Below are 112382 nucleotides of genomic sequence, written 5' to 3' on the forward strand. Positions count from 1 at the left end.
GGGAGTCCCCGTTCCGGCCGTGGCTGCTGCGGATCGTCGCCAACGAGACCCACAACGTGACCCGGTCCAGGGGGCGGCGGGCCGACCTCTCCGTTCGGCTGGAGGGGGTGCGGGAGCCGTACACCCCCGAAGATCCGCAAGACGCGGCGGCGGCCGGCGACCGGTCGGCGCGGCTGCTGGCGGCGGTCCGGTCCCTGCCTGATCGGGAACGTGAAGCGGTGGTCTGCCGGTACTTCCTGCAGTTGTCCGAATCAGAGACGGCGGAGATCCTCGGCTGCCCGATCGGTTCGGTGAAGAGCCGCACCCACCGGGGACTGCGTCGACTGCGGGAGGAGGTGGACCGTGAACTCCTCTGACGACGCCTTCGAAGCCGAACTCCGCGCCTTGGGCGAGTCCCTGCACGTGCCACCACCGCCCGCGGACATGTCCGTCAGGGTGACGGCCGCCCTGCGAGAGCTCTCCGAAGAGCCGCATTTCACCACAGGGCCCAGTAAGCCGTTCTTCGCCGCAAAATTCAGAAGACCGCGTTTCACCACGAAACGCCTGGTCGCAGTCGTGGCCGCGTTCCTGGTCGTGCTGGTGGCCGCCACCCCGCAGGGCCGCGCGGCCGTCGTCGAGGTGCTGCGGTTCGCCGGAGTCGAGATCGAGGTCGGAACCTCGGAGCCGCTTCCGTCGGGTTCGCCCTCTCCGCTGCCCTCGGAGACGAGCGCCGCGCTGGCCGAGGCCCGCCGGGCGGTGGCGTTCCCGCTGGTCGTCCCGGCCGCGCTCGGGGAGCCCGACCAGGTCAGGGTGGCCGACGGTGGCCAGGTGGTCAGCATGTACTGGGACGGCGTCCGCCTCGACCAGTACGACGGCACCCTCCACGAGGTCTGGAACAAACAACTCGGCGAGCCGTTTCCTCAGCAGCTCTTGATCGGTTCCACGCAGGCGGTGTGGATCCCCCAGCAGCACGGCATCGAATACCTGCCGAAGGCCGGCGGGAAACCCGTTTCCCTCCGCCTGGCCGGCCCCACCCTGATCTGGCAGGTCGACCGCGTGGGCCTCCGGCTGGAGGGCGTCCAGACCATTCAGGAAGCAACGAGGATCGCCACGTCGGTTCGCTGACCTGGACGGCGCGGTCACGCGGCGCTCAGTTCGCGACAGGCGTCGCCAGCCAGGCGTCGATGTCGGCGAGGATCTCTTTCCGGACCGGTTCCGGGGCCGCCGACGAGCGGATCGACTGGCGGGCCAGCTCGGCCAGTTCCGCGTCGGAGAACCCGTAGACGTCCCTGGCCAGCTCATACTGCGCCAGCAACCGGGCGCCGAACAGCAGGGGGTCGTCGGCGCCCAGCGCGATCGGCACTCCGGCGTCGAAAAGCCTTCTCAGCGGTACGTCCTCCGGACCCCGCGCCACCCCGAGACCGACGTTCGACAGCGGGCAGACCTCACAGGTGACCTGCCGGTCGGCCAGCCGTTCCATCAGCCGGGGGCTCTCCGCCGCACGTACACCGTGACCCACGCGATCGGCCGCCAGGTCGTCGACGCACTCGGCCACGCTCGGGGCGCCCAGCAGCTCACCGCCGTGCGGCACCGCCAGCAGCCCGGCCCGCTTCGCGATCCGGAACGCCGCGTCGAAGTCGCGCGCCCGCCCCCGCCGCTCGTCGTTGGACAGCCCGAACCCGACCACCCCGCGATCGGAGTACTGCGCGGCCAGCCGGGCGAGGGTGCGCGCGTCGAGCGGATGACGGGTCCGGTTGGCCGCCACGATCACCGCCACGCCCACCCCCGTCGACTCCGACGCCAGCCGGGCCGCGTCGAGCGCCAGTTCCAGCGTCTCGGTCAGCCCGCCGAACCGCGAGGCGTAACCCGACGGGTCGACCTGGATCTCCAGCCACCGTGACCCTTCCCTGGCCTCGTCTTCGGCCGCCTCGCGCACCAGCCGGTAGACGTCGAAGGGCCGCCGCAGCACCGAGCGGGCGATGTCGTAGAGCCGCTGGAACCTGAACCAGCCGCGTTCGTCGGTGGCGTGCAGCTGCGGCGGCCAGTCCTGCACCAGCGCGTCGGGCAGGTGCACCCCCTGCTCAAGGGCGAGCTCGATCAGCGTCGAATGGCGCATCGAGCCGGTGAAGTGCAGGTGGAGATGTGCCTTGGGGAGTTTGTCGAGTGGACGCCGCATCTCCATATCCTGACGCACGGCACTCAACCTCGGACCCGGTTCGCGCGTTGTGGACGAGCGAAAGGGGAGCCCATGACCGATGAAGACGAAGCGGCCTTCGACGAGTTCGTGGCCGCGCGCAGTACCGCGCTGCTCCGGACCGCGATCCTCGTCTGCGGCGCCAGCGCCCACGACGCCGAGGATCTGGTCCAGGGCGCGCTGGAGAAGGTCTACCGCCACTGGTCCCGCATCCGGGCCGACAACCCGGAGGCCTACGCCAGGAAGGTGGTGGTCAACAGCGCCATCACCCGCTCACGCCGCCGGAAGGTGATCCGGGAGATCACTTTCGCCGCGCCGCCCGACACTCCCGTCGACGGCCCGGACCTCGGACTGCGTGAGGCGATGCTCGCCGAGCTGCGCAAGCTGCCCACCCGCATGAGGGCGGTGCTGGTGCTCCGCTATTGGGAGGACCAGTCGGAGATCGAGACGGCCGCCCTGCTCGGCTGCTCGGTCGGCACGGTGAAAAGCCAGGCGGCGCGGGGGCTCGCCAGGATCAGAGAAGCGATGGTTGAAGGAGTGCCCGCATGAACGTCGAGGAAGAACTGAAAGAGGCGATGCGCGCCCAGGTCGACGAGGTCTACGCACCGCCGTCGATGGGAAGCGCCGTCCGGCGCCGCCGCCGCCGTTCCCTCACCCGATTCCGTACGGCCGGAGCCGTGCTGGTGACCGCCGCCGTGGCGATCACCGTCCCCGTGGTCCTGACGAACACCACCCCGACCCCGGGACCGGCCGACGCCGGCGCGCCCGCCATCGCGGTGCCCGGCATCGTGGTGCCCGACGTGATCGGCATGAACGCCAAGCAGGCCTATCTGCTCCTGGAGCAGGCCGGCCTGACCCCGATGATCATGACGCCGGGTGAATCGACCGTCGACGGCGCCAAGGCCGACAGCGTCCGCGCGGGCGAGAACGTGATCCTGACCAGCCCGGCCGCGGGAGCCGTCATCGAACCGAAGGGGCTCGTTCAGATCAAGGTCCCGTGGGTCCCCGCGCCGACCGGCTCTCCTGAGCCCCCGGTCGACCAGTCGTCCAACGACAACCTGGGCGACCTCGGCGACGGCCTGACCTGGATGGGCATCCACGTCAGCTACCTGCCCGAGGGCGTGAAGTGGGGCGGCAGCTCCTACGTGGGCGGCTTCGGCGCGAAGTCGGCCACCGTCCCCTACGTCACCGAGGGCCTGGAGGAGGGCATGTACTCCGTCCAGGTAATCGTCAGCGCCGACGCGAAGCTGCTGCACCGCGACGGCGAGCAGGTGGCGCCCGGCACCTGGATCTCCAGCTACGGCGAGGGCGGCGAGAAGCTCGGCTTCGGCACCGGCTCGACCCTCACCGCCAGCCGCGACTTCCCCGGCGACCTGGCGGTTCAGGTCCTGTTCAGCCCCGACTACAGCAAGTCCCTCGGTGAGGCGAAGGCCAAGGAGGAGATCGCCAAGGTGATCGCCGCCATCCGCCAGGAGAAGTAGGGCAACCTCCCCGATCGGTCAGGCGTATGTGAGGGCATGACGGGATCCGCGGAATTCGTCGACGGCGTGGCGGTCGGCGAACTCCCGCCCGGCCTGACCCGCGACCTCTCGGAGGACTACCACCACTCCTACGGCGACTACACCGGCGCCGGCGCCCTCTGGTTCGACCGGGCCTCTACCGGGCCTCGCCGAAGAGCTTGCCCAGCCGGGCGATCCCTTCGGCGAGGTCGTCGTCGCCCAGGGCGTAGGAGAGCCGGAAATACCCCGGCGTGCCGAACGCCTCGCCCGGGACCACGGCCACCTCGGCCTCCTCCAGCACCAGCTCGGCCAGCTCGACCGACGACGCGGGCCGCTTGCCCCGGATCTCCTTGCCGATCAGCTCCTTGACCGACGGGTAGGCGTAGAAGGCCCCCAGCGGCTCGGGGCAGACCACGCCCGGGATCTCGTTCAGCGTCCGGACCATCGCCTGCCGCCGCCGGTCGAAGGCGGTCCGCATCTCCGCCACCGCCGACAGGTCGCCCGACACGGCGGCCAGCGCCGCCGCCTGGGCCACGTTGGACACGTTGGACGTCGAGTGGGACTGCAGGTTGGTGGCCGCCTTCACCACGTCGGCGGGCCCGATGAGCCAGCCCACCCGCCAGCCGGTCATCGCGTAGGTCTTGGCCACGCCGTTCAGGACCACGACCTTGTCGGCCAGCTCGGGGACGGCGGTCGCGATGCTGGTGAACTTCGCGGCGCCGTACACGAGATGCTCGTAGATCTCGTCGGTCACGACCCACAGGTCGTGCTCGACCGCCCAGCGGCCGATCGCCTCGACCTGCTCGGGCGGGTAGACCGCGCCGGTCGGGTTCGACGGCGACACGAACAGCAGCGCCTTGGTCCGCTCGGTCCGCGCGGCCTCCAGCTGCTCCACCGACGCCAGATATCCACTGGTCTCATCGGTGAGCACATCAACCTGGACGCCCCCGGCGAGCTTGATCGCCTCGGGGTAGGTGGTCCAGTAGGGCGCCACGACCAGCACCTCGTCGCCCGGGTCGAGCAGGGTCGCGAAGGCCGCGTAGACGGCGTGCTTGCCGCCGTTGGTGACCAGCACCTGCCCCGGGTCGGCCTCGAACCCGGAGTCGCGCAGCGTCTTGGCCGCGATGGCCTGCTTCAGCTCCGGCAGCCCGCCCGGCGGCGTGTACTTGTGGAACCGGGCCTCGGCGCAGGCCGCCACCGCGGCCTCGACGATGTAGCCGGGAGTCGGGAAGTCGGGCTCCCCGGCGCCGAACCCGATCACGGGCCGGCCTGCGGCCTTCATGGCCTTGGCCCTGGCGTCGACGGCGAGGGTGGCGGACGCGGAAATCGCGGCGACACGCGCGGAGATGCGGTTCATGTGAACATGTTTTCAGACCGGTATCTCGCCACCCCGCCATTTCCACGATGCGGACGGTACCGTTGACCTGCGCGGCCGCACTGGTTCGACGAAGTGCTCGATCATGCGTACACTTCAGCGTCTAGTGGCCACAACGGCGGTGAACAGCTCGCCTGTTCTCCTGTAGTGTGGTGCACGGCTTAGGGCACTAGCGCAATTGGTAGCGCACCGGTCTCCAAAACCGGCGGTTGGGGGTTCGAGTCCCTCGTGCCCTGCGGAGTGCGGTCCGCGCACTAAAGGGCGTATGAGCCGCCAGTTGCGATGGACACGACGGATCAGGTGAGGACTGTGGCGATCGACACGCGCGGCGAGGCCGCGGCTCAGCCGGAAAAGCCGAGCAAGGCCAAGCGCACCACCCCTGCCCTTTTCTACCGGCAGGCTGTAGCGGAGCTCCGCAAGGTCATTTGGCCGACGCGCAAGGAGCTGATCAACTACACGATCATCGTTCTTGTCTTCTGCCTGATCATGGTCGGAATCGTGTCCGCACTGGACTTCCTTTTGACGCAGGGTGTGCTGGCGGTCTTCGGTTCCTGAACCAGCCCAGCACAGTAGAACCCGACGGAAAGAGGAATAGCCATCGTGTCCGAGTCTCCGAAGCCGGCCGAAGAATCCCGCGACGAGTGGGACGACGAGGCCGTTGAAGAGGTCGACGAGGCCGCCGACGACGCTGCGGAAGCCGATGAGGCCACCGAGGCCGAGGCTCCCGTCGCCGCCGACTCAGACGTCGATGCGAATGTCGACGAAGACGGCGACATCCTCCCCGACGTCGACCCCGTCGAGGAGTTCAAGCGCCAGCTCCGCGGTCAGCTTGGTGAGTGGTATGTGATCCACTCCTACGCCGGCTACGAGAACCGCGTGAAGCAGAACATCGAGAGCCGCACGAGCAGCCTCAACATGGAGGACTACCTCTTCCAGGTCGAGGTGCCGACTCACACGGTCACCGAGTTCAAGGGCGGCAAGAAGACCCCGATCAAGGAGCGCGTGCTGCCGGGCTATGTCCTGGTCCGCATGGAGCTCACCGACGAGTCGTGGGCCGCGGTCCGCAACACCCCGGGTGTCACCGGGTTCGTCGGTCTGTCGAACAAGCCCAGCCCCCTGAACCTCGACGAGGTCGCCAAGTTGCTGGCGCCCGAGCCGACCGAAGAGGTCAAGAAGGCCGCCAGCAAGGCGTCCGCCTCGACCGTCGAGTTCGAGATCGGCGAGTCGGTCACCGTCATGGACGGCCCGTTCGCCACTCTCCCGGCCTCGGTCAGCGAGATCAGCCCCGAGTCGCAGAAGCTCAAGGTGCTGGTGTCGATCTTCGGTCGCGAGACCCCGGTGGAGCTCTCGTTCAACCAGGTCTCCAAGATCTAGGTCACGGGGATCCGAGGCAGTCGCCTACAATTAGACGTTCGGCCGAGCCGCTCCTTCGCGAAAGGGCGGCTCGCCGACATGTTCCCCCTCCGTTTCGCCGGGGGAACGCATCACCCAAAGCGAGACGCAGACGGCCGAAGGCCGGCTGTGGCTCGCGCTGAATCTGCTCCAAAGCAGACAGGACCCGGAGAGAGTCATGCCTCCCAAAGCTAAGTCGAAGAAGATCGCGGCGTTGGTGAAGGTCCAGCTTCCCGCTGGCCAGGCCACCCCCGCCCCGCCGGTCGGTACCGCCCTCGGTCCCCACGGCGTCAACATCATGGAGTTCGTCAAGCAGTACAACGCTTCGACGGAATCCCAGCGGGGCAACATCATCCCCGTCGAGATCACCATCTTCGAAGACCGCACCTTCACCTTCGTCACGAAGACGCCCCCGGCGCCTGAGCTGATCAAGAAGGCCCTCGGTCTGAAGAGCGGCTCCGACAACCCGCTGAAGACGAAGGTCGGCCAGCTCTCCAAGGAGCAGCTGCGCGCCATCGCCGAGCAGAAGATGCCCGACCTGAACGCCAACGACATCGAGATGGCCGAGCGCATCATCGCCGGCACCGCTCGCTCGATGGGCATCACGGTCGCCGAGTAACACCGCGAGGGAGCGCCGGTGTCTGGACTGAGGAGCGCAGGGGAGCGAAGCGACCCGGAGCGACGAGGGAAGACGCCGGATCAAAAGCGACCGAGCAGCCGTGCCGAAGGCACGGCAAATCAACCACAGTGGGAGGGCCTGCGCGGCCCGCACCACGAACTCTCTTCAGGAGATGTAGCTGTGAAGCGCAGCAAGAGCTATAACAACGCGGCGGCACAGATCGACCGCGACGCCCTGCTGAGCCCCGTCGACGGGGTCAAGCTGGCGAAGAAGACCGCGAGCACCAAGTTCGACGCCACCGTCGAGGTCGCCCTGCGTCTGGGCGTCGACCCGCGCAAGGCCGACCAGATGGTCCGCGGCACCGTCAACCTCCCGCACGGCACCGGTAAGACCGCCCGGGTCCTGGTCTTCGCGACCGGTGACCGTGCCGAGGAGGCGCGCGCCGCCGGTGCCGACATCGTCGGCGCCGACGAGCTCATCGACGAGGTCGCCAAGGGCCGCCTCGACTTCGACGCCGTCGTGGCCACCCCCGACCTCATGGGCAAGGTCGGCCGCCTGGGCCGCGTGCTCGGTCCCCGTGGCCTCATGCCCAACCCGAAGACCGGCACCGTCACGCCGGCCGTCGGCAAGGCCGTCACCGAGATCAAGGGCGGCAAGATCGAGTTCCGTGTCGACCGGCACGCGAACCTGCACTTCATCATCGGCAAGGCGTCCTTCGAGGAGCGTCAGCTCCTGGAGAACTACGCCGCCGCCCTCGACGAGGTGCTGCGTCTCAAGCCGTCCGCCGCCAAGGGCCGCTACCTCAAGAAGGTCACCTTCGCGACCTCGATGGGCCCCGGCATCCCGGTCGACCCCAACATCACCCGCGGCCTGACCGCCGAGGGCGACGCCTGATCACCTGGTTGATCGAACAGGCCTGAACAACCCCCATCCGGGTAATCGGATGGGGGTTGTGTCTTTTCTGTGCGAATCCTGAGGACAGGAACGCGCGCCATAACGGCCCAACGTAGGCTCGGGCCGACGAAGGGATTGACAAAATGCGTAGATTCTTAGTGGCCGCAGGGGCCGTCGCCGCCCTCGCGGTCGCGGGTTGCGGTACGACGACTGCCCAGCCGCTGGGGGACGTCAAGCTCTCCGCCGCCGAGGCCATTCAGCAGACCGCTCAGAAAGCGGAGTCGATCGACTCCTACAGCGCCGACATCGTGCTCGACTTCGCCGACCCGAAGGGCCAGAAGGGGAGCGTCCAGGGCAGCATGCTGTTCCAGCAGAAGCCCACTCTCGCCTCCGACGTGACCCTCAGCAAGGTGTCCTTCGGTGGGCAGAGCCTTCCGGGCGGACTGCGGGTGATCCTGGCCGACGAGATCGCCTACGTGAAGATGGATCTGCTGAAGACCCTCATCGGCACCGACAAGCCGTGGGTGAAGGTCAACCTGAAGGAGGCCGGGGGCGCCAAGGCCGCCGGGCAGTTCCTCGACCAGGCCCAGCAGATCGACCTGAAGACGAGCGTCACGCTGCTGACCGCGTCCAAGGACGTCAAGGCCGTCGGGACCGAGTCGGTCAACGGTGTCGACACCACCCACTACTCGGGCACCTTCCCGGCCGACACGGCTGTGCTGCTGCTGCCGAAGGAGACGCAGGAGCAGGTCAAGGGCCAGCTTTCGGCTCTGAAGAACGTGAAGTTCGACGCCTGGATCGATGCCGACGGGCTGCCGCGCAAGATCGGTCTCAACGGCGCCGAGCAGGGTGCCAGCTTCTCCGCCACCCTGCTGTTCAAGTCGTTCAACGAGAAGCTCCAGATCGCCGCGCCGGCTGCCGACCAGGTCGGTGACCTGCCCAAGAACATGCCCATCGGCGGCTGATTTGGTAATGCGAGTTTGACACCGTACTCTTAGTCCTGCCAAAGACCGCCGGTTGTCTCCGGGTGTGTATCCCGGTGACCGAAGGCCCCACGTTGTGGGCGACCCGCGCAGGTGTGACTGAGAGCCTCTGTCAAGCCGTTCATGAGCTTGCTGAGAGCCCCGGAGCGCCCTGCGCCCGGGGCTCGTCTGTTTTCTGGGGGCTCTTCATCCCTTCCGGCGGCACATCTGGAAGGAGGCCCATGGCGAAGGCGGATAAGGCCGGCGCGGTCGACGAGCTCAAGGCTGAGTTCGATGGCAGCAGCGCCGCCGTTCTGACCGAATACCGCGGGCTCACCGTCGCCCAGCTCAAGCAGCTGCGCATCTCTCTCGGTGGGCATGCGAAGTTCGCCGTGGCGAAGAACACGCTGGCCAAGGTCGCGGCGAACAACGCCGGGATCACGGTCCTCGACGACCTGCTCTACGGCCCGACGGCGATCGCTTTCGTCAAGGGCGACGTGGTCGAGGCCGCCAAGGGTCTGCGTGAGTTCGCCAAGGCCAACCCCCTTCTGGTGATCAAGGGTGGGGTCGTCGACGGCAAGGCGATGACCCCCGACGAGATCTCCAAGCTCGCTGACCTCGAGTCCCGTGAGGTTCTCCTCGCGAAGCTGGCCGGCGCCATGAAGGGCAAGCAGTCCTACGCTGCTGCCACCTTCGCAGCGCTGCCCACGCAGATGGCTCGTCTGGCCGAGGCTCTGCGCGCCAAGCGCGAAGAGTCCGCGGTGCCTGCGGAAGCCGCAGCGCCCGCGGAGTCTGAGCCGGCCGAATAAGCAGGTCCGCGCGAGCGGGGGGAAACGCAAACCGCGGTCCCTTTTCCACGTTTTCAGCACGATCCTTATGGAGGAACCATCATGGCGAAGCTCAGCACCGACGAGCTGCTCGACGCTTTCAAGGAGATGACCCTCCTTGAGCTGTCCGACTTCGTGAAGCTGTTCGAGGACACCTTCGACGTCAAGGCTGCCGCCCCCGCGGCCGTCGCCGTGGCCGGCCCCGCCGCCGCCGCTGCGGAGGAGCCCGAGGAGCAGGACGAGTTCGACGTCATCCTCGAGGGTGCCGGCGACAAGAAGATCCAGGTCATCAAGGAGATCCGCGCCCTGACCAGCCTGGGCCTCAAGGAGGCCAAGGACCTCGTCGACGGCGCTCCCAAGTCGGTCTTCGACGGCAAGGTCAACAAGGAGCAGGCGGAGAAGGCGAAGGCTGCCCTCGAGGGCGCCGGCGCCAAGGTCACCGTCAAGTAGTCTGCGCAACCCGCGAAGCGGTCCGCTCCAGGTGCCTGGGCGGGCCGTTTTCGGCTTTCACAAGCCATTTTCGGTACGTCGTCCCCAGGCCACTCTCAGACCGATTAGGCCGGTTTCAACCGGCGTCCGATGTGCCCCGATTACAATCCCGCCCGTGGCCAGGATCCGCCGTGAGGCACCCCGCCGTCTCAACCTGGCCCTGCTGGCCGCCGTCATCCTTCTGGGTGCCGCCACCGGGTGGGTGTCGACGCTCCGAGCCGGCGCGCTCACCCGCGAGGCCGATGAGGCCGCCGCCGTGACGGCCGCCTCCACCCACGCCGTCAGCCTGATGTCGCTCGACCACCGCGCCTTCGACACCGCCTTCCGCCGCGTGCTGTCGACCTCGACGGGGGAGACCCGGGCCCGCTACGAACGCGATCAGGCCGAGGCGCGCGCCACCGTGATGAAGGACAAGGTGCTGCAGACCGGGGTGCTGCGGGGGGCCGGGCTGGCGTCCATGAACTCCGAGGGCACCAGCGCGGAGGTGCTCGTGGTCGCCGACGTCATGATCGACTGGACCGGCCGCAAGGGCGATGAGCCCGAGGAACGCTTCTACCGCTGGCGCATGGACCTGTCCAAAGAGGGCGGCCAGTGGCTGGTCGCGACGGCGGAGCTGGTGCCGTGATGGCCGTCGTCCAGCGCTCCCTGCGGCTGACCTCACTGCTCGTCGTGCTGGCCGTGCTGGCTCTGGGCGTGCTCGGCTGGCTTTATCTGGACCTCAGAAGGGTGCAGAACACCTCGGCGGCGGCGGGGGAGGCCGTTCAGGCGGCCAGGGTGTACGCGGCCGACATGCTCTCCTATGACCACCGGACGATCGAGGCCGATCTGGCCAGGGCCCGCAGTCACGCGACCGGGCCGCTGGCCGATCAGTACGCCAACCTGGCCGACACGTTCATCCCGCAGGTGCGCCGCCAGCAGAAGGTCCAGCAGGCCACGGTGGCCGCCGTCGCGGTGGAGGAGGCCAGTGCAGAAAGGGTCAAAGTGCTGGTTTTCCTCAACACGACCACCAGCCGGACTGAGGGGCCGGCGGAGGTCGTACAGAACAGAGCGCGGCTGGTGATGGTGGTTACAGACGGTCGCTGGCTCGTGTCCGGGCTGTCGACTCTGATCGGCAACACGCCCATCCGTTGAGACGCACGGCTCATTTGTTAGTCACGTTTGTGTTTTGGTTTGGGCGTCCCCGGGAAAGTTGAGGGCATCAGAAGGGTGATCGACGGTCATCGTTGGGCCTTCCGTGTGACAGAGCGTTAGCGGGCTCGGGTCGAGGGTATCGACTGGGCTCGGCAGGTTGTCGATAGGGCTTCGCAACCGACGGTCGTCTCACGGGAGGGATAAACCCAGCGTGCTGGCCCTTGGTTAGCCGAAATGTCGTCTCTCGGGCTTGACGTTTGAGCCCAGACGGGTGATGCTGCCAGCAACGTGGAGCGCAGAGCGAGAGCGGAGTGGACAGGTGTATGCCCATCGGCTACACTGCCCCTTTGCGCTGCCCTTTGACGACCGTTTCTCTGAGTAACCTCGCTTTCATGGTCGTCTGGCGTGCGTGTAGTCAGTCCGCGAGCCCTCGGAAGGAACATCTGTTGGCAGCCTCGCGCAACGCCTCCGCCGTACCCGCCGGTCCCCGCACCGTGTCGTTCGCTCGTATCCAGGAGCCGCTCGAAGTTCCTGATCTTCTAGCTCTGCAGACCGAGTCATTCGACTGGTTGCTTGGCAACGACAAGTGGAAGGCCCGGGTCGAGGCGGCCCGCCAGGCGGGCCGCCGCGATGTGCCGGCCCAGTCGGGTCTTGAGGAGATCTTTGAGGAGATCAGTCCCATTGAGGACTTCTCCGGCACGATGTCCCTCTCGTTCCGGGATCACCGGTTCGAGCCGCCCAAGTACTCGGTAGACGAGTGCAAGGACAAGGACATGACCTACTCCGCCCCGATGTTCGTCACGGCGGAGTTCATCAACAACACCACCGGCGAGATCAAGAGCCAGACCGTGTTCATGGGCGATTTCCCGCTCATGACCGGGAAGGGCACCTTCATCATCAACGGCACCGAGCGTGTCGTGGTGTCCCAGCTGGTTCGTTCGCCCGGTGTCTACTTCGAGCGCAGCGTCGACAAGACGTCCGACAAGGACCTCTACGGCGCCAAGGTCATCCCGTCGCGGGGTGCCTGGCTCGAGTTCGAGATCGACAAGCGCGACAGCGTCGGCGTCCGTATCGACCGTAAGCGCAAGCAGGCCGTCACGGTCCTGCTCAAGGCGCTCGGCTGGACGACCGACCAGATCCTGGAGCGTTTCGGTCAGTACGAGTCGATGCGCGCCACCCTGGAGAAGGATCACACCTCCGGCCAGGACGACGCGCTGCTCGACATCTACCGCAAGCTGCGCCCGGGCGAGCCCCCGACGAAGGAGTCCGCGCAGGCGCTGCTCGAGAACCTCTACTTCAACCCCAAGCGGTACGACCTCGCCAAGGTCGGCCGTTACAAGATCAATAAGAAGCTCGGCTGCGACTCCGAGATCACGCAGGGCACCCTCACCGAAGACGACGTCGTCGCCGCCATCGAATACATCGTCCGGCTCCACGCCGGCGAAGACGCGATGGGCGAGAACGGCAACGTCATCGTCGAAGTCGACGACATCGACCACTTCGGCAACCGCCGCCTGCGTACCGTCGGAGAGCTGATCCAGAACCAGGTCCGCCTGGGCCTGGCCCGCATGGAGCGCGTCGTGCGTGAGCGCATGACGACCCAGGACGTCGAGGCGATCACGCCGCAGACCCTGATCAACATCCGCCCGGTCGTGGCGTCGATCAAGGAGTTCTTCGGCACGTCGCAGCTGTCGCAGTTCATGGACCAGACCAACCCCCTCGCGGGCCTGACCCACAAGCGTCGTCTCTCGGCGCTGGGTCCCGGTGGTCTGTCGCGTGAGCGGGCCGGCTTCGAGGTCCGTGACGTGCACCCGTCCCACTACGGCCGCATGTGCCCGATCGAGACGCCGGAAGGACCGAACATCGGTCTGATCGGTTCGCTCGCGTCGTTCGGCCGGATCAACTCGTTCGGCTTCGTCGAGACCCCCTACCGGAAGGTCATCGACAACAAGGTCAGCGAGCAGGTCGACTACCTGACGGCCGACGTCGAAGACCGTCACGTCGTGGCCCAGGCCAACACGCGCCTGCTGCCCGACGGCGGCTTCGCCGAAGACCGCGTTCTCGCCCGTCGTAAGGGCGGCGAGTTCGAGGCGGTGCACCCGAGCGAGGTCGACTACATGGACGTCTCGCCGCGCCAGATGGTGTCGGTGGCGACCGCCATGATCCCGTTCCTGGAGCACGACGACGCCAACCGCGCGCTCATGGGTTCGAACATGCAGCGTCAGTCGGTGCCGCTGCTGCGGAGCGAGGCTCCGCTGGTCGGCACGGGCATGGAATACCGTGCGGCGACCGACGCCGGCGACGTCATCAGCGCCGAGAAGGCGGGTGTGGTCGAGGAGGTCTCCGCCGACTACATCACCGTGATGAACGACGACGGCACCCGGATCACCTACCGCGTCGCCAAGTTCAAGCGGTCCAACCAGGGCACCTGCTTCAACCAGAAGCCCGTCGTCGCCGAAGGCGACCGGGTCGAGGTCGGCAGGGTCATCGCCGACGGCCCCTGCACCGACACCGGTGAGATGGCTCTCGGCAAGAACCTGCTCGTGGCGTTCATGCCGTGGGAGGGCCACAACTACGAGGACGCGATCATCCTGTCGCAGCGCCTCGTCCAGGACGACGTGCTGTCCTCCATCCACATAGAGGAACACGAGGTCGACGCCCGCGACACCAAGCTCGGCCCGGAGGAGATCACTCGGGACATCCCGAACGTCTCCGAGGAGGTCCTGGCCGACCTCGACGAGCGGGGCATCATCCGGATCGGCGCCGAAGTGGTCACGGGTGACATCCTCGTCGGGAAGGTCACGCCCAAGGGCGAGACCGAGCTGACCCCCGAGGAGCGCCTGCTCCGCGCGATCTTCGGTGAGAAGGCGCGCGAAGTGCGCGACACCTCGCTGAAGGTTCCGCACGGCGAGTCCGGCAAGGTCATCGGTGTCCGCGTGTTCAGCCGCGAGGAGGGCGACGAGCTCCCCCCCGGCGTGAACGAGCTGGTCCGCGTCTACGTGGCCCAGAAGCGCAAGATCACCGACGGCGACAAGCTGGCCGGCCGTCACGGCAACAAGGGCGTCATCTCCAAGATCCTCCCGGTTGAGGACATGCCGTTCCTCGAAGACGGCACCCCGGTCGACATCGTGCTCAACCCGCTGGGTGTGCCCGGTCGAATGAACGTCGGCCAGGTGCTGGAGACCCACCTAGGGTGGATCGCCGCCAGAGGCTGGGACGTCACGGGGGTCGAGGAGGCGTGGGCCGAGCGTCTGCGCGAGACCGACATGACCGCGATCAAGCCGTGGACCAAGGTCGCCACCCCGGTGTTCGACGGTGCCCACGAGGAAGAGATCGTCGGCCTGCTGAACAGCACCCTGAAGAACCGTGACGGTTCCCGCATGGTGCAGCCGAACGGCAAGGCGCGACTCTTCGACGGTCGTTCGGGAGAGCCTTTCCCGCACCCGGTCTCGGTCGGCTACATCTACATCCTGAAGCTGCTGCACCTGGTCGACGACAAGATCCACGCCCGTTCGACCGGCCCGTACTCGATGATCACTCAGCAGCCGCTGGGTGGTAAGGCGCAGTTCGGTGGTCAGCGGTTCGGCGAGATGGAGGTGTGGGCCCTGGAGGCCTACGGCGCCGCCTACGCCCTGCAGGAGCTCCTCACGATCAAGTCCGACGACGTCCTCGGCCGTGTGAAGGTCTACGAGGCGATCGTCAAGGGCGAGAACATCCCCGAGCCCGGCATCCCCGAGTCCTTCAAGGTCCTCATCAAGGAAATGCAGTCGCTGTGCCTGAACGTCGAGGTGCTCTCCAGCGACGGCATGTCCATCGAGATGCGCGACACAGATGAGGACGTCTTCCGCGCGGCGGAGGAGCTCGGTATCGATCTGTCCCGGCGCGAGCCGAGCAGCGTGGAAGAAGTCTGAGGGGGAATTTAGTACATGCTGGACGTCAACTTCTTCGACGAGCTCCGGATCGGCCTGGCCACCGCCGACGACATCCGCCAGTGGTCCCACGGCGAGGTCAAGAAGCCGGAGACGATCAACTACCGAACCCTCAAGCCCGAGAAGGACGGACTCTTCTGCGAGAAGATCTTCGGCCCGACCCGGGACTGGGAGTGCTACTGCGGCAAGTACAAGCGGGTCCGCTTCAAGGGCATCATCTGTGAGCGCTGTGGCGTCGAGGTGACTCGCGCCAAGGTGCGTCGTGAGCGGATGGGCCACATCGAGCTGGCCGCTCCGGTCACCCACATCTGGTACTTCAAGGGTGTCCCGTCGCGTCTGGGCTACCTGCTCGACCTCGCCCCGAAGGACCTCGAGAAGGTCATCTACTTCGCGGCGTACATGATCACGCAGGTCGACGCAGAGATGCGTGAGCGTGACCTGCCCTCCCTCGAGGCGAAGATCTCGGTGGAGCGGCAGCACGTCGAGCAGCGTCGTGACGCCGACATCGAGGCCCGGCAGAAGAAGCTCGAAGCCGACCTGGCCGAGCTGGAGGCCGCCGGGGCCAAGGGTGACCAGCGCCGCAAGGTGCGTGAGGGCGCCGACCGCGAGATGCGTCAGCTTCGTGACCGCGCCCAGCGCGAGCTCGACCGGCTCGACGAGGTCTGGAGCCGCTTCAAGAACCTCAAGGTCCAGGACCTCGAGGGCGACGAGCTGCTCTACCGCGAGATGCGCGACCGTTTCGGCCGCTACTTCAAGGGCGGCATGGGCGCGCAGGCGATCCAGGACCGTCTGGTCAACTTCGACCTCGACCAGGAGTCGGAGAACCTCCACGAGACGATCCGCAGCGGCAAGGGCCAGAAGAAGGCCCGCGCCCTGAAGCGGCTCAAGGTCGTGGCGGCGTTCCTGTCGACCCGTAACTCGCCCGCCGGCATGGTTCTCGACTGCATCCCGGTGATCCCGCCGGACCTGCGGCCGATGGTCCAGCTCGACGGTGGCCGTTTCGCCACCTCCGACCTGAACGACCTCTACCGGCGAGTGATCAACCGGAACAACCGCCTCAAGCGGCTTCTCGACCTCGGCGCGCCCGAGATCATCGTCAACAACGAGAAGCGCATGCTCCAGGAGGCCGTCGACGCGCTGTTCGACAACGGCCGTCGTGGCCGTCCGGTGACGGGCCCCGGCAACCGCCCCCTGAAGTCCCTCAGCGACATGCTGAAGGGCAAGCAGGGCCGGTTCCGCCAGAACCTGCTGGGCAAGCGAGTCGACTACTCCGGCCGTTCGGTCATCGTCGTCGGCCCGCAGCTGAAGCTGCACCAGTGCGGTCTGCCCAAGCAGATGGCGCTGGAGCTGTTCAAGCCGTTCGTGATGAAGCGCCTGGTCGACCTGAACCACGCGCAGAACATCAAGAGCGCCAAGCGCATGGTCGAGCGTGCTCGCCCGGTCGTGTGGGACGTGCTCGAAGAGGTCATCACCGAACACCCGGTGCTGCTGAACCGCGCGCCGACCCTGCACCGCCTGGGCATCCAGGCCTTCGAGCCGCAGCTGGTCGAGGGCAAGGCCATCCAGATCCACCCGCTCGTCTGCACGGCGTTCAACGCCGACTTCGACGGCGACCAGATGGCCGTGCACCTGCCGCTGTCGTCCGAGGCCCAGGCCGAGGCGCGCATCCTGATGCTGTCGACCAACAACATCCTGAAGCCCGCCGACGGCAAGCCCGTGACGATGCCCACCCAGGACATGGTCATCGGTCTCTACTCCCTCACCACCCAGGCCGACGTGGCCGACGGTGAGGGCCGGGTGTTCTCGTCGGTCTCCGAGGCCCTCATGGCCTTCGACCGCCACGAACTCGACCTGCAGGCGAAGATCCAGGTCCGGCTCAAGGACGTCGCCCCGCCGCGTGGCTGGGAGGCTCCTGAGGGCTGGGAGGCGGGCGACCCGCTGCGCCTGGAGACCACGCTCGGCCGCTGCCTGTTCAACAACACGCTGCCCGCGAACTACCCGTTCGTGAACTACCAGGTCGGCAAGAAGCAGCTGTCCGCGATCGTGAACGAGCTGGCCGAGACCTACCCCAAGGTCGAAGTGGCCAACGCGCTCGACTCGCTCAAGGACGCCGGCTTCTACTGGGCCACCCGCGCCGGTGTGACCATCTCGATCGACGACGTCATCGCCCCGCCGAACAAGGCGACGATCATGGAGGCGTACGAGAAGCAGGCCGACAAGGTCCAGCGCGAGTACGACCGTGGTCTGATCACCGACGAGGAGCGCCGTCAGGAGCTCATCGAGATCTGGACCAAGGCCACGACCGACGTGACCCAGGACATGCAGGACGCGTTCTCCAAGACGAACCCGATCTGGATGATGGTCCAGTCGGGCGCTCGAGGAAACCTCATGCAGGTCCGTCAGATCGCCGGCATCCGCGGCCTGGTGTCCAACACCAAGGGTGAGACGATCCCGCGTCCGATCAAGTCCTCCTTCCGCGAGGGCCTGTCGGTGCTGGAGTACTTCATCTCCACCCACGGTCAGCGAAAGGGTCTGGCCGACACCGCCCTGCGTACCGCCGACTCGGGTTACCTGACCCGTCGTCTGGTGGACGTCGCCCAGGACGTCATCGTGCGTGAGATCGACTGCGGCACCGACCGCGCGGTCCCGCTGCACGTCGCCGAGCGTGACTCGGCGGGCAACCTGGTCAAGGCGGAGAACGCCGAGTCCAACGTGCACGGCCGCATCCTGGCCGAGGACGTCGAGGTCGACGGCAAGCTCATCGCGCCGGTCGGCATCGACATCACCGACCTGACCGTGACCGCACTGGTCGAGGCGGGCATCCAGACGGTCCGCACCCGCAGCACGCTGGTGTGCGAGGCCAAGATCGGTGTCTGCGCCACCTGCTACGGCCGGTCGCTGGCCACCGGCAAGCTCGTCGACGTCGGCGAGGCGGTCGGCATCATCGCCGCCCAGTCGATCGGTGAGCCCGGCACCCAGCTGACGATGCGTACCTTCCACACCGGTGGTGTGGCGGGCGCCGACATCACCCACGGTCTGCCGCGTGTCCAGGAGCTCTTCGAGGCCCGCGTCCCCAAGGGTGTGGCCCCGATCTCCGAGGTCACCGGCCGCGTGCGCATCGACGAGACCGACAAGACCCGCAAGATCGTCATCACTCCCGACGACGGTTCCGAGGAGATCGCCTACCCGGTCTCCATGCGGTCGCGGCTGCAGGTCTCGGAGGGTCAGCACATCGACGTGGGCCACCAGCTCATCGCCGGTGCCCGCAACCCCAACGAGGTGCTGCGCATCCTCGGCCCGCGTCAGGTCCAGCTCCACCTCGTCGAAGAGGTGCAGCAGGTCTACCGGTCGCAGGGTGTGTCGATCCACGACAAGCACATCGAGGTCATCGTCCGCCAGATGCTCAAGCGCGTGAACGTGCTGGAGTCCGGCGACGCCAACCTCCTGCCCGGTGAGCTGGTCGAGCGGCCGAAGTTCGAGCGCATCAACCGCGAGTGCGTCGCCGAGGGCGGCACGCCGGCCTCCGGCCGTCCGGTCCTGATGGGCATCACCAAGGCGTCGCTGGCCACCGAGTCGTGGCTGTCGGCGGCGTCCTTCCAGGAGACCACGCGAGTCCTGACCGACGCGGCGATCCACGCCAAGTCGGACAGCCTGCTCGGCCTCAAGGAGAACGTCATCATCGGTAAGCTCATCCCGGCCGGTACGGGCATGCCCCAGTACCGCAACATCCGGGTCGAGCCGACCGAGGAGGCCAAGGCCGCGATGTACACGGTCGGCGGCTACGACGGCTCCGCGTCCGACTACACCTTCGGTTCGGGTAGCGGCGAGGCCGTCCCGCTGGAGGAGTACGACTTCGGCCAGTACGGCCGCTAGTCACCCCGTCAGTCATCAAGGTTTCACCCGGAAGCCCGGCCTCGGCCGGGCTTCCGGCTTTTTCACTTGTCCGCACACGCTATAGTTGATACGGACTCAATCACGGCCTGCGTTTGAAAGGTGGGCCGCGGGACTCAAAGCGCGAATCCCGACGACCCATATACGCGACCGTTTTGACGTGTCGCTACCGGCTGGGTAGTCTTCTCTTTCGTGCCCATGGGTTCATGGGCCCAACACGCGTGCGCGCAGCTGTAGCAGCGAAGCGCGCCGTGTGCCCCTGGTTCCCGATTTCCAGGCCGGGGTGTCGCGTCATCACTGCGCGACACGCCCGACCGCGTGGGTCGGCGGAGAGGGAAAACCAGCAGGTCATGACACCGGCAGTACCTGCGAAAAGCATGTTCTCGTATCACCGGCCAAGGCACGAAACGGAGTTGTTGTAGTGCCCACGATTCAGCAGTTGGTCCGAAAGGGCCGGCAGGACAAGGTCACCAAGACCAAGACTCCTGCGCTCAAGGGCAGCCCTCAGCGGCGCGGGGTTTGCACCCGCGTTTACACCACCACCCCGAAGAAGCCGAACTCGGCTCTTCGTAAGGTCGCGCGTGTTCGCCTGACCAACGGCATCGAAGTCACCGCTTACATCCCGGGCGTCGGCCACAACCTCCAGGAGCACAGCATCGTGCTCGTTCGTGGCGGTCGTGTGAAGGACCTCCCCGGCGTTCGCTACAAGATCATTCGCGGTTCGCTGGACACCCAGGGCGTCCGCAACCGTAAGCAGGCTCGCTCCCGCTACGGCGCCAAGAAGGAGAAGAAGTAATGCCTCGCAAGGGTTCTCCCGGCCGCCGTGCGCTCATGGCCGACCCGGTGTTCAACTCGCCGCTGGTCACCGCTCTGATCAACAAGGTTCTCCTCGATGGCAAGCGCTCGATCGCTCAGTCGATCGTGTACGGCGCCCTCGAGGGCTGCAAGGACAAGACCGGTAACGACCCGGTCGTCACGCTGAAGCGCGCCCTGGACAACGTGAAGCCGACCCTTGAGGTCCGCAGCCGCCGTGTCGGTGGCGCGACCTACCAGGTCCCGGTCGAGGTCCGCGCCGCGCGCAGCACCACGCTGGCCCTCCGCTGGCTGGTGCAGTACTCGCGTGCACGTCGCGAGAAGACCATGACCGAGCGCCTCATGAACGAACTCCTCGACGCCAGCAACGGCCTCGGTGCGAGCGTCAAGAAGCGCGAGGACACCCACAAGATGGCCGAGTCCAACAAGGCCTTCGCCCACTACCGCTGGTAGTCGGCGGAATTTCGACGAGACGACGAGGACGCGAGAGCAGTGGCGACCACGCTTGACCTGGCCAAGGTCCGCAATATCGGGATCATGGCCCACATCGACGCGGGCAAGACCACCACGACCGAGCGCATCCTGTTCTACACCGGTATCAACTACAAGATCGGTGAAGTCCACGAGGGCGCTGCCACGATGGACTGGATGGAGCAGGAGCAGGAGCGCGGCATCACGATTACGTCTGCCGCGACGACCTGTGAGTGGCTCGGCCACACCATCAACATCATCGACACCCCCGGCCACGTCGACTTCACCATCGAGGTCGAGCGCTCGCTGCGCGTCCTCGACGGTGCCGTTTGCGTGTTCGACGGTGTCGCCGGGGTGGAGCCGCAGTCGGAGACGGTCTGGCGTCAGGCCGACCGCTACGAAGTGCCGCGGATCTGCTTCGTCAACAAGATGGACCGCGTCGGCGCGGAGTTCCACCGCTGTGTCGACATGATGGTCACCCGTCTGGGAGCCACGCCCGCCGTCATCCAGCTTCCCTGGGGCGTCGAGCACGAGTTCAAGGGTGTCATCGACCTGGTCCAGATGAAGGGCCTGATCTGGAGCGCCGAGGCGGCCAAGGGGGAGATGTACGACGTCGTCGACATCCCCGCCGACCACGCCGAGATCGCCCGTGAATGGCGCGACAAGCTGGTCGAGACCGTGGCCGAGAACGACGACGAGCTGATGGAGCTCTTCCTCGAGGGTGTCGAGCCCACCGAGGAGCAGCTGGTCGACGCCATTCGGCGCGCCACGCTGAAGAGCGTCATCAACCCGGTCCTGTGCGGCACCGCGTTCAAGAACAAGGGCGTTCAGCCCCTGCTCGACGCGATCGTCGCCTACCTCCCGGCGCCCACCGACGTCGCGGCCTTCAAGGGTCACGCGGTCGGCGACGAGGAGAAGGTCATCGAGCGTCGTCCCGACGCGTCGGAGCCGTTCTCCGCTCTCGCGTTCAAGATCATGAGCGACCCCCACCTGGGCAAGCTCACCTACATCCGCCTTTACTCCGGCACCCTTGAATCCGGCACGACCGTGATCAACTCGGTGAAGGGTAAGAAGGAGCGGATCGGCAAGATCTACCAGATGCACGCCAACAAGCGTGAAGAGCGTCCGTCCGCGGTCGCCGGGTCGATCGTCGCCGTGATGGGTCTCAAGGACACCACCACCGGTGACACGCTGTCCGACATCCAGCACCAGGTCGTCCTCGAGTCGATGACGTTCCCGGCGCCGGTCATCAGCGTCGCGATCGAGCCGAAGACCAAGGGCGACCAGGAGAAGCTCGGCACCGCGATCCAGCGTCTGGCGGAGGAGGACCCGTCCTTCCAGGTCCGCCGTGACGAGGAGACCGGCCAGACCGTGATCCACGGTATGGGCGAGCTTCACCTGGAGATCCTGGTCGACCGCATGCGCCGCGAGTTCAAGGTCGAGGCGAACGTCGGTCGTCCGCAGGTGGCGTACCGGGAGACCATCCGCCGCAAGGTGGAGAAGGTCGACTACACGCACAAGAAGCAGACCGGTGGTTCCGGCCAGTTCGCCAAGGTCCTCATCGACCTTGAGCCGCTGGGCGAGGGCAACGACGGTTACGAGTTCTCCAACAAGGTCACCGGTGGCCGCATCCCGCGGGAGTACATCCCGTCGGTCGACGCGGGCGCCCAGCAGGCCGCCGAGTTCGGCGTGCTGGCCGGTTACCCGATGGTGGGCGTTAAGGTCACCCTGCAGGACGGTGCGTACCACGAGGTCGACTCGTCCGAAATGGCCTTCAAGATGGCCGGCTCGATGGTCTTCAAGGAGGCCGCGCGCCGCGCCGACCCCGTTCTCCTCGAACCGATGATGGCCGTTGAGGTCACCACGCCCGAGGACTACATGGGTGACGTCATCGGCGACCTCAACGGTCGTCGCGGGCAGATCCAGGCCATGGATGAGCGGGCCGGTGCCCGCGTCATCAAGGCACTTGTTCCGCTCTCTGAGATGTTCGGCTACGTGGGCGACCTCCGTAGCAAGACGCAGGGACGCGCCAGCTACAGCATGCAGTTCGACTCCTACGCGGAAGTGCCCCCGGGCATCGCCAAGGAGATCGTCGCGAAGGTCCGCGGCGAGTAATACCTCGCCAGCGTCCGGCCGCCACGTCAGTGACGGCCGGGCGGGACCGGGCGATTGAAGTCAAGTCAGAAATCTCTAAGGAGACAGACCAGTGGCCAAGGCCAAGTTCGAGCGGAACAAGCCGCACGTGAACATCGGCACCATTGGACACATCGACCACGGCAAGACGACTCTGACCGCGGCGATCACCAAGGTGCTTCACGACCGTTTCCCGGCGATCAACGAGGCGACTCCGTTCGACAAGATCGACAAGGCGCCCGAAGAGAAGGCCCGCGGAATCACGATCTCGATCGCCCACGTCGAGTACCAGACTGAGAAGCGCCACTACGCGCACGTCGACTGCCCTGGTCACGCCGACTACGTGAAGAACATGATCACGGGTGCCGCCCAGATGGACGGCGCGATCCTGGTCGTGGCCGCCACCGACGGTCCGATGCCGCAGACCAAGGAGCACGTGCTCCTGGCCCGCCAGGTCGGTGTGCCCTACATCGTTGTCGCCCTGAACAAGGCCGACATGGTGGACGACGAGGAGATCCTGGAGCTCGTCGAGCTCGAGGTCCGCGAGCTGCTCTCGGCTCAGGAGTTCCCCGGCGACGACCTGCCCGTCGTTCGCGTCTCGGCGCTGAAGGCGCTTGAGGGCGACGAGAAGTGGGGCGACTCGATCATCGAGCTCATGACGGCCGTCGACGAGAACGTGCCGGAGCCCACCCGCGCGATCGACCGTCCGTTCCTGATGCCGATCGAGGACGTCTTCTCGATCACCGGCCGCGGCACCGTCGTGACCGGTCGTATCGAGCGTGGTGTCGTCAAGGTCAACGAGACCGTCGACATCATCGGCATCAAGGAGAAGCACACCACGACGACCGTCACCGGCGTCGAGATGTTCCGCAAGCTCCTCGACGAGGGTCAGGCGGGCGACAACGTCGGTCTGCTCCTTCGTGGCATCAAGCGTGAGGACGTCGAGCGCGGCCAGTGCATCATCAAGCCGGGCACGACCACCCCGCACACCGAGTTCGAGGCCCAGGTCTACATCCTGAGCAAGGACGAGGGCGGCCGCCACACGCCGTTCTTCAACAACTACCGTCCTCAGTTCTACTTCCGTACGACTGACGTGACCGGTGTTGTGAACCTGCCCGAGGGCACTGAGATGGTCATGCCCGGTGACAACACCGAGATGAACGTCCAGCTGATCCAGCCCATCGCCATGGAAGACGGCCTCAAGTTCGCCATCCGTGAGGGTGGCCGTACGGTCGGCGCCGGCAACGTGGTCAAGATCATCAAGTAGTACCCGGTGGCCGGGTCCTCAGGGGCCCGGCCATCACATTGCAGGACTCGCCGTGATCCCGCAGCCGCTTCGGAGCTCCGAAGTGACTGCCGGATCACGGACACATAGCGGCAACCTGCCGCACGTTACTTGTTCAGACGACAGCGAAGGACACCGAGGCCATTATGGCGGGACAGAAGATCCGCATTCGGCTCAAGGCCTATGACCACGAGGTCATCGACAGCTCGGCCAAGAAGATCGTCGAGACGGTGACGCGGACGGGCGCGAAGGTCGCAGGCCCGGTGCCGCTGCCGACCGAGAAGAACGTGTACTGCGTTATCCGTTCGCCGCACAAGTACAAGGACAGCCGCGAGCACTTTGAGATGCGTACGCACAAGCGGCTGATTGACATCATCGACCCGACGCCCAAGACCGTCGACTCGCTCATGCGGCTCGACCTGCCTGCCGGCGTCGACATCTCGATCAAGCTCTGAGGGAACGCACTGACATGGCTAACCAGATCAAGGGCGTCCTGGGCAAGAAGCTCGGCATGACCCAGGTCTTCGACGACAGCAACCGGATCGTTCCGGTCACCGTCGTGGAGGCCGGTCCGTGCGTGGTGACCCGGGTCCGCACTCCGGAGCGCGACGGCTACTCCGCCGTTCAGCTCGGCTTCGGTCAGATCGACCCGCGCAAGGTGAACAAGCCCCTGGGCGACTACCTGCGCAAGCACGACATCACCCCGCGCCGCTTCTTCGTCGAGGTCCGTACCGACGACGCCGCCGAGTACACGCTCGGCCAGGAAGTCACCGCCGGCACTTTCGAGGCCGGCCAGTTCGTGGACGTCACCGGTAAGAGCAAGGGCAAGGGCTTCGCGGGTGTCATGAAGCGCCACGGCTTCAAGGGCCTGGGCGCGTCACACGGCACCCAGCGCAAGCACCGTTCGCCCGGCTCCATCGGTGGCTGCGCCACCCCGGGTCGCGTCTTCAAGGGTGTCCGCATGGCCGGTCGGATGGGCAACATCCGCACCACCATTCAGAGCCTGAAGGTGCACGCCGTCGACGCCGAGAAGGGCCTCATCCTGATCAAGGGTGCGATCCCCGGCGCGAACGGCAGCCTCGTTCTCATCCGTACCGCTGCCAAGAAGGGGGCTGCCAAGTGAGCACCATTGACGTCCTCGACGCGAGCGGCGCCAAGACCGGCGACTCCGTCGACCTGCCCGAGAGCATTTTCGGTGCCAAGGTCAACGTGCCGCTGATCCACCAGGTCGTCGTGGCCCAGTTGGCCGCGCGCCGCCAGGGTACGCACGCCACCAAGACCCGCGGCGACGTCCGCGGCGGTGGCAAGAAGCCGTACCGCCAGAAGGGCACCGGCCGGGCCCGTCAGGGTTCGACCCGCGCGCCGCAGTTCACCGGCGGTGGCGTCGTCCACGGTCCGCAGCCGCGCTCGTACGAGCAGCGCACGCCCAAGAAGATGAAGGCCGCGGCCCTGCGCCAGGCCCTGTCCGACCGGGCCGGCGGCAACCTCGTGCACGTCGTCAGCTCCCTGGTGACCGGCGAGACGCCCAAGACCAAGGGTGCCCTCGAGGCGCTCCGTAAGATCACCGGCTCGCGCAGCGTGCTCGTGGTCGTCACGGAGAGCGACGAGCGCACCTGGCTGAGCCTGCGCAACGCCCCGGAGGTCCACCTCCTGGACGCCGGGCAGCTCAACACGTACGACGTGCTGTGCAGCGACGCCATCGTCTTCACCAAGGACGCCTACGACGAGGTCGTGGAGCGCCTGGAGAAGAGCGGGAAGGAAGACGCCTGATGGAGAAGATCACCGACCCGCGCGACATCATCCTCAAGCCGATCGTCTCTGAGAAGAGCTACGGCCTGATCGATGAGCACAACAAGTACACGTTCCTGGTGAAGCAGGGTGTGAACAAGACGCAGGTGAAGATCGCCATCGAGCAGATCTTCGGTGTCAAGGTCACCGGCGTCAACACCATCAACCGCCAGGGCAAGCGCAAGCGCACCAAGTTCGGTTATGGCGAGCGTCCCGGCACCAAGCGGGCGATCGTCAGCCTGGCGGATGGCGAGCGCATCGACATCTTCGGCCAGATCGGCTGATCAGGGCTTCACCGCACTTCGTGGCGGTAGGCCGGAGCAGAGAGGCTTGGCCGCGTCCACGCCTCAACTGAGTCACACCGGGGAGCTAAGCGCCCCGGTGCGACGAGGGACGACGCGGACACGAAAGCGACCAGGCCGGCCGTGCCGAAGGCACGGCAGTCAAACACGACAGGGATGAACGAAAAAGATGGGCATCCGTAAATACAAGCCGACGACCCCGGGTCGACGCGGCGCGAGCGTCTCGGACTTCTCCGAGATCACGCGCAGCACGCCCGAGAAGTCGCTGCTTGCTCCCCTGCACAGCAAGGGCGGCCGTAACGTCCACGGGCGAGTCACTGCTCGCCACCAGGGCGGCGGCCACAAGCGGGCGTACCGGATCATCGACTTCCGACGCCACGACAAGGACGGGATTCCGGCCAAGGTCGCTCACATCGAGTACGACCCGAACCGCACCTCCCGCATCGCCCTGCTGCACTACGCCGACGGTGAGAAGCGCTACATCCTCGCGCCGACCGGCATCAAGCAGGGTGACCGCATCGAGAACGGCCCCGGGGCCGACATCAAACCCGGCAACTGCCTGCCGCTCCGCAACATCCCGACCGGTACCTTCATCCACGCGGTGGAGCTCCGACCGGGTGGTGGCGCCAAGCTCGGCCGCAGCGCCGGTGCGCAGATCCAGCTCCTCGCCAAGGAGGGCATGTACGCCACGCTGCGTATGCCCTCCGGCGAAATGCGCCAGGTCGACATCCGCTGCAGGGCGTCGATCGGCCAGGTCGGCAACGCCGAGCAGGCCAACATCAACTGGGGTAAGGCCGGCCGTATGCGGTGGAAGGGCAAGCGCCCGACCGTCCGTGGTGTCGCGATGAACCCGGTTGACCACCCGCACGGCGGTGGTGAGGGCAAGACCTCCGGCGGTCGCCACCCGGTGAACCCGAAGGGCAAGCCCGAGGGCCGCACCCGTCAGGCCAACAAGGCCAGCGACCGGCTGATCATCCGGCGTCGGAGCAAGAGGAAGAAGCGGTAGGAGCAGCCGATATGCCACGTAGCCTTAAGAAGGGTCCCTTCGTGGACGACCACCTTCAGAAGAAGGTCGACGTCCAGAACGAGAAGGGCACCAAGAACGTCATCAAGACGTGGTCGCGGCGCTCCATGATCGTGCCCGACATGCTCGGACACACGATCGCCGTGCACGACGGCCGCAAGCACGTCCCGGTGTTCGTCACCGAGTCGATGATCGGTCACAAGCTCGGCGAGTTCGCGCCCACGCGGACTTTCCGCAGCCACGTCAAGGAAGACCGCCGCAGCCGGCGGTAAGCGTCCTTCGAAAAGCAATAGGAGACAGCGATGGAAGCCAGGGCACAGGCGCGGTACGCGCGCCACACGCCCCGGAAGGCCCGCCGCGTGGTGGACCTCATTCGCGGCCTGGGCGCTTCGGAGGCGCAGGCCGTGCTGCAGTTCGCACCGCAGGCGGCGAGTGAGACCGTGTTCAAGGTCCTCTCGTCCGCGATCGCGAACGCGGAACACAACTTCAAGCTCGACCGCGAGTTGCTGGTCGTGAGCCGCGCATGGGTCGATGAGGGCCCGACGCTCAAGCGGTTCCGCCCCCGCGCTCAGGGTCGCGCCTATCGGATCAACAAGCGGACCAGCCACATCACCGTGATCGTGGAGTCCCGCGAGCCGAAGGGGAGGGCCCGCTAGTGGGTCAGAAGGTTAACCCGCACGGGTTCCGCCTCGGCATCACGACCGACTTCAAGAGCCGGTGGTACGCCGACAAGCTCTACAAGTCGTACGTCGCCGAGGACGTGGCGATCCGTCGCATGCTGCAGAAGGGCATGGAGCGGGCCGGCATCTCCAAGGTCGAGATCGAGCGCACGACCGACCGCGTTCAGGTCGACATCCACACCGCCCGGCCGGGCATCGTCATCGGCCGTCGTGGTGCGGAGGCCGACCGCATCCGCGGCGACCTGGAGAAGCTGACCAAGAAGCAGGTTCAGCTCAACATCCTTGAGGTCAAGAACCCCGAGATCGACGCCCAGCTCGTCGCTCAGGGTGTGGCCGAGCAGCTCTCCAGCCGCGTCTCGTTCCGTCGTGCCATGCGCAAGGCGATGCAGTCGGCGATGAAGAGCGGTGCGAAGGGCATCCGGGTCGCGTGCTCGGGTCGTCTGGGTGGCGCTGAAATGTCGCGTTCGGAGTTCTACCGCGAGGGCCGCGTGCCCCTGCACACGCTCCGCGCCGACATCGACTACGGCTTCTACGAGGCCAAGACGACCTTCGGCCGCATCGGCGTGAAGGTCTGGATCTACAAGGGCGAAGCCCCGACCTCGCGCGCTGAGCGCGAGGCGGCCGCCGCCGGCGCCCGCGCCGGTGGTCAGCGTCGCGACAACGACCGTCGTGGCGGTGGCGGCGGCGGCGCCGAGCGTCCCCGTCGTGGTGGCGGTGGCGACCGTCCGCGCCGTGGTGGCGCAGGTGCCGGTCGTGGTGACCGTGCCCCCCGCAATGAGGCGGCCGCTCAGGCCGCCCCCGAGACCGGCCCGGCGGAGCAGCCGGGTGCTGAAGGGAGCTGACCATGCTGATCCCGCGCAGGGTCAAGCACCGCAAGCAGCACCGGCCTGACCGCAGCGGCGCCGCCAAGGGCGGCACCCGAGTCGTGTTCGGCGAGTTCGGCATTCAGGCGCTTGAGCACTCTTACGTGACCAACCGCCAGATCGAGTCGGCTCGTATCGCCATGACCCGGCACATCCGCCGTGGCGGCAAGGTGTGGATCAACATCTACCCCGACCGTCCCCTCACCAAGAAGCCTGCGGAAACGCGAATGGGTTCCGGTAAGGGTTCGCCCGAGTGGTGGATCGCCAACGTCAAGCCCGGTCGCGTCATGTTCGAGCTTTCTGGTGTGCCGGAGTCGATCGCCCGTGAGGCGATGCGCCGCGCCATCCACAAGCTCCCCATGAAGTGCCGGTTCGTCAAGCGTGAAGTGGGTGAGGCGTGATGGCTAAGGGCCTGACCGCCGGTGAGCTGCGCGTGGAGGACGGGGAGGTGCTCGTCCAGAAGCTCAAGGAAGCCAAGGAGGAGCTGTTCAACCTCCGCTTCCAGGCCGCGACCGGACAGTTGGAGAGCCACGGGCGGCTGCGCGCCGTCCGCCGCGAGATCGCCCGTATCTACACCGTGATGCGCGAGCGCGAGCTTGGAATCGTCACGGTCGAGAAGGAGCCGAGCGATGGCTGAAACAACTGAGAACGTCGAGACCACCGAGAAGACCACGCGGCACTACCGCAAGACCCGTGAGGGCCTGGTCGTCAGCGACAAGATGGACAAGACTGTCGTCGTCGCCGTCGAGGACCGCGTGAAGCACCCGCTGTACGGCAAGGTCATCCGCCGTACGACCAAGTACAAGGCCCACGACGAGGAGAACACCGCCGGTGTCGGCGACCGTGTCCTCCTCATGGAGACCCGTCCGCTGTCGGCGACCAAGCGCTGGCGTGTGGTCGAGGTCCTCGAGCGGGCCAAGTAACAAACCACGATCGCGCCTCGTGGGGGGTGAGCTCCGGCACACCCCCCATGACGGTGTCCAAGGAGCCTCTCGAAAGAGGGGTTCGCCCGCGGCGGCGGTAATGAGCTGGCGCCGAGGGACAAGACATGTAGGTTCGGCCAGGCTCGGGGTCCACCCCGAGAACCGGCTCGACACACCAGGAGTTCAGCTGTGATTCAGCAGGAGTCGCGACTCAAAGTCGCCGACAACACGGGTGCCAAGGAGATTCTCTGCATCCGCGTTCTCGGTGGCTCGGGGAGGCGCTACGCCGGGATCGGCGACATCATCGTCGCCACCGTCAAGGACGCCATTCCCGGTGGCGGTGTCAAGAAGGGTGACGTCGTCAAGGCGGTCATCGTGCGCACCGTCAAGGAGCGCCGCCGTCAGGACGGTTCGTACATCAAGTTCGACGAGAACGCCGCGGTCATCATCAAGGACAGCGGTGACCCTCGGGGCACGCGTATTTTCGGGCCGGTCGGCCGCGAGCTGCGTGACAAGAAGTTCATGCGCATCATCTCGCTGGCGCCGGAGGTGCTCTAAATGGGCAAGCTGCATGTGAAGAAGGGTGACCTGGTTCTGGTCATCGCGGGTAAGGACAAGGGCGCCAAGGGCCGCGTTATCGCCGCGCTGCCGTCCCAGGATCGTGTGATCGTCGCCGGCGTGAACATGATCAAGAAGCACTCGAAGGAGACCAACCAGGGTCCGCGCGGCGCCAAAGAAGGCGGCGTCACCACCCTGGAGGCCTCTATCCACGTGAGCAACGTCAAGAAGCTCAAGGATGACGAGAAGCCGAAGGACGAGGACGCCTGATGACTGCCCAGACCGCTGAGCGGGTTTCCCCCCGACTCAAGCAGAAGTACCGCGAGGAGATCGCGGCCCAGCTGCGCGAGCAGTTCGGCATCGAGAACGTCATGCTGACCCCGGGTCTCACCAAGATCAAGGTGAACATGGGTGTCGGCGAGGCCGCTCGCGACTCCAAGCTGATCGAGGGCGCGGTTCGCGACCTCACCGCCATCACCGGCCAGAAGCCGGCCGTCGTTCGGGCCCGTAAGTCGATCGCGCAGTTCAAGCTGCGCGAGGGCATGCCGATCGGCGCGCACGTCACGCTGCGTGGCGACCGCATGTGGGAGTTCCTCGACCGCCTGCTGTCGCTGGCCCTGCCGCGTATCCGCGACTTCCGCGGTCTGTCGCCCAAGCAGTTCGACGGTCACGGGAACTACACCTTCGGTCTCACCGAGCAGGTCATGTTCCACGAGATCGACCAGGACAAGGTCGACAGGCAGCGTGGTATGGACATCACGGTCGTCACGACCGCCCGCACTGATGACGAGGGCCGCGCGCTGCTGAAGCTGCTCGGTTTCCCGTTCAAGGAGGCCTGATCCCATGGCGAAGACGTCGCTCAAGGTCAAGGCGGCCCGCAAGCAGAAGTTCGACGTCCGCGCGTACACTCGTTGTTCGCGCTGCGGCCGGCCTCGCGCCGTCTACCGCAAGTTCGGCCTCTGCCGTGTGTGCTTCCGCGAGATGGCGCACCGGGGCGAGCTGCCCGGCATCACCAAGTCCAGCTGGTAAATATTCACTACGCCGTAGGTCCCCGAGTCTGGGAAACCGCGGCGAGGAGGGCCATCGATCATGACGATGACCGACCCGATCGCAGACATGCTGACGCGTCTGCGTAATGCGAACTCGGCTTATCACGACTCCGTGACCATGCCGTACTCGAAGATCAAGGCGCACATCTCGGAGATCCTCCAGCAGGAGGGTTACATCCAGTCCTGGAGCGTCGAAGACGCCAAGGTCGGCAAGAACCTCGTGGTCGAGCTGAAGTTCGGCCCGACCCGTGAGCGTTCGCTGGCCGGCATCCGCCGCGTCTCCAAGCCCGGTCTCCGGGTGTACGCCAAGAAGGACAACCTGCCCCGAGTCCTGGGCGGGCTGGGCGTCGCGATCATCTCGACGTCCGGCGGCCTGATGACCGACAAGCAGGCCGGCAAGCGCGGAGTAGGCGGGGAAGTCCTCGCCTACGTCTGGTAAGAGGGGAGGAACCACAGCATGTCGCGAATCGGACGGCTGCCCATCCCTGTACCGAGCGGTGTCGACATCACGATCGACGGCCGGGCTGTCCAGGTCAAGGGCCCGAAAGGCACGCTTTCTCACACCATCGCCGAGCCCATCGAGGTTCAGCGTGGTGACGACGGCAACATCGCCGTCACCCGTCCCAACGACGAGAACAAGGTCCGTGCGCTGCACGGCCTGTCCCGCACGCTGATCGCCAACATGGTGACCGGTGTGACTTCGGGTTACTCGAAGACGTTGGAGATCGTCGGCGTCGGCTACCGCGTTCAGGCCAAGGGCCCGACGCAGCTCGAGTTCTCGCTCGGCTTCAGCCACCCGGTGATCGTCGACGCGCCGGAGGGTGTCACCTTCCGCGTCGAGCGTCCGACCCTGTTCCACGTGGACGGGATCGACAAGCAGAAGGTTGGCGAGGTCTCGGCCAACATCCGCAAGTTGCGCAAGCCCGACCCGTACAAGGGTAAGGGCGTGCGCTACCAGGGCGAAGTCGTCCGCAAGAAGGTCGGAAAGGCTGGTAAGTAGTCATGGCTGCGAAGTACGGCAAGCACAGCGCCGCTCGCGCCATTTCGCGAGCCCGCCGCCACCGTCGTGTGCGCAAGAACGTCGTCGGCACGCTCGAGCGTCCGCGCCTGGTCGTGAACCGATCCGCGCGGCACCTGTTCGTGCAGATCGTCGACGACGGCAAGGGCCACACGATCGTGAGCGCCTCCACCATGGACGCCCAGCTGCGTTCCCTGGAGGCCGACAAGACCGAGAAGGCGAAGAAGGTCGGCGAGCTTCTCGCTCAGCGGGCCAAGGACGCCGGGATCACCGCGGTCGTTTTCGACCGGGGTGGCAACCGCTACGCGGGCCGTATCGCGGCGCTGGCGGACAGCGCCCGTGAAGGCGGGTTGAGCTTCTGATGACCCGTCCTATGAGCAATGAGAAGAGGAACCACTGATGGCTGGAGCTCCGCGTCGCGGCGGTACCGGCGGCGGTGGCGAGCGGCGGGAACGTCGTGACGATCGCCGCGGTGGCGCCCAGGAGAAGGGCGTCTCGTACATCGAGCGCGTCGTGAAGATCAACCGCGTGGCCAAGGTCGTCAAGGGTGGTCGCCGGTTCAGCTTCACCGCGCTGGTCATCGTCGGCGACGGCAACGGCCTCGTCGGGGTCGGCTACGGCAAGGCCAAGGAAGTGCCCGCGGCGATCGCCAAGGGTGTCGAAGAGGCCAAGAAGCACTTCTTCAAGGTGCCGCGCATCCAGGGCACCATCCCGCACACCGTCCAGGGGGAGGACGCCGCCGGCGTCGTTCTGCTGCGTCCGGCCTCGCCCGGTACCGGTGTCATCGCGGGTGGTCCGGTGCGCGCGGTCCTGGAGTGCGCCGGGATCCACGACGTGCTGTCCAAGTCGCTCGGCTCGGACAACCCGATCAACATCGTGCACGCCACCGTGGCGGCTCTGAAGGGCCTCTCGCGCCCCGAGGAGATCGCCGCCCGCCGTGGCCTGCCGATCGAGGACGTCGCTCCCAAGCGGATGCTGAGGGCGCGCGCCGAGGGTCTCGCCGAGGCCGCGGCCGCCGCGAAGGCGGGGAGCTAGCCATGGCCCGCCTGAAGATCACGCAGACCCGGTCCAAGATCGGTGGCAAGCAGAACCAGCGTGACTCGCTGCGTTCGCTTGGCCTGAAGCGAATCGGCGACGTCGTCGTGAAGGAGGACCGTCCCGAGATCCGCGGGATGGTCGCCGTCGTGACGCACCTCGTCGAGGTTGAAGAGGTCGACTAGTCATGACTGAGAACGCACCGCTGAAGATTCACGACCTGCGTCCCGCCCCGGGTGCCAACAAGTCCAAGGTCCGCAAGGGCCGTGGCGAGGGCTCCAAGGGCAAGACGTCCGGTCGCGGTACCAAGGGCACCCGGGCGCGTAACAAGGTGCCCCTCGGCTTCGAAGGTGGCCAGGTTCCGCTCCAGCGCCGCCTGCCGAAGCTGAAGGGCTTCTCCAACGCCCTGTTCAAGACGACCTACCAGGTCGTCAACCTTGACAAGCTGAGCGAGGTCTTCACCTCGGCCGGCGACGTGACCGTCGCCGACCTGGTGTCGAACGGCCTCGTTCGGAAGAACGAATTGGTCAAGGTTCTCGGAACCGGCGACATCTCCGTCGCGTTGAACGTGAAGGCGCACGCCTTCTCCGCCAGCGCCAAGGAGAAGATCGTCGCGGCCGGCGGCTCCGCCACGGAGCTGTAGGCCTCACGCATCACGAGGCGCGGAGGCTCGTTATGAGCCTCCGCGCCCGTAGTGCGTTAGAGTTCGCTGGACAGTGAGCCCAGCTTCGCTGTCAAACTGCTCGTTTGATTTGGTAAGACCCGCAAGAAGACATGCCGATGGACGACCCCCGCACCATCGCTCACCGTTACCGCGTCTCTGGCGCGCAGGAGGGACCGTGCTAACCGCTCTTACCCGGGCATTCCGGACGCCGGACCTGCGCAAGAAGCTGCTTTTCACCCTGGGTATCATTGCGATTTTCCGCCTGGGCTCGGTTCTGCCGACCCCTGGTGTGAATACCGAGAATGCCCGTAAGGCTCTGGAAGCGGTTCAATCTAGCGAGCTCAGCAGTATTTACGGGATGGTCCAGCTCTTCAGTGGCGGCGCGTTGCTGAAGCTTTCAGTGTTCGCGCTGGGCATCATGCCCTACATCACGGCCAGCATCATCCTGCAGCTGCTGACTGTCGTGATCCCTCGCCTCGAAGCCCTCAAAAAAGAGGGTCAGGCAGGCACTGCCAAGATCACACAGTATACCCGTTATCTCACCATCGGCCTGGCGATTCTCCAGTCGACGGCGTTCGTCGCGCTGGCCCGGTCCGGACAGCTGTTCGGCACCTCCGCCAACGATCTCCCGATCCTGCTGAACGACGACATCTTCACCGTCGTCGTCATGGTCATCACGATGACCGCGGGTACGGCCGTCATCATGTGGCTCGGTGAGCTCATCACCGACCGCGGCGTCGGCAACGGCATGTCGATCCTGATCTTCACCCAGATCATCGCGGTCTTCCCGTCGGAACTGATGAACATCTTCCGGCAGAAGGGCGCTTTCACCTTCGTCATCGTCCTGATCGTCGGCATCTTCATGATCGCCGCGGTCGTGTTCGTCGAGCAGGCCCAGCGTCGCATTCCGGTGCAGTACGCCAAGCGCATGGTCGGTCGCCGTATGTACGGCGGCACCTCGACCTACATCCCGTTGAAGGTCAACCAGGCCGGCATCATCCCGGTCATCTTCGCCTCCTCGCTGCTCTACCTGCCGCAGCTGCTGGTCACGTTGTTCGCCAACAGCCAAGAGAGCAACCCGGTGGTCGAGTGGATCGCGCAGAACTTCGGTTCCGGCGACACCCCGATCTACATGGCGACCTTCTTCCTCCTGATCGTGTTCTTCACGTACTTCTACGTGTCCATCACCTTCAACCCTGTTGAAGTCGCCGACAACATGAAGAAGTACGGTGGGTTCATTCCGGGCATTCGTCCGGGCCGGCCGACCGCCGAGTACCTGAACTACGTGCTCACCCGGTTGACCGCACCGGGGTCGCTGTATCTGGGCCTGATCTCCATGGTCCCGATCTTCGCCCTCACGCTGGCCGGAGCTTCCCAGAACTTCCCGTTCGGAGGAACGAGCATTCTGATCATGGTGGGTGTCGGGCTCGACACGGTGAAGCAGATTGAGAGCCAACTGCAGCAGCGCAACTACGAGGGCTTCCTGAGATAGTGCGCGTCGTCCTGGTCGGGCCCCCCGGAGCGGGCAAGGGGACGCAGGCCCAGTTCATCGCATCGCACCTGTCGATCCCGAAAATCTCGACAGGTGACATTTTCCGCGCCAACGTGTCGGGTGGCACGGAACTCGGAAAGCTGGCCAAGACCTTCATGGACCGCGGGGACCTGGTCCCCGACGAGGTGACGATCGCGATGGTGCGCGACCGCCTCGCCGAAGACGACGCGCAGGACGGTTTCCTGCTCGACGGCTTCCCGCGGAACGTGGCGCAGGCCGAGGTGCTCAAGAAGATGCTGGCCGACTTGGGTTCCGGGCTCGACCTGGTGCTGGAGCTCGTCGTCGACGACGACGAGGTGGTCCGGCGCCTGGCCGGGCGGCGCACCTGCCGCTCGTGTGGCAAGGTCTGGCACGTCGACTTCGACCCGCCCAAGAAGGAAGGTGTCTGCGACGCCTGCGGTGGTCAGCTGTTCCAGCGTGACGACGACCGTGAGGAGACCATCAGGCACCGCCTGGAGGTCTACCAGGAGCAGACGTCGCCACTGGTCAACTTCTACGCCGACGAGGGCATCCTGCGCGGCGTCGACGCGACCGGTCCGGTCGAAGAGGTCACCGGCCGCGCGATGGGCGAGTTGCGCGGCTTCAACCGCGGCCCTGCCCAGGAACAGGACAGCGACGAGAGCTAAGCGTCAGACCCGCTCGGAAACGCCACCCCATGGATTGCGTGGGGTGGCGTTCCTGTTGGGGGACAATGTATTGAATCGGGCAAATGCCCCTGAAAGATGATCCACCCAAGGGGTGCCTACGGGATGTTTCGGAAGAACAAGCACGGGATCCAGATCAAGACGCCCGAGCAGGTCGTCAAGATGCGCGCGGCCGGCCTGGTGGTCGGGCGCACGCTCGACCTGCTGAGGCGGTCGGTCGAGCCGGGCATCACGCCGCTCGACCTCGACGCGATCGCCGAGAAGGCGATCAGGGACGAGGGCGCGATCCCGTCGTTCAAGGGCTACCAGGGTTTCCCGGCGACGATCTGCGCGTCGGTCAACCAGGAGGTCGTCCACGGCATCCCGGCCGATGCGCACAAGCTGCGTGAGGGCGACATCATCTCGATCGACTGCGGCGCGATCCTCGACGGCTGGCACGGCGACTCGGCCATCACCGTCCCGGTGGGGGAGGTCGACCCCAAGTTGCTCGATCTGATCCGCGTGACCGAAGAGGCCATGTGGGCCGGTATCCGGGCTCTGAAGGTCGGCGTCCACCTGTCGGACATCGGTCACCGCATCGAGAAGTACGTGCGCTCCCAGGGCCGCTACGGCATCCCCCAGGAGTACGGCGGCCACGGCATCGGCACCGAGATGCACATGGACCCGTGGGTGGCCAACCACGGCAAGCCCGGCCGGGGGCCGAAGCTGGAGGCCGGCATGTGCCTGGCGATCGAGCCGATGGTCAACCTGGGCACCGACCAGACCCGCGTGCTGTCCGACGACTGGACGGTCGTCACCCAGGACGGCAAGGCGTCGGCGCATTTCGAGCACAGCGTGGCGGTCACCGCCGAAGGCCCGCTCGTTCTCACCGCGCTCGATGGCGGCAAAGAACGGCTTGCCACTACATAATTGGTAAAAAGACGCATTTGGAGGTTCGGTCATGGCATTCAGTCCGGAGATGCGCGCCTCTGACGCCGACCGGGAGAAGGTCGCGGCCGCCCTTCGGGAGCACATGGTCGAAGGGCGTCTGAACACCGAGGAGTTCGGCGAGCGACTGGAGGCCGCCTACGCCGCCCGGACCTTCGGCGAGCTCCAGGTGCTCACGCGGGACCTGCCCGACACCGACCTCAAGAACCTCCCGGCCCGTCCCGAGCCGATGAAACCGCAGGCCAAGAAGGATTCCAAGAAGATGCGGGAGGCCTGGTCGGTGTGGGCCACGGTCGCCGGGATCAACTGGTTCATCTGGCTGATGATCACTGTGACGAGTGGCGACGCCCCCTATGCGTGGCCGCTGTGGGTGATGGGGCCGTGGGGGATCGGGCTGCTGATCGCGACCCTGGCCCAAAGCCAGAATGGCGAGAAAAAGCGTGAATTGGGCTCCTGAATGTGCCGTTGTGCACGCTCGGCGTTGAGTGCGTATTCGTCCACAGATAGGGCGGTTCGGTCTTCCTAATGTGAGCGGTGTCCGGAGATGAGCAGCATCCCGGAAGGTCTCACTGGAGGACAGAAGAATGCGCAAGCTCTCCCGCGCTCTCGCCGGCACCGCCCTCGCCGCCGGTCTGATGGCCGGCGCCATGGCCGCCCCGGCCACCGCCGCCGCGACCACCTCGGCCGCCACGGTCTCGGCGGCGCCGTCCAAGCACTTCTTCGGTGCGTACTACTCCCACTGGAGCAACGGCTTCGAGAAGAGCCACAAGTCCTACTTCAAGGGCTACTGGACCAACAGCGGCGGCCAGTACTGGTTCTACGGCGACGTCTTCGACCGCGACCGTGACCGCCAGTGGACCTACGTCTGGTACCGCTACACCGACAAGTTCGGCCGCAGCCACGAGAAGTTCTTCAAGAACAACTCCTTCAGCCACGGCAACCGGTTCAACAAGTTCTTCGGCTTCAAGAAGGGCTTCGTGAAGGACGTCGACTTCCGGGTCTGCGAAGGCGTCAACAAGTTCGACGACTGCGGTGGCTGGGGCGACGCCTTCTGAGCCGTGCCGCACCCCAGGATTCCGGGGCCCGTCCTGACCAGGACGGGCCCCGTTTCTTCTGGGCGGGTTCACCGCGTGAGGGTTCATGCCGACTCTTTGCCCTACGGGCCTGTTGGCGGGGTTGTCCCCGGGTAGGTGATCTTTGTCGGCCGGGTGGGAGTCCCTCGGCCGCCGGGCGCTCCGGCTGAGCGGACCGCCCGGGCGCGAAGCCACCGGGCCCACCCGATCCGGCATGTCGGCGGTGCCGGACGGGTGGGCCCGGTTTTGCGGTATCCTGGAAAGCGGTTGTGTACGAGGGCCCGATCTGTGAGATCGTTTCGCGTTCCGCGCTGGGTTGCCGTACACTCCCTTGTCGGTTCACTATGACCTTTTGCGTGGGCGGCCCTAGCTGCCGCCGCTCTCTGAAACGCCTGAAGGTCGCGGCTGATTAGTGTTCCGAAGCCTCCGACGACCGAGCATCAGTGAAACGTGAGGAACTTTTGGCCAAGAAAGACGGCGCCATCGAGATCGAGGGCACTGTGGTCGAGTCGCTCCCGAACGCCATGTTCCGGGTGCAGCTCGACAACGGCCATAAGGTCCTGGCCCACATCAGCGGCAGGATGCGTATGCACTACATCCGCATCCTCCCGGACGACCGGGTCGTCGTGGAGCTGAGCCCCTACGACCTCACTCGCGGCCGGATCGTCTACCGGTACAAGTAGGAACGATAAGGACTATGAAGGTCAAGCCGAGCGTCAAGAAGATCTGTGACAAGTGCAAGGTGATCCGCCGGCACGGTCGAGTCATGGTGATCTGCGACAACCTGCGCCACAAGCAGCGCCAGGGCTAGTCGCCACCGGCCCCTGCTGAGTCCGCCCGAGGTGGCGGACTCGTCGCGTATGCGGGGCCGGTATCTGTAATCGCGCGCCACACTTGCGAAGGCGCCCTCCCTCGGGAGGGTGAACCACGCGGGAGACCCCCGGTCGGAGGCCGGGGCCCTCACCCCGGGCATTGGGGAGGGGCGTGGGGCGCAGGACCTCCGTGACACGAAGGAGAATGCCCGACCATGGCTCGCCTGGTTGGCGTCGACCTCCCCCGCGACAAGCGGCTGGAGATCGCTCTCACCTACATTTACGGCATCGGCCGTACCCGCGCGCTCGAAATCCTGGACGCCACCGGCGTCTCCGGCGACTTGCGCGTGCACCAGCTCTCTGACGTCGAGCTCGTGCCCATGCGTGACTACATCGAGTCGAACTACAAGATCGAGGGTGACCTCCGTCGCGAAGTTCAGGCCGACATTCGTCGCAAGATCGAAATCGGCTGCTACCAGGGAATCCGGCACCGCAAGGGCCTGCCCGTCCACGGTCAGCGGACGCAGACGAACGCGCGTACCCGCAAGGGCAAGAAGAAGACCGTGGCCGGCAAGAAGAAGCCGGGCAAGAAGTAGTCCTTAGCTGCAGCCCATTTCAGGAGATAGCGCTTAAATGCCGCCGAAGAGCCGCCAGGGCGCACCCAAGAAGGTGCGCCGCAAGGAAAAGAAGAACATTGCTCATGGGCACGCCCATATCAAGAGCACGTTCAACAACACGATCGTCTCGATCACTGACCCCAACGGCAATGTGATCGCCTGGGCCAGCGCCGGCCACGTCGGGTTCAAGGGCTCTCGTAAGTCCACCCCGTTCGCCGCTCAGATGGCCGCCGAGAACGCCGCTCGCCGCGCCATGGAGCACGGCATGCGTAAGGTCGACGTCTTCGTCAAGGGCCCCGGTTCCGGCCGGGAGACCGCGATCCGTTCGCTTCAGGCGACCGGGCTCGAGGTCGGGTCCATCCAGGACGTGACGCCGGTCCCGCACAACGGTTGCCGTCCGCCGAAGCGCCGCCGCGTCTGACGTCCAGGAGATAAGAGAAAATGGCTCGTTACACGGGTGCGGACTGCAAGCTTTGCCGTCGAGAGAAGACGAAGCTCTTCCTCAAGGGCAAGAAGTGCGAGTCCGCGAAGTGCCCCATCGAAATCCGTCCTTACCCCCCGGGTGAGCACGGTCGCGGTCGTCCCAAGGAGTCTGAGTACCAGCTCCAGCTTCGTGAGAAGCAGAAGACCCGCCGTATCTACGGCATCCTCGAGAAGCAGTTCAGGAACTACTACGAGGAAGCCAACCGCAAGTCGGGCAAGACCGGCGAGAACCTCCTCCAGATCCTGGAGAGCCGTCTCGACAACGTGGTCTACCGCGCCGGTTTCGCGGAGTCGCGTGACGCCGCCCGCCAGCAGGTCCGTCACGGTCACGTGATCGTGAACGGCAAGAAGGTGGACATCCCGTCCTACCGCGTCCGCGAGCACGACATCGTGGAAGTCCGCGAGAAGTCGCGCAACCTCATGCCCTACGAGGTGGCTCGCGCCACCGCCGGTGACAAGACCGTCCCGGCGTGGCTGGGTGTCGCCCCCGAGGCCATGCGGGCGCTCGTGCACCAGCTCCCGGTCCGCCAGCAGATCGACACGCTGGTCCAGGAGCAGCTCATCGTCGAGCTCTACTCCAAGTAAGTAGTGCTCTTGCTGCCGCATGGTCCGGTTTGACCGGATCGTGCGGCATCATGGTTGTTGTCGAGTGGCGTCAAATAGCGGGCGCCACCTGTGAAGGGAATCACGCATGCTCATCGCACAGCGTCCCAGTCTCGTTGAGGAGTCCCTCGACGAGCACCGGTCCAAGTTCGTCATCGAGCCGCTGGAGCCGGGTTTCGGCTACACCATCGGTAACTCCGTGCGGCGCACGCTGCTGTCGTCCATTCCGGGCGCGGCCGTGACCTCCATCCGCATCGAGGGTGTGCTCCACGAGTTCACGACGGTTCCCGGGGTCAAGGAAGACGTCACCGACATCATCCTGAACCTCAAGAACCTGGTCGTGTCCTCCGAGCACGACGAGCCGGTCGTGATGTACCTGCGCAAGCAGGGCCCCGGCCAGGTCACCGCCGCCGACATCGCGCCCCCGGCCGGTGTCGAGGTGCACAACCCCGAGCTCCACATCGCCACGCTCAACGGCAAGGCGAAGCTGGAGATGGAGCTGACCGTCGAGCGCGGTCGCGGCTACGTCTCCGCCGCCCAGAACAAGCAGCCCGGCCAGGAGATCGGTCGCATTCCGATCGACTCCATCTACTCGCCGGTGCTCAAGGTCACCTACAAGGTCGAGGCGACGCGTGTCGAGCAGCGCACCGACTTCGACCGGCTGATCCTCGACGTCGAGACCAAGCCGTGCATGAAGCCCCGCGACGCGGTGGCCTCGGCCGGCAAGACCCTCGTCGAGCTCTTCGGCCTGGCCCGTGAGCTCAACGTCGAGGCCGAGGGCATCGACATCGGCCCGTCGCCGACCGACGCCGCCCTCGCGGCCGATCTGGCGCTGCCGATCGAGGAGCTGAACCTGACGGTTCGCTCGTACAACTGCCTCAAGCGCGAGGGCATCCACACCGTGGGTGAGCTCGTGGCGCGCAGTGAGCAGGACCTGCTGGACATCCGCAACTTCGGCGCCAAGTCGATCGAAGAGGTCAAGCAGAAGCTGCACGAGATGGGTCTCGCGCTCAAGGACAGCCCTCCCGGATTCGACCCGTCCGCTGTCGCCGGTGGCGGTTACGACGACGAAGACGGCGGTTTCATCGAGACCGAGCAGTACTGATTCTTCAGTAGGAACGATCATCTGATCGGCCCGACCCCGGTACCTGATACGGCCGGGGCGGGTTATTAAAAGGAGCATTTCATGCCCAAGCCCGCCAAAGGCGCACGTCTCGGTGGATCCGCCGCGCACGAGAAGCTGATCCTGGCCAACCTGGCCACGCAGCTCTTCCAGCACGGCAAGATCAAGACCACCGTGTCCAAGGCCAAGCGTCTGCGCCCGGTGGCGGAGCGGCTGATCACCAAGGCGAAGAAGGGCGACATCCACAACCGTCGCCAGGTGGCGGCCGTCGTTCGCGACAAGAGCGTCGTGCACCACCTCTTCACCGAGATCGCCGTGACCTTCGCCGAGCGTCCCGGTGGCTACACCCGCATCACCAAGATCGGTCAGCGTAAGGGTGACGCCGCTCCCATGGCCGTCATCGAGCTCGTCACCGAGCCGCTGAACGCCGTCACCACGACCCGCAAGGCCCCTGAGCCCGCCGCCGCCCCGGCGCCGGAGCCCAAGGCCGACGAGGTCGAGGAGACCAAGGCGGAGGCTGCCGCCGACGAGGCCGAGGTCACCGAGACCGAGGCCAAGAAGGACGACGAGGCCTGATCCTCGGGTTTTCACGGGTCCGGTGTCCCCACGGGGCACCGGACCCGTTTCCGTTTTCACCAAAGGGGTTTTCGATGCGGCTGCGGCTCGATCTGGGCTACGACGGGACCGACTTCTCCGGATGGGCCAAGCAGCCCGCCCGGCGTACCGTCCAGGGAGAGCTCGAAGCCGCGCTGGGCCGCATCCTGCGCCTCCCCGAACCTCCGTCCCTGACGGTGGCGGGCCGGACCGACGCCGGGGTGCACGCGCGGGGACAGGTCGCCCACGTCGACCTGGCCGACGACATCGAGGAGCCCGCCGCGCTGCTGCGCCGGCTCGCGGGGGTGCTCCCCCCCGATGTGCGGGTCAACCGCGTCAGCGTCGCTCCCGTCGGGTTCGACGCCCGGTTCTCCGCCCTTTCCCGCCGGTACGGCTACCGCGTCAGCGACAACGCCGGGGGAGTCGACCCGCTGCGGCGCAAGGACGTCCTCTGGTACAACCGGCCCCTCGACGTCGGGCTGCTGAACGCCGGATCGGCCGCCCTGCTCGGCGAACACGACTTCGCGGCCTTCTGCAAGAAGCGGGAGGGCGCGACGACGATCCGCGCGCTCCAGCGGCTCTCCTGGGAGCGGGGCGAGACCTTCCTCACCGCGACGGTGGTCGCCGACGCGTTCTGCCACTCGATGGTCCGTGCTCTGGTGGGATCACTGCTCGCGGTCGGCGACGGACGCCAGCCGATCGAATGGCCGGGCGAGGTCCTCCGGCGGGCCGTCCGGGACTCCGGGGTCCATGTCGCGCCCGCGGTGGGGCTCACCCTCGAAGAGGTGCGCTACCCGGCCGACACGGAACTGGCCGGCCGGGCGGAGATGACCCGCCGGGTGCGCACCCTGAGCTCATGAGCTCATGAGCTCGTGACGCGCTTTTCGATGATCTCCGCCGTCTGGTCGCGGAAGGCGCCGCTGACCGGGCCGAGGTCCTTCTCCTTCTCCGCCGGGGTGTGCCCGTCGGCGTAGGTCGCGTAGCTGAAGACGATGTAGCGGCCCCAGACCATGCCCGCCGCGTAGCCCCCGCTGATGGCCACCCGGTCGGCGCCCGATTCGGCGTCGCCGTTGAGGCCGCGGAACCACAGGTTGCTGCCGAGGTTCTTGGTCTGGTCGACGGCCAGGGCGGCGTCTTTGGTGGGCAGCACGGCTATGCCGGTCGTGACGGCATATTGCTTCTTGCCGTCGACGTAGGTCGCCCGCAGCACCCGGCGGCAGTCGTTCTCCGACAGGGACTGGGCGAACGCGCCGGCGGCGGCCGCGGCGCAGTTGTCGGTGATGTTGACCTTGACGCGCTTGAAGGTCCGCCCGTTCACGTTGATCTTCGCGGCGGGGAAGGCCTCGGCCAGCGTCAGTTTGCGCGGGTCGGTCGTCTCCGAGTCGAGCACCGCCGCCTCGACCGTCGGGGCGGGCGCGGGCGCCTGCCCCGCGGCCGTCGCAGGAGGGGCCGTCACCGGGGGAGTCGCGGCCTCGCCGCTCTCCTCACTGCCTGTGTACGCCATGTAGGCCGCCGCCCCGATGGCCGCGATCGCGACGACGGAGCCGCCGGCCATCAGCACCTTACGGGCGCCGCCGCCCTTCTTCCTGGCGGGCACCTCGGTGATCGGGGCCGCCTCGGCCGGGCGGTATCCCTTGGGCAGCGGCGGATGGACGATTACCTCGGCCACCGTCGGCGCCACGCCCAGGCTCTCGAATCCCCGTCCGGGCGAGACCGGAACAACCGGCACCGGAGGGGTGAACAGGCTGTCCTGCTCGGGCTCCGGCTTGGGGTCGACTTTCTGCACCGGCATCTCCGGATCGGTGGGGACGTCGGTCACGGTGCCGTTGACCAGGCCGAACGGCTGCGGGGTCTCCAGGATGACGGGGTCGAACCCCTGGAAGGCGGGCTGCTCCTCGCGCGTGATCGTCGTCTCCGCGGGCTCCTCGCCGGGGATCGCGGCCGACGGCCACGGGGTGCCGGTGTCGCTGGCCCACCTCTCCGCCGGCTTCTGCGCGGGCGGCCACAGGGTGACCTCCGGGCGTTCGCCCGGGACGGTGGCCACCCCCGTGTCGGCCCGGGTGTCGGGTTCGGCGGCCGGTTCGGCCTGGTGGGCGGCCGAGGGCCAGTGGCGCGGGTAGACGGGCGGGTCGTCGTCGGACTCGATCATCTCGACGGTGGTGGCGGACTCCTCGCCCGGCAGGCGCGGCGGCCAGACGGCGATGTCACCCGGCTCACCGGGGCGCTCGTTGTCGCCGGGCCACTCGGGGAGCGGGGGGAGGCCGGAGGTGGTGGCGTCCGGAGCGATGGGCTCTTCGACCGACGTCGGCGGCTCGGCGGCGGGTGCGGCGGGCCAGCCGGTCCACTGCTGAGCGGGCGGCCACGAACCGGACTTGGAGTGGTCGCGCGTCTCTTCGGTCTCGGGGTCGTAGACGGGGACCGGCCAGACCGCGTTGCGGTCGCGGGTCTCCTCGGTGTCAGGGGAGTAGGTGTCAGGGGAGTAGGCGGCCCGGGTGTCCTGGGTGTCGATCTCGGCCTCGGGCCGCGGCGCCCAGCCGGACCCGTCGGGGCGCTGGAGCGGGGGCCAGGTCGCGCGGGGATCGCGCGTGTCCTCGGTCTCGGGGTCGTAGACGGGGGCGGGCCACGCCGACTTCGTGTCGTGGGTGTCGATCTCCGCTTCGGGCTGCGGCGCCGGGACGGGCCAGGCGGCCCGGGGATCGCGGGTCTCCTCGGTCAGGGGGTCGTATGCACCGGTGATCGGCCACGCGGCCCGGGTGTCGCGGGTCTCCGCGGCGGCGTCGTCGTAGACCGGAGGAGGCCAGGCGGATCGCTGGTCTGGGTCGTTCGGGCCCTGGGCCGCAATGGGGAAGCCGAAATGCCCGGTCGCGGGGGTGTCGGAGTTCTCCGGTGAGGTGCTTTCCGGCCAGGTGGCCTGGGGCGCCTCGGGGGTGTGTTCGGTGACCGGCGCGGGCGGCTGCCACGAGCGGGGGGCCTGCCAGGTGGTGGCGGGTTCCTCGGGCCGCTCGGTATCGGCCGCCGGGGCGGGCGGAGGCTGGGAGAACCAGCTGCCGGAGGACTCGGGCTCGCGAGCGGGCGCCGGGGGCCACGTCGGCGGCTCGGCGGGGGGCTGTGAGGTCGGCGCCGGCGGCCACTCCGGCTGGGGCGGGCGGGCTGTGGGGGCGGCGAACCAGCCGCTGCCCTGGCCCTCGCCGGACTGCGGATAGTTCTCGTCACGAGACGACTGCCCGAAACTGGGCGGGGGCACCTTGCCCTCGTGGTCGTGCTCGGAACCGGAATCCTGGCCACGCATACCCGGAAGCGTATCTGCGCAGACGAGATCGTCGTGCCGCTATGGGCGTTTCAGCATTGAGCTAGCTTCGGCTGCCCCGCACCGACCTGCTGTCGAGCGGGGGGAACACGATGGCGTCGGTGATGTCGACGGCGGCCTGGTAAAGGCGCTTGAGCTCGGCTTTCTTCGGTTCGTGGCCGTCTTTGAACTGGAACCAGAGCAGAATCGCGTAGTGCCCGTGGGTCCAGCCGCCGGCATAGGCCTCGCCGTCGCCCAGCTCCTTGGTGTGCGCGTCGTCGCCGGCGAGCGGCTTCAGATAGTCCTTGCGCTCCTTGCCCGCCCCGGCCCCGGCGACGCCCTTGGCGCCCTTGGAGGTCTTGAGGTTGGCGACGCCGACGGTGCCGATCACCTCGCCCTTGGCGTCGTGGAAGCTGGCGCGGGCGAGCTGGGTGCAGCCGGCCGCCTTCAGGGCCTTGGTGAGCTTGTCGCCGGTGACCGCGTCCTTGCAGACCTTGTCCATCTTGCGGACGGTCATCTTGTACTTGCGCCCGTTGCTGGTGAAGCGGCTGCGGCCGAAGATCTCGTTCTGGGTCAGCGGATCGGGGTCGGTGGCGCGTGCGGAGGCGTACCCGAACTCGCCTCCCGGGGCGACCGGCAGGCTCGGCTTGGGCGCGGCCGTCGTCGTCGCGGCGGGTGGTGGAGCACCGTCCGAGCAGCCCGCGAGCAGGCCGATGAGGGTGGTGACGACCACCGTGTGGACCACTGTTTTGACCACTGGGGCGACCAGTCCGGACCGGCGCCTGGCGGGGGAACCCATGACCTTGAGATTAACCATGTGGCGCGGCTGGTGCGGAGTCGGTCAGGAATACCCGAAGTCCTGCGTCCACCACGGGCCTCCCGGATCGAGGTTGACGCCGACCCCGGTCACGGTCAGCTGGCAGTTGAGGATGTTGCGTCGGTGGGAGGGGCTGTTCAGCCAGCTCTCCACCGCGTCGCCGGCCTTCTGGTAGCCCTTGGCGATGTTCTCGGCGCCGCCCAGCCGGTATCCGGCGCGGGCCATCCGGTCCCAGGGGCTGGCGCCGTCGGGCGACTCGTGGTCGAACGTGCCGCTCTCGGCCATCTCGGCCGAGTGCCGGCGGGCCGAGGCCACCAGCCGGGAGTCGATCCGCAGTTTGGGGCAGCCGGCCTTAGCGCGGGCCTCGTTGACGAAGAAGACGACGTTCGCCTCCAGTTCGGCCACGTGGGGGCTGACGTAGCCGCCGGGCGAGGAGGACACGTCCTCTTCGCCGCCCACGGGCGCGACCGGCACCAGCGCGGGCCGGACGCGGGGTGGCTGCGACGGGGACGCCTTGGCGATCGGCTGGTTGTCGCGCAGGTAGACCTCGCTCGCGCCGTTGCCCAGCACCGTGATCCGGCCGATCACGATGCCGAGGACGAGAACCGCGAGGACGCATGCCAAAACGCCCAGCAGCGTCCCGCGGCGGGCGCTTGGCTGAGAATGCCGGTTGTGAGGGGTCTGCCACATACCGAAGCCAAATATAGGGATACAGCGGCCTGTTGAAAATGAGATTGGAGAGACCGGATGGGTACTGGAGCCGCAGATCAGACCCCCGGAGCAAGCGCTCCGTTTTGGACCGTTGCGTTTTGCTCATGTCGGAGCTTGCCGGTAGGGTGGGGGATTGTTGTGTGTGCTTCAGTCCTTCGTTGACTGAACACGGCGCGTCCGGCGTCACCTCCCGTATGTGTGGAGACGGATGGTTGTCTGCCGTGTGCTCGCGCGACCATCCGACTGTTCACCATTCGACAGAAGGCCCTGCCGTGCCCACGTTCACCCCGAAGCCCAACGACATCGAGCGTCAGTGGTACGTCATCGACGCCACCGACGTCGTGCTCGGCCGGCTGGCCAGCCACGTCGCGAACCTGCTCCGTGGCAAGCACAAGCCGATTTTCGCGAACAACGTCGACACCGGCGACTTCGTGATCATCATCAATGCCGAGAAGATCCACCTGTCCGGCAACAAGCTGGAGCAGAAGAAGGCCTACCGCCACTCCGGCTACCCGGGTGGTCTGCGCTCGGTCACCTATGGCGAGCTGATGGAGAAGCGTCCCGACCGGGCCGTCGAGAAGGCCGTCAAGGGCATGCTGCCCAAGAACGCCCTCGGCCGGAAGATGGCCAAGAAGCTCAAGGTCTACGCCGGTTCGACGCACCCGCACCAGGCTCAGGGCCCGGTGCCCTTCGAGATCACTCAGATCGCCCAGTAACGCCGAGCCAGGAAAGTTAAGAGGAGAACCGTGGCTGAGACCACCGGTACCGAGACGGTCGTCGAGGGCGAACTCGAGGACTTCACGGGCGAGGAATTCCCGTCCGAGTACACCACCGAGTCGGCTCCCGCCGCCGACGCCCCCGTGCGCAAGCCCGTCACCACGGGCAACTCGTACGGCACCGGCCGCCGCAAGGAGGCCGTGGCCCGTGTCCGGATCGTTCCGGGCACCGGCAAGTGGACGATCAACGGTCGTAGCATCGACGTCTACTTCCCGAACAAGGTCCACCAGCAGATCGTCAACGAGCCCTTCGTGGTGCTCGGTGCCGAGGAGCAGTTCGACGTCATCGCACGCATCGACGGTGGCGGCGTCACCGGTCAGGCCGGCGCCCTGCGCATGGGCCTGTCCCGCGCGCTGACGGCGCTCGACGTCGAGACCAACCGGGCGCCGCTCAAGAAGGCCGGCTTCCTCACCCGTGACGCCCGCGCCACGGAGCGGAAGAAGTACGGACTCAAGAAGGCCCGTAAGGCTCCGCAGTACAGCAAGCGTTAAGTTGGGCCGCCTCTTCGGCACCGACGGGGTACGTGGGGTCGCTGGTCGCGACCTCACCGCCGAGCTGGCCATGGACCTGTCCGTGGCCGCCGCGCACGTGCTGCGCGATGCCGGGAGGAGCCGCCCGCTCGCCGTCGTAGGCCGGGACCCGCGCGCTTCGGGGGAATTCCTCGAAGCCGCTGTGGTCGCCGGCCTCGCGTCGTCCGGCATGGACGTGCTCCGTCTCGGCGTGCTGCCCACCCCGGCGGTGGCCTATCTGACCCCTGCGCTGGGAGCCGACCTCGGGGTCATGCTCTCGGCCTCGCACAACCCGGCGCCCGACAACGGCATCAAGCTCCTCACCCGGGGCGGCTTCAAGCTGCCCGACGCGGTGGAGCACGAGATCGAACGGCGTCTCGGGGAGAAATGGGAACGTCCCGTCGGCGCGGCCGTCGGGCGGGTCCGGGAGGCGTACGGCGAGACCGAACGCTATGTCTCCCATGTCCTGGGCTCCCTGCCGCACCGTCTTGACGGCCTGCGGGTCATCGTCGACTGCGCTCACGGCGCCGCCCACATGGTGGCTCCCGAGGCGCTGCTGCGTGCCGGAGCCGAGGTCGAGACGATCGGCACGGCCCCTGACGGCCTCAACATCAACGACGGCGTGGGCTCCACCCACCTCGGCCCGTTGCGCGAAGCGGTTCTGTCGCGCGGCGCCGATGTGGGCATCGCCTACGACGGCGACGCCGACCGTTGCCTCGCGGTGACGGCCGACGGCGCCGAGGTCGACGGCGACCAGATCATGGCCGTTCTGGCCACGGCGATGCGTGCCGAAGGCCGGCTGGCCAAGGACACGGTCGTCGCGACGGTCATGTCGAACCTGGGCTTCAAGCTGGCCATGCGCGAATCGGGCATCACGGTCAAGGAAACGGCCGTCGGTGACCGCTACGTGCTGGAGCGCATGCAGGAGGACGGCTTCACCTTCGGCGGTGAGCAGTCCGGTCACGTGATCATGCTCGACCACGCGACCACCGGCGACGGCCTGCTGACCTCACTTCACCTGCTCGCGGCGATGGCCCGCTCGGGCAAGCCGCTGGCCGAGCTGGCAGCGGTGATGACCAAGCTGCCGCAGGTCTTGGTGAACGTGCGGAACGTCGACAAGTCCCGGGCCCGCGACGCCGCTCTGCTGGCGGCGGTGGCTCAGGCGGAACACGAGCTCGGCGACACGGGCCGGGTCCTGATCCGGCCGAGCGGGACCGAGCCGATGATCCGCGTCATGGTCGAGGCGGCTTCGCACGACCAGGCGACGGAGATGGCTGAGCGGTTGGCCGAGGTCGTCCGAGTCACCTGCGGATGAACTCGCTTTTTCTGAGGGCGGCCCCTTTCCGGGGGTCGCCCTTTTTTCACTCCACGGTCACTGATTTCGCCAGATTTCTCGGCTGGTCGACGTCCAGGCCCTTCGCGGACGCGAGTTCGCAGGCGAAGACCTGCAGCGGGACCGTGGTGACCAGCGGCTGGAGCAGCGTCGGGACCGCCGGGACGCGGATCAGGGCGTCGGCGTAGGGCTCGACCGTCGTGTCGCCGTCCTCGCAGACGACGATCGTCATGGCGCCGCGGGCTCTGATCTCCTGGATGTTGGAGACGATCTTGTCGTGCAGGGTCGGTTCGCCGATGGGCGACGGGACCACCACGACGACCGGCAGGCCCTCTTCGATCAGGGCGATCGGGCCGTGCTTCAGTTCCCCGGCCGCGAAGCCCTCCGCGTGCATGTACGCCAGCTCTTTGAGCTTCAGGGCTCCTTCCAGCGCCACGGGGTAGCCGACGTGGCGTCCGAGGAACAGGACGCAGCGCCGGTTCTTCAGGGAGCGGGCGAGTTCGCGTACCGGCTCGACAGTGGAAAGGACCGCTTCCACGTCGGCGGGCGCCTTGGAGAGGCGCGCGAGGATCGCGGTGATCTCCTCGTCGGGCAGGGTCCTGCGGGTCTGGGCCAGGTAGAGGGCCATCAGGTAGCAGGCCACGAGCTGGGTCAGGAACGCTTTCGTGGACGCGACCGCGATCTCCGGCCCCGCGTGGGTGTAGATCACCGCGTCCGCCTCGCGCGGGATGGTCGAGCCGTTGACGTTGCAGATCGCCAGGACCGCCGAGCCCTGCTCGCGAGCGTGTCTCAGCGCCATCAGGGTGTCCATCGTCTCGCCGGACTGGGAGATGACCACGATCAGGGTTCCGGACGAGAGGATCGGGTCGCGGTAGCGGAACTCGCTGGCCAGCTCGACCTCGCACGGCAGGCCGGCCCACCGCTCGACCGCGTGTTTGGCGATCAGCCCCGCGTGGTAGCTGGTGCCGCAGGCCACGATGATCATTTTGTCGATGGCGCCGAGCGGGAGCCGAAGCGAGTCAAGACGCAGCCGGCCCTGCTCGTCGACGCGGCCCAGGAGCGTGTCGGCCACGGCCCGGGGCTGTTCGGCGATCTCCTTGAGCATGTAGTGGTCGTGGCCGCCCTTCTCGGCGGCCGAGGCGTCCCAGTCGACGACGAACTCGCGGCAGGAGACGGGGATGCCGTCGAAGTCGGTGATCGTCACGTCGTGGGCGCGCAGCTCGACGACCTGGTCCTGGCCCAGTTCGATGGCGCGGCGGGTGTGCGCGATGAAGGCCGACACGTCGGAGCCCAGGAAGTTCTCGCCGTCGCCGCGGCCCACGACCAGCGGCGAGTTGCGGCGGGCGCCGACGACCAGGTCGGGCTCGGCGGTGTCCACCGCGAGCAGGGTGAACGCGCCCTTCAGGCGGCGGCAGACGCGGCGCATCGCCTCGGCGAGGCCCGCGCCGGCGGCCCGCTCGTCTTCGATGAGGTGGGCGACGACCTCGGTGTCGGTGTCGGAGGCCAGGATGTGGCCCCTGGCGGTCAGGTCAGCGCGAAGCGCGGCGAAGTTCTCGATGATCCCGTTGTGGATGACCGCGACCTGCGCGGGACAGTCGGTGTGCGGATGGGCGTTCAGGTCGGTCGGCGCCCCGTGCGTGGCCCAGCGGGTGTGCCCGATCCCGACGGTCGCCTCGACCAGCGGCGTCTCCGCCAGCGCGGCCCGCAGGTTGGCGAGTTTCCCGGCTCTCTTCTGGATGCTCAGCTTGCCGTTGACCAGCGCGATCCCGGCCGAGTCGTAGCCCCGGTACTCCAGTCGGGCCAGGCCGTCGACGACGACGTCGATGGCGAGACGAGATCCCACGTATCCGACAATCCCGCACACAGTTCGCCCCCAATCACTTATGGGACAGAACATTCCATTTCGCCAGTCTGGGAAACTCCACCGGCGGTCAAGATCGGGGTAGGGTTGGGCGTCGTGGCGGATCGCGACGCGTACGTCGAGCTGAATCGGGCCCAGTGGGGTGAGCTGCGGCGCAATACGCCGATGACGCTCACCGAGGCCGAACTCGAGGAACTTCGAGGGGTCGACGACCCCATCGATCTGGCCGAAGTGACCGATATCTACCTCCCGCTGACCCGGCTCCTGAACCTTCACTTCACGGGCGCCCGGCAGCGCGGAGCGGCGGTCAGCACCTTCCTGGGCGTCAACGCGGCGCCGCCGCCCTACATCCTGGGCATCGCCGGAAGCGTCGCGGTGGGCAAGTCGACCACGGCCCGGCTCCTGCACACCCTGCTCGCGCGCTGGCCCGAACACCCCCGCGTCGACCTGGTCACCACCGACAGCTTCCTGCACCCGAACGCGCTGCTCGCCGAACGCGACATCATGCACCGCAAGGGCTTCCCGGAGAGCTACGACCGCCGCGCCCTGGTCAAGTTCGTGGCCGACGTGAAGCGCGGCCGTCCCGAGGCGTACGCGCCGGTCTACTCGCACCTCGAATACGACATCGTGCCGGGGGCCAGGCAGGTGGTGAACAGGCCCGACATCCTGATCGTCGAGGGGCTGAACGTCCTGCAGCCCGCGCCGCCCACCGCGCTGGCCGTGAACGACTACTTCGACTTCTCGATCTATGTGGACGCCCGGGTCGAGGACATCCGGGGCTGGTACGTCGACCGTTTCCACAAGCTGCGGCGCACCGCCTTCTCCGACCCGAAGTCCTACTTCAAGCACATCGCGGAACTGTCCGAGGACGAGGCGACCGTTTTCGCCAGGAACGTCTGGCGCGACATCAACGAGCGCAACCTCGTGGAGAACATCGCTCCCACGCGCGGACGGGCGGGCCTCATCCTTCAGAAGGGTCCCGACCACTCCATCAGGCGCATCCGGTTGCGCCGGGTGTGAAGGTTTTCCGCAGGTTCCGCGAGATGCGAAACCGCGTTCGAGCCCTGCGGTCATAATCGGTCGCGTGCTGCACATCCGCGTGATCAGCCCCGACCCGGACACCGAGGCCGTGGTCGGGTGCCTGCGGGAGGCGACCGGGGTCACCAACCTGGTCGTTTTCCCGGGGGTGGCCCGCTCTCCCGAGGGCGACCTCGTCGAGTTCGACGTCGCCAGGGAGGCCGCCAACGGCGTCATCGACTCGCTGCGCGGGCTGGGGATCGAGACCAGCGGTTCCATCGCGGTCGAGAAGATCGACATCGCCATCTCCGAGGCCGCCGACCGGGCCCGCGAGGAGGCGCCCGGTGAGGGCGACGACGCGGTGGTCTGGGAGGAGCTCGCTCAGAGGGTGGCCGATGACAGCCGGATGACCTGGGCGTTCATCGTCTTCCTCGCCATCGCCACCATGCTCGCCGCGATCGGGGTGCTGCTCAACTCGCCGATCCTGATCGTCGGGGCGATGGTGCTGGGGCCCGAGTTCGGGCCGATCGCGGCCGTGTGCTTCGGGCTGCTGCGGCGGGAGTGGGGGCTGATCGGGGTCGCGGCCCGGAACCTGGTCATCGGGTTCGCCGTGGCCATCGCGGTCACCCTGGCCTGCGCGCTGGTGTCCCGAGGGCTCGGCTGGATCGAACCGGCCATGATCGCCGCGGGGAACACCGAAGAGGTGAACTTCATCGTCAAGCCCGACCGGTGGTCGTTCATCGTCGCCCTGCTGGCCGGGGTCGCCGGGGTGCTGTCGGTCACGGCAGGGAAGTCGTCGTCGCTGGTCGGGGTGTTCATCTCGGTCACCACGGTGCCGGCCGCCGGATACGCCGCCGTCGCGGTCGCGCTCGGCGAATGGGGTGAGGTCGGGCACGCCGCGCTGCAGCTCGGGGTCAACATCCTCGGCATGGTCATCGCGGGCACCCTCACCCTGCTGGCCCAGCGATTCCTCTGGGAGAGGTACGGCGAACGCGTCGGTCCGCGACCACGGTCTGACCGATGACTCATTCTTACGGCCGACGACCCGCCATGGAGCTAAGGAGTACTGTCCCGATCATGACCATCCTCGCCACCGAGGCGCTCACCAAGCGATATCCCCGGGTCACCGCGCTCGACCAGCTCACGGTCAGTGTCGGCACCGGGGTGACCGGGCTGGTGGGCGCCAACGGCGCGGGCAAGTCCACGCTGATCAAAATCCTTCTCGGGCTGGTCCCGGCGAGCGAGGGCTCGGCCCAGGTGCTCGGCCTCGACCCGGCCACGCAGGGGCAGGAGATCCGCCGTTCCGTCGGCTACATGCCGGAACACGACTGCCTGCCGCCCGACCAGTCCGCCACCGAATTCGTCGTGCACATGGCCCGCATGTCCGGGCTGCCGCGCACCGCGGCCCGCGAGCGGGCCGCCGACACGCTGCGCCACGTCGGTCTTCAGGAGGAGCGCTACCGCCCGATCGGGGGCTACTCGACCGGCATGAAGCAGCGGGTCAAGCTGGCCCAGGCGCTCGTCCACGACCCCAAAGTGATCTTTCTTGACGAGCCGACCAACGGCCTCGACCCGCAGGGCCGCGACGAGATGCTGCGCCTGGTCCACCGGATCGGCACCGAGTTCGGCATCAGCGTCCTGGTCTGCTCCCACCTGCTGGGCGAACTCGAACGCATCTGCGACAACGTGATCGTCATCGAGGGCGGGCGGCTGCTGCGAGCCTCGGCGATCGGCGAGCTCACCCAGGCCTCCCAGGTGATCTCCGTCGAGGTCGAGGAGGGCCTGGAGAAACTGGCCGCCCGGCTGACCGAGGTCGGCGAGACCGTCGCCGTCGAGGGCCGCGCGCTGTCGTTGCAGGTGCGCGCCGACGAGACCTACGACCTGCTGCGAGACGCGGTCGTCGACCTCGAGCTCAACCTGGTCCGCCTGGAACAGCGGCACGCCCGCATTGAGGATGTGTTCCGATGAGTCAGCCCACCGGCGTCATTCATGACATCGGTTACCGCCACTACGACGGGCCCCGGCTCGGCCGGGGCGCCGCCGCGGTGGCCCTGGGCGTGCACAGCCTGCGCGGGACCTTCGGGCTGGGGCGGACGTTCAAGTCGAAGATCATGCCGTTCCTGCTGTTCGGGGCCATGATGCTGCCGGCCGTGGTGTCGATCGCGATCATGGCGCTGCTGAAGCAGGCGCCGATGAGTTACACCGACTACGCGATCTTCATGCAGGCGGTCATCGCGATCTTCCTGGCCGCGCAGGCGCCCGTGCTCGTGGCGCCCGACCTGCGTCACCGGGTGATCCCGCTCTATATGTCGCGGCCCATCACGATCATCGACTACATCGGGGCCAAGCTCGCGGCGATGATGGTGGCGCTGCTGATCCTGCTGGCCGTGCCGCTCACCGTGCAGTTCATCGGCGAGATGCTGATCGACCTGCCCATGCCGCTGCACACCCACGAATACCTGGCCGCGCTCGGCGGTTCGCTGTTCAGCGCGGTGCTGCTGACGTCGATCGGGCTGACGCTCGCGTCGTTCACGCCGCGCCGGGGGCTCGGGGTGGCCTCGGTGATCGCGTTCTACATGTTCACGCTGGCCACCTCCGCGGTGCTCACCGGGGTGCTGGAGAGCGAGGGCTACCGCGACGCCTCTTCGTGGAGCATTCTCATCAACCCGTTCTTCCTGGTCAACGCCGTACAGACCAATCTGTTCGGCACCCAGCCGGTCGAAGGTCTGCCCTTCCCGTCCGGGGCGGGTCCGGCGCTCATCCTCGTCGCCGTGGTGGCCCTGGCCCTGTCCGGGCTCTACCTCCGTTACCGGAAGGCGCTGGCCGCATGAGCATGATCGAGATCCGGCAGGTCAGCCGCTGGTACGGCAACGTCGTCGCGGTCAACGACGTGACGATGACGATCGGCCCCGGCGTGACCGGCCTGCTCGGGCCCAACGGCGCCGGGAAGTCGACCCTGCTGCACCTGATGGCCGGTTTCCTCCAGCCCTCCGGCGGCACGGCCACGCTCGACGCCAAGCCGATCTGGAAGAACCACGACATCTACCGCACGATCGGGCTGGTCCCGGAGAAGGAAGGCGTCTACGGCTTCCTCACCGGCTGGCAGTTCGTGCAGTCCTCGGCCCGTCTCCACGGCCTCGGCGACGACGCGGCCAGGCGGGCCATCGCCCAGGTCGACATGGCCGACGCCCAGGACCGGCGCATCGAGACCTACTCCAAGGGCATGCGTCAGCGCATCAAGGTCGCCGGAGCGCTCGTCCACGAACCCGCCGTGCTGCTGCTCGACGAGCCGTTCAACGGCATGGACCCGCGCCAGCGGCTCCACCTGATGGATCTGGTCCGCGATCTCGGCGCGGCCGGCAAGACCATCGTGTTCAGCTCCCACATCCTCGAAGAGGTCGAACGGGTCGCCCAGCAGATCGAGGTCATGGTGGCCGGGCGCCACGCCGCCTCCGGCGACTACCGGGAGATCCGGCGGCGGATGACCGACCGGCCCCACCTGTTCAGGGTGCGCTCCTCCGACGACCGGCGGCTGGCGGCGGCGCTGATCGCCGACACCGCGTCAGGCGGGGTCTCGCTCACGTCCGAGGGTCTGGAGGTCCGCACCGTCGACTTCCGGCGCTTCACCCACCAGCTTCCGAAGCTCGCCCGTGACCTGGACGTCCGCCTGTGGCAGGTGTCCCCGACCGACGAAGACCTGGAAAGCGTCTTCTCCTACCTGAGCGGCCGATCATGAACAGCGTCGTCGCGTCCATCACCTACCGGGCCGTGCTGGGCCGCAAGCGCGTCTGGCTGCTGGCCCTGCTGCCCATCTCGCTGATCGCGATCGCGCTCCTGTTCCGCATCATCGGGGGCGGCGACGAGAGCGTCACGGTGACGCTCATGTCCACCTTCGCGATCGGCACGATGCTGCCCCTGCTGGGCCTCATCGCCGGAACCGGGGTGATCGCGCCGGAGATCGAAGACGGCACGATCATCCATCTGCTGTCGAAGCCGATCTCCCGTCCGGTGATCGCGGCCACCAAATACCTGGTGGCGGCCTCGCTGATGGTGGGCTTCTCGGTGATCCCGACCTACATCGCGGCCTACATCCTGATCGGCACCGAATCGGGGATCGCCTCCGGGTTCGCCCTGGGCGCGCTGTTCGCCGGAATCGCCTACGCCGCGGTGTTCTTCCTCCTCGGGGTCGTCTCCCGGCACGCCGTCACCATCGGAGTCATCTACGCTCTCGTGTGGGAAGGGCTGATCGGCGGGTATGTGCCGGGGGCCCGGCGCTTCTCCATTCAGCAGTGGGCCCAGTCGATCGCCGACCAGGTGACGACCTCGGCCTTCATGAAAGCGGAGGTGGCGCTGAGCTTCGCCGTCCCGGCCATGGTGATCGTCGTGGTCGGCTCGGTGATCTGGGCCGGTCAGCGGCTAAGGGTGCTCTCACTCACGGGGGACGAGTGATCGTCGGTATCGGGGTCGACCTGGTGGACGTGGCGCGGTTCGCGGCCACCTTGGAACGCCGGCCCGCCTTGCGCGAACGCCTCTTCACCGAGGTGGAGCTGCAGGGCCGCTCGGTGTCCACCGGTCTGGTCTCCGGCCAGAGCGGGACCCTGTGCACCGGCCACGCCGGAGACGAACTCTGCGGCGAGACCTTCGCCGACGCGGGCCGCGACGTGCCGGTCGCGTCGCTGGCGGCGCGGTTCGCGGCCAAGGAGGCCGTGGCGAAGTCCCTGGGCGGACCGCCGGGGCTGGCGCACCGCGAGGCCGAGGTCGTCGTGGGGGAACACGGCCGGCCGGTGCTGATGATCAGCGGCCGGGCCGAGGAGATCGCGGGCGAGCTGGGGGTGCGTAGCTGGCACCTGTCGCTGAGCCACGACGGGGGGTTCGCGGTCGCGTATGTGATCGCGGAGGGCTGACTTCGGGGCTCGCCGTCGTCAGTGAGTTCCTTCGCTCCGTTACGGCTCCGCCTACCCTGACCCCGCTCGCCGCCCTGGGTGGCAGGCGGCCACCCGACGCTCCTCGGCCACTCACGCGAGGCACCGCAACGGCCTCGGGATAGCGTCGACTTCATGTGGACTGCTTTCACCAGCGATCAGGTCAGGCAGGCCGAGCACGCCCTGATGGCCATCGTGCCCGATGGCGAGCTCATGCAGCGGGCGGCCTCCGGACTCGCCGCGATCTGCGCGAAGCTGCTGCCGGGGGTCTACGGCTCCCGGGTGGTGCTGCTCGTGGGTGGTGGTGACAACGGCGGGGACGCGCTCTACGCCGGAGCACGCCTCGCCGGCCGTGGGGCCCGGGTGGAGGCGGTGCTCGCGGGGAGCAAGACCCACGAGGGCGGCTTGGCGGCGCTCAAGAAGGCCGGTGGGCGGGTCATCCAGGCGGGAGAGGTCGGCACGCCCGACCTGATCCTCGACGGGATGCTCGGCATCGGTGGCACCGGAGCCCTGCGGGAGCCCTATGCCACCCTCGCGCGGATCGCCGGGCAGTCGGGGGCCATGGTCGTCGCCGTCGACATCCCCAGCGGTGTCGATTCGAGCACCGGCGAGGTCGCAGGCGAGGCCGTCAAGGCGCGGATCACGGTGACGTTCGGGGCCCGGAAGGCCGGGCTGCTCGTCGACCCGGGGGCCGAGCGGGCCGGGGTCGTCGAGCTGGTCGACATCGGGCTCACCGACTATCTGCCCGAGCCGGAGATCACCGCGCTGACCGCCCAGGATGTGGCCGCGCTGCTGCCCGTGCCGGGGATCGAGTCGGACAAGTACCGCCGCGGGGTCGTCGGGGTCCTCGCCGGGAGCGACCGGTTCGCGGGGGCGGCCGTCCTCGCGGTCGGTGGGGCGGTCAGGTCGGGGGCCGGGATGGTCCGGTTCGCCGGGCCCGAAGACGCCGTCCACCAGGTCAGGGCTCGCTGGCCGGAGGCGATCACGGCCGTTTTGGACGGTGATCCGGTTCAGGAGGTCGGCCGGGTTCAGGCCTGGGTGCTGGGTCCCGGCATGGGCACCGACGAGCGGGCTCAGAAGATCGTCGCCGAGGTGCTCGGCTCCGATCTGCCGGTGATCGTGGACGCCGACGCGCTCACCGTCGTCGCCAAGAACCCCAAGCTGCTGCACCGGCAGGCACCCACCCTGATCACCCCGCACGCCGGTGAGCTGGGCAGACTCCTGGGCGTCGACCCTCGCGAGGTCGAGGCCAGGCGGGTCGAACACGTCCGCAGGGCCGTCGAGGAGCTTCAGGTGACCGTGCTGCTCAAGGGGTCGACCACGCTCGTCGCCGAACGGGGCAGGCCGATCCGGGTGAACACGACGGGCACGCCGTGGCTGGCCACCGCCGGGACCGGCGACGTCCTGTCGGGGATCTCGGGGACGTTGCTCGCCGCCGGACTGGCCCCTTACGACGCCGGAAGCGCGGCCGCATTTCTCCACGGGCTGGCCGCCCGGAAGGCCGCTGAGGGCGCGCCGATCGCGGCACTCGATGTGGCCCTCTCGTTGCCGGATGTGATCCGGCACCTCCGTACGGCTGCAAATATGGAGGCATGAGCAGCAGCTTCGTCACTCCTGCCGAGGCCAGGGTCGACCTGTCCGCCATCCGTCACAACGCCGCCCTCCTCAAGGAGGTCGCGGGCGGGGCCGAGCTGATGGCGGCCGTCAAGGCCGACGCCTACGGCCACGGTCTGGTCCCGTGCGCGGAGGCCGCGCTGGAGGGTGGGGCGTCCAGCCTGGGGGTCGCCACGATCCGGGAGGCCATGGCGCTGCGTGACGGGGGCGTCATCGCGCCGGTGCTGGCCTGGCTGATCCCGCCGGGGGAGCCGATCGACGAGGCCGTGGCCAGACACATCGACCTGTCGGCCGGGGCGCCGTGGCTGGTCGAGGAGATCGCGGCTTCGGCGCGGCGTACCGGGAAGACGGTGAACGTCCACCTCAAGGTCGACACGGGCATCTCCCGTGGCGGTGCGTCCGCGGCCGACTGGCCCGAGCTGGTGGAGGCCGCGCTCAAGGCCCAGGCCGAGGGACTGATCGTGATCGACGGGGTCTGGTCGCACTTCGCATCCGCCGACATCCCCGGGGATCCGTCGATAGAAGCCCAGCTCAGGGCCTTCGACGAGGCCTCCGACCTCGCGAAGAGGGCGGGCATCACGGCCCGCAGGCACATCGCCAACTCGGCCGCCATCGTCACGCTGCCGCAGGCCCGCTACGACCTGGTCAGACCCGGCATCGCGCTCTACGGGCTGAGCCCGATCCCGCACATGGGCGATTTCGGGCTGCGGCCCGCGATGACCCTCACCGCCAAGCTCGCCCTCGTCAAGAAAGTCCCGAAGGGCACGGGCGTCTCGTACGGCCACCTCTACACCACCAAGTCCGACACGACGCTTGGCCTGATCCCGCTGGGGTACGCGGACGGAATCATGCGAAATGCCACCAACCGGGCCCAAGTGCTCGTCAACGACCGCCGCTTCACTGTCGCCGGACGCGTCTGCATGGACCAGTTCACCATCGACCTGGGGGATCACCCCGCCACCGAGGGGGATGAAGTTGTCCTTTTCGGCCCAGGCGATAGAAATGAACCCACATGTCAGGAATGGGCGGATTCCCTCGGGACGATCACTCATGAGATCGTGACGAGGATCGGTGCCCGGGTGCCACGTGTACACGTGCGGCAAGGAGAGCGGGAATGACAGTACGGCGCACAGCCGGCATCGCGGGGATCGTGGTCGGTGCCGCCTCCGCGGGGGTGGCGGTGGCCGCCCTGGCCAAGCGCTACGCCGTCGGCCGCATCCGGTTGCGGCCGGACCTGGAGGCCAGTGAGCCCTTCGGCGAGCTCCACGGCACCACCGCCCGGGTCGTCACCTCCGACAACCTCACCCTCGCCGCCGAGGTCGACGGGCCGCCCAATGCCCCGCTGACCATCGTGCTCTGCCACGGCTACTGCCTGACCTCCGACTCGTGGCACTACCAGTGGCGGCTGCTGCGCGAGAAATACCGCGTGGTCGTCTGGGACCAGCGCTGCCACGGGCAGTCCGAGCGGGCCCTCGACGTCGACCAGTCGATCGACCGGCTGGGCGAGGACCTGGCGCAGGTCATCGACGATCTCGTACCGGGGCCGTGCGTGCTGGTCGGCCACTCGATGGGCGGCATGACGATCATGGCGCTGGCCGATGAGCGGCCCGAGCTGTTCGGCGACAAGATCAAGGGGGTCGCGCTCATCTCGACCTCCGCGGGGAAGCTGGCCGAGCTCAGCCTCGGCATGCCCGCCCTGGTCGCCAAGCTGGTCCACAAGGCCACCCCGACGGCCGTGGCGGTCATGAAGAAGAAGGCCGCGCTCGTCGACCGGGGGCGCCAGGCCGGGAACGACATCTCGTTCCTGCTGCTGCGCCACCTCGGCTTCGGCGACTCCACCAAGGTCAGCCCGACCCTGGTCGACTTCGCCGAGTCGATGATCCGGGCCACGCCCGCCGACGTGATCGCCGGTTTCTACCCGGCGCTCATGTCCCATGACAAGCTGAAGGCACTCGACGTCCTGAACAAGGTGCCCACGTCGATCATCGTCGGCGACCGCGACTGGCTGACCCCGCCCGAGCACAGCAGGGCGATCGCGGCGGCCGTGCCGACGGCGACGCTGACCGTGGTGACCGACAGTTCCCACCTGGTTCAGCTCGAGTGCCCGGGAATCGTGAACGACGCCCTGATCGACCTGATCGAACGGGCGGAACAGGGGGAGCGGTGAAGGAGCCTGCGGCCACGGCCGAGGACATGCGCGCACTCGGCGTGAAGATCGCCGGGCTGCTGCGGGCGGGCGATCTGGTCGTGCTGACCGGTCCGCTGGGGGCAGGTAAGACGACTCTGACCCAGGGGATAGGTGAAGGTCTTTCCGTACGCGGCCCGATCACCTCCCCCACCTTCGTGATCGCCCGGGTGCATCCGTCGCTGTCCGGGGGGCCCGCCCTCGTCCACGCCGACGCCTACCGTCTGGGCGGGATGCTGGAGGTCGACGACCTCGATCTGGACGCCTCACTCGCCGATTCGGTCACCGTGGTCGAGTGGGGCGAGGGTCTCGTGGAGGGTCTTTCGGACGAACGGCTCGAGATCGTGATTGACCGGGACGACTCTGACGAGAGTAGGTATGTCCTACTTCGAGGCGTTGGGGATCGTTGGTCGGAAATTCCTCTGGTGACGATCTAGTACGTTCCTGCTTGGAGCCTTCCACCCGACCGCTGATTCGTTAGAAAATGAAGATCTTTGCTGATGGATTGGCCTAGATTTTCTGGGTAATGGTCGGCGGTGGGAGGGGTGGGCCATGAACGCTTTATCGAGGGCTGCATTGGCCGGGGTGGTGTTACTCGGGGTCGCAGGCTGTTCCGCTGAGGCGGGGATCGTCCCGGAGCCGTCCATCACGGTGACACCGCCGTTGCCTACGGTCACTGCGACCGTACCGCCCCGGCAGGAGGTCCGGGTCGTCATCGACCCGAAGGAGATCCAGGGCGGGCAATCCCGGAACATCCGGGTCACCGCCTACTGTCCGCCCGCGCTGCCGGGCACCAACTATCAGGCCAGTGCCCACTCCGACGCCTTCACCGGCATCGTGAGCCTGCTGGCCCCCGCTCCCGAGTCGCCCGCGCCGACCCCCGCCCCCGCGCCTCGCCTGACCGGCGTGGCCGTGCTCAAGGCCAGCGCGAAGGCCGGTGGCTACCGGGTCGAGGTGCGCTGCTCGGCCACCAACGACATCGGCAACGCCCGCCTCCAGGTGCTGCGCGGCGGCACCGCCGCCGACGAGACCCGCTTCCCGACCAAGGCGCCCGGCGCCGGTGGCGGCGGCACGGCGGCCGGCGGTCCCACCGATGACTCGGGCATCCCCGTCACCCCGTTCGCAGTCGGGCTGCTGGTCGCGGCCGGTCTCGGCATCGCGGTGGCCCGCAGGCGCGCCCGGGGCTGAGCCTTGGCCGTCTCCACCCGGATGGTCGTCGCGGCGGTCATCTCGGGGTTCGTCCTGTTCGCCCTGACCAAGCCCGACACGGCCGAGGTCGAGGGCGCGCGGAGTAAAGCCGTGCCCGAACGCATCGACATCCCCGTTCTCCAGATGAAGGCGCCGCTGATCAAGCTCGGCCTGACCGGAGGCGGGGAGGTCGAGCTGCCGCCGTACGAGAAACCCAAGATCGCCGGGTGGTACGAAGGCAGCGCCGTCCCCGGCGACAAGGGCGCGGCGGTGATCATCGGGCACGTCGACACCAAGAGCGCGCCCGCCGTCTTCTACCGGCTGCGCGAGCTCAAGAAGGGCGCGGTCGTCAAGGTGGTCAGGTCCGACGACAAGACGATCTCCTACAAGGTCGACTCGATCGAGCAGATCCCCAAGGAGAAGTTTCCGGCCGAGAAGGTCTACCTCGGTGAGGGACTGCGCCTGGTCACCTGCGGTGGGCAGTTCGACTGGAACGCCCACGAATACAAGGACAACGTCATCGTGTACGCCTCCCGCCTCGACACCTGAGCACACTGCGTGTAGGGCTAGGCTTGATTTTCGTGCTGGTCCTGGCCTTTGACACGGCGACCCCTGCCGTGACCGCCGCGGTGCACGACGGAACGCGCGTGCTGGCGGAATCCACCATCATCGACGCCCGGCGCCACGGGGAGCTGCTCGCGCCGGCGATCGAGACCGTCCTGCGCGAGGCGGGTGTCTCTGCTCACGACGTGACGGCTGTCGTGGCGGGGGCGGGCCCCGGGCCGTACACCGGGCTGCGGGTCGGCCTGATAACGGCGCGGGCGCTGTCGACGACGCTCGGCGTGCCCGCCTACGGCATCTGCACCCTCGACGCGATCGCCTACGCGGCCGACGTTCCCGGCCCGTTCACGGTGATCACCGACGCGCGCCGCAAGGAACTCTTCTGGGCGACCTACGCCGACGGCGTCACCCGGCTCGACGGCCCACGGGTCGACCGGCCCGCCGACGTGCCCGTGCAGGGCGCCGTCGTGGGCGCCAGGCTCTATCTCGACGGCGTCACCGGTCCCGAGCACCCCTCCGCCGGTTCGATGGCCGCCCTGGCCGCCGCCGAACTGGGCAGGTTGTCGCCGGAAGAGGCGGCCGCCGCGGCGAAGCTGCCAGAAGGGCGCATCGACTCGGTCGAGGCCGCGCAGAACCGCGCGATTCTCGGCCCCCCGGTGCCGATCTACCTGAGGCGGCCCGACGCGCAGGTGCCCGGGGCGCCCAAGAGGGTGACGGCGTGAGCGTCGTGACGCTGCGCGGTATGAAGGTCGCCGACCTGGCCGCCGTCATGGAGCTCGAACGCGCCACCTTCCCCGCCGACGCGTGGAGCGAGCGCATGATGCTCGGCGAACTCGCCGACCAGCCCCGCACCCGCCACTACATCGTGGCCGAACGCGACGGCCTCATCGTCGGCTACGCCGGCCTGGCCGTGGCCGCCGACCAGGGCGACGTGCAGACCATCGCCGTCCTCGCCGAACACCGGCGGGCCGGGGTGGGCGCTCTCATGCTCAACGCCCTGCTCGACGAGGCCGTCCGGCGCGGGGCCTCCGCGGTCTTCCTCGAGGTACGGGCGGACAACGCCGCCGCCCAGGCCATGTACGAACGGTTCGGTTTCCTGCAGCTCGGCCTGCGGCGGGGCTACTACGACGACGGAACCGACGCGATCACGATGGTGAGGAAACTCGATGGCTGACGAGCCGATCGTCCTGGGAATCGAGACGTCCTGCGATGAGACGGGCGTCGGCATCGTGCGCGGCCACACCCTGCTGGCCGACACGATCGCCTCGAGCATGGACGAACACGCGCGCTTCGGCGGAGTCGTCCCCGAGGTGGCCTCCCGGGCCCACCTCGACGCGATGGCCCCGACGGTCGACAGCGCCCTGGCCAAGGCGGGCCTGAAGTTCTCCGACATCGACGCCATCGCCGTGACGGCCGGTCCCGGCCTCGCCGGGGCGCTGCTGGTCGGCGTGGCCGCCGCGAAGGCCTACTCGCTGGGCCTCGGCGTTCCCCTCTACGGGGTCAACCACCTCGCCGCCCACGTGGCCGTCGACCAGCTCGAACACGGGCCGCTGCCCGAGCCCTGCATGGCCCTGCTCGTCTCGGGCGGCCACTCGTCGCTGCTGCTGGTGCCCGACGTGACGCGGGAAGTGATCTCCCTCGGCTCGACCGTTGACGACGCGGCGGGCGAGGCGTTCGACAAGGTCGCCCGCGTTCTCGGCCTGCCCTTCCCCGGCGGCCCCCACATCGACCGGGCGGCCCGCGAGGGGCGCGGCAACGCGATTCCCTTCCCGAGGGGCAAGGCCGACGACGGGACCCTGGACTTCTCGTTCTCCGGTCTCAAGACGGCCGTCGCCCGATACGTGGAGAAGCAGGGCGGCGACGTCTCGGTGCCCGACGTGGCGGCCTCGTTCCAGGAGGCCGTGGTCGACGTGCTGACCCGCAAGGCTCTGGCGGCGTGCCGCAAGCACGGCGTGGATCACCTGCTGATTGGCGGCGGCGTGGCGGCCAACTCCCGCCTGCGCTCCCTGGCCCAGGAGCGGTGCGACGCGGCCGGCATCCAGCTGCGGGTGCCCCGCCCGGGGCTGTGCACGGACAACGGCGCGATGGTGGCCGCTTTGGGGTCGAACCTGGTCGCGGCAGGGGCGACGCCGTCACTGCTGGACATCCCGGCCGACTCGTCGATGCCGATCACCACCATCAACGTCTGACCTCAGGCCGTCGCCACCCCGTCGTGGCCTTCTCCGCTTGGCGACGGGAGGGCCGGGGCGCCATGAGCATCCTCCGCGCGTGATGGCTTCGAGCTTTCTGGCGGTTGCCCGTCGGAAATATGGCATTCATGCGGACACACGAGAAGGGCCGGGCCGCTTCAGCGGTCCGGCCCTCCTTCGCGCGGGTGCGTTCAGTCCTTCGTGCCCCTCGTGGGGCGTAGGAGGGCCTCAGCGAGCGCCAGCATGGTTTCTTCGAGGGCTCCGAGCCTCCGGGTCAGGTCGGTGTGAGCGGGCTCCACCGTGGTCGACAGGGCCTCGCGGACCGCCTCCTTGTCGGCGCGGCTCTCGACCAGGGGGCCGATCTCGCCCACCAGGCGGTGGAGTTCGCCGATCTCCAGGGTCGCGGGCAGCTGGCCCAGGCGCTGGTTGATGGATTCGACCCGGTCGTCGACGCCGTCGAAGCGTTCGCCGAGTTGCTCTTCCAGGGCCTCGACCTTCGAGGCCAGGCGGGTCTCCGAGTCGCCCACGCAGATGCCCAGGCGCTCGTCGAGGGTGGTGACGGCACGGTCGGTGATGTCGAGCTTGTCGCCGTTCTCGGTCAGCTTCGCCTCGATGCCCGTCACTCGGGTGTCGATGTCGGCCAGGCACTCGTCGGCCGTCTCGATGCGGGAGTCGATGCGGTCGAGGCGGGCGGTCACGCCGGCGACCTGGCCCTCCAGCGCGTGGAACTGGGCCTTGGCGCCGGACTGGGCCTCGCTGATGGTGCTCAGGCGGGCGTTGCTGGCCGACTGCTGGCCCTCGACGCCGGAGATGCGGGTCGCGATCTGGTCGAGGGTGGCGGTCAGGCGGGTGACCGCGTTGTCGAGGCCCGTGGTGAGGGACTCGGTGACGTCGGCCTCGAGGCGGTCGAGGCGCTCGGTCAGGTCGGTGACGGCCTTGTCGATGCGGCTGAAGCGGGCCGCCGCCGTCTCCATGCTCGCCTGGATCTGGGTGAGGCGGTCGGCGACCGAGGTCAGGCGGGTCAGGGACTCTTCGACGCTCTCGCCGACGGTGCCGACGTCGGCCCACAGGCTGGGCAGTTCGCCGATCGGGGTGACCTTCTCGCCGACGGTGTCGACGTGGTCACGGACCATCTCGATGTGCTGGGCGAGGCCTTCGGCCCAGGACGGCGGGCGGCCCGCCAGGTCGTCGAGGCGGACGCCGACCGCTTCCATCGTCGCGCCGATGCCGCCGAGCTCGCGCTCGCGGACCTCGCGGAGCAGCCATTCCATGCCCTCCATGCGCTGGCGGATCTCGTCGAGCACGGCCCCCTGGGTGCGCTGCTCGTAGACATGGTCCTGGGCCGCACGGGCCAGCAGCTCGCGCATCCGGTCGGACACGGCGGCCTGACTGCCCGCTTGAAGGAGGGTGTGGTTTTCCACCGAGGAGCTCCGGATCAAGAGGAAGACGTGAACACGTAATGTCACCGAACGATAACCCTCAGCGCCGACACTTTCCCGGGGACAGGGAAAGATCGGGGTTCCCGATGGATTGCCCGACTGGCGGCTTTACCTGCCCATTTCCGTGGCGAGCACGGCCACGGGACGGGTGCCGAGACGGGTCAGCAGGACCACGATCGACCCCTCCCCGGACAGTCGCAGATCGTGACGGAGCTTCTCCACGTCGACCGCCGATCCTCTTTTCTTGATCGTGACAGCGCCCACATTTCTTTCGCGGAGGGCTGAACGGAGCTTCTTCAGCGAGAAGGGCATGACCTCCTCGACCCGGTAGCCGGCGGCCCACGGGGTGGGCACATGGGAGTCGGCGGACAGGTAGGCGATCTGGGGGTCGATCAGCCGGCCGTCGACGATCTCGGCGACCTCGCCGATCAGGTGGGCGCGGACGGCGGCGCCGTCGGGTTCGTACAGATAGCTGCCGATGGGGGCGACGTCGGCTTCGACGTCGCGCGCCGTCATCGTCTCTCCGGACGGGAGCAGCGTCGCCCTCCGGCCCGACGAGCCCGACCACAGGACGGCCTCTTTGACCTCGCCCTTGAACGAGACCCATTCGGCTTCCATGCCGTCGGGGATGTACTCGTAGGGGATGCCGGGAGCGACCTTCAGGCAGGCCTTCCGCGCGCGGCCGACCAGGTCGAGGATCACGTTCCACGTGGGCGAATAGGCGGCCGGGTCGAAGACGCGACCCTTCGTGGTCCTGCGGGCGGGGTCGGCGAACAGGGCGTCGTAGGCGGATGGATCAAGGGTGGTCGCGTCGGCCAGGCGAACGGTCGCCCGTACACCCAGAGCTTCCGCGTTCGCCCTGGCCACCGCGACCGTCAGGGGGTCGAGGTCGACCGCGTCGACCTCGCAGCCCGCTCTGGCCTGGGCGATCAGGTCGCCGCCGATGCCGCAGCAGGCGTCGGCCACCGACAGACCGGCCAGCCGCTTCGCGCGGTGCTCGGCCACTTCGGGGCGGGTGGCCTGTTCGAGGCCGTGGGGGGTGAAGTACATCTTCGCCGCGTCGCCGCCGAACTTCGCGACCGCCCGCCGCCGGAGACCCGCCTGGGTCAGCGTGGCCGAGACCAGATCGGGGTCGTAGCGGCGGCGCAGAGCACTGACGGCCTCGACCGGTCCGGCGCCGGTCGCCAGGACCGCGTCGGCCTCGGCCAAGGCCGTCTGCCCGTCGGGCGTCAGCAGGCGGGCGAAGCTCTCCAGATCCACACGGAGACGCTAGCGCCCGCCGCTCACCGGAACGGACCGGCAGGGGGCTCCCGGTCCGTTCGGGGCTTCAGCGCCTGCCGCTCACCCGGAGGACAGGTCCGGGTGTCGGCCGATCATCGGGTGGTCCATCTCTGGGCGGTGGAGTTGTTGCAGGTGCGTAGTTCTACGACGGCGCCGTTGCCCGTTCCGGTCGCGTGGAGGCACTTGCCTGATCCGGTGCCGACGAGGGCGCCGCCGGAATTCTGGGTGAACTTCTGGGCGGACGTCCCGTTGCACTCCCAGATCTGGATCTTGGTGCCGTCGGCGGTGCCGTTGCCGTTCACGTCGAGGCAGCGGTTTCCGTACACCCTGAGCTCGTTGGCGGTCGTTCTGGTCCAGCGCTGGTTGACGCCGTTGTGGCAGTCCCACATGTGGATCTGGGCGCCCTGGGCCTGCGAGACGCCGCTCACGTCGAGGCAGCGGTTCGAGGCGGTGTTCACGTAGCTGACCGCCGCGCCGGCCACGGGGGTGAGGCTGCCGGGGAACGCCTGGAGGGCGGTCCACCAGCGGGCCGCCATCTTGTCGTAGCCGGTCTGGTTGGGGTGCAGGCCGTCGGCCAGGTCGGCGGTGGTGAAGCCGGTGTTCATGTCGACCAGGTGGGTCAGCGGGCCCTTCTGGGCCACGATGCCGGGGACCGCCGCGTTGAAGGTCTGGATCCTGGCGTTGAACGCCGGATCTGCGGATGGTGTGATTTGTGCGACAAACAGCTCCACCTGCGGGGCGTTGGCGCGGATCTTGTCGATCAGGGCCGACAGCCGGGCGGGCGCCGTGGACACCTGGTACTGCTGGCCCATGTCGTTGGTGCCGATGTGCAACAAGATCGTTCTCGGGGTGTACGTCGCCAGCCATCCCACGATCTGGGCGTCGATCTGGTCGATGCGCCAGCCCGAGTGACCCTCGTGGTCGTGGTCGCCCAGACCGGCCGGGCCGTTGAACCCCGAGCCGACGAAATCGGCCGTGTGACCTGCCTGGACGAGACGTTGCCATAGATTGATGCGGTAGCCGCCGGGGACGTTGAACCCGTCGGTGATGCTGTCGCCCAGCGGCATCACCCGGACGCCGCCGTTCGACTCGGCGAACACGGGTGTGACGAGGAGCCCTGTCGTGAGCAGGAGACCCATGAGGGCCGGTAACAGTCTGCGCATTGCCCATCCCTTCGATTGGTGGCACAAGCGAGGGCGAGTTCAATGAACGACTCTGACTTTGCACTGTCAACATCTGCTTGAAGTGCGGTGAGTGTGCTTCCGCCCGTGTTGACGTCCTCGGGGAAGGTGCATACTGTGTCGTGTTGGCACTCGCCTAGTGAGAGTGCCAATGCGACGCAGATAGGTCTGACACCCGCGACGGCAGGCCGCTGGTCGCCTCTTCAGCTCATTCATCGCAATCTGAAGGGGAGGTCCGATCGTGACGACCGCCACCAAGGTTCCCGTTAAGCCGCTCGGCGACCGCATCGTGGTCCAGCCGCTTGAGGCCGAGCAGACCACCGCCTCTGGCCTGGTCATCCCGGACACGGCGAAGGAGAAGCCCCAGGAGGGCCGCGTCCTCGCTGTGGGCCCCGGCAACTGGGACGAGTCCGGCAGCAAGCGCGTTCCGCTCGACGTCAGTGAGGGCGACGTCGTCCTCTACAGCAAGTACGGCGGCACCGAGGTCAAGTACGGCGGCGAGGAGTACCTCGTGCTCTCCGCCCGTGACGTGCTCGCCATCATCGAGAAGTAGGCCGTGAGGAGACCCCGGGCGCGACGAGCGCCCGGGGTTTCCTACGCTGAGAGGACCTTAAATGCCCAAAACCCTGGCGTTTGACGAGGACGCCCGCCGCGCGCTCGAGCGTGGCGTGAACGCCCTCGCCGACGCGGTCAAGGTGACCCTCGGCCCGCGTGGCCGCAACGTGGTCATCGACAAGAAGTTCGGCGCGCCGACGATCACCAACGACGGCGTGACCATCGCTCGTGAGATCGAGCTCGACAAGCCCTACGAGAACCTTGGCGCCCAGCTGGCCAAGGAAGTCGCCACCAAGACGAACGACGTCGCCGGTGACGGCACCACCACCGCCACGGTGCTGGCCCAGGCCATGGTCCGCGAGGGCCTGCGCAACGTGGCCGCCGGTGCCCAGCCGCTGTCGCTGAAGCGTGGCATCGACCTGGCCGCCCGGGCCGTCAGCGAGAAGCTGCTGACCTCCGCGCGCCACGTCGAGGACAAGAAGGAGATCGCCCACGTCGCGACGATCTCCGCCCAGGACGCCAAGATCGGCGAGCTCATCGCCGAGGCGTTCGACAAGGTCGGCAAAGACGGTGTCATCACCGTCGAGGAGAGCAACGCGCTCGGCCTGGAGCTCGAGTTCACCGAGGGTCTCCAGTTCGACAAGGGCTACCTCTCGGCCTACATGGTCACCGACCAGGAGCGTATGGAGGCCGTCCTCGACGACCCCTACATCCTCCTGACCCAGGGCAAGGTCGCCTCCCTGGCCGACTTCCTGCCGCTGCTGGAGAAGGTCGCCCAGACCAAGAAGTCGCTGTTCGTGGTCGCCGAAGACGTCGAGGGCGAAGCCCTGGCCGTCCTGGTCACGAACAAGATCCGCGGCACCTTCACCTCGGTCGCCGTCAAGGCTCCGGGCTTCGGTGACCGTCGCAAGGCCATGCTGCAGGACATCGCGATCCTGACCGGCGCGCAGGTCGTCTCCGAGGAGATCGGCCTCAAGCTGGAGCACGTCGGCCTGGAGGTGCTCGGCACCGCCCGGCGCGTCGTCATCACCAAGGACGCCACGACGCTCGTCGACGGCGCCGGTGAGGGCTCGGCCATCGCCGACCGCGTCAAGGAGATCAAGCTCGCGATCGAGCAGTCCGACTCCGACTGGGACCGCGAGAAGCTCCAGGAGCGTCTCGCGAAGCTGTCGGGCGGCGTGTGCGTGCTGAAGGTCGGCGCGGCCACCGAGGTCGAGCTGAAGGAGAAGAAGCACCGCCTGGAAGACGCGATCTCGGCCACCCGCGCCGCGATCGAAGAGGGCATCGTCTCCGGCGGCGGTTCCGCTCTGGTCCACCTCGCCGCCGAGCTCGACAACCTCGGGCTCACCGGCGACGAGGCGACCGGCGTCTCCATCGTGCGCAAGTCGCTCGTGGAGCCGGCTCGCTGGATCGCCGAGAACGCCGGCCTCGAGGGCTACGTCGTGACCGCCAAGGTCGCCGAGCTCCCCGTGGGTCACGGTCTCAACGCCGCCACCGGTGAATACGGCGACCTGATCGCTCAGGGCGTCATCGACCCGGTCAAGGTCACCCGTTCGGCCGTGCAGAACGCCGCGTCCATCGCCGGCATGCTGCTGACGACCGAGGCGCTCGTCGCCGACAAGCCCGAGGACGAGGCCCCCGCCGCCGCAGGCGGCCACGGCCACGGCCACGGTCACTAATAACGGTTGCAGTTCCACGGCCCTCACCCATTCGGGGTGGGGGCCGTAGTTCTATATAGAAGCTGTCAACCGGACAACTTGTCAGAACGTCCTATGGGTCTGACCTGTCAGAACATCTGACAAAAATGCAGCATTTTGTGCGTATTACTGAAATGTCCAAAACCGTCGAGTGTTCGTGCGATTACTTGCAGTTATCACCGCATCAATGTGACCAATCCGTATCCGTTCACCATGACGACAGTTCTCTGTGTGGCGGGCATCATGCCTAACGTGACCGAGGGATGCGTCGCCGACGCCGCAACTGGGGTAAGGCTTGCGATTGGGTCCAGAGTCGACGTGAGGCCGGAGGAGTCCGACCTCAGGGAGCTGACCAGTCTGGCCGTGACAGGGGACCGCACCGCCATCGAGCGGCTGCTGACGCAGCTGCGGCCGATGGTCGTGCGCTATTGCCGAGCCAGGCTCGGCCGGGTTTCGGGGCATTATCACAATGCCGATGATGTGGCCCAGGAGGTCTGCATCGCGGTGCTGTCGGCGCTGCCGCGTTATCGGGACATGGGCCGCCCGTTCGCGTCGTTCGTCTTCGGCATCGCCTCGCACAAGGTGGCCGACTCGCTGCGCAGTTCGGTGCGATCGGCCGTGCCGACCGAGGATCTCCCCGACGGGCCCGACGAGCGTCCCGGGCCCGAGGAGACCGTGGTGCGGTACATCGAGGCCGAACACGCCCGCGCGCTGCTGTCGCGGCTGCCGGAGAACCAGCGGGAGATCCTGATCCTGCGGGTGGTCTCCGGGCTGTCGGCGGAGGAGACGGGCAACGTCCTCGGGATGTCACCCGGTGCGGTCAGAGTGGCCCAGCATCGTGCTCTTGCTCGGCTCCGTCAGATGGCGGAGCTAGAGTCGATTGCGTGACAATCGACGTTGACGCCGTTCTCGACGCGCTGGCCCGGCGCGAGGCGGTGCGGTCGTCCGATCCGGCGATCTCGGTTCTGCGTGCCCTGATCGCCGACGTGGACAGCATTCAGGAAGCTCAGCGGCTCTCTTCGGTGTCGATGACGCCGTCGACATAGCCTCGGGCGTACTCCCAGCTGACATAGTCGGCGGGGTCGGGTTGGAAGGCGGGTTCGTGGACCTGCGGTCGCCCGTTGTCGATCATCTGGCGTAGGTTGCCCCGGAGCAGGTCCCAGTCGAAGTAGTGCTGTTCGCCACATTCCGGGCAATCGAGCACCAGACCGAGCACCCCCTGCGGTTCGAGCAGGGAGCGGAAGACCTCCACGTCGGCGAGGTCGGTCAGCGCCTCGTCGCGTTCGGCCATCGTGAGCGGCTCGGGATCATCGAGCTCGCCCAGCTCCACGGCGGGATCGTTGGGGTCGTCCGCGAACGGGTCGCGGGGGACGTCTTCCAGCACGTAACCACCATATGACTCCCATCGCCCCCGGTGTGCTCAAAGACCGGGTCAGGACAGCCAGCCCCGGCGCGCCGCCTCGACCCCGGCCTGGAAGCGGGTCTGGGCCCCCAGCTCGGCCATGGCGTCGGCGAACCGGGCCCGGACGGTCCGGACCGAGAGTCCGAGGCGCCGGGCGATGGTGTCGTCGGAGATTCCCTGGGACGCCAGCCGCAGCACCTGGACGGCCCCCGGCGAGTAGCGGATCGGCGTCGCCCGCTGCCACATCTCGTCGAACAGCGCGCGCAGCGCGCCCACCACGATCGGGGCTCTGACCAGGTAACAGTTGTAGGCGCTGCCGGGCAGCGACACGCCCCAGTCGGCGGGCAGGCCGGCGGCGTCGTGGCCGATCGCGAAGAACCAGCTCGGCACCCGATCAAGGGCCCGGATGCCCGCCCCGGCGGCGGTCAGCCGGTCGAGGGAGTCGCGCATTCCGGGGATGGCGAGGGCGGAGGCGGGGACAACCGCACGGGCCGTGAGGAGATCGCTTTTCAGCGCCTCGATCCATGTGTCGGCATATTTCCGGATGAAATCCGTGAGGCTGCGTTCATCGGGGATCGCGGTCACCAGATCGGAAGGCGGCGATTGGAGCGCCAGACCGATCACGCTTTCGTAGAGTTCGTCGGCGCCGTTCACCAGTTCCACCGGGAACTGGCGGCTTTGGTAATCGCGTCCGGCGTCGTAGGTGAGCGTCAACCCGCCCACCGAGGCCAGCACCTCGTCGATCTGGCGGCTCTCCTCGGCCAGCCGGTCGAGCCGGGCGGCGATCAGGCGCCCGATCGCGGCGGCCGGGTGGCGGGCCAGGAACTCGCCCGCCTGCTCGTCGACCGCACCCAGCCGGACCAGGCCGGCCAGCTGGTCGGCGACCTCGTCGGTGGGTTCGTCGGCGGCCTGGGCGATTTCGGGCAGGGTGGCCCGGTGCAGTCGTAAGACGGTTTCGTACACCGCCGTCTGGGCCCGGCTGAGGCCCAGGCTTCCCAAAGGGTCGGCAGAGGTGGTCATCGTCGGTCCAGTTTCAGGTCGTGGTCACGCCCGGATGTCTGCTCCCTCGCCAGGAAACCGCCGCGGCCGGGCAACCGAGCGACTTCGCGAGGATAACGCGCTATTGCGTTTCCGATGGAGAAAACCGCGAGAGGTGCAGCTTCGTGTAATTGCAGGTTCGGACATTGTGTCGGGACCCACCGTGACGCACTCTTGACCCTGCGTCGGCACGGGGTGGGGCGCCGTGACCGACCGGGCGCGGAGGGGGGCTCGGCGGTCACCGTGGGGGTCTCACCCATCTGACGCGTCAGGGGGGTCCGCACTTGTGGCGGGTCCCCCTTTCTTCTTTCCGTTACGGCTTCGCGTGGCCGGCCCCGCCCGCCGCGCCCGCCCCGCGCCGCATCCGGCGCCGACCGGCCGCGCCCGCCCCTGTGGGTGACGGTGTGGGTGACGGTGTGGTGGTCGCCACCTTTCCTCGCAGGGGCGCTGAAGTGGCGGTTGCTTCTTTCCGTGAGCTCTAGACTGGCCCGGAGGCCTGACGAGGTCTTCTTTGCCGCCGAAGGGGGTTCGCGGTCGCCATGGCCAGATTCACCGAACAAGGGCTCACGTACGACGACGTACTGCTGGTGCCCGCATACTCGGACCTGCAGCCAGGTGACGCTGACACCGGCACCCGGCTCACTCGCGGGATCACGCTGCAGATTCCACTGATCAGCGCCGCGATGGACACGGTGACCGAGGCGCGCATGGCGGTGGCGATGGCCCGCCAGGGCGGCGTCGGCATCCTGCACCGCAACCTGTCGATCGACGACCAGGCCCGCCAGGTCGACCTCGTGAAGCGTTCCGAGGCCGGCATGGTCACCAACCCGGTCACCTGCTCGCCCGACGACACGCTGGCCGACGTGGAGCAGCTCTGCGCGACCTACCGCATCTCCGGGGCTCCGGTCACCGACGCCGACGGCGTGCTCGTCGGCATCGTCACCAACCGTGACATGGCCTACGAGACCGACCACTCGCAGCTCGTCCGCGACGTGATGACCAAGATGCCGCTGGTCACCGCGCCGGTCGGGGTCTCGCGCGACGAGGCGTTCCGCCTGCTGCGCACCCACAAGGTCGAGAAGCTGCCCCTGGTCGACGACCGGGGCCGTCTCCAGGGCCTGATCACGGTCAAAGACTTCACCAAGAGCGAGCAATATCCGCTGGCCACCAAAGACGCCGACGGCCGCCTCGTGGTCGGCGCGGCGGTCGGGGTCGGGGGCGACGCGGAAGACCGCGCCCGCGCCCTCATCGAGGCCGGGGCCGACGTGATCGTCGTCGACGTCGCCCACGGTCACTCCAAGGGCATCGGCGACATGATCGCCAAGCTCAAGGCCAACACCGCCGTCCAGGTCGTCGGCGGCAACATCGCCACCCGCGCGGGCGCCCAGGCGCTCATCGACGCGGGCGCCGACGCCGTCAAGGTCGGTGTAGGGCCGGGCTCCATCTGCACCACCCGCGTGGTCGCCGGTGTCGGCGCCCCGCAGGTCACCGCCATCCACGAGGCCTCGCTCGCGGCCGGTCCCGCCGGTGTGCCGGTCATCGGCGACGGCGGCCTCCAGTACAGCGGCGACATCGCCAAGGCCATCGCGGCCGGCGCCGACGCGGTCATGCTCGGCTCCCTGCTCGCGGGCTGCGAAGAGTCGCCGGGCGAACTGATCTTCATCAACGGCAAGCAGTTCAAGTCCTACCGGGGCATGGGCTCGCTGGGCGCCGTCCGCAACCGCGAGCGCGGCGGGCAGTCCTTCTCCAAGGACCGCTACGCGCAGGACTCCGTGAGCGGCGACGACAAGTTCATCCCCGAGGGCATCGAAGGCCAGGTCCCCTACCGCGGTCCGGTCGCCGCCGTGGCCCATCAGTTGGTCGGAGGGGTCAGGCAGGGAATGTGGTACACGGGGTCGCGCACCATCGCCGAGCTCCGCGACAACGGCCAGCTCATGCCGATCACCGCGGCCGGTCTGAAGGAGAGCCACCCCCACGACATCCAGATGACGGTGGAGGCTCCGAACTACCACCGTCGCTGACCTCTATCGAGCAACAGGAACACACATGACACAGGTGGAGATCGGGCGCGGTAAGACCGGGCGGCGCGCCTACGCCCTCGACGAGATCGGCATCGTTCCCTCGAGGCGCACCCGCGACCCCGAGGAGGTGTCGATCTCCTGGCAGATCGACGCCTACCGTTTTGACCTGCCTCTTTTGGTCAGCCCGATGGACAGTGTGGTCTCACCGCGCACGGCGATCGAGATCGGCCGGCTGGGTGGCCTGGCCCCTCTCGACCTCGAAGGCCTGTGGACCCGCTACGACGACCCGCAGCCCCTGCTCGACGAGGTCGCCGAGCTGGGCACGGCCGCGGCGACCCGCAGGTTGCAGGAGATCTACACCGCGCCGATCCAAGACGAGCTGATCGGCCGCCGCATCGAGGAGATCCGCGCCGCCGGGGTGACGACCGCGGTGCGGCTGTCTCCGCAGCGCACGGTCCAGCACCACAAGGCCGTGATCGACGCGGGCGTCGACATCTTCGTGATCCGCGGCACCACGGTCTCGGCCGAGCACGTCTCTGGCCGGGCGGAGCCGCTGAACCTGAAGCAGTTCATCTACGAACTCGACGTCCCGGTGATCGTCGGCGGCTGCGCCACCTACACGGCGGCGCTCCACCTGATGCGCACCGGCGCGGCCGGCGTCCTGGTGGGCTTCGGCGGCGGGGCGTCCCACACGACCCGCAACGTGCTGGGCGTCGTGGTCCCGATGGCGACCGCGATCTCCGACGTGGCGGCGGCGCGACGTGACTACATGGACGAATCCGGCGGCCGATACGTCCACGTCATCGCCGACGGCGGCATGGGCGGCTCGGGCGACATCGCCAAGGCCATCGCCTGCGGTGCCGACGCGGTGATGGTCGGTTCGCCGCTGGCCCGCGCGGCCGAGGCACCCGGGCGCGGCTTCCACTGGGGCTCCGAGGCGCACCACCCCGAGCTGCCCCGTGGCCGCCGGGTCGAGTTCGGCACGATCGGGACGCTGGCGGAGGTCCTCCACGGGCCGTCGTCGGTGGCCGACGGTTCGATGAACCTGATGGGCGCGTTGAAGCGGACCATGGCGACGTCGGGTTACTCCGACATCAAGGAGTTCCAGCGCGTCGAGGTCGTGGTGGCTCCGCCGCAGCCGTGACAGCGTTCTGACAGGGCGTCGGGTACTCACCCGGCGCCCTGTTTTGTTTTCGGCGGTCGTTCATATGTTGATATTTCCGGGTGCTGTGTTCGGGATTGATTCCCGTGGCATCCATATCCATCCGGCGATATCCGGAGTGCGTGGCAGGAGATTTTGTTTCTGTGGCTTGGCTTCGCTATTTCAAGAGAGGCGTAATGCCGAAATATCCGGCGCTGTGCGCCGGATGGGTGTCGCCTCTTCGGTGCTCAATCCGTGTTTCTGCTTGATCTGCGGGACGGAAGGGGCTGGAGTTACGAAATCTCGGGCTTCGGGCCGACCTAGACCCATTCGCCCTGGCGCATGACTTTGTGGACCTCCAGTTTGTCGTCCAGGACCACCAGATCGGCGCGTTTGCCCACGGCGATGGAGCCGACCTCGTGGTCGAGGCCGAGGGCCTTGGCCGGGTTCAGGGAGGTCACGGCGGTGGCCTCGCTCAGGGTCAGGCCGTTCAGCTGGACGCCGCGGCGGAAGGCCCGGTCCATGGTCAGGGTGCTGCCGGCGATGGAGCCGCCCCCTTCCAGGCGGGCTTCGCCATTGCGGACCTCCACCTTCATGGGGCCAAGGTCGAAGTCGCCGTCGGGCATGCCGGCCGCGTCCATGGCGTCGGTGATGAAGGCCACGCCGCCCTTCGCCGCGCGGAGGGCCAGGTTGATGATCTCCGGGTGGAGATGGAAGCCGTCGTTGATCAATTCGACGGTCACCCGCTCGTCGGCCAGGGCGGCGGCGATGGGGCCGGGGTCGCGGTGGCCCAGGGGGCGCATCGCGTTGAACAGGTGGGTGGCGACGGTGGCCCCGGCGTCGATGGCGGCGCGGGACTCGTCGTAGGTGGCGTCGGTGTGGCCGATGGCGGCGATCACGCCGGACTCGGCGCAGGCGGCGATGGCGGCCAGGGCGCCGGGCAGTTCGGGGGCCACGGTGAACATGCGGGCGTGGCCCTTGGCCGCCTCGATCAGGTCGGTGAACTCGCTCACTGAGGGGGTGCGCAGCAGCGCGGGGCGGTGGGCGCCGCATTTGGCCGCCGAGATGTACGGACCCTCGAAGTGGACGCCCGCCAGCAGGCCCTCTCCGCAGAGACCGGCCAGCATGCCGGCCGCCGAGCGCAACGTCTCCAGGGGGGCGGTGACCAGGCTGGCGACGGCGGTCGTCGTCCCCCTGGAGAGGTGGAAGGCGAAGGCGCGCCTGGCCTGCTCCTCCGAGCCCGACGGGTAGCCCGCGCCGCCGCCTCCGTGCACGTGCATGTCGACGAAGCCGGGGACCACGTAGCGGTGGCCGAGCGATTCGCCGTCGCGGGGGGCGGTGCCGTGGCCGATGTGGGTGATGCGGCCTTCCTCGATGGAGAGCCAGCCGTCGGTGACCGCGTGTCCGGTGACGATCCGGGCGTTGACGAGAGTCTGGCTCAAGGCAGGATCACCGATCTCGTGAGGTGAAGGGGCTCGTCGGGGTTCAGGCCGCGGGCCAGGGCGCGGGCGACGGCCACGCGCTGGATCTTCACCAGTTCGGCCAGCGGGTCGCGGCCGGACTCCGCGAACGTGCCGCCGCACCCCACCACCTCCGCGGCCAGGCCGTCGGGGGCGGGGCCGAGCATCCACGTCACCCGGCCGGGGCCGGCGATCGAGATCGGGCCGTGGCGGTATTCCATCGCCGGGTAGCTCTCGGTCCAGGCGCGGGCCGCCTCGCGCATCTTCAGGGCCGCTTCGGCCGCCAGGCCGTTGGTCCAGCCGCGGCCGAGGAAGGTGTACTGCTCGGCGTCCACCAGATCACCGAGGTCGTCGGACAGGGCCAGCTCCGCGTCGGCGATCGCCCCGGTCAGGTCTTCGCCCAGGTTGGCGCGGAGCAGCGCCAGCTGGGTGGTGGCGAAGCGGGTCTGGACGACCGAGCGCTCGTCGGCGAAGTCGAGCACGATCACCTCGCCGGCCGCCGTCATCACGGGCGTGGCCGGGTCGGCGGTGATCGCGACGGTCGGGGTGTCGACGGCGGTCAGCAAGGCCAGGACCTCGGTCGTCGTCCCCGAGCGGGTCAGCGCGAGGACGCGGTCGTAGGCCCGGCCCGAGGGGAACTCCGAGGCCGCGAAGGCGTCGGTCTCGCCCTGGCCGGAAGCCTCCCGGAGCGCGGCGTACGCCTGGGCGATGAACCAGGACGTGCCGCAGCCCACGACGGCGACCCGTTCCCCCGGCTGGGGGAGTGGGGCGTCGGCGGCGAGTTCGGCGGCTCGGGCCCAGCAGGCCGGTTGTGAGGCGATTTCCGCTTCGGTGTGCGTCACAACCGGCACTTTATCCAGGCGCGTGTCTCAGGGGGCGGCTGGGGCGTAGCGGCTGATGATCACCGTGTCGTCGCAGGTCCGGGATTCGAGGAGACCCAGACGAAGTCGGTCCTTGACGCCGCTCAGGAGCGGGGTGCCCCCCGTCAGGACGACCGGGTGGACGACCATGACGATCTCGTCGACCAGCCCCAGCCCGACCAGGGTCGAGGCCAGGGCGTTGCCGCCGGTCAGCAGGATGTGCCCGCCTTCCTCGTGCTTCAGGGCCGTCAGGTCGGCCTCCAGGGAGGCGCCCCGGATGATCCGGGTGTCGTCGGGCACCTCGGTCAGGGTGTCCGACACGACGACCTTGGGCCGTGCCCGCCACTTGGGCGCGTAGGCGACGTCGTGGGGGTGGGCGCCCTCCTCCTGGTCGGCGGTGGGCCAGTAGGAGGACATCCAGCCGTACACGACCCTGCCGTAGAGCAGGATGTCGGTCTCGTCGGTCAGCCCTTCGGAGAAGGCCGAGAACTCGGGGCCGACGGTGGTCCAGTCGAACGCGCCGCCGGGGCCGTCGATGTAGCCGTCCAGCGAGGTGTTCACGATGTAGATGAGCTTGCGCATGTCCGCTCCTCAGGTTGTCGTCTCGCCACTGGGTCGGAGCCGGTCGCGGGTTCTCTACATCCGTACGAGAAAAAATGTCCGCCTCTTCCCCTACGCTCGCGATCACTGATCCAAAGGGAGGAAAAGGGGATATGACGTACCTGGAGCTGTCCGAGGAAGGCGGCGGGGCGCACAAGTTCTACGAGGCCGCGGTTTCGGGGACGCGGGTGACCATCACGTACGGCCGCATCGGAGAGAACGGGCAGGTCAAGGTCACCGATTTCCCGACCGAGGAGAAGGCGCGGGCGGCGGCGGCGAAGAAGGTCGCGGAGAAGACCAAGAAGGGCTACGCCCCCGCGGTCCGGGGTGTGCGGCAGCGCCGCGCGGTCACCCGCCGGGCGATCACCAGCACCCGGTCGACCGCCAGCCAGGCGCCCGTGCTGTGGCGGTTCGCCAGCGGGTCGGCGGCGTTCGGGATCTTCGTCGACCGGGAGCGCTGCTGGGTCGGCAACCAGGCCGGTCAGGTCTACACGCTGACCCCGGAAGGCGAGATGACCGGGCGCTACAAGCTGCCCGACGGGGTCAAGTGCATCGTCGCCGACGACTTCTGGATCTACGCGGGCTGCGACGACGGCAAGGTCTACGACCTGAGCGGGAAGGTGCCTCGGGCGGCGTACGAGATCGCCTCCGACGTGGACATCTACTGGCTCGACATCGCCGACGGCGTCCTCGGCGTGTCCGACGACTCCGGGCGGATCACCACGATCGACTACGAGGACGAGTTCCTCTGGGCCCGCACTGGCGGCGGCAGCTCCGGCTGGATGGTGCGCAACGACGCCGACGCGGTCTACCACGGTCACTCCGGCGGCGTGGCCCGCTACGACCTCCAGGGCAACCAGGCCTGGTACCAGACCGCCGCCGACGGCGTCCTGTTCGGCTGGCAGGAGGAGAAGTCGGTGTACGCCGGCACGGCCCGCCGGACCGTCCACAAGCTGGCCAAATCCGACGGCGCGGTCGAGGCGGTCTACCGGTGTGACGCGGCGATCTACTCGTGCGCGACCTCGCCCGGCGGGCAGTACGTCTTCGCCGGCGACTCCTCCTCGTCGGTCTACTGCTTCTCGGCCGACGGGACCCGGCTGTGGAAGCTGGCGACCGGCTGCGGGTCGGCCTTCTCCATGCAGTACCTCGACGAGCGCCTCTACATCGTGACCACCGACGGCTCGCTGGCCTGCATCGACGCGACCGAGCAGGCCATCGCGGCGGCCCGCGAGGGGACCGTCCCGCAGCCCCGCGACGTCAAGATCGCGGCGTCCCTGCCCGTGGTCGAGCCGTCGATCACCGTGGAGACGACCACCGAGACCGGCGACGGCGTTCTGGTGGAGTGCTTCAGCGAGGGCGGGCGGCTGCGGATCCGGGTGCTGAGCCCCGGGTACGAGCAGTGGAACGTCCAGTTCCCCCGCGAGATCCGCGAGCCGGGGGCCAGGTACGTGGTCGACGGGCTCAGGCCGTCGGGCAACGGCGGTTTCTATCGCGCCTTCGGGGACATTCGACGCCTGGTCTGACCTGACGAGCCGGGGCGGGTTCGTGACATGGCCGCGCGGCCATGTCACGAAATTTCCGGTGGCCGGGGCGCTGCGGCCGAGCTTCGGCCTGCGGAGACGCCCCACAATCAGCGATATGCCGAAATTTCGGGCGCGGAGCGCCCGACACCAGGGCCACGCCGATTGGGCTCGGTGATGGTCGTGCGGAGCAGGCGGGGCTCAGTGGTCCCGTCGGCCGGTCTGGTTTTCCAGGCCGTCCAAGAGCAGGTTCAGGCCGCCCGTGAACGCCTCGCGGGCGGCCTTGTCCCATTCCGCCGGGGGCATGTTGGCCGACCTGGGGAAACGTTCGGCGAAGTCGGGGACGAGGTCGTTCATCAGGCGGGACCTGGCCGCCCACCACTCCTGGTCTGACGTGCCCGTGTCGGCGGCTGCTCCCTGACCTTCGGCGATGGTTCTGGCCGAGCCCCTGACCAGGCTGAACAGGGAGTTGACCGTCGCGCGGACCGCCACGTCGGGGAGGACTTCCAGCAGCTTCTCCAGGACGGTCTGCTCGTGCGGACCGAGGACCGGGCGGGCGTGGGAGACCTGGAGGAGCCACGGGTGCCGTAGGTAGCGCTCGTGGAGAGCCAGGGACCAGGTCTCGACCGCCTGCCGCCACCCCCCGGGCAGATCGGGGATCAGGTCGGCGTGGGCGTGGTCGTACATGAGGTCGATCAGTTCCCGCTTGGTCGGGACGTAGGTGTAGAGCGCCATCGCCGTTTTGCCCAGGCGTTCGCCGACCGCGCGCATCGAGAGGCCGTCGAGGCCTGATTCGTCGGCCACCGCGATGGCCGCTTCCAGGATCGCGTCCACGGTCAGGGCCGGTTTCGGGCCTCGCCTCTTGACGCCCTCGCCTGTCGTCCGCCAGAGGAGCGCCAGTGTGCGCTCTGGGTCACCTTGGCCTGCGTACACGACCACCGGCTTCTTACTCCTTACGGCATAAGCTATTCTTTCGCTCGTTAATAGCTTACGGCATAAGGAGATCATCAATGATCGCAACCCTCCACGACGGCGCCGAGATCGAGATCGAAGCGCACGGCGACGGGCCCGCGCTCCTGCTGCCCGTGAATGCGAAGCCCGCCGAGGACGGGCCGGCCGCCGAGGCGATGTGGGCCTGGGGAGGCGAGCCCGACCTCGGATTCAACCTGGTCAACGGGCTCAAAGGCCAGTTCAGGGTCATCGCGTTCGACTACGAGGGGCACTGTCTGGCCGTACCGAAAAGGGATCTCACGCCGGAGAACGTGGTCAATGACTTTCTCGCCGTCGCGGACGCGGCACAGGTGGAGAGCTTCGCCTACTACGGCTACTCCTGGCTGGCCATGGTGGGGCTCCAGCTCGCCATCAGGTCCGACCGCCTGAAGAATCTCGTCATGGGTGGGTATCCGCCGATCTACGGCCCCTATCGGGAGATGCTCGTCGTCACCGAGACCGCCTGGGAGTACGCCCGCAACCCTGAACCGCCCGCCGAGAACCTCACCCCGGGCGACTGGGACAGTGCCACGCCAAGCGCGAACCCGGAGCAGGTCGGTCAGTTCATGGTGCTCTACCAGGAACTTCAGGAATTCGACGACCGGGCGGTCGTGTTGGACATCCCCAGCCTGTGCTTCGCCGGGTCCGACGACGCCATCGTCTACGGCGACAAGTGGGGCGGGGTCACCGTCGACATCGCCGGACCACTTCTCCGCAACCGCGATGAGATCGTGGCGAAGGGCTGGGAAGTGCGGGTCCTCGACGGCCTCGACCACATGAGTGCCATGCGGTCGGAGGTCGTGCTGCCGATCCTGACAGGATGGGTAGGACCACAGGGGTAGGCGCTTAGCCGTAAAAAGGGAGAGTTATACCCATGACTGCGCTTATGGGGACGGGGCGGCTGGGGCCGGCGGAGCGTTACGCGGCCCTGTCGCAGATGGCGGCGCAGGAGCTCGACGTCGTGGTGGTCGGTGGCGGCGTGGTCGGCGCGGGCGTCGCGCTCGACGCGGCCACGCGGGGGCTCTCGGTGGGGCTGGTGGAGGCGCGCGACTACGCCTCGGGCACCTCGTCGCGTTCGTCCAAGCTGATCCACGGCGGGCTGCGCTATCTCGAACAGCTCAACTTCGACCTGGTCAGAGAGGCGCTCCAGGAGCGGGCGCTGCTGCTGCAGCGGATCGCGCCGCATCTCGTCCGGCCGGTGCCCTTCCTGCTCCCGCTCACCCACGCGGGGTGGGAGCGGCCCTATGTGGGCGCTGGCCTGGTGCTCTACGACACGCTGGGATTCTCGTTCGGGTTCACGCGGGGGGTGCCGGGGCACCGGCACCTGTCCCGGAGCCGGGCGCTGCGGCTGGCTCCGGCGCTGCGGAAGACGGCGTTCAAGGGGGCCGTCCAATATTGGGACGCCCAGGTCGACGACGCCCGCTACGTCATGACGATGCTGCGGACCGCCGCGACCTACGGCGCCCACGTCGCCTCCCGAACCCAGGTGGTGGGCTTCCTGCGGGAGGGCGAGCGGGTCACGGGTGTACGGGTCCGCGACCTGGAGACCGGTGAGGAGATCGACATCCGGGCCCGGCAGGTCGTCAACGCCACCGGGGTGTGGACCGACGACATCCAGGAACTCGTCGGCGGACGCGGGCAGATCCACGTGAAGGCGTCGAAGGGCGTCCACCTGCTGGTGCCCCGCGACCGCATCCACTCGCTGACCGGGATCATTCTTCGTACCGAGAAATCGGTCCTTTTCGTGATCCCGTGGGGGCGGCACTGGATCATCGGCACCACCGACACCGCCTGGACCCTCGACCTGGCCCACCCGGCCGCCTCGCGGACCGACATCGACTACGTCCTCGACCACGTCAACGAGGTCCTGGCGGTGCCGCTGACCAGGGACGACGTCGAAGGGGTGTACGCCGGCCTGCGGCCGCTGCTGCGCGGCGAATCCGAGCAGACCTCCAAGCTCTCCCGCGAACACGTCGTCGCCCACCCGGTGCCGGGGCTGGTGCTCGTCGCGGGCGGCAAGTTCACCACCTACCGGAAGATGGCCGCCGACGCGGTCGACGCGGTGGTCCACGGGCTGGCCACGCGGGTGCCGCCCTCGTGCACCGACACCGTCCCGCTGGCGGGGGCCGAGGGCTACCAGGCCCGCTGGAACTCCCGCTATCGGCTGGCCCAGCAGTCGGGCCTGCACGTCGCCCGCATCGAGCATCTCCTCCAGCGTTACGGCTCGATGATGGACGAGGTGCTGGCCCTCATCGAAGCCGATCCCGGGCTGGCCCGGCCGCTGACCGGCGCCGACGACCACCTGCGCGCCGAGATCGTCTACGCCGCCACCCACGAGGGCGCCCGGCACCTCAACGACGTGCTGAGCCGGCGCACCCACATCTCCATCGAGACCTTCCACCGCGGCCTGGCCGTCGCCGAGGAGGTCGCCCAGCTCCTCGCGGGTCCGCTGGGCTGGGACGACGACCAGGTCAAACGTGAGGTGGAGTATTACACCAAGCGGATCGAGGCCGAGCGCGCCGCCCAGGAGACCGACACCGACCAGGAGGCCGACGCGATCACCATCGGCGCTCCGGAGATCGTCCCGGTGGCCGCGCCCGACCGCAAACCGCTCTAGAACTTGATCCAGGCCTCGTCGGCCAGGCTGGCCTTGTCGCTGACCTTGACGCCGAGGTCGGAGAAGGTCCAGACGGTGTCGCCGATGATCACGCTGCGCCTGATCGACGGGTCGAGGGGGGCGTTCGGGTCGGCCTTCGGGTGGGTGATCACCCCGGCCTTCTCGATCGTGTCGCCGATCTTCAGGACGAGCGCCTGGGAGCCGTCGTAGTAGTCGGCGCCCCAGGTGGCGATCGGGATCAGGGCGAGGCCGTCCTGGGCCCAGTAGAGGAAGGCGTGCGGGTCCCATTCGGCCTGGGTGGCCGACTCCTCCTGGTGGTAGCGCGACAGCACGGCCGGGGCGGCCGGGTCGCGCACGTCGAACAGTGACACCTGGGTCCCCTGGGTCTGGCCCTTCTCGTTGGCCTCCTGGCCGACGCCGATCAGCTTGCCGTCGCCCGCCGGGTGGAGGTAGGCGGAGAAGCCGGTGATCTTCAGCTCGCCGGTGACCTTGGGGACCTGTGGGTCGCGCAGGTCGAGGGTGTAGAGCGGGTCGACCTGGCGGAAGGTGACCATGTAGCCGACCGGGCCGATGAACCGCACCGAGTAGATCCGCTCACCCTTGCCGAGACCGGTCACCTGGCCCGCCGGGGCGAGGGTGTCGGCCTTCAGGACGTAGACGCCGCTCTCGGACGTCTTGGCGGTGCTGGTGGTCGTGGCGACGCGCAGGTGGTTCTCGAACTCCGACAGCGAATACTGGTTCAGCAACCGCCCGGCCACCGAACCGGAGGCGACGTAGCGGGGCGCGCCGGCGCCGGTGATGTCGAACCGGTGGATCTCGGTGCGTTCCGGCTGGACGACCTCCTGAACCGTGTCCTCCGAGGGCGCCGCCGCCGGGGTGGGGGTGATCACCTCGGCCGTGGGGCCGACCTTCTCGACGTTGCTCGGCGTCGGCTGGGCCTCGGGCGCGACCTTGCCCGGGTCGGGGATCTGCGTCGGCATGTCCGGGTCGGGCGAGGGGGCCACCGGTGAGGCGGGGGCCTTGATCGAACCGGTCGCGTCCGGGACCGGCATCGGGTCGACGTCGACCGCGATCGGCATCGGGAAGAACCCGCCCCACCAGAACGGGTTGCTCGTCACGTAGAGGCTGTTGCCGGTGCCGTAGACGGTGTCGCCGTCGGCCGCGACGCTGATCGCGTCGGTCGTGCCGAAGGAGCCGTTCAGATCCAGGGTGTGGACGGTCACCAGCGACTTGCCGGTGAAGTCGGCCGGGTGGCTGACGTTCTCGCACTTCACCGCGCCCGGCGTGGTCTGACCGCCCGACTCGATCTCATACTTGGGCAGCCAGGCGTCGAGCGGCGCCTTCCGGTAGGTCTCCTTGACCTTGTCCAGCATCTCCTGCTGGGTCATGTTCGGGTCGTACTCGGGCGCGGTGACCTGCGGCTCGCTGCGCACCACGATCCGGACGGTCGTGCCGACCATCCGCGCGTCGACGTGCTGGGCGTTGAGGGGGGCCAGGCTGCCGACGACCTTCGGCGTCCCGGCCAGGTCGATCAGCACGTAGCGCGGCTCGGCGACCTTCTCGGGCCGGATCCGCACGGCGCTCCCGGCCGGGAAGTAGCCGCCGTGGTTGAACAGCACCAGCGCCCGGTCGCCCGACACCAGCAGGTTCGCCTCGGCCCAGCCCTGGTCTTCGGCGACCAGCCGCAGCGTGCCGGTGACCTGCTGCGACTCGGCGTCGATCACCCGCAGCACGCCCCGGTTGACGGTGATGACCCGGTCGCCGTCGGTCTTCACCAGGTCGGGCTCGTCGACCCCGGCCTCGTGGACGTTCGTCGTCGAGTGGGCCGGGTTCCCGGCGCCCGAGGCGGTGGAGGCGGCGGGGCTCCGCGCGCCGTCGGCCGCCTCCATGGACAGGGCCCGTCCCGACATGGGCAGCACCTGGAAGGTCTGGGCGTGCTTGACCGCGGCCTCGCGCAGCCCTTCGAGCATGGCGTCGCAGTCGTCGAAGGAGACCAGCTTGATGTTCGTGGTCAGGTTGATCGGCGTCACCGGGTCGGGCGACGTGGCGGCACCCGGCGTGCACGCCGCCGCCAGCAGTGCTATCGCGATGGCGCCGGCCACGCGAATCGAGGTGGTCATGTCCACAAGACGGATCGAAAGCCGCCTCGGTTCGCGGGTCTACGACCGGTGCAGGTAGGAGGAACGGAAGTAGAGCTTGTCCATCGCGGTGTCGGTCGCCCTGATGAGGGTCTGGGTCTCCACGCCCTCCAGGTCGCTGACGACCACCGCGTCCTCGTCGTCGTCGGCGACGGCCGTGCAGTAGATGTGGGTGGCGTCCCACCAGCCCAGCACGGTGTCGCAGCCCGACTCGAACTCGCTGAGCACCGTGCCGGTCGCGGTGTCCCAGACGCAGAGGGTGACGTCCTTGCCCTCGCAGCGGGCGATGAACGAGCCCCCGCCGTCGGTGAACATGTCGCGCGGGTCGGCCAGGGTGCCGCCGATCACCGGCAGCGTCCGCTGCTCCTTGCCGAGCAGGTCGTAGACGTGGGGGGTCTGATCCACGACGGTGGTCACCGAGTCGCCGGTGCCGGTCCACGCGAACGCGGTGTCGCTCTTCAGACCGGGCACCCGGATGATCTCGGCGGTCTCGGCCGCCGGGTCGACCACCACGAAGCCCTGGGTGATCGTGGTCTCGCCGGTCTTCTTCAGCGCGGTCAGCAGGATCTTGGTGCCGTCGGGCGACCAGTGGACGTAGTTGGTGGTGAGCGGTTTGGTCACGGTCTTCACGGTCGCCGACGTGCCGCTCGACACCTGGGTGATCTTCAACGTGTCGAAGTCTTCGTCGTCGTACTCCCACGGGATCCCGGCCAGCCGGTCGCCGGTGGGGCTGGGGGCCGCGTCGGCGTAGGAGTGGCGGGTGAAGGTGGTCTTGCCGGGTTCGCGGACGTAGGCGTCCCACTTCTCCCGCTTCACCCAGAAGATCGACAGGTACGCCGGATCGGCCGGCAGCTCCCGCGCCACGGCGGTGGTGTCGTCCATGTCGATGACGACCGGTTCGGGGCTGGCGGACGGCGTGACGGGAGGCGCCGAGGTCTTGCGGACGAGGGGCGGCTCGGAGTTCGAGGTGGCGGCCCACACCCCGCCGATCGCGGCGATCACCGCCAGCGCGGTCGCGCCCGTCACCACGGCCAGCGTCGGGAACTTGCGCCGCGGAACCGGCGGCTGGGGGACGGTCACCCTGGCCGTCGCCGGGTCGCTGACCAGCAGCCGGTCGATCACCTGACGCGCGGACGGGCGCAGCGCCGGGTTCTTGTTCAGGCAGTCGAGCAGGATGCCCCGCAGCGGCTGGGGGATCTGGCCCAGGTCGGGCTGCATCCGCAGCACGCGGTTGATCACGGCGGGCATGGTGTCGTTGCCGAACGGCGCCCGCCCGTTGGCGGCGTAGGCGATCGTGCCGGCCCAGGCGAACAGGTCGGCTGCGGGCCCGATGGGGCCGCCGACGAGCTGCTCCGGCGCCATGTAGGCGGGGGTGCCGATCATCGTCGAGGTCAGCGCCGTGTGGCTGCCCAGGGCCTTGCTGATGCCGAAGTCGATCACCCGGGGCCCGTCGGAGCCGAGGATCACGTTCGGCGGCTTGAAGTCGCGGTGGACGATCCCCGCCTGGTGGATCGCCGCCAGCGCCGTCGCGGTGCCGATCGCCAGCCGGTGGAGCGAGTTGCCCGTGCGCGGCCCGCTGCGCGGGATCGCCTGGGCCAGCGACTCGCCCTCGATGTACTCGCTCACGATGTAGGGCCGCGCGTCTTCGGCCCCCACGTCGAGCACCTGGGCGGTGCAGAAGGGCGCCACCCGCTTGGCCGCGCTCACCTCGTGCAGGAACCGCCGGACCATGTCCTGGTCGGCGGCCAGTTCCGGCCGCAGCCACTTGATCGCCACCCGATCGCCGCCCGGCCCGTTGCCGAGGTAGACGATGCCCTGGCCGCCTTCTCCGAGGACCGCCTCCAGCTGATATCCGCCGAGCACGCGCGGGTCGGTCGGGCGTAAAGGAGTCGCCATGACTCGAATTGTGGCCCATCGCCGAGGTCGAACGGCATTGCGAATTGACCGTACCGGCCGGTAGTCATGAGCCTCGCTCCGGAATAGTCTCGCCGGTATGGCTGGTGAAATCCGGGTGCCCGACCCCGCGCTGCTCGATCGTCTCCTGCGTCACGTCACGTCAGAGGGCAAGACGCGGACCGTGGTGACGCCGTTCACCGGGGCGCCGCTGGCCGAGGTGCCGATCTCGTCGGCCGATGACGTGCGCCGGGCCCACCAGAAGGCCCGCGACGCCCAAGTGGCCTGGGCCGAGCTGCCGGTGAAGGACCGGATCCGGCCGTTCGAGCGGCTGCACGACGCGATCTTCGATCGCCGCGCCGAGATCCTCGACATCATCCAGTGGGAGACCGGCAAGGCCCGCCGCCACGCCTACGAGGAGGTCCTCGACGTCGCCGCGAGCGGCCTCCACTACGTGCGCAAGGCCCCCGGCCTGCTCGCCCCGCACGCCCGCCGGGGTCCGTTCCCGCTGGCCACCCGCACGGTGGAGGTACGCCATCCGCGCGGCGTCGTCGCCCTGATCAGCCCGTGGAACTACCCCCTGTCGCTGGGGGTGAGCGATGTCGTACCGGCGCTGATGGCCGGGAACGCGGTCGTGCACAAGCCCGACACCCAGACCTCCCTGTCCACGCTGTGGACGATCGACCTGCTGACCGAGCTGGGCATGCCGCCGGAGATCTGGCAGGTCGTCGTCGGCGACCCGGCCGACATCGGCGAACCGCTGATCGACGGCGCCGACTACGTCGCCTTCACCGGCTCGACCCGGGCGGGCCGCGCGGTCGCCGAAGCCGCCGCCAAGCGGCTGATCGGCTGCTCGCTGGAGCTCGGCGGCAAGAACCCCATGATCGTCTTGGCCGACGCCGACATCGACCGGGCCGCCGGTGGCGCCATCAGGGCCTGCTTCACCAACGCCGGGCAGCTGTGCGTGTCGATCGAGCGCCTGTACGTCCACGACCGCGTCTACGACCTCTTCGCCGAGCGGTTCTCCCGCGCGGTCCGGAACATGAGCATCGCCCCCGGCCACGACTGGGCCACCCAGATGGGCTCCCTCACCGGGCAGCGCCAGCTCGACGCGGTCACCGCCCACGTCGACGACGCGGTCGCGAAGGGCGCCAAGGTCATCGCCGGCGGGAAGGCCCGCCCCGACCTGGGCCCGTTCTTCTACGAGCCGACCGTCCTGGAGAACGTCACCGACGACATGGCCCTGTGCCGCGACGAGACCTTCGGCCCGGTCGTGGCCCTCTACCGCTTCCACGACGCCGCCGAGGCGGTGGAGCTGGCCAACGACACCGCCTACGGCCTCAACGCCTCCATCTGGACCGGCGACCCGGCCAAGGGCCGCGCCCTGGCGGCCCAGATCAAGGCCGGCACCGTCAACGTCAACGAGGGCTACGCGTCGGCCTACGGCTCCTTCGACGCCCCGATGGGCGGCATGAAGAACTCCGGCCTGGGCCGCCGGCACGGCTCCGAGGGGCTGCTGAAGTTCACCGAGAGCCAGACGATCTCCAGCCAGGCGTCGTGGCTCGGCTTCGACCCGATCCTCGGCATGCCCTATGAGACATATGCGGACACCCTGGTCACCCTGCTCAAGGCGATGAAGAGGCTGCGGCTTAATTGACATCCTTCCGTTCCCGTGGGAATGGAATTCCGACTCATCTCACGCTGATGCGGAGAGGAGCCGAGGTTCGCGGTTCACAGGCCCGGCTGCCCGGTCGCCTCCCCGCGCATTCGCCGCATGCCCTGCGGCGATATCTCGGATATTCCTTGCCGCGTTCACGTCCGCATTGACCCGATGCCCGCAGGTGACGCATTGTAAGAGGGCTTGGCTCTTGCGACTCCTCCTGGCGATGCTCTTGCAGGAGTTGCAGGTCTGTGACGTGAAGCGCGGATTGATCTTGACAACCCGACCTGTAGCCTTGTGCTCAAGCCGAGTGACGAGCAGGCCCCAACCTGAAGCCAGAATTCTTCGGTTGAGACCGGACTTCTGTCGAATGTTTTCCCTGGAGTCTCGATTGATCCGCGCGCGGATCTGGTCATCTTGGCGACCTTCAGGTCTTCGACGCCTATGACGTCGAAGCGTCGGGCGAGGCTCGTAGAGGTCTTCTCCACCCAGTCCTTGCGCCGGTCGGCCTCTCGCGCTCTCAGTCTCGCGATCGCTGACTTGACCGTGTCGCGCCGTCTGGAACCCCTCGCTGCACGGGCCAGCGTGCGCTGGAGGCGGAGAAGCCGCGTCTTCTCGTGCTCACGAAGCATTGGTGCGTGCAGCATCTCGCCGGTGGAGAGGGCAGCGGCCACCACCACGCCCCGGTCGACGCCGACGACCTCGCCCGTGCCGGGTGCCGGAATGGGAGCCGGAATCGCGGAGAACGCGACATGCCATCGCCCTGCGCGGTCGCGGTTCACCCGATACGACTTCACTCCTGGGGGTATGGCGCGTGACCAGCGGAATCGGATCCAACCGACCTTGGGAATCTTTACTCGTCCGACGTTGCGCGACAGACGATGGATATCTCCAGGCTTGACGCCGACGATCCGAAAACCCTCACTCTTACCGCATTTGCGATAATTCGGCCTACCGTTGATTTTGTCGAAGAACCGGGTCATCGCCTGCGCGAAGTCCTTCAGTGCTTGTTGCTGGACGACGGCCGACCCGGCCTTCAACCATCCGAACTCCGCCCGCGCCTCTGTCAGTTGCCTGCACTGCTCGGAGTATCCGGGAGTGGAGCCTCTTCCCGGCCGCCAATAGGAGCTCTGTTCGACTGCGAGATTCCATACAAAGCGCGCATGACGGCAATGCTCCAGAAGTGCCACCTCTTGGGGAGCTGTCGGCTGTAGTCGAAATCGCGACACGTGCCATAATCTACTGAAGCCTGCCGCGAACAATGGCCGAATGAAAAATTATCGGCTTTCTGTCCCCGTTGCTTCCATGGATGGGGTCGCCAAGCCGTGGGTGTTTGGTGACCCCGGTAGACTGGCGGCACCGCCGTTCATCTTCAGGGAGTCCTCCTGTGTCAGAGTTCGACACGGTCCTGGTCGTCGACTTCGGGGCGCAGTACGCCCAGCTGATCGCCCGCCGGGTACGTGAATGCCAGGTCTACTCCGAGATCGTCCCCTCGACGATGCCCGTGGCGGAAATGCTGGCCAAGAAGCCCAAGGCGATCATCCTGTCCGGCGGGCCGTCCTCGGTCTACGCCGAAGGCGCCCCGGCCGCCCCCGAGGGGCTGTTCGAGACGGGCGTCCCGACGTTCGGCATCTGTTATGGCTTCCAGGTCATGGCGCAGGCCCTCGGTGGCACGGTCGCCAAGACCGGGATCGCCGAATACGGCCGCACCGACCTGACCGTCGTCGAGCCGGGCCGCCTGTTCGACACGCTGCCGGTCTCCCAGCAGGTCTGGATGTCCCACGGCGACTCCGTCGCCCAGGCTCCCGACGGGTTCACGGTCACCGCCTCGACCGGGGAGACCCCGGTCGCCGGGTTCGAGCACCCCGAGCGGGGCTTCTACGGCGTGCAGTTCCACCCCGAGGTCATGCACACAGACCACGGCCAGAAGGTGCTGAAGGCGTTCCTCGACGCCGCCGGGTGCCGGCCGACCTGGACGATGCTGAACATCGTCGAAGACGCCGTCGACGCCGTGAAGGCGAAGATCGGCGACGGCCGGGCCATCTGCGCGCTGTCGGGCGGGGTCGACTCCGCGGTGGCCGCCGCGATGGTGCAGCGCGCCATCGGCGACCGGCTGACCTGTGTGTTCGTCGACCACGGGCTGCTGCGCAAGGGCGAGGCCGAGCAGGTCGAACGTGACTTCGTGGAGATCACCGGCGTGAAGCTGCGGGTGGTCGACGCCGCCGAGCGCTTCCTCAAGGCGCTGGCCGGGGTGACCGACCCCGAGGAGAAGCGCAAGATCATCGGCCGGGAGTTCATCCGGGTCTTCGAAGACGAGCAGCGCGCGATCCTGGCCGACGGCCCGGTCGACTTCCTGGTGCAGGGCACGCTCTACCCCGACGTGGTCGAGTCGGGCGGCGGCACCGGCACCGCCAACATCAAGAGCCACCACAACGTCGGCGGCCTGCCCGACGACCTCCAGTTCGACCTGGTCGAGCCGCTGCGCGCCCTGTTCAAAGACGAGGTGCGCCGCGCGGGCGAGCAGCTCGGCCTGCCGGCCAGCATGGTGTGGCGGCAGCCGTTCCCGGGTCCGGGGCTCGGAATCCGGATCATCGGCGAGGTCACCCAGGAGCGTCTCGACATCCTGCGCGACGCCGACGCGATCGCCCGTGAGGAGCTGACCCGCGCCGGGCTCGACCGCGACATCTGGCAGTGCCCGGTGGTGCTGCTGGCCGACGTGCGGTCGGTGGGCGTGCAGGGCGACGGCCGGACCTACGGCCACCCGGTGGTGCTGCGGCCGGTCAGCTCGGAGGACGCCATGACGGCCGACTGGTCGCGGGTGCCCTACGACGTGCTGGCCCGCATCTCGACCCGGATCACCAACGAGGTCCGCGAGATCAACCGGGTCACGCTCGACGTCACGAGCAAGCCTCCGGGCACTATCGAGTGGGAATAGTCCCGGTCGGGGTAAATTGGCCCCGGTGACCACGTCTCACCGCCTGGCCTGGCTTGACGCGCTTCGGGGTATCGGCGCGCTCGCCGTGGTCGCCGAACACCTGCTCCCCTGGGTCTATCCGCCGCTGCGGCCCACGTTCATGAACGTGGGCATGTACGGCGTGGTCGTGTTCTTCCTGGTCAGCGGCTACATCATCCCCGCCTCCCTTGAGGGGCGGGGAGACGTGCGGGCCTTCTGGACCAGCCGGCTGTTCCGGCTCTACCCGCTCTACCTGACGGTGTGCGCGATCGCGCTGCTGGTCGGGCTGTGGGTGCCGATCCGCGAGCAGGTGCCGCGCGACGCCTCGGGGGTGCTCGCGCACGTGTCGATGCTGCTCGACGTGGTGCACGTGGGCGGGCTGGCCGACCCGATGTGGACGTTGTCGTACGAGATGGTGTTCTACCTCATCGTCACGGCCCTGTTCGTGAAGGGCGTCCACCGGTTCAGCGGGTGGTACGCCATCGCGTTCGGCGCGCTCGCCGTGGTCGCCGGGCTCGTCATCGGCGCGCCGTGGCTGTCCGGGCCGTGGCCCGCGATCGTGTCGGGCGTGGTGTTCGTCGTCGGCATGGTGGGACTGTTCACCGGACGCTTTCGAAAAGCCGCTTCTTATGTCCTCGGCGTGATGGCACTCGTGCTGCTGATCGGGTCGGCGTACGTGCCGTGGTTCGGGGCGGCCATCCTCGCGATGATGTTCGCCGGGACCGCGCTCTACCGCTGGGAGAAGGGCACCGGCCCGCTGTGGCCGGTCTTCGCCGCGTTCGCGCTGGTGGCGATCAGCCCGGCCTGGGCCGTCGCGGCCGGTTGGTGGTGGGTGCAGCCGCCCGTGTGGATCACCACGCTGGTGCTGGCCGGGGCGACCTTCTGGGCCGGGCGGGCGCTACGCCACCGGACGTTCCCGAAGGTGTTCGTCTGGCTGGGGCTGATCAGCTACTCGGTCTACCTCGTGCACCACCCGATCCTGCGGATGGTGCCGATCCTGTTCGGACACATGATGTCCAAGCCGGTGTGGGAACGCACGCTGCTGGCCCTCGGCTACCTGGCCGTGGTGCTGCTGGTGAGCTGGGCGACCTACCGGTTCGTCGAGGCGCCCGCCCAGCGACTGGGCAGGCGCCTGGTGAAGAAGGCTCAGACCTCCCCGGCGGGCTCGCCGCCGAACGGGTCTTCGTCGTCTTCGAGCAACTGGCCGTCGTCGTCGCTGCCCTCGGGGACGGGCGGCGGGGCCGGGTAGGACTGGCCCGGCGTCAGCTTGGTGCCCGCCAGCAGGGTCGAGGTGGTGACGAAGTAATAGCCCTGCTTCTTCAGCGTGGCCAGCACCCTCGGCATCGAGTCGACCGTCTCCTTGACGGTCTCGTGCATCAGGATGACCTCGCCGCGCCCGGCGACCTCGAGGGTCTTGGACGTCAGCAGGCCGACCTGGCGGTTGTCGATCACCCAGTCGCCGGTCGAGGTGGTGCCCGGGATCAGCACCATGTTCAGCTTCGCGGCGATCTCACGGACGGTGTCGTCGGTCAGGCCGCCAGGGGCGCGCATCACCGTCGGGTTCTTCCCGATGACCTTCTTGATCAGCTTCTGGGTCTCGTTGACCTCGTCGTAGACCTCGGTCCGGGTCAGCTCGGTCAGCCACGGGTGGGTCCAGGTGTGGTTGCCGATCTGGTGGCCGGCCTTGGCGATGTTCTTCAGCAGCGTCTGGTGCTTGTTCACCTCGCGGCCGATCACGAAGAACGTGGCCTTGGCGTCGTACTTCTTGAGCGTCGCCAGCAACTTGGTCGTGTAGGGCCCCGGGCCGTCGTCGAAAGTCAGCGCCAGGCATTTGTGGGTCGCGCAGAAGGGCTTCTTCGGTGCCTTCTTCGGCGCCGCCACAGCGGGCGCGGCGGGCAGGGTCATCACCATCGCGACGGCGGCGAGGGCGGGGATCAGGCGGCGCATCACAGACTCCTCAGGGATCAACCGAACCCTTTTCAACCGGCGTCCCGCAGGAATCAGGTTAAAAAAGCTTCACTCAAGCCCGAAGCGTAACGCCCGTTCTTGGGAGATTTCTGAGGTAAGTCACCCAGTTATGCGCCTCATGATGGATCCGGGCAGTCGCATCAGCTGGCCGAGGATGCCCGGCACCCACACGACCTGGGTCTTCGCCCGCAGCCCGTCGAGGATCGCGCCCGCCACCGTCTCGGGACTCGTCGCGAACGCGGGCGGATTCACACCCTTGGTGAGTTTTGTCCGGACGAAGCCCGGCCGGACCACCATCACGTGCACCCCCGATCCGCGCAGCGCCCCGGCCAGGCCCCTCGCGAAGGTGTCGAGGCCCGACTTGGCGGAGGCGTACAGGAAATCGGCAGGAGAGGGCTGCCCGGCCGAGACGGACGAGAAGACCACCAGCGCGCCGTGGGTCTGCCGGCGCATCGCCTCGGCGCAGACGAGCGCGGCGGTCATCGCCCCGACGTAGTTGACCATCGCCACGTCGGCGGCCTTGAGCGGGTCGAGGTCGGTGTCGCCCAGCAGGCCGCAGGCCACCAGCGCCACGTCGACGTCGCCGGTGGCGAACACGTCGCCGATCACCTTGGCGTGCTCCTCCACCCGGAACGCGTCGAAGTCGGCCGTCTCGACCGTGGCGCCCGCCTCGGCGAGCCGGATCGCCGCGGCGTCGCGGGCCGGTGAGGGCCGCCCGGCCAGGATCACGCGGTGGACGCGGCGGCGGACCAGCCGCATCGCGGTCGCCATCGCGATGTCGGAGGCGCCGCCGACGAGCAGCAGACTCTGTGGTTCGCCGAACGCGTTCTTCAAAGGGACAACCTCCTGGCGAGATCGGACTGGAAGACCAGGCGCGGGTCGAGCTCCCTGCGCCGCTCCCGGAAGGCGGCCAGCCCCGGGTACATCACCGGCAGCAGCTCGGGCCGCAGCCGCGAGTCCTTGGCCAGATAGACCCGCCCGCCCGCCTCGGCCACCAGCTCGTCGAGCCGGTCGAGCAGCCAGGCCAGCCCCTTGGTGGAGGTCGGGAAGTCGAGCGCCAGCGACCACCCGGGCGTCGGGAACGACAGCCAGCCGCCGCTGCCCGGCCCGAAGCGTTTCAGGACGGTCTGGAACGACGCCGCGTGGCTGCGCCTGATCCGTTCGACGATCTTCATGAGGGTCTGCTCGGCGCCCAGCGGCACCACGAACTGATACTGCACCAGCCCGCGCGGCCCGTAGAGGCGGTTCCAGTGGCCCACCCGGTCGAGCGGGTGGAAGAACGACGCCAGCGGCCTGACCTGCACTGATTCGCGCTTCGCAGTGACGTACACGGCCTTGTTGGCCAGGCCCGTGGTGTGCCGGTTCAGCAGCCCGACCGGCAGGAACCCGGGGGAGGCCTCGAACGGCCGGGCCCGGAACGACCGGGCGGCGCCCTGCCGCGCGTGGTCGGCCCCCTCGACCACGCCCCGGCCGTGGGCCGACAGGCAGTCGATCCAGGCGGCGGTGTAGCGGTGGGTGGCGTCGCACTCGGCCAGCCGGGTCATCACGGCGTCGAGGTCACGGCACTTGTAGGTGTTGACGATCATGCGGGAGGTCTCGATCGGGGTGAGCCGGAGGGTCGCCTTGGTGATCACCCCGGTCAGGCCCATGCCGCCCACGGTCGCCCAGAAGTCGGGGTCGTCGTGGGTGAGCGTGCGGGTGACGCCGTCGGCGCCCAGCAGGTCGAGGGCGGTGACATGGCTGCCGAAGGAGCCGTCGGCGTGGTGGTTCCTGCCGTGGATGTCGGCCGCGACGGCCCCGCCCACGGTCACCTGCCGGGTCGCCGGGATGACCGGCGGGACCCACCCCTCGGGCACCAGTTCGCGCATCAGCCGGTGGAGGCTCACTCCCGCCTCGACCGTGACGTAGCCGTCGCGGACCGGCCCGATCGCGGCCAGGCCGGTCATGTCGAGCACCAGCCCGCCCGCGTTCTGCGCCGGGTCTCCGTAGCTGCGGCCGAGGCCGCGCGCGATCATCCCGCGCCCGCCCGAGGCCAGCACCAGCGCGGCCAGTTCCGCCTCCTCCTCGGGCCGCAGCAGCTCGGCGACGCTCGGGGAGGTACGGCCCCAGCCGGTGAGGATCGTCTTGTTCGCCATCGACTCTCTCCGTGATTGACCGATCGCGTCACGTTATCCCGGCTTTCGGGGGGAGGGCGAGCACGCACCCGCCACGGGCGGGTGACCTGCGCCTCAAGGATGGGTCAAGAGATCGGTCGTGACTCACCGTGACCGGCAGTGTTGCGGGGTAACCGCACCGTAACCACACTGTTCCGCCCGTTGGAGTTGCCCCGGATGGCCGCCCGAACCCTCTCGGTGATCGTTCCCGTCAGGGACGGCGAACGCCACATCGCCGATGCCCTGACCTCCCTGCGCGCGAACGCGCGCGCCGACTTCGAGTTCATCGTCGTCGACGACGGCTCGGCCGACGCGACCCGGGAGATCGCCGAGAGTTTCCGCGGCGACCTGCCGGGCCTGACCGTCATCGGCCGGGACGCCTCCTCCGGCGTCTCGGCGGCCCGCAACCTGGGCCTGTCCGCAGCCACGGGCACATACGTCACCTATCTCGACGGCGACGACTGGTACGCCCCCGGCTACCTCCCTCAACTGGTCCACGCCATCGAAAGGCTGGGCTGCGACTTCGTCCGGGTCGACCACGTGCGGGTGACCGGCGTCAACCGCGAGGTGCGCCGGGCCCCCGAACAGCGGCGCGGCGTCGTCTTCCCGGCCCGTGAGGGCATCACCGGCATGGGGAAGCTCGGCATGGTCGACTACCCGGTCCCCTGGGCCGGGATCTACCGGCGTTCCCTCGCCGGCCAGGGGCTGCTCACGTTCGACCCGACCCTGGCCACCGCCGAGGACAGGGCCTGGGTGTGGCGGCTGCACCTCCACGCCGCCACCTACGCCGTCGCCTCGCTGACCGGTGTGTTCTACCGGCGCGGGTTGAAGGCCTCGCTCACCCAGGTCGGCGACGAACGGCAACTGCACTTCATCGACGCCTACCTCGGCGTCATCCACGACCTCGACGGGGACGACCCGGAGCTGGTCCGCAAGGCGACGCACAACCTGTGCGCGCTGATCGCCTACCACCACAAGCTGCGCGGGCGGTTGAAGCCCGAGGTCGCGGCCACCTTCGACACCCGGGCCACCGCCGCCCTGCGGGAGGTCCCGCCGGACGCCCTCGCGGTGGTCCTGCCGACGCTGGGCCACGCCCGCGAGAAGCTGCTCAGGAGGTTTCTGCCTTGAAAACCCAGCTCTTCTACTGTTCGACGTTGTTCGGGGCGATGACGCTGGCCGCGGCCATCGACGCCGGTCTGTTCGGCCCGGCCGGGCGCCGCGTGCTGCTCGTGTCGAGCAACGTGGCCGTACCCGAGCTGATCTCCCCCATCCACCGGACGCCCGCCTTCGAGGCGATCGGCGACCGGTTCGACCACGTGCACTTCTGGAACGAACTGATCGCCCCCTACCACCCCGTCCGGGTGCGGGTCCGGCCCGAGCAGGGGCCGCTGCTGCGGCGGCTGCTCACCCAGCGGCTGCTCGACGGGCACGCCCCCGACGAGCTGATCGTCGAGTCGATCGGCGCCTACCCGGCGCGCGGGCTGGTGGAGATCTTCTCCGGCTGCCCGATCACGGTCTACTCCGAGGGACTGATGAGCTACGGCCCGACCCGCGACGCCATCCCCGGCGACGTGGGCGCCCGGATCGACCGGCTGCTCTACCTCGACCTGATCGAGGGGATGCGGCCGCTGCTGCTGTCGGAGCACAAGGTCCCGGCGGTCGCGGTGCCCGACGTGGCGTTCCGCGACATCGTCGGCAAGGTCGGCGCGCTCACGCCGGTCGGCGGGCGCGGCGGGGCGCTGCTGCTCAGCCAGTACATGTCCGACGCCGGGATCATCTCGTGGGAAGAGGAGGAGGCGATCCACGCGGCGATGCTGCGCGGCGTCGTCGCCCGGGGCTTCACCACCGTCCGGTTCAAGCCGCACCCGTCGGCCGGGCGGCGCCAGGTGCGCGGCCTGACGGTGCTGGCCGAGTCGCTCGGCGTGCAGCTGAACGTCGTGCCGGAGACGGTGCCGGCCGAGACGTGCTTCGCCGCCTACCGGCCCGACCTGGTCGTCGGCACGTTCTCGACGGGCCTGATCACCGCCCGGCACTACTTCGGCATCCCCGTCGCCACGGTCGGCTGCCCGCGCGTGCTGGAGCGGCTGCGGCCCTACGAGAACAGCAACCGGGTCGCGCTGACGATCGTGGACGCGAGCGTGCCCGAGCTGACCCAGGTCGGCGCGCTGGTCCCGGCGCTGGTCACGCCCGACCTGCTGCCCCGCCTGGTCGAGGGCGTCGTCTACTGCGCGCAGCGCAAGCGGATGCCGCACCTGCGGGCCAGCGCCGAGGCGGCGGTGCGGGAACTGCCGAAGGACCTGCGCTGGCGCTACTTCCCGCGCCGCCGCCTGGTCCAGTACGGCCTGGTCAAGAAGCCCGTCCGGCTGCCGCTGTGGCGCCGGGCGCTGCGCTTCGCGCGACGGCTGGTGACCGTATGAGCCGTCCGAAGCTGTCGGTCGTGGTGCCCTTCCACGACGTCGCCAGATTCCTGCCGCGCTGCCTGAACTCGCTGGCCAAGCAGCGGCTCAAGAGCATCGAGTACGTGCTGGTCGACGACGGCTCGACCGACGGCAGCGGGGTCATCGCGAAGGAGAAGGCCGCCGCCGACCCCCGGTTCGTCGTGATCGAGCAGGAGAACCGGGGCCTCGGGCCCGCCCGGAACGCGGGGGCGCGGGCGGCCCGGGGCACCTACCTGGCCTTCGCCGACGGCGACGACACGCTGCCCCGCACGGCCTACTCGACGCTCGTCGGCAGCCTGGAGGCCACCGGCTCCGACCTGGCCTGCGGGAACGTGAAACGGATCGTCGGCGGCAAGCTGCGGCCCTCGGCCGGGCACGCCGAGGCGTTCGCCACCACGATCACTGGCACCCACATCCGCCGCCACCGGGCGCTGCTCACCGACCGGACCGTCTGGAACAAGGTCTTCCGGCGCGAGTTCTGGGACCGCAACGGCTTCGAGTTCCCGGCCCGCCACTACGAGGACTCGCCGGTCACCATCCCGGCGCACGTCCTGGCGGGCGCCACCGACGTGCTCGAGGACGTCGTCTACCACTGGCGCATCCGGTCGGGCTCCATCACCCAGCGGCGCACCGAACCGGCCAACGTGCTCGACCGGCTGGCCTCGATGCGGGCGGTGTCGGAGTTCCTGAAGGAGCGGGCGCCGGGCCTGTGGGCCCGGCACGACGTGCTGGTGACCGAGTTCGACCTGGCGTTCCTGCTGGAGTCGCTGGAGACGGCCGAGGGCCAGGAGCAGGAGGAACTGCTCGACTCGCTGGCCGAGACCCTCGGTGTGCTGCACCCGAAGGCCCTCGCCCGGCAGCCGTCGATCCGGCGGCTGGAGGTGCACCTGGCCGCCAACCGGATGGTGCCCGAGCTGCGCGAGGTCCGGATGTTCCGCCGCGCGTCGCTCGGTGACGCGGGCGCGGTCCAGCACGGCTGGTTCAGGCGGCGTCAGTGGTTCATGGACTATCCGTTCCTCCGCGACCCGGCGAAGGGCATTCCCGACTCCGTGTACGACGCCACGGTCGACTTCACCCTGAAGGCGGTCGTGGACGACGTACACATGGACGGATCGCGGATGACCGCCCGGGGCTACGCCTACATCACCCATCTGGAGAGCTCGCGCGGCGTCGTCGACGTGTGGCTCCAGCGCGAGAGCGTCAAGCTGCCCCTGGCGGTGAAGCGGGTCAGGCGGATGGACGCCACCGCCGACTCCGGCCAGTCGGCCACCTGCCACGACGACGCCGGGTTCGAGGCGTCGATCGACCTGGCCGACGTCGCGCCCGGCCGGTGGACGCTGCACTGCTCGGTGACCCACGGGAAGGTCGTGCGGAAGGGCGTGCCGCAGGCTCACCCCGACACCGGATACCGGCGCTATCCCGCCGGGGGAGCCCATCAGCCGAGCCTGACCGAAGACGGCCTGGTGCTGCGGCGGCCGGTGCGCGACCGGGGCCACGCCTGGGTGGAGTGGGCCGGCGACCGGATGGCGGTGAGGACCAGGAAGGTCCAGCCGCTGGTGTTCCAGGGCGCCACCCACCGGCCCGGCGACGACGGCCGCGTCCTGATCACCCCGCCCGCCCGGGTGGGCGTCTGGCGGCTCAGGAAGGTCGACGGCACACCCCTTCGCCTGCGCGTGGGGGTGTCGCCGCCTTCGCACCGGATCGGGGTGCACCGGGTGTCGTTCCGTACCGAACTGGAAGGGGAGGTCCTCGTGGTGGTGCAGCCCGCGCTGGAGGACGACGAGCGGGGCCGGTTCGCCGAACGCCGCCTCCGGGGGACCGCCAGGCACTTCAGGAAGGGCGGCATCCGGGAGACGGTCGTCTTCGACGCCTACGGCGGCCGGCTGGCCTCCTGCAACCCGCGCGCGATCTTCGACGAGATGCGGACGCGCGACCTGCCGCTGGAGTACGTCTGGGTCACCCGCGACGGCTCCTTCGACACGCCGGAGGACTCCCGGGTCGTCCTGCACGGCAGCAAGGAGCACGAACACGCGCTGGCGACCGCGCGTTACCTGGTCGGCAACCGCACCCAGCCGAACTGGTACACCAAGCCGTCCGGCCAGACCTACCTGCAGACCTGGCACGGCACGCCGCTCAAGAAGCTCGGCCACGACCTGCGCGACCTGCCGTTCCGGCGGACCGAACTGCTCGACTGGATGGCCCGTGACGTCCCGCAGTGGGACCTGCTGATCTCCCCGAACCCGTTCTCGACGCCCATCATGCGGCGCGCGTTCGGCTACCGGGGCGTGGTGCTGTCGACGGGCTACCCGCGCAACGACGCGCTGTTCTCCGCCGACCGCGCGTTCCAGATCAGGAAGAGGCTCGGCATCCCGCCGGGCAAGAAGGTCGTCCTGTACGCACCCACGTGGCGAGACGATCTCCACCGGGGCAAGAGGCGCCGCCTGTCGATGGAACTCGACCTGGCCCGCATGCAGTTCGCCCTGAAGGACCACGTGGTGCTGGTGAGAGCCCACCACCTGATCACCGACCGGCCGAAGGTCCCCTCGCCGGCCATCGACGTGACCAACTACCCGGAGATCGCCGACCTGTACCTCGCGGCCGACGTGCTGGTCACCGACTACTCCTCGGCCATGTTCGACTTCGCCTGCACCGGCAAGCCGATGGTGTTCTTCACCTACGACCTGGAGCGCTACCGCGACACGCTGCGCGGCTTCTACTTCGACTTCGTGGACGAGGCGCCGGGCCCGCTGACGCGGACCACCGACGAGACCATCGAGGCGATCAGGGAGGCCTCGGTGCCGCCGGGCTACTCGATGTTCCAGCGGAGGTTCTGCCCGTGGGACGACGGGAGGGCGTCGTCCCGCGTGGTCGACATCCTGCTCAGTGGCTCTCGAATGGCGTAGGGATCGGGTAGTAGGCGTCGAGGAAGCGGGCCAGGGCGGAGTCCTGGTCCGCTGTCGTCGGCGCCGTGTCGTTGAGGCAGAACGCGTCGTGCTCCCGGTTGGCCAGCATCCGCCGCAGCTTCGCCGGGGTCTTCGGCAGCGCCAGGTCGACGTAGGTGTAGTCGATCTGGCCCGGTATCGCCCGGCCGCTCAGATAGCCGTAGTAGTGCGCCAGCGACGATGCCGTGGAGATGTCGCTGGAGCGCCGGAACCGGCTCGCCGAGACGTCCTTGAACGCGGCGGGGAACCGTTCCTCCAGCTCGAACAGCAGCGACCGGCGCAGCGCGTAGGGCACGTGCTTCATCTTCTGCGTCAGCGTGCGCCCGCAGAGCTCCTCCAGCATCCGGCGGTTGTTCATGCCGGCCTGGTGGACGGGGTTGTCCTCGTTGAGCGTGAACGGCACCTGCGCGATCGACGGGAAGAACCGGGTGATGCCGTTGCCCTCGAAGAACGTCTCCGGGTAGAGCACCTTGCCCAGGAAGAAGTCGTCGTTCAGGTAGAGGAAGTGCTCCGACAGCCCCTCGATGTGGTGCAGCCGCGACTCGATCGCGTGGCTGTTGAACACCGGCAGCACCGACGTGTCGGCGAAGATCTCCTTGTGGTCGACGATCCTGATCCGGTCGCTCTCCACCAGCCACGACGGCTTCTGCTGGTCGGTGACCACATAGATGTTCCTGATCCAGGGCGCGTACGTCATCAGCGACCGCAGCGAGTAACGCAGTTCGTCGCGGCTGACGAACCTGGCCTCACTCGTGGCGAGCTCGCTCAGGCCCCCGGTCAGCGCCAGCTCCTTGCGGGCCCGCCACGCCGGGTCGTTCCCGTCGACCCAGGTGTAGACCGCGTCGATCGGGAAGTCGACGTCGTCGACCAGCCGGCAGGCGAACTCCGGGCGCGTCGGATAGAGCCGCGCGGAGCCTGCGACGAGCCGGTTGAACAGGCTCTCCGGCGCGTCGACGCTCTCCTCCTGGACCGGCACCGCCTCGCACACCCGGTTGGGCCGCGGCGCCACCAGCAGCTCGCCCTCACGCGACCAGAACTCCAGGTCGACGCCCGACTCCGGGCCGAGCGTGAGCGTGCGCGACGGGCTCGCGTAGTAGAGCCACAGGCGGATCGCCTTGGCGTCGCCCATGTCGTTGCGGCGCAACTGCCGGACCTTGCCCAGCTCGTTGACCTTGTGGCGGCCCCCCGGCAGCCGCGCGCCGTAGAGCCCGTGCCGGGCCAGCGACGTGATGGCCCGTTGTCGGTACGACACGCGTACCGCGATGACCGGTGGACGGCCCCGCGTGGGCCGTACACAGAAGAACGGAATCGCCGACCCGGACAATGACCGGCAGATCAGGTCGAAAGTCTCTCGTGATGCCTGCGCGGGACTGGCGTCCTGCCTGATCAGAGCCACCTTGGGCGGCATCGGCTCGCGCGCGGTCAGGCGGCTGTGAAGCTGTCGGTACAACGTAGACACCGGCATGGCTCTCCCCCCGAAGAATGCGGCGACCCTACCGGACGTCCGAGCGCGTTGGCGGGGGCTTTGCCCACGTCAGGGCAATGGTCAAGAAGTGGCAACGAGATGCTCTGGGGAGCCCAGAAGAACCCGTTGACGACTACTCGGCGTAGTCATTCTTACGTTCATGGGGGGCTTCACGCTCGACGACATACTGGCGACGCGCAAGCCACGGGACTCCTGGTGGACCGTCTTCGCGGTCGACCCGGTCGCGTGCCGGCTCGCGCTCCTGACCGCCAACCACACCTCGATCACGCCCAACGGGCTGACCGGCCTGTCGATGCTGCTCGGCGTCGTCTCGGCCGCCTGCTTCGCGGCCGGCTCGCTGGTCGCGGGGGCGGCGCTGTTCTACCTGAGCTTCACGGTCGACTGCATGGACGGCAAGATCGCCCGGTTGAAGGGCAGCGGCACCCCGTTCGGCCTGTGGCTCGACTACGTCGGCGACCGCCTGCGTGTCGGGGCGTGCGCGTTCGGCTTCGCCCTCGGCGAGGGCACGCTGAGCGCCCTGTGGCTGGCCGCCGGGATCGTGGTGCTGGACCTGTTCCGGTACGTCAACGGGCCCCAGCTCCTCAAGGTCAGGGAGTCCTCCCGGGACCGGGTGCGCGCCGCGACCGGCGGCGACCCCGTGTTCGTCGAGGACGTCCTGCTGGCCGACCCGGGGGCCGACGTCCGCGACGGCTCCGTCGTCGATCTCCAGTCGGCCTTCCGCCGCAGATTCCCCTGGTTCGACCGGTTCCGCCTGTTCCTCGGGCGGCACCGCGTCCGGACCCATCTCATGAGCGGCATCGAGTTCCACGCGGCGATCTTCGTCGTCGCGCCCCTGTTCGGGGTGGTCGCGATGTTCTGGTCCGCGCTCGCCACGGGCGCGCTGCTGGCCGCGTTCGAGGCCGCTCTCGTCTACCGCACCTGGCTGGCGGCCCGTGAGGCCGACCGGGTCGTACCGGAAAGGGTGAAAGTGCTTGTCTGATCGGCCGATCTTCATCGTCGCGTGCCCCCGCTCGGGGACCACGCTCCTGCAGCTCATGCTGCACGCTCACCCACGCATCGCGATCCCGCCGGAGACGCGCATCCTCGTGCAGGCCTACCTCAGGCGCCGCCGCTTCGGCGACCTGCGCAACCCGGAGCGCCGCCGCGAGATGGCGCAGTGGGTCACGGGCGGCTCCCGCACCCAGTTCGCCGACCTGGGCATCGACAAGGCCGAGTTCATGGAGCGGGCCATCGCCGGCCCCGGCTCGCTGGGCTCGGTCGTCGGCCTGGTCTACAAGATGTTCGGCGAGCAGCACGGCAAGCCGCGCTGGGGCGACAAGCGCCCGCCGTACATCAAGCACATGGACGCGCTCATCGCGATGTTCCCCGACTGCCAGATCATCCACATCATCCGGGACGGCCGCGACTGCGTCGCCTCGCTGAAGGAGATGCCCTGGTTCAAGGAGGACATCTACCAGGCGGTGAACCGCTGGGCCGAGGCCATCGACTTCGGCCGCAAGTGCGGCCTGGGTCCCGACAGCTACTACGAGCTCCGGTACGAGGACCTGACGGCCGACCCCGAGCTCGAACTCAAGAAGCTGTGCGGCTTCCTGGGCGAGGACTACCACCCGGCGATGCGCGAGCCGAGCAAGGTCGCCGACACGATCCCGTCGCACAAGTCGTGGCACGCCAACACCCACGAAGAGGTGACGACCGCCCGCGCCGGCACCTGGTCGACCCGCCTGGAGCCATGGGAGATCTCGCTGTGCGAGACCGTCATGGGCGAGCGGCTGACCTCCTACGGCTACGAGCTGTCGGGCGCCCCGAAGGCCGAGCGCAAGCACGTCGCGGCCTACGAGAAGACCGCCGCCCACTGGAAGCGCCGCTACCGCAAGCGCGCCGTGACGGAGTGGTTCAACCGCTTCCGCGAGGCCGGCCCGGTCGCCGCGCAGCTCACAGAGGGCCAGCGAGAGCTGGCCGGGCTGGGCTCCTGACCATGGAGAGGCCGGTCTTCGTCATAGGCTGCCCGCGCTCGGGCACCACGATGCTGCAGCTCATGCTGCACAGCCACCCGCGGATCGCGGTCCCGCCGGAGACCCGCTTCATGATCCCGGCCTACACCGCGAGGCGTTCCCACGGGGACATGCGCCGCCCCGACAACCGGCGGCGCCTGGCCGAATGGGTGGCAGGCGGCAAGGAGACCAAGTTCCGCGAACTCGGCCTGGACCGGGCCGAGTACGTCCAGCACGCCGTGGCCGCCCCCGGAACCCTGGGTTCGGTCCTGGGCACGGTCTTCCGCGACTACGCTGCCCGCTTCGGCAAGCCGCGGTGGGGGGACAAGCGCCCGAGCTACTTCAAGCACGTGGGGATGCTGCTGCGCCTCTTCCCTGATGCGCAGTTCATCCACCTGGTGCGGGACGGCCGTGACTGCGTGGCCTCGCTGATGGAGATGCCCTGGTACAAACTGGACGTCTACCACGCGATAGCCAACTGGGCCGAGGCCATCGACTTCGGCCGCCACCACGCGGCGTCGCTGCCCGGCGGTTCCTACTACGAGCTGCGCTACGAGGACCTGACGGCCGATCCCGAACTGTCCTTGAAACGTCTGTGCGGCTTCATCGGCGAGGAGTTCGACCCGGCCATGTGCGAACCCCGGCACGTCGCCGAGGTCGCGGTGCCCGCGCACAAGGTCTGGCACGCCAACACCCACGCGGCCGTGACGACCGCGCGCAGCGGCAGCTGGGCCTCGCGCCTGGAGCCGTGGGAGATCTCGCTGTGCGAGACCATGCTGGGCTCCCGGTTGACGGCGCACGGCTATGAGCTGAGCGGCGCCTCTCCGGCGGCACGCGAGCACCGCCTGGCCTACCGGACCACGGCGGCCAAACGCCGCGGCGCCCGGCTGAAGCGTGTCGGCCGGGAGCGACTGGGCCGCCTGTGGGAACCGGGCCCGGTCCCGGCACTGCTGACCTCCGGCCAACGGGCCCTGGCCGGCCTGCCGCCACTGCCACAGCAACAACTGGTCGAATCCTCGTAGTCGGGTGAGATTTCCTGGGGCTCCTGCCCTGGGAAATCTCCCGCCGGAGCATTAGCCTGAAGTTATGTTTCCTGCATGACCTGGAATATCGTCCTTTTGGAGCCGGCGGACGCTACGCCGAATACCGGGCGGAGTTGGAAAAGGAGGCCGATCGATGAGAGCTCGCCGCTGGGAAGACGTCAAGGCCGAGGCTCGCCGCCTCAACCCTGAGATGGACGATCCCGAACGCCGGGCGAGGGCAGAGGCCCGACTCGACGCCTATGTCGCGGGCTACCACCTTGGAGAACTCCGCAAGGCCATCGGGAAGACCCAGGCGGAGGTGGCCAAGATCCTTGGTGTCACCCAGTCCAGAATCTCCCAAATTGAGAATGGCAACGTCGAGGTGATGGAGCTGGAGACGCTCCGCGCCTACGCCGCCGCGCTCGGGGGGCATCTCGACATCACCATCAGCGTGGGCTCCCACTCGGTGAAGGTGGCCTGACGTCACCGGCTGAGGTGGGCGAAGAGGTGTTCCCAGCGGTCGAGGATCGGTTCCAGTCGGAAGGCCGAGGCGTGTTCCCTGGCGGCCTCGCCCATGGCGGCCCGTCGCGGCTCGTCGTCCATGAGGTCGCCCAGGGCGGCGGCCAGGGCGGGGACGTCGCCCGGTGGGACCAGCACCCCGGTGCGGTTGTCGTCGATCAAGGCGCGGACGCCGCCTGACACGTCGAAGGCGACCGTTGGGAGGCCGAAGGCCGCCGCCTCGCCCAGGACCAGGGGCAGGCCCTCGTGTTCGCTCGACAGGGCCACCAACGATGCCGCGCGGTATTCGGCCGGCATCTCCCCGGCCGGGATCCGGCCGCGGAACGTGACCTGCTGAGACACGCCCTCGGTCACGGCGTGGAGCATCAGGCGGTCGGCGTCGGGGCCGTCGCCGATCAGGTGCAGTTCCCAGTCGGGGCGGGCCGCCCGGGCGAAGGCGGAGATCAGGCGGTCGAAGCGTTTGACCCCGGCCAGGCGTCCGACGCCCAGGACGCGTTTCCCGGTCAAGGGGGAGACCCGGTGCGGCCAGCCGGGCAGCGGGTTCGGGATGTGCCAGGTGTTGGGGAGCAGGGCCTCCTCGGCGAAGCGCCAGGCGTCGTCCTCGCTGAGGAAGACGGCCTGGTCGAGGGAGCCGTAGAGCGCTCTGACCGAGCCGAAGTGCCAGGTCCCCCGGGCGTGGGCGAAGGAGCCGTGGTACTGGCCGATGCCCCGGTGGCCGCCCAGCAGGCCGGACAGGCGGGTCACCACTCCTGGTGAGGTCATCACGAGGAGGCCGGGCGGGATCGCGTCCAGGAGGGTGTGGGCTCGCTTCTTGGCGCCCCAGCGCCAGCGGGGGCCGGGGTTGATCTCGTGGCGGCCGTAGGCGGGGTCTTCGATGTAGTCCACCGGGTCGGCCGAGCGGTGCAGGCCGATCACGTGGACGTCGTAGCCGCGCCGGGCCAGCCCCTGGGCCAAAGTGTGGGACACGCGTTGGATGCCGCCGAGCGTGTCGGCGTCCATGCAGGCGAAGGCGACGGTGTTCACAGGGCGGCCTCCGTCGGGAGCTGGATCTCGGGCACGGGCAGTTCGGGTGCGCGGCCCTCGAAGAAGGCGTCCACGACCCGGGCCGCCGCGTGGCCGCGTTCGTCGGCGCACCAGGTGCGGCGGAAGGCGGCGTAGCGCTCGGGGCTCCACGGAGCGCGGATCGCCTCGGCCAGTTCGCCCGTGGTGGTCACGCAGGGGCCGGGGGCGATGGCGGGGAGGTCGTACAGGCTGCCGCGTTCGGTTTTGCGGTAGGTGTCCCAGTCGTCGATGAGGAAGACCATCGGCTTGCCCGTGACGGCGAAGTCGCACATCAGCGACGAATAGTCGGTCACCAGGACGTCGGCGGCCAGCATCAGGTCGTTGACCTCGGGATACGATCCGGCGGCCCGGACGAACCAGCGCAGGTTCTCCGGGACGGTCCACGTCTCGATCGGGTGGGTCCGCAGCACCACGACCCACTCGTCGCCGAGTTCCTCGGCCAGCGCGCGCAGGTCGGCCCGGACCGAGGCGCCCTTGGAGAGGTCCCGGTATGTGGGCGCATACAAGATGATCTTCTTGCCGGACGGGACCTCCAGTTTTCTGCGCACCCGCGACGCGGCCTCGGGGTCGCCGTGGAACAGTACGTCACAGCGGGGCGAGCCGAAGCGGAGCACCGGGCCGTCGTATTCGTTCGACGGGACGAAGGTGCGTTCGAACTCGGCGCTGGGGGAGACCAGGAAATCCCAGCGGGCCACGTTTGCACGCCACTCCTCGCGCGGGCCGGGGAAGTCGCCGCGCAGGTCGGGGGCGTTGAGGCCGATCGACTTGATGCCCTGGCCGTGCCAGGTCTGCAGGTAGCGCGTCTTGCGCGGTTTCGGGAAGCCCAGCGGCATGCCGTGGCTGTCGACCCACCAGCCCGCGCGGGCCATGGTCCAGATGTGCCGCCAGCTCATCCGGCGGACCGTGGGCACGTCGCCGGGGAACACGCCGGACGTGCGGGACCAGACGGCGCGCAGCCCGAGGCCCCGGCGCGTCACCTCCTCGTGCAGGTAGCGCGGGTGGCCGGTGTAGCCCTTGCCGCAGTCGGCCTCGAACAGGACCAGGTCGTTCTTGCGCGGGACCAGGCGGATCAGCACCTTGTAGACGGCCAGTTTCACCTCCCTGACCGAGAGGCGTTTGCGCAGCCGCATCGGCAGCCCGGCCATCCGGACGGCATGCGGGCGGAACCGGGGACGCCGGGCGATCCGCCGGAGAAGGCCGGTCCTGCGCCAGTGGAGCCGCAGTGTCGCGGTGTCGCCGCAGGGGCGGGCGGTGATCTCATATCCCTTCGTCTGCAGGGTCAGCGGTTCCAGACCCGCGTTGACCAGCAGTTTGTCGCTGGTCGTGTGGCCGTCGAGAGGCCGGGTGAAGCCGAGACGGGGTTCGCAGGCACCGGGCGGGATCGTGGCCAGGTCGAGGTCGACCTCGGTCAGGATCGTCCCGTCGGGCTGGCGGCGCGGCATCAGGCGGGTGCGCCGGCCCTTCACGATCAGGTCGGCCACGGCGTCCAGGCAGACGACGCCGAAGGGGTCGTAGGTCGTGATCGAGAGCGAGAGCCTCGACCCGGTCGCGGAGACCTCGGTCACCTCGTGGCGCAGCCGGGTCTCCGAATAGGGCAGTTCGGCCAGCCGCATCGCGGTGATCTCGAACGCCGGGTCGGGCTCGGTGCCCCAGTAGGTCAGCCCGTCGACCCTGATCGCGTGGCGCGGCGGCGCCTTCGGTCCTGTCAGGCTGCGGGCGGCGACGCACAGGTCCTCGACCCGGTCGCGCAGCAGCAGTTCGCCGCAGACCCGCGTCATCGGGTCGGCCCGCTCCAGGACGCCCTGGTCGAGCCGTTCCAGGTAGGGGCGCACGACGGCGGCCATCTCCTTGGCCCACACCGCGTCGAACTTCGGCAGCGCGTTGAGGTAGACCCGCAGGTCCTGCTGGATGAAGCGGTACTGGCGACGGCCGACGAGGTCGCCCATCCGGGCGTCGCGCAGCGCCTGGTCGGCGCTCTCCGCGGCGGAGACCCTGGCCCGTACGTTGGCGACGTCCCGCAGGCTCAGGGAGATCGACCGGCCTTCGCCCGAGGCCCGGTACCACCGGTAGACGGCCCACGGCACGACCGCGAACCGCTTGGCGCGGGCGTAGAGCTCGGCGGTGAAGACGTGGTCCTCGTAGTGCAGGTTCTCCCGGAATCGCAGCTCGCTGCGGCGCAGGAAGTCCACGTCGTAGATCTTGTTGGTGGAGAAGCCGTCGAGGAACAGCTCCGGTTCGGCCCGGATGCCCTCGACCACGCGTCTGGGCGTGAACAGCTCCGGGTAATAGGGCGCGCTCGTGCCGCTGGCCTCGTAGACGCGCATGATCTGGCCCGACACGAAGTCGGCGCCGGTCCGTTCGATCTCCGTCAGCAGCGCCTTGCAGGCGTGTCGGGGCAGCTCGTCGTCGCTGTCCAGGAACATCACGTAGGGCGCCCGCGCCGCGTCCAGGCCCATGTTCCTGGGGGCGCCGCAGCCGCCCGAGTTCTGGTCGCGCCGGATGTAGCGCACCCCGGGGAACCGGGCGCACACGTCGTGGGTGTCGTCGGTACTGGCGTCGTCGACGACGATGATCTCCAGGTCGCGGAGAGTCTGGGCGTACAGGGACCGCACGGCCCTCGGGAGGCGGGCCGCGTCGTTGTAGGTGATCACGACCACGCTTACTGCCGGTCGGGCCGCCATGCCCACCCCCCATATCAGGACGAAAACCACTGATATGGGATATTCCCCAACGAATTCGGACGATTGCCGTCAGTGACAACCTTTGCCGACGGCTTACCGGCGACCCCAGCGCCGCACCACGTAAACGATCAGCCCGATCGCGCCGAGCCCGCCCACCACCGGGGCCAGCCGCTTGAGAAGCGACGCCCCCGCGGCCTCCCGCAGGTCGAAGGCCTCCTCCTCGGCGGTCCGGGAGGTGCGCAGCGTGCCGGACGGGTGGGACTCGTGAAGGGGATCCGGTACGACCGTCAGATGCCGCCGCCCCTCGATCAGGGCGGCCAGATTCGCGGCGAACCGGGCGCCGACGTCTTCAGGGCCCGTGTACGACATCTCCAGCGCCACCGTGACGCCGCCGGCCTCCTCCACGAGGCGGGCGACCAGGGTGGCCTCTGCGGTCTCGGTGCCGTCGCTGCCGGTCGCGGCGATCTGGACGACCCGCGTGTCCTTGTC

General features: G+C 68.3%; 116 protein-coding genes, 1 tRNA gene and 1 pseudogene (2 of these 118 cut by a window edge). 92 read left to right on the plus strand and 26 right to left on the minus strand.

Annotated features, from left to right (window positions below; genetic code table 11):
- Both AW272_RS23245 and AW272_RS23250 read left to right on the plus strand, forming a co-directional pair.
- Positions 1-356: the 3' portion of an RNA polymerase sigma factor gene (locus tag AW272_RS23245; protein ID WP_066368908.1), read on the plus strand. The gene continues 202 nt to the left of window position 1, outside the view; the window shows 356 of its 558 coding nt (coding positions 203-558); the start codon falls outside the window, past its left edge; it ends in the stop codon at positions 354-356.
- A complete protein-coding gene (locus tag AW272_RS23250) occupies positions 343-1104 on the plus strand; it encodes a hypothetical protein (RefSeq protein ID WP_083958593.1) in 762 nt (253 codons plus the stop codon). Before AW272_RS23245 ends, AW272_RS23250 begins: the two co-directional genes overlap by 14 nt.
- Before the next feature lie 25 nt (positions 1105-1129).
- Here AW272_RS23250 and AW272_RS23255 read toward each other — a convergent pair whose 3' ends face one another.
- The gene (locus AW272_RS23255) at positions 1130-2155 is read right to left on the minus strand and encodes an adenosine deaminase (RefSeq protein WP_066369526.1); all 1026 of its coding nucleotides are present in this window, start codon (positions 2153-2155) and stop codon (positions 1130-1132) included.
- A gap of 72 nt (positions 2156-2227) precedes the next feature.
- Between AW272_RS23255 and AW272_RS23260 the strand changes: the two genes are divergently transcribed.
- Both AW272_RS23260 and AW272_RS23265 read left to right on the plus strand, forming a co-directional pair.
- Positions 2228-2722: a SigE family RNA polymerase sigma factor gene (locus AW272_RS23260; protein WP_066368911.1), complete on the plus strand. Its 495-nt coding sequence runs from the start codon at positions 2228-2230 to the stop codon at positions 2720-2722.
- Entirely contained in the window at positions 2719-3654 is a 936-nt protein-coding gene (locus tag AW272_RS23265; protein ID WP_066368914.1) for a PASTA domain-containing protein, read from the plus strand. Before AW272_RS23260 ends, AW272_RS23265 begins: the two co-directional genes overlap by 4 nt.
- 175 nt (positions 3655-3829) lie before the next feature.
- Here the strand turns inward: AW272_RS23265 and AW272_RS23270 are convergent, their stop codons facing one another.
- Entirely contained in the window at positions 3830-5029 is a 1200-nt protein-coding gene (locus AW272_RS23270; protein ID WP_066368917.1) for a pyridoxal phosphate-dependent aminotransferase, read from the minus strand.
- A gap of 181 nt (positions 5030-5210) precedes the next feature.
- Here AW272_RS23270 and AW272_RS23275 point away from each other — a divergent pair.
- The 50 genes from AW272_RS23275 to truA all read left to right on the plus strand — a co-directional run bounded on the left by AW272_RS23275 (position 5211) and on the right by truA (position 43075).
- A tRNA-Trp gene (locus AW272_RS23275) sits at positions 5211-5283 on the plus strand.
- A gap of 73 nt (positions 5284-5356) precedes the next feature.
- The gene (gene secE / locus AW272_RS23280; RefSeq protein ID WP_066369527.1) at positions 5357-5602 is read left to right on the plus strand and encodes a preprotein translocase subunit SecE; all 246 of its coding nucleotides are present in this window, start codon (positions 5357-5359) and stop codon (positions 5600-5602) included.
- A gap of 45 nt (positions 5603-5647) precedes the next feature.
- Complete coding sequence (nusG, locus tag AW272_RS23285; RefSeq protein ID WP_066368920.1) at positions 5648-6421, plus strand: transcription termination/antitermination protein NusG; 774 nt, start codon at positions 5648-5650, stop codon at positions 6419-6421.
- A 196-nt stretch (positions 6422-6617) separates the two neighbouring features.
- The gene (rplK, locus tag AW272_RS23290) at positions 6618-7058 is read left to right on the plus strand and encodes a 50S ribosomal protein L11 (protein ID WP_066368923.1); all 441 of its coding nucleotides are present in this window, start codon (positions 6618-6620) and stop codon (positions 7056-7058) included.
- Positions 7059-7238: 180 nt separating this feature from the next.
- Entirely contained in the window at positions 7239-7952 is a 714-nt protein-coding gene (rplA, locus tag AW272_RS23295) for a 50S ribosomal protein L1 (RefSeq protein ID WP_066368926.1), read from the plus strand.
- A 143-nt stretch (positions 7953-8095) separates the two neighbouring features.
- Positions 8096-8917, plus strand: a complete 822-nt coding sequence (locus tag AW272_RS23300; protein ID WP_066368928.1) for an SCO4651 family lipoprotein — start codon at positions 8096-8098, stop codon at positions 8915-8917.
- A 239-nt stretch (positions 8918-9156) separates the two neighbouring features.
- On the plus strand, positions 9157-9723 hold the full coding sequence (rplJ, locus tag AW272_RS23305; protein ID WP_066368930.1) for a 50S ribosomal protein L10: 567 nt from the start codon (positions 9157-9159) through the stop codon (positions 9721-9723).
- An 81-nt stretch (positions 9724-9804) separates the two neighbouring features.
- Positions 9805-10191, plus strand: coding sequence for a 50S ribosomal protein L7/L12 (rplL, locus tag AW272_RS23310; protein WP_066368934.1), 387 nt, complete (start codon positions 9805-9807; stop codon positions 10189-10191).
- A gap of 154 nt (positions 10192-10345) precedes the next feature.
- Positions 10346-10855 carry an Rv1363c family protein gene (locus tag AW272_RS23315; protein ID WP_083958594.1) on the plus strand — a complete coding sequence of 170 codons (510 nt, stop codon included), beginning with the start codon at positions 10346-10348 and terminating at the stop codon, positions 10853-10855.
- Positions 10855-11361: an Rv1363c family protein gene (locus AW272_RS23320; RefSeq protein WP_066368939.1), complete on the plus strand. Its 507-nt coding sequence runs from the start codon at positions 10855-10857 to the stop codon at positions 11359-11361. The genes AW272_RS23315 and AW272_RS23320 overlap by 1 nt, the downstream gene beginning before the upstream one ends.
- A 446-nt stretch (positions 11362-11807) precedes the next feature.
- Complete coding sequence (gene rpoB / locus AW272_RS23325; RefSeq protein ID WP_066368940.1) at positions 11808-15272, plus strand: DNA-directed RNA polymerase subunit beta; 3465 nt, start codon at positions 11808-11810, stop codon at positions 15270-15272.
- Between the two features lie 15 nt (positions 15273-15287).
- On the plus strand, positions 15288-19163 hold the full coding sequence (locus AW272_RS23330; RefSeq protein WP_066368941.1) for a DNA-directed RNA polymerase subunit beta': 3876 nt from the start codon (positions 15288-15290) through the stop codon (positions 19161-19163).
- Positions 19164-19602: 439 nt separating this feature from the next.
- Positions 19603-19977, plus strand: coding sequence for a 30S ribosomal protein S12 (rpsL, locus tag AW272_RS23335; RefSeq protein ID WP_066368942.1), 375 nt, complete (start codon positions 19603-19605; stop codon positions 19975-19977).
- The gene (gene rpsG / locus AW272_RS23340; RefSeq protein WP_066368943.1) at positions 19977-20447 is read left to right on the plus strand and encodes a 30S ribosomal protein S7; all 471 of its coding nucleotides are present in this window, start codon (positions 19977-19979) and stop codon (positions 20445-20447) included. Before rpsL ends, rpsG begins: the two co-directional genes overlap by 1 nt.
- 39 nt (positions 20448-20486) lie before the next feature.
- Positions 20487-22580 (plus strand): elongation factor G, encoded by a 2094-nt coding sequence (gene fusA, locus AW272_RS23345; RefSeq protein WP_083958595.1) that lies wholly within the window; start codon positions 20487-20489, stop codon positions 22578-22580.
- Positions 22581-22671: 91 nt separating this feature from the next.
- Positions 22672-23865, plus strand: coding sequence for an elongation factor Tu (gene tuf, locus AW272_RS23350; RefSeq protein ID WP_066368948.1), 1194 nt, complete (start codon positions 22672-22674; stop codon positions 23863-23865).
- 164 nt (positions 23866-24029) lie between these two features.
- A complete protein-coding gene (gene rpsJ, locus AW272_RS23355) occupies positions 24030-24338 on the plus strand; it encodes a 30S ribosomal protein S10 (protein WP_012887830.1) in 309 nt (102 codons plus the stop codon).
- Positions 24339-24352: 14 nt separating this feature from the next.
- On the plus strand, positions 24353-25006 hold the full coding sequence (rplC, locus tag AW272_RS23360; RefSeq protein WP_066368950.1) for a 50S ribosomal protein L3: 654 nt from the start codon (positions 24353-24355) through the stop codon (positions 25004-25006).
- Positions 25003-25653 (plus strand): 50S ribosomal protein L4, encoded by a 651-nt coding sequence (rplD, locus tag AW272_RS23365; protein ID WP_066368956.1) that lies wholly within the window; start codon positions 25003-25005, stop codon positions 25651-25653. The genes rplC and rplD overlap by 4 nt, the downstream gene beginning before the upstream one ends.
- A complete protein-coding gene (gene rplW / locus AW272_RS23370; protein WP_066368959.1) occupies positions 25653-25955 on the plus strand; it encodes a 50S ribosomal protein L23 in 303 nt (100 codons plus the stop codon). Before rplD ends, rplW begins: the two co-directional genes overlap by 1 nt.
- A gap of 187 nt (positions 25956-26142) precedes the next feature.
- Complete coding sequence (gene rplB, locus AW272_RS23375) at positions 26143-26979, plus strand: 50S ribosomal protein L2 (protein WP_030451499.1); 837 nt, start codon at positions 26143-26145, stop codon at positions 26977-26979.
- A gap of 11 nt (positions 26980-26990) precedes the next feature.
- Positions 26991-27269, plus strand: a complete 279-nt coding sequence (gene rpsS, locus AW272_RS23380) for a 30S ribosomal protein S19 (RefSeq protein ID WP_012887835.1) — start codon at positions 26991-26993, stop codon at positions 27267-27269.
- 30 nt (positions 27270-27299) lie between these two features.
- Positions 27300-27653 carry a 50S ribosomal protein L22 gene (gene rplV, locus AW272_RS23385; RefSeq protein WP_066368962.1) on the plus strand — a complete coding sequence of 118 codons (354 nt, stop codon included), beginning with the start codon at positions 27300-27302 and terminating at the stop codon, positions 27651-27653.
- Complete coding sequence (gene rpsC, locus AW272_RS23390) at positions 27653-28519, plus strand: 30S ribosomal protein S3 (protein WP_066368967.1); 867 nt, start codon at positions 27653-27655, stop codon at positions 28517-28519. The genes rplV and rpsC overlap by 1 nt, the downstream gene beginning before the upstream one ends.
- A gap of 2 nt (positions 28520-28521) precedes the next feature.
- Positions 28522-28941: a 50S ribosomal protein L16 gene (gene rplP / locus AW272_RS23395; RefSeq protein WP_061295239.1), complete on the plus strand. Its 420-nt coding sequence runs from the start codon at positions 28522-28524 to the stop codon at positions 28939-28941.
- On the plus strand, positions 28941-29177 hold the full coding sequence (gene rpmC / locus AW272_RS23400; protein WP_030451494.1) for a 50S ribosomal protein L29: 237 nt from the start codon (positions 28941-28943) through the stop codon (positions 29175-29177). The genes rplP and rpmC overlap by 1 nt, the downstream gene beginning before the upstream one ends.
- Entirely contained in the window at positions 29170-29463 is a 294-nt protein-coding gene (gene rpsQ / locus AW272_RS23405; protein WP_066368969.1) for a 30S ribosomal protein S17, read from the plus strand. Before rpmC ends, rpsQ begins: the two co-directional genes overlap by 8 nt.
- A 189-nt stretch (positions 29464-29652) precedes the next feature.
- Positions 29653-30021 (plus strand): 50S ribosomal protein L14, encoded by a 369-nt coding sequence (gene rplN, locus AW272_RS23410; RefSeq protein ID WP_030451492.1) that lies wholly within the window; start codon positions 29653-29655, stop codon positions 30019-30021.
- A gap of 9 nt (positions 30022-30030) precedes the next feature.
- Positions 30031-30291, plus strand: a complete 261-nt coding sequence (rplX, locus tag AW272_RS23415; protein ID WP_218011040.1) for a 50S ribosomal protein L24 — start codon at positions 30031-30033, stop codon at positions 30289-30291.
- Positions 30291-30860 carry a 50S ribosomal protein L5 gene (gene rplE, locus AW272_RS23420; protein WP_066368975.1) on the plus strand — a complete coding sequence of 190 codons (570 nt, stop codon included), beginning with the start codon at positions 30291-30293 and terminating at the stop codon, positions 30858-30860. The genes rplX and rplE overlap by 1 nt, the downstream gene beginning before the upstream one ends.
- Before the next feature lie 4 nt (positions 30861-30864).
- Entirely contained in the window at positions 30865-31050 is a 186-nt protein-coding gene (locus AW272_RS23425; RefSeq protein WP_066368977.1) for a type Z 30S ribosomal protein S14, read from the plus strand.
- A 60-nt stretch (positions 31051-31110) separates the two neighbouring features.
- A complete protein-coding gene (rpsH, locus tag AW272_RS23430; RefSeq protein WP_066368979.1) occupies positions 31111-31509 on the plus strand; it encodes a 30S ribosomal protein S8 in 399 nt (132 codons plus the stop codon).
- An 18-nt stretch (positions 31510-31527) separates the two neighbouring features.
- A complete protein-coding gene (gene rplF, locus AW272_RS23435) occupies positions 31528-32070 on the plus strand; it encodes a 50S ribosomal protein L6 (protein WP_066368982.1) in 543 nt (180 codons plus the stop codon).
- 2 nt (positions 32071-32072) lie between these two features.
- On the plus strand, positions 32073-32450 hold the full coding sequence (gene rplR / locus AW272_RS23440) for a 50S ribosomal protein L18 (RefSeq protein ID WP_061295245.1): 378 nt from the start codon (positions 32073-32075) through the stop codon (positions 32448-32450).
- A 37-nt stretch (positions 32451-32487) separates the two neighbouring features.
- Positions 32488-33123, plus strand: coding sequence for a 30S ribosomal protein S5 (gene rpsE, locus AW272_RS23445; protein ID WP_066368983.1), 636 nt, complete (start codon positions 32488-32490; stop codon positions 33121-33123).
- Positions 33124-33125: 2 nt separating this feature from the next.
- Entirely contained in the window at positions 33126-33308 is a 183-nt protein-coding gene (rpmD, locus tag AW272_RS23450) for a 50S ribosomal protein L30 (protein WP_030451484.1), read from the plus strand.
- A gap of 2 nt (positions 33309-33310) precedes the next feature.
- The gene (rplO, locus tag AW272_RS23455; RefSeq protein WP_066368985.1) at positions 33311-33766 is read left to right on the plus strand and encodes a 50S ribosomal protein L15; all 456 of its coding nucleotides are present in this window, start codon (positions 33311-33313) and stop codon (positions 33764-33766) included.
- Between the two features lie 196 nt (positions 33767-33962).
- Positions 33963-35279: a preprotein translocase subunit SecY gene (gene secY, locus AW272_RS23460; protein ID WP_066368987.1), complete on the plus strand. Its 1317-nt coding sequence runs from the start codon at positions 33963-33965 to the stop codon at positions 35277-35279.
- The gene (locus AW272_RS23465; RefSeq protein WP_066368989.1) at positions 35279-35965 is read left to right on the plus strand and encodes an adenylate kinase; all 687 of its coding nucleotides are present in this window, start codon (positions 35279-35281) and stop codon (positions 35963-35965) included. Before secY ends, AW272_RS23465 begins: the two co-directional genes overlap by 1 nt.
- 123 nt (positions 35966-36088) lie before the next feature.
- Positions 36089-36892 (plus strand): type I methionyl aminopeptidase, encoded by an 804-nt coding sequence (gene map, locus AW272_RS23470; protein WP_066368991.1) that lies wholly within the window; start codon positions 36089-36091, stop codon positions 36890-36892.
- A gap of 31 nt (positions 36893-36923) precedes the next feature.
- On the plus strand, positions 36924-37367 hold the full coding sequence (locus AW272_RS23475; protein WP_066368994.1) for a DUF1707 SHOCT-like domain-containing protein: 444 nt from the start codon (positions 36924-36926) through the stop codon (positions 37365-37367).
- Positions 37368-37494: 127 nt separating this feature from the next.
- The gene (locus AW272_RS23480; protein WP_066368996.1) at positions 37495-37965 is read left to right on the plus strand and encodes a hypothetical protein; all 471 of its coding nucleotides are present in this window, start codon (positions 37495-37497) and stop codon (positions 37963-37965) included.
- A 479-nt stretch (positions 37966-38444) separates the two neighbouring features.
- Positions 38445-38666, plus strand: coding sequence for a translation initiation factor IF-1 (gene infA, locus AW272_RS23485; protein WP_030451477.1), 222 nt, complete (start codon positions 38445-38447; stop codon positions 38664-38666).
- A 14-nt stretch (positions 38667-38680) separates the two neighbouring features.
- Positions 38681-38794, plus strand: coding sequence for a 50S ribosomal protein L36 (gene rpmJ, locus AW272_RS23490; RefSeq protein WP_003956441.1), 114 nt, complete (start codon positions 38681-38683; stop codon positions 38792-38794).
- A 216-nt stretch (positions 38795-39010) separates the two neighbouring features.
- Positions 39011-39391, plus strand: coding sequence for a 30S ribosomal protein S13 (rpsM, locus tag AW272_RS23495; protein ID WP_066369003.1), 381 nt, complete (start codon positions 39011-39013; stop codon positions 39389-39391).
- A gap of 37 nt (positions 39392-39428) precedes the next feature.
- On the plus strand, positions 39429-39833 hold the full coding sequence (rpsK, locus tag AW272_RS23500; protein ID WP_066369011.1) for a 30S ribosomal protein S11: 405 nt from the start codon (positions 39429-39431) through the stop codon (positions 39831-39833).
- 20 nt (positions 39834-39853) lie between these two features.
- On the plus strand, positions 39854-40480 hold the full coding sequence (rpsD, locus tag AW272_RS23505; protein ID WP_066369013.1) for a 30S ribosomal protein S4: 627 nt from the start codon (positions 39854-39856) through the stop codon (positions 40478-40480).
- A gap of 106 nt (positions 40481-40586) precedes the next feature.
- Positions 40587-41603, plus strand: coding sequence for a DNA-directed RNA polymerase subunit alpha (locus tag AW272_RS23510; protein WP_066369016.1), 1017 nt, complete (start codon positions 40587-40589; stop codon positions 41601-41603).
- 81 nt (positions 41604-41684) lie between these two features.
- Positions 41685-42197 carry a 50S ribosomal protein L17 gene (gene rplQ / locus AW272_RS23515; RefSeq protein ID WP_066369022.1) on the plus strand — a complete coding sequence of 171 codons (513 nt, stop codon included), beginning with the start codon at positions 41685-41687 and terminating at the stop codon, positions 42195-42197.
- 74 nt (positions 42198-42271) lie between these two features.
- Positions 42272-43075: a tRNA pseudouridine(38-40) synthase TruA gene (gene truA, locus AW272_RS23520; protein ID WP_066369025.1), complete on the plus strand. Its 804-nt coding sequence runs from the start codon at positions 42272-42274 to the stop codon at positions 43073-43075.
- A gap of 2 nt (positions 43076-43077) precedes the next feature.
- On the opposite strand, the gene AW272_RS23525 is transcribed toward truA, so the two are convergent.
- The 3 genes from AW272_RS23525 to AW272_RS23535 form a co-directional block, all read right to left on the minus strand.
- A complete protein-coding gene (locus tag AW272_RS23525; protein WP_066369029.1) occupies positions 43078-45504 on the minus strand; it encodes a hypothetical protein in 2427 nt (808 codons plus the stop codon).
- A gap of 61 nt (positions 45505-45565) precedes the next feature.
- Entirely contained in the window at positions 45566-46300 is a 735-nt protein-coding gene (locus tag AW272_RS23530; RefSeq protein ID WP_157518723.1) for a hypothetical protein, read from the minus strand.
- A gap of 42 nt (positions 46301-46342) precedes the next feature.
- On the minus strand, positions 46343-46942 hold the full coding sequence (locus tag AW272_RS23535) for a CAP domain-containing protein (protein WP_066369034.1): 600 nt from the start codon (positions 46940-46942) through the stop codon (positions 46343-46345).
- Between the two features lie 359 nt (positions 46943-47301).
- Between AW272_RS23535 and rplM the strand changes: the two genes are divergently transcribed.
- Genes rplM through glmM form a run of 3 tightly spaced genes read left to right on the plus strand, consistent with a single transcriptional unit; the run spans position 47302 to position 49630 of the window.
- Complete coding sequence (rplM, locus tag AW272_RS23540) at positions 47302-47745, plus strand: 50S ribosomal protein L13 (protein WP_066369036.1); 444 nt, start codon at positions 47302-47304, stop codon at positions 47743-47745.
- 30 nt (positions 47746-47775) lie between these two features.
- On the plus strand, positions 47776-48297 hold the full coding sequence (gene rpsI / locus AW272_RS23545; protein ID WP_066369039.1) for a 30S ribosomal protein S9: 522 nt from the start codon (positions 47776-47778) through the stop codon (positions 48295-48297).
- Position 48298: 1 nt separating this feature from the next.
- The gene (glmM, locus tag AW272_RS23550) at positions 48299-49630 is read left to right on the plus strand and encodes a phosphoglucosamine mutase (RefSeq protein ID WP_066369041.1); all 1332 of its coding nucleotides are present in this window, start codon (positions 48299-48301) and stop codon (positions 49628-49630) included.
- 46 nt (positions 49631-49676) lie between these two features.
- Here glmM and glmS read toward each other — a convergent pair whose 3' ends face one another.
- Positions 49677-51545: a glutamine--fructose-6-phosphate transaminase (isomerizing) gene (gene glmS, locus AW272_RS23555; RefSeq protein ID WP_083958597.1), complete on the minus strand. Its 1869-nt coding sequence runs from the start codon at positions 51543-51545 to the stop codon at positions 49677-49679.
- A gap of 60 nt (positions 51546-51605) precedes the next feature.
- Between glmS and coaA the strand changes: the two genes are divergently transcribed.
- From coaA to tsaD, 16 genes are all read left to right on the plus strand, one after another.
- Positions 51606-52529, plus strand: coding sequence for a type I pantothenate kinase (gene coaA, locus AW272_RS23560; RefSeq protein WP_083958622.1), 924 nt, complete (start codon positions 51606-51608; stop codon positions 52527-52529).
- A 64-nt stretch (positions 52530-52593) separates the two neighbouring features.
- Entirely contained in the window at positions 52594-53550 is a 957-nt protein-coding gene (locus AW272_RS23565; RefSeq protein ID WP_066369048.1) for a DUF389 domain-containing protein, read from the plus strand.
- A 53-nt stretch (positions 53551-53603) separates the two neighbouring features.
- Positions 53604-54494, plus strand: a complete 891-nt coding sequence (locus tag AW272_RS23570; protein ID WP_066369050.1) for an ABC transporter ATP-binding protein — start codon at positions 53604-53606, stop codon at positions 54492-54494.
- Entirely contained in the window at positions 54491-55357 is an 867-nt protein-coding gene (locus AW272_RS23575; RefSeq protein ID WP_066369052.1) for an ABC transporter permease, read from the plus strand. Before AW272_RS23570 ends, AW272_RS23575 begins: the two co-directional genes overlap by 4 nt.
- Positions 55354-56262: an ABC transporter ATP-binding protein gene (locus AW272_RS23580; protein ID WP_066369055.1), complete on the plus strand. Its 909-nt coding sequence runs from the start codon at positions 55354-55356 to the stop codon at positions 56260-56262. Before AW272_RS23575 ends, AW272_RS23580 begins: the two co-directional genes overlap by 4 nt.
- A complete protein-coding gene (locus tag AW272_RS23585; protein ID WP_083958598.1) occupies positions 56259-56975 on the plus strand; it encodes an ABC transporter permease in 717 nt (238 codons plus the stop codon). The genes AW272_RS23580 and AW272_RS23585 overlap by 4 nt, the downstream gene beginning before the upstream one ends.
- Entirely contained in the window at positions 56972-57430 is a 459-nt protein-coding gene (locus AW272_RS23590) for a holo-ACP synthase (protein WP_066369060.1), read from the plus strand. Before AW272_RS23585 ends, AW272_RS23590 begins: the two co-directional genes overlap by 4 nt.
- A gap of 153 nt (positions 57431-57583) precedes the next feature.
- On the plus strand, positions 57584-59044 hold the full coding sequence (locus AW272_RS23595) for a bifunctional ADP-dependent NAD(P)H-hydrate dehydratase/NAD(P)H-hydrate epimerase (protein WP_066369068.1): 1461 nt from the start codon (positions 57584-57586) through the stop codon (positions 59042-59044).
- Positions 59041-60180 carry an alanine racemase gene (gene alr / locus AW272_RS23600; protein WP_066369071.1) on the plus strand — a complete coding sequence of 380 codons (1140 nt, stop codon included), beginning with the start codon at positions 59041-59043 and terminating at the stop codon, positions 60178-60180. Before AW272_RS23595 ends, alr begins: the two co-directional genes overlap by 4 nt.
- On the plus strand, positions 60177-61229 hold the full coding sequence (locus AW272_RS23605; RefSeq protein ID WP_066369074.1) for an alpha/beta fold hydrolase: 1053 nt from the start codon (positions 60177-60179) through the stop codon (positions 61227-61229). The genes alr and AW272_RS23605 overlap by 4 nt, the downstream gene beginning before the upstream one ends.
- A gap of 26 nt (positions 61230-61255) precedes the next feature.
- On the plus strand, positions 61256-61684 hold the full coding sequence (gene tsaE / locus AW272_RS23610) for a tRNA (adenosine(37)-N6)-threonylcarbamoyltransferase complex ATPase subunit type 1 TsaE (protein ID WP_083958623.1): 429 nt from the start codon (positions 61256-61258) through the stop codon (positions 61682-61684).
- Between the two features lie 115 nt (positions 61685-61799).
- Positions 61800-62435: a hypothetical protein gene (locus tag AW272_RS23615; RefSeq protein WP_157518725.1), complete on the plus strand. Its 636-nt coding sequence runs from the start codon at positions 61800-61802 to the stop codon at positions 62433-62435.
- Positions 62436-62438: 3 nt separating this feature from the next.
- Positions 62439-62984, plus strand: coding sequence for a class F sortase (locus AW272_RS23620; RefSeq protein WP_066369085.1), 546 nt, complete (start codon positions 62439-62441; stop codon positions 62982-62984).
- Positions 62985-63016: 32 nt separating this feature from the next.
- Positions 63017-63718, plus strand: a complete 702-nt coding sequence (gene tsaB, locus AW272_RS23625; RefSeq protein WP_066369540.1) for a tRNA (adenosine(37)-N6)-threonylcarbamoyltransferase complex dimerization subunit type 1 TsaB — start codon at positions 63017-63019, stop codon at positions 63716-63718.
- A gap of 20 nt (positions 63719-63738) precedes the next feature.
- Positions 63739-64170, plus strand: a complete 432-nt coding sequence (rimI, locus tag AW272_RS23630) for a ribosomal protein S18-alanine N-acetyltransferase (RefSeq protein WP_174551853.1) — start codon at positions 63739-63741, stop codon at positions 64168-64170.
- On the plus strand, positions 64163-65185 hold the full coding sequence (gene tsaD, locus AW272_RS23635; RefSeq protein WP_066369089.1) for a tRNA (adenosine(37)-N6)-threonylcarbamoyltransferase complex transferase subunit TsaD: 1023 nt from the start codon (positions 64163-64165) through the stop codon (positions 65183-65185). Before rimI ends, tsaD begins: the two co-directional genes overlap by 8 nt.
- Positions 65186-65376: 191 nt before the next feature.
- Here the strand turns inward: tsaD and AW272_RS23640 are convergent, their stop codons facing one another.
- From AW272_RS23640 to AW272_RS23650, 3 genes are all read right to left on the minus strand, one after another.
- On the minus strand, positions 65377-66606 hold the full coding sequence (locus AW272_RS23640; protein WP_157518726.1) for a coiled-coil domain-containing protein: 1230 nt from the start codon (positions 66604-66606) through the stop codon (positions 65377-65379).
- A 126-nt stretch (positions 66607-66732) separates the two neighbouring features.
- A complete protein-coding gene (locus AW272_RS23645; protein WP_066369094.1) occupies positions 66733-67884 on the minus strand; it encodes a class I SAM-dependent methyltransferase in 1152 nt (383 codons plus the stop codon).
- A 113-nt stretch (positions 67885-67997) separates the two neighbouring features.
- Positions 67998-69068, minus strand: coding sequence for a ricin-type beta-trefoil lectin domain protein (locus AW272_RS23650; protein WP_066369096.1), 1071 nt, complete (start codon positions 69066-69068; stop codon positions 67998-68000).
- A 259-nt stretch (positions 69069-69327) separates the two neighbouring features.
- On the opposite strand from AW272_RS23650, the gene groES reads away from it, so the two are divergent.
- The 4 genes from groES to AW272_RS42285 all read left to right on the plus strand — a co-directional run bounded on the left by groES (position 69328) and on the right by AW272_RS42285 (position 72384).
- Positions 69328-69639: a co-chaperone GroES gene (gene groES / locus AW272_RS23655; RefSeq protein WP_061295283.1), complete on the plus strand. Its 312-nt coding sequence runs from the start codon at positions 69328-69330 to the stop codon at positions 69637-69639.
- A gap of 61 nt (positions 69640-69700) precedes the next feature.
- Positions 69701-71320: a chaperonin GroEL gene (groL, locus tag AW272_RS23660; protein WP_066369098.1), complete on the plus strand. Its 1620-nt coding sequence runs from the start codon at positions 69701-69703 to the stop codon at positions 71318-71320.
- A gap of 261 nt (positions 71321-71581) precedes the next feature.
- Positions 71582-72226 carry a sigma-70 family RNA polymerase sigma factor gene (locus tag AW272_RS23665; RefSeq protein WP_083958625.1) on the plus strand — a complete coding sequence of 215 codons (645 nt, stop codon included), beginning with the start codon at positions 71582-71584 and terminating at the stop codon, positions 72224-72226.
- The gene (locus AW272_RS42285) at positions 72223-72384 is read left to right on the plus strand and encodes a hypothetical protein (RefSeq protein ID WP_157518727.1); all 162 of its coding nucleotides are present in this window, start codon (positions 72223-72225) and stop codon (positions 72382-72384) included. The genes AW272_RS23665 and AW272_RS42285 overlap by 4 nt, the downstream gene beginning before the upstream one ends.
- On the opposite strand, the gene AW272_RS23670 is transcribed toward AW272_RS42285, so the two are convergent.
- Positions 72345-72722, minus strand: a complete 378-nt coding sequence (locus AW272_RS23670) for a DUF5319 domain-containing protein (protein ID WP_062337713.1) — start codon at positions 72720-72722, stop codon at positions 72345-72347. The two genes, AW272_RS42285 and AW272_RS23670, sit on opposite strands and share 40 nt — an antisense overlap.
- 48 nt (positions 72723-72770) lie before the next feature.
- On the minus strand, positions 72771-73760 hold the full coding sequence (locus AW272_RS23675) for a helix-turn-helix transcriptional regulator (protein ID WP_066369100.1): 990 nt from the start codon (positions 73758-73760) through the stop codon (positions 72771-72773).
- Positions 73761-74317: 557 nt separating this feature from the next.
- On the opposite strand from AW272_RS23675, the gene guaB reads away from it, so the two are divergent.
- Together guaB and AW272_RS23685 are read left to right on the plus strand one after the other, a co-directional pair.
- Positions 74318-75799 (plus strand): IMP dehydrogenase, encoded by a 1482-nt coding sequence (gene guaB / locus AW272_RS23680; RefSeq protein ID WP_066369102.1) that lies wholly within the window; start codon positions 74318-74320, stop codon positions 75797-75799.
- Between the two features lie 25 nt (positions 75800-75824).
- Positions 75825-76943 (plus strand): GuaB3 family IMP dehydrogenase-related protein, encoded by a 1119-nt coding sequence (locus AW272_RS23685; RefSeq protein ID WP_174551851.1) that lies wholly within the window; start codon positions 75825-75827, stop codon positions 76941-76943.
- 317 nt (positions 76944-77260) lie between these two features.
- Here AW272_RS23685 and nagA read toward each other — a convergent pair whose 3' ends face one another.
- Genes nagA through AW272_RS23700 form a run of 3 tightly spaced genes read right to left on the minus strand, consistent with a single transcriptional unit; the run spans position 77261 to position 79842 of the window.
- Positions 77261-78382, minus strand: coding sequence for an N-acetylglucosamine-6-phosphate deacetylase (nagA, locus tag AW272_RS23690; RefSeq protein WP_066369104.1), 1122 nt, complete (start codon positions 78380-78382; stop codon positions 77261-77263).
- The gene (locus AW272_RS23695; protein WP_066369107.1) at positions 78379-79242 is read right to left on the minus strand and encodes an SIS domain-containing protein; all 864 of its coding nucleotides are present in this window, start codon (positions 79240-79242) and stop codon (positions 78379-78381) included. Before AW272_RS23695 ends, nagA begins: the two co-directional genes overlap by 4 nt.
- A gap of 27 nt (positions 79243-79269) precedes the next feature.
- Entirely contained in the window at positions 79270-79842 is a 573-nt protein-coding gene (locus AW272_RS23700) for a dihydrofolate reductase family protein (protein ID WP_066369110.1), read from the minus strand.
- 131 nt (positions 79843-79973) lie between these two features.
- Here AW272_RS23700 and AW272_RS23705 point away from each other — a divergent pair, with 131 nt between their 5' ends.
- Positions 79974-81383: a WGR domain-containing protein gene (locus AW272_RS23705; protein WP_218011028.1), complete on the plus strand. Its 1410-nt coding sequence runs from the start codon at positions 79974-79976 to the stop codon at positions 81381-81383.
- A 198-nt stretch (positions 81384-81581) separates the two neighbouring features.
- On the opposite strand, the gene AW272_RS23710 is transcribed toward AW272_RS23705, so the two are convergent.
- Positions 81582-82319 carry a TetR/AcrR family transcriptional regulator gene (locus AW272_RS23710; protein WP_066369116.1) on the minus strand — a complete coding sequence of 246 codons (738 nt, stop codon included), beginning with the start codon at positions 82317-82319 and terminating at the stop codon, positions 81582-81584.
- A gap of 71 nt (positions 82320-82390) precedes the next feature.
- Between AW272_RS23710 and AW272_RS23715 the strand changes: the two genes are divergently transcribed.
- Positions 82391-83212, plus strand: a complete 822-nt coding sequence (locus AW272_RS23715; protein ID WP_066369118.1) for an alpha/beta fold hydrolase — start codon at positions 82391-82393, stop codon at positions 83210-83212.
- A gap of 32 nt (positions 83213-83244) precedes the next feature.
- Positions 83245-84987 (plus strand): glycerol-3-phosphate dehydrogenase/oxidase, encoded by a 1743-nt coding sequence (locus tag AW272_RS23720; protein ID WP_066369120.1) that lies wholly within the window; start codon positions 83245-83247, stop codon positions 84985-84987.
- Here AW272_RS23720 and AW272_RS23725 read toward each other — a convergent pair.
- Both AW272_RS23725 and AW272_RS23730 read right to left on the minus strand, forming a co-directional pair.
- A complete protein-coding gene (locus tag AW272_RS23725; RefSeq protein ID WP_066369122.1) occupies positions 84984-87107 on the minus strand; it encodes a beta-propeller domain-containing protein in 2124 nt (707 codons plus the stop codon). The genes AW272_RS23720 and AW272_RS23725 overlap by 4 nt on opposite strands.
- A 39-nt stretch (positions 87108-87146) precedes the next feature.
- Complete coding sequence (locus AW272_RS23730) at positions 87147-89021, minus strand: serine/threonine protein kinase (RefSeq protein ID WP_066369124.1); 1875 nt, start codon at positions 89019-89021, stop codon at positions 87147-87149.
- Between the two features lie 97 nt (positions 89022-89118).
- Between AW272_RS23730 and AW272_RS23735 the strand changes: the two genes are divergently transcribed.
- Positions 89119-90675, plus strand: a complete 1557-nt coding sequence (locus AW272_RS23735; protein ID WP_066369125.1) for a succinic semialdehyde dehydrogenase — start codon at positions 89119-89121, stop codon at positions 90673-90675.
- A gap of 39 nt (positions 90676-90714) precedes the next feature.
- Here the strand turns inward: AW272_RS23735 and AW272_RS46075 are convergent, their stop codons facing one another.
- Together AW272_RS46075 and AW272_RS40935 are read right to left on the minus strand one after the other, a co-directional pair.
- Positions 90715-91170, minus strand: a complete 456-nt coding sequence (locus AW272_RS46075) for a zinc ribbon domain-containing protein (RefSeq protein WP_369408766.1) — start codon at positions 91168-91170, stop codon at positions 90715-90717.
- Positions 91086-91907 (minus strand): annotated as a pseudogene (locus tag AW272_RS40935) (RNA-guided endonuclease InsQ/TnpB family protein); the annotation flags it as partial. The pseudogene AW272_RS40935 and the gene AW272_RS46075, both read right to left, overlap by 85 nt.
- Before the next feature lie 158 nt (positions 91908-92065).
- On the opposite strand from AW272_RS40935, the gene guaA reads away from it, so the two are divergent.
- Both guaA and AW272_RS23745 read left to right on the plus strand, forming a co-directional pair.
- On the plus strand, positions 92066-93613 hold the full coding sequence (gene guaA, locus AW272_RS23740; protein WP_245657688.1) for a glutamine-hydrolyzing GMP synthase: 1548 nt from the start codon (positions 92066-92068) through the stop codon (positions 93611-93613).
- A gap of 25 nt (positions 93614-93638) precedes the next feature.
- Entirely contained in the window at positions 93639-94880 is a 1242-nt protein-coding gene (locus tag AW272_RS23745) for an acyltransferase family protein (RefSeq protein WP_066369134.1), read from the plus strand.
- Here AW272_RS23745 and AW272_RS23750 read toward each other — a convergent pair.
- From AW272_RS23750 to dprE1, 3 genes are all read right to left on the minus strand, one after another.
- Positions 94778-95578 (minus strand): polysaccharide deacetylase family protein, encoded by an 801-nt coding sequence (locus AW272_RS23750; protein ID WP_066369137.1) that lies wholly within the window; start codon positions 95576-95578, stop codon positions 94778-94780. The two genes, AW272_RS23745 and AW272_RS23750, sit on opposite strands and share 103 nt — an antisense overlap.
- A gap of 120 nt (positions 95579-95698) precedes the next feature.
- Positions 95699-96433 carry a decaprenylphospho-beta-D-erythro-pentofuranosid-2-ulose 2-reductase gene (gene dprE2, locus AW272_RS23755; RefSeq protein WP_066369139.1) on the minus strand — a complete coding sequence of 245 codons (735 nt, stop codon included), beginning with the start codon at positions 96431-96433 and terminating at the stop codon, positions 95699-95701.
- Complete coding sequence (gene dprE1, locus AW272_RS23760; protein WP_066369141.1) at positions 96430-97734, minus strand: FAD-binding protein; 1305 nt, start codon at positions 97732-97734, stop codon at positions 96430-96432. Before dprE1 ends, dprE2 begins: the two co-directional genes overlap by 4 nt.
- A 195-nt stretch (positions 97735-97929) precedes the next feature.
- Between dprE1 and AW272_RS23765 the strand changes: the two genes are divergently transcribed.
- Genes AW272_RS23765 through AW272_RS23775 form a run of 3 tightly spaced genes read left to right on the plus strand, consistent with a single transcriptional unit; the run spans position 97930 to position 103093 of the window.
- Positions 97930-98880 (plus strand): glycosyltransferase family 2 protein, encoded by a 951-nt coding sequence (locus tag AW272_RS23765; RefSeq protein ID WP_066369143.1) that lies wholly within the window; start codon positions 97930-97932, stop codon positions 98878-98880.
- Positions 98877-100169, plus strand: coding sequence for a polysialyltransferase family glycosyltransferase (locus AW272_RS23770; RefSeq protein ID WP_083958600.1), 1293 nt, complete (start codon positions 98877-98879; stop codon positions 100167-100169). Before AW272_RS23765 ends, AW272_RS23770 begins: the two co-directional genes overlap by 4 nt.
- On the plus strand, positions 100166-103093 hold the full coding sequence (locus AW272_RS23775; protein WP_066369150.1) for a bifunctional glycosyltransferase/CDP-glycerol:glycerophosphate glycerophosphotransferase: 2928 nt from the start codon (positions 100166-100168) through the stop codon (positions 103091-103093). Before AW272_RS23770 ends, AW272_RS23775 begins: the two co-directional genes overlap by 4 nt.
- Here AW272_RS23775 and AW272_RS23780 read toward each other — a convergent pair.
- Positions 103071-104582: a stealth family protein gene (locus tag AW272_RS23780; RefSeq protein WP_157518728.1), complete on the minus strand. Its 1512-nt coding sequence runs from the start codon at positions 104580-104582 to the stop codon at positions 103071-103073. The genes AW272_RS23775 and AW272_RS23780 overlap by 23 nt on opposite strands.
- A 175-nt stretch (positions 104583-104757) precedes the next feature.
- Between AW272_RS23780 and AW272_RS23785 the strand changes: the two genes are divergently transcribed.
- The 4 genes from AW272_RS23785 (at position 104758) to AW272_RS23800 (ending at position 108112) form a co-directional block, all read left to right on the plus strand.
- The gene (locus AW272_RS23785) at positions 104758-105597 is read left to right on the plus strand and encodes a CDP-alcohol phosphatidyltransferase family protein (RefSeq protein WP_066369155.1); all 840 of its coding nucleotides are present in this window, start codon (positions 104758-104760) and stop codon (positions 105595-105597) included.
- On the plus strand, positions 105590-106591 hold the full coding sequence (locus tag AW272_RS23790) for a sulfotransferase family protein (RefSeq protein WP_066369158.1): 1002 nt from the start codon (positions 105590-105592) through the stop codon (positions 106589-106591). The genes AW272_RS23785 and AW272_RS23790 overlap by 8 nt, the downstream gene beginning before the upstream one ends.
- 2 nt (positions 106592-106593) lie before the next feature.
- Positions 106594-107631, plus strand: a complete 1038-nt coding sequence (locus AW272_RS23795; protein ID WP_066369161.1) for a sulfotransferase family protein — start codon at positions 106594-106596, stop codon at positions 107629-107631.
- 154 nt (positions 107632-107785) lie between these two features.
- Complete coding sequence (locus AW272_RS23800; RefSeq protein WP_066369164.1) at positions 107786-108112, plus strand: helix-turn-helix domain-containing protein; 327 nt, start codon at positions 107786-107788, stop codon at positions 108110-108112.
- 2 nt (positions 108113-108114) lie between these two features.
- On the opposite strand, the gene AW272_RS23805 is transcribed toward AW272_RS23800, so the two are convergent.
- The 3 genes from AW272_RS23805 to AW272_RS23815 all read right to left on the minus strand — a co-directional run.
- Positions 108115-109173: a glycosyltransferase gene (locus AW272_RS23805; RefSeq protein ID WP_066369166.1), complete on the minus strand. Its 1059-nt coding sequence runs from the start codon at positions 109171-109173 to the stop codon at positions 108115-108117.
- Positions 109170-111893 carry a CDP-glycerol:glycerophosphate glycerophosphotransferase gene (locus tag AW272_RS23810; protein ID WP_066369168.1) on the minus strand — a complete coding sequence of 908 codons (2724 nt, stop codon included), beginning with the start codon at positions 111891-111893 and terminating at the stop codon, positions 109170-109172. The genes AW272_RS23805 and AW272_RS23810 overlap by 4 nt, the downstream gene beginning before the upstream one ends.
- Positions 111894-111986: 93 nt before the next feature.
- Positions 111987-112382: the 3' portion of an SRPBCC family protein gene (locus AW272_RS23815; protein WP_066369171.1), read on the minus strand. It continues 201 nt past the right edge of the window; only the last 396 of its 597 coding nucleotides appear in the window; its start codon lies off the right edge, out of view; it ends in the stop codon at positions 111987-111989.

This window comes from Herbidospora mongoliensis, from assembly GCF_001570545.1.
Lineage (GTDB): Bacteria > Actinomycetota > Actinomycetes > Streptosporangiales > Streptosporangiaceae > Herbidospora > Herbidospora mongoliensis.

What these genes read in the sequence shown, in the direction of transcription:
- AW272_RS23255 (WP_066369526.1), bottom strand. Translation starts at nt 2,155, where the DNA reads ATGCGGCGTCCACTCGACAAACTCCCCAAGGCACATCTCCACCTGCAC.
- AW272_RS23260 (WP_066368911.1), top strand. Translation starts at nt 2,228, where the DNA reads ATGACCGATGAAGACGAAGCGGCCTTCGACGAGTTCGTGGCCGCGCGC.
- AW272_RS23265 (WP_066368914.1), top strand. Translation starts at nt 2,719, where the DNA reads ATGAACGTCGAGGAAGAACTGAAAGAGGCGATGCGCGCCCAGGTCGAC.
- AW272_RS23270 (WP_066368917.1), bottom strand. Translation starts at nt 5,029, where the DNA reads ATGAACCGCATCTCCGCGCGTGTCGCCGCGATTTCCGCGTCCGCCACC.
- rplK (WP_066368923.1), top strand. Translation starts at nt 6,618, where the DNA reads ATGCCTCCCAAAGCTAAGTCGAAGAAGATCGCGGCGTTGGTGAAGGTC.
- AW272_RS23300 (WP_066368928.1), top strand. Translation starts at nt 8,096, where the DNA reads ATGCGTAGATTCTTAGTGGCCGCAGGGGCCGTCGCCGCCCTCGCGGTC.
- rplJ (WP_066368930.1), top strand. Translation starts at nt 9,157, where the DNA reads ATGGCGAAGGCGGATAAGGCCGGCGCGGTCGACGAGCTCAAGGCTGAG.
- rplL (WP_066368934.1), top strand. Translation starts at nt 9,805, where the DNA reads ATGGCGAAGCTCAGCACCGACGAGCTGCTCGACGCTTTCAAGGAGATG.
- AW272_RS23320 (WP_066368939.1), top strand. Translation starts at nt 10,855, where the DNA reads ATGGCCGTCGTCCAGCGCTCCCTGCGGCTGACCTCACTGCTCGTCGTG.
- AW272_RS23330 (WP_066368941.1), top strand. Translation starts at nt 15,288, where the DNA reads ATGCTGGACGTCAACTTCTTCGACGAGCTCCGGATCGGCCTGGCCACC.
- rpsG (WP_066368943.1), top strand. Translation starts at nt 19,977, where the DNA reads ATGCCTCGCAAGGGTTCTCCCGGCCGCCGTGCGCTCATGGCCGACCCG.
- rpsJ (WP_012887830.1), top strand. Translation starts at nt 24,030, where the DNA reads ATGGCGGGACAGAAGATCCGCATTCGGCTCAAGGCCTATGACCACGAG.
- rplC (WP_066368950.1), top strand. Translation starts at nt 24,353, where the DNA reads ATGGCTAACCAGATCAAGGGCGTCCTGGGCAAGAAGCTCGGCATGACC.
- rplW (WP_066368959.1), top strand. Translation starts at nt 25,653, where the DNA reads ATGGAGAAGATCACCGACCCGCGCGACATCATCCTCAAGCCGATCGTC.
- rplB (WP_030451499.1), top strand. Translation starts at nt 26,143, where the DNA reads ATGGGCATCCGTAAATACAAGCCGACGACCCCGGGTCGACGCGGCGCG.
- rpsS (WP_012887835.1), top strand. Translation starts at nt 26,991, where the DNA reads ATGCCACGTAGCCTTAAGAAGGGTCCCTTCGTGGACGACCACCTTCAG.
- rplV (WP_066368962.1), top strand. Translation starts at nt 27,300, where the DNA reads ATGGAAGCCAGGGCACAGGCGCGGTACGCGCGCCACACGCCCCGGAAG.
- rplP (WP_061295239.1), top strand. Translation starts at nt 28,522, where the DNA reads ATGCTGATCCCGCGCAGGGTCAAGCACCGCAAGCAGCACCGGCCTGAC.
- rpmC (WP_030451494.1), top strand. Translation starts at nt 28,941, where the DNA reads ATGGCTAAGGGCCTGACCGCCGGTGAGCTGCGCGTGGAGGACGGGGAG.
- rpsQ (WP_066368969.1), top strand. Translation starts at nt 29,170, where the DNA reads ATGGCTGAAACAACTGAGAACGTCGAGACCACCGAGAAGACCACGCGG.
- rplE (WP_066368975.1), top strand. Translation starts at nt 30,291, where the DNA reads ATGACTGCCCAGACCGCTGAGCGGGTTTCCCCCCGACTCAAGCAGAAG.
- AW272_RS23425 (WP_066368977.1), top strand. Translation starts at nt 30,865, where the DNA reads ATGGCGAAGACGTCGCTCAAGGTCAAGGCGGCCCGCAAGCAGAAGTTC.
- rpsH (WP_066368979.1), top strand. Translation starts at nt 31,111, where the DNA reads ATGACGATGACCGACCCGATCGCAGACATGCTGACGCGTCTGCGTAAT.
- rplF (WP_066368982.1), top strand. Translation starts at nt 31,528, where the DNA reads ATGTCGCGAATCGGACGGCTGCCCATCCCTGTACCGAGCGGTGTCGAC.
- rplR (WP_061295245.1), top strand. Translation starts at nt 32,073, where the DNA reads ATGGCTGCGAAGTACGGCAAGCACAGCGCCGCTCGCGCCATTTCGCGA.
- rpsE (WP_066368983.1), top strand. Translation starts at nt 32,488, where the DNA reads ATGGCTGGAGCTCCGCGTCGCGGCGGTACCGGCGGCGGTGGCGAGCGG.
- rpmD (WP_030451484.1), top strand. Translation starts at nt 33,126, where the DNA reads ATGGCCCGCCTGAAGATCACGCAGACCCGGTCCAAGATCGGTGGCAAG.
- rplO (WP_066368985.1), top strand. Translation starts at nt 33,311, where the DNA reads ATGACTGAGAACGCACCGCTGAAGATTCACGACCTGCGTCCCGCCCCG.
- map (WP_066368991.1), top strand. Translation starts at nt 36,089, where the DNA reads ATGTTTCGGAAGAACAAGCACGGGATCCAGATCAAGACGCCCGAGCAG.
- AW272_RS23475 (WP_066368994.1), top strand. Translation starts at nt 36,924, where the DNA reads ATGGCATTCAGTCCGGAGATGCGCGCCTCTGACGCCGACCGGGAGAAG.
- AW272_RS23480 (WP_066368996.1), top strand. Translation starts at nt 37,495, where the DNA reads ATGCGCAAGCTCTCCCGCGCTCTCGCCGGCACCGCCCTCGCCGCCGGT.
- rpmJ (WP_003956441.1), top strand. Translation starts at nt 38,681, where the DNA reads ATGAAGGTCAAGCCGAGCGTCAAGAAGATCTGTGACAAGTGCAAGGTG.
- rpsM (WP_066369003.1), top strand. Translation starts at nt 39,011, where the DNA reads ATGGCTCGCCTGGTTGGCGTCGACCTCCCCCGCGACAAGCGGCTGGAG.
- rpsK (WP_066369011.1), top strand. Translation starts at nt 39,429, where the DNA reads ATGCCGCCGAAGAGCCGCCAGGGCGCACCCAAGAAGGTGCGCCGCAAG.
- rpsD (WP_066369013.1), top strand. Translation starts at nt 39,854, where the DNA reads ATGGCTCGTTACACGGGTGCGGACTGCAAGCTTTGCCGTCGAGAGAAG.
- AW272_RS23510 (WP_066369016.1), top strand. Translation starts at nt 40,587, where the DNA reads ATGCTCATCGCACAGCGTCCCAGTCTCGTTGAGGAGTCCCTCGACGAG.
- rplQ (WP_066369022.1), top strand. Translation starts at nt 41,685, where the DNA reads ATGCCCAAGCCCGCCAAAGGCGCACGTCTCGGTGGATCCGCCGCGCAC.
- truA (WP_066369025.1), top strand. Translation starts at nt 42,272, where the DNA reads ATGCGGCTGCGGCTCGATCTGGGCTACGACGGGACCGACTTCTCCGGA.
- AW272_RS23525 (WP_066369029.1), bottom strand. Translation starts at nt 45,504, where the DNA reads ATGCGTGGCCAGGATTCCGGTTCCGAGCACGACCACGAGGGCAAGGTG.
- AW272_RS23530 (WP_157518723.1), bottom strand. Translation starts at nt 46,300, where the DNA reads ATGGGTTCCCCCGCCAGGCGCCGGTCCGGACTGGTCGCCCCAGTGGTC.
- glmS (WP_083958597.1), bottom strand. Translation starts at nt 51,545, where the DNA reads ATGTTCTGTCCCATAAGTGATTGGGGGCGAACTGTGTGCGGGATTGTC.
- AW272_RS23570 (WP_066369050.1), top strand. Translation starts at nt 53,604, where the DNA reads ATGACCATCCTCGCCACCGAGGCGCTCACCAAGCGATATCCCCGGGTC.
- AW272_RS23575 (WP_066369052.1), top strand. Translation starts at nt 54,491, where the DNA reads ATGAGTCAGCCCACCGGCGTCATTCATGACATCGGTTACCGCCACTAC.
- AW272_RS23580 (WP_066369055.1), top strand. Translation starts at nt 55,354, where the DNA reads ATGAGCATGATCGAGATCCGGCAGGTCAGCCGCTGGTACGGCAACGTC.
- AW272_RS23585 (WP_083958598.1), top strand. Translation starts at nt 56,259, where the DNA reads ATGAACAGCGTCGTCGCGTCCATCACCTACCGGGCCGTGCTGGGCCGC.
- AW272_RS23595 (WP_066369068.1), top strand. Translation starts at nt 57,584, where the DNA reads ATGTGGACTGCTTTCACCAGCGATCAGGTCAGGCAGGCCGAGCACGCC.
- alr (WP_066369071.1), top strand. Translation starts at nt 59,041, where the DNA reads ATGAGCAGCAGCTTCGTCACTCCTGCCGAGGCCAGGGTCGACCTGTCC.
- AW272_RS23605 (WP_066369074.1), top strand. Translation starts at nt 60,177, where the DNA reads ATGACAGTACGGCGCACAGCCGGCATCGCGGGGATCGTGGTCGGTGCC.
- tsaE (WP_083958623.1), top strand. Translation starts at nt 61,256, where the DNA reads ATGCGCGCACTCGGCGTGAAGATCGCCGGGCTGCTGCGGGCGGGCGAT.
- AW272_RS23615 (WP_157518725.1), top strand. Translation starts at nt 61,800, where the DNA reads ATGAACGCTTTATCGAGGGCTGCATTGGCCGGGGTGGTGTTACTCGGG.
- rimI (WP_174551853.1), top strand. Translation starts at nt 63,739, where the DNA reads ATGAAGGTCGCCGACCTGGCCGCCGTCATGGAGCTCGAACGCGCCACC.
- tsaD (WP_066369089.1), top strand. Translation starts at nt 64,163, where the DNA reads ATGGCTGACGAGCCGATCGTCCTGGGAATCGAGACGTCCTGCGATGAG.
- AW272_RS23650 (WP_066369096.1), bottom strand. Translation starts at nt 69,068, where the DNA reads ATGCGCAGACTGTTACCGGCCCTCATGGGTCTCCTGCTCACGACAGGG.
- groL (WP_066369098.1), top strand. Translation starts at nt 69,701, where the DNA reads ATGCCCAAAACCCTGGCGTTTGACGAGGACGCCCGCCGCGCGCTCGAG.
- AW272_RS23665 (WP_083958625.1), top strand. Translation starts at nt 71,582, where the DNA reads ATGCCTAACGTGACCGAGGGATGCGTCGCCGACGCCGCAACTGGGGTA.
- AW272_RS23675 (WP_066369100.1), bottom strand. Translation starts at nt 73,760, where the DNA reads ATGACCACCTCTGCCGACCCTTTGGGAAGCCTGGGCCTCAGCCGGGCC.
- guaB (WP_066369102.1), top strand. Translation starts at nt 74,318, where the DNA reads ATGGCCAGATTCACCGAACAAGGGCTCACGTACGACGACGTACTGCTG.
- AW272_RS23685 (WP_174551851.1), top strand. Translation starts at nt 75,825, where the DNA reads ATGACACAGGTGGAGATCGGGCGCGGTAAGACCGGGCGGCGCGCCTAC.
- AW272_RS23700 (WP_066369110.1), bottom strand. Translation starts at nt 79,842, where the DNA reads ATGCGCAAGCTCATCTACATCGTGAACACCTCGCTGGACGGCTACATC.
- AW272_RS23705 (WP_218011028.1), top strand. Translation starts at nt 79,974, where the DNA reads ATGACGTACCTGGAGCTGTCCGAGGAAGGCGGCGGGGCGCACAAGTTC.
- AW272_RS23715 (WP_066369118.1), top strand. Translation starts at nt 82,391, where the DNA reads ATGATCGCAACCCTCCACGACGGCGCCGAGATCGAGATCGAAGCGCAC.
- AW272_RS23720 (WP_066369120.1), top strand. Translation starts at nt 83,245, where the DNA reads ATGACTGCGCTTATGGGGACGGGGCGGCTGGGGCCGGCGGAGCGTTAC.
- AW272_RS23725 (WP_066369122.1), bottom strand. Translation starts at nt 87,107, where the DNA reads ATGACCACCTCGATTCGCGTGGCCGGCGCCATCGCGATAGCACTGCTG.
- AW272_RS23730 (WP_066369124.1), bottom strand. Translation starts at nt 89,021, where the DNA reads ATGGCGACTCCTTTACGCCCGACCGACCCGCGCGTGCTCGGCGGATAT.
- AW272_RS23735 (WP_066369125.1), top strand. Translation starts at nt 89,119, where the DNA reads ATGGCTGGTGAAATCCGGGTGCCCGACCCCGCGCTGCTCGATCGTCTC.
- AW272_RS23750 (WP_066369137.1), bottom strand. Translation starts at nt 95,578, where the DNA reads ATGCGCCGCCTGATCCCCGCCCTCGCCGCCGTCGCGATGGTGATGACC.
- dprE1 (WP_066369141.1), bottom strand. Translation starts at nt 97,734, where the DNA reads ATGGCGAACAAGACGATCCTCACCGGCTGGGGCCGTACCTCCCCGAGC.
- AW272_RS23765 (WP_066369143.1), top strand. Translation starts at nt 97,930, where the DNA reads ATGGCCGCCCGAACCCTCTCGGTGATCGTTCCCGTCAGGGACGGCGAA.
- AW272_RS23775 (WP_066369150.1), top strand. Translation starts at nt 100,166, where the DNA reads ATGAGCCGTCCGAAGCTGTCGGTCGTGGTGCCCTTCCACGACGTCGCC.
- AW272_RS23785 (WP_066369155.1), top strand. Translation starts at nt 104,758, where the DNA reads ATGGGGGGCTTCACGCTCGACGACATACTGGCGACGCGCAAGCCACGG.
- AW272_RS23795 (WP_066369161.1), top strand. Translation starts at nt 106,594, where the DNA reads ATGGAGAGGCCGGTCTTCGTCATAGGCTGCCCGCGCTCGGGCACCACG.
- AW272_RS23800 (WP_066369164.1), top strand. Translation starts at nt 107,786, where the DNA reads ATGAGAGCTCGCCGCTGGGAAGACGTCAAGGCCGAGGCTCGCCGCCTC.
- AW272_RS23810 (WP_066369168.1), bottom strand. Translation starts at nt 111,893, where the DNA reads ATGGCGGCCCGACCGGCAGTAAGCGTGGTCGTGATCACCTACAACGAC.